Genomic DNA, 112,343 nt, shown 5'->3' on the forward strand with positions numbered 1-112,343 from the left:
CACGGGAGGTGCCCCCATGCCGCGTTGTCGTCGGTCGCCATGGCTCCGCCATTGTCTCCCTCCTCCGCCTTGCGATCGCACGCACCGGACGCCGCAGGCCCTGCCCTTCGGGCAGACGACGCTACTTTCCGGACACGACCTAGGCCTCCCGCAGCAGCGCCGCGATCTCGGCGAAGCCGCGCCGCTCGGCATGCTCCAGGGCCGTGGTGCCCTGGCCGTCGGCCAGCTCCCGGTCCGCGCCGGCCGCGAGCAGCAGCGCCACCACCTTCTGGTGCGCGCGCCCGCCGTCGCCGAGGATCACCGCCTCCAACAGGGCGGTCCAGCCCAGGTCGTTGACGTGGTCGACATCGACCGCCGTCTCCCGGAGCAGCGCCTGGACGTAGGCCACGTGACCGCGCTCCGACGCCGGGATGAGACTGATCCCGCCGAAACGGTTCCGCAGCGTCAGGTCCGGCGCCGGGTCCGCCGCGAGCAGCACCCGCATCATCGCGACGCTCCCGGTCACGCCCGTCACGAGCCACGGACTGTCGTGCCGCGCGTCCCGCGCGTTCACGTCCGCCCCGGCCTCGACCAGTGCCCGCGCCGCGGCCACATGATCCCCGAGCGACGCGAGCAGCAACGGCGACCGCAGCTCCGCGTCCCGTGCCTCGACCCGGGCCCCTTCGGCGAGCGCGGCGCGCACACCCGCGACGTCGCCCTGGCGGGCGGCGGCGAGCAGACGGAGGTCGGCGGGCGTGGTCATGGGGAACTCCTCCGGAGGTGGGCGTGGTGACCGGCGGCGAGCCGGTCGCGACCCGGCCCCGGTCCGGCCGGAGGCCGGGCCGCCGGCCGGCCGGACCCCGCAGGTGCGCAAGGCCGCGGCAGCGTCGTCGTCCATCCTGGAGCCGTGCGCGGCCCCGCCGGGTCCTTCCGGCGGATCGTCGTGCGGGGCCGACCGGGTGAGCCGCGGGTCAGCCGATCGGCTGACCCGAGTGCGCCGCGCCGCGCAGCCCCGTCCAGTCGGGGATCTTCACCGGTCCGCGTCCCAGACCGGCGCCGAGGGCCGTCTCGGCCCGTTCGATGGCCAGCCAGCCCCGCCAGGAGACCGGCTCGTGGCCGAGCGCGCGCAGCGCGGCGACCGGGTGGGGCGCGACGGCGCGGCGGGCGAGGGCGGGAGCGTCCGCGAGCAGCGAGGCGACGGTCTCCTTGGCGCAGGGCCGGTTGCTGCCGATCACGCCCGTGGGCCCGCGCTTGATCCAGCCGGCCACGTACTCGCCCGGCGACGGCACGCCGTCCCGCAGCACCCGGCCCGCCGCGTGCGGGACCGTGCCCCGCGCGGCGTCGAACGGCAGCCCGGGCAGCGGCACGCCCTGGTAACCGACCGCCCGCAGCACCAGACCCGCCGGGATCTCCTCGTACCGCCCGGTGCCCCGTACGCCACCCGCACCGTCGGGCTCCGTGCGCTCGAAGCGGACCGCCGCGACCCGGCCGTCCTCGCCGAGGATCTCCACGGGCCGCAGGAAGAACCGCATCCGGACCGCGCGGGCACCGTCCGCGGCACCGGCGGGCCAGCCGCGCAGGACGTCCAGGTTCCGCCGGGCGGCGGCCGGGAGGCCGGACGGGTCGTCGTAGGCGGGATCGAGGGCGAGCTCGGCCCGGTCGACCAGGGCCCGGGTGTCCGGCAGCGTGCCGAGCTCGCGCAGCTCCTTGGTGGTGAACTTCGCCTGCGCCGGGCCGCGCCGGGCGACCATGTGCACCTCGCGCACCCCGCTCCCGGCCAGCGCCGCCAGCGCACCCTGCGGAATGTCGGTCGGCCGCAGCTCCTCCGGCCGCCGCACCAGAAGCCGGGTGACGTCCACGGCGACGTTCCCGGCCCCCACGACCACGGCGGCGCCCGACCGGCCGAGGTCGAAGCCGTCGGGCCGCGCGTCCGGGTGGGCGCTGTACCAGGACACGAACTCCGTCGCCGAGAAACTGCCCACGAGGTCCTCGCCGGGCACGCCGAGCCGCCGGTCGCGGGCGGCTCCGACGCAGTACACGACCGCGTGGTAGAGCTCCAGGAGCCGGGCCGGGGTCAGCCCGCGCGCGCCGACCTCGACGTCACCGAGGAAGGCGATCCGCTCGTCCTCCAGGACCGTGCGCAGGCTGCCCTGCAGGGACTTGATCTTCTCGTGGTCGGGCGCGACCCCGTACCGCACGAGTCCGTACGGACAGGGCAGCCGGTCCAGGACGTCGACGCGCACCCCGGGCACGGCCGTCTGCCCGACAAGGGCCTGGGCGGTGTAGACCCCACTCGGGCCGGCGCCGACGACGGCGACACGCAGCACGGACGTACCCCTTCCGCCGGGAGACTTCCCAGCATGGCACCCCGGGCCGCCGCGCGGGAGGGGCCGAACAGGTAACCCCGTCCGCCCGCCGCCCGTACGGCCCCGGCCCTCCGGCCCGCCGCGTACGGCCCCGGCCCCGCCCCGCTACAGCCCCCGCATCCGGTTGATCTCCGCCGTCTGCTGCGCGATCACGTCGTTCGCCATCTCCTCCACCAGCACGTTGTTGCCCTGGCTCAGCACGTCCGCCGCCATCTCCACCGCGCCCTGGTGGTGGGTGATCATCAGCTTCAGGAAGAGCCGGTCGAAGGCCTCGCCCTTCGCCGCCCGCAGCTCGGCGAGCTGCGCCTCCGTCGCCATGCCCGGCATCGTGTGGTGGTCGTGCCCGGACTGCGGGCGCGGGCCGCCGTTGTTCTTCAGCCAGCCCTCCATCGCGCCGATCTCCGGGCCCTGCGCCGCCGCGATCCGCTCCGCGACCTTCCGCACCTGCGCGGACCGGACCCGCTCCGGTGCCAGCGCGGTCATGGTGAGCGCCTGCTGATGGTGCTCGATCATCATCTGGACGTAGGCGAAGTCGGCGCCGTTGGGCCGCTCGTCGGGCATCAGGCGTGCGGCCTCCTCCGGCGAGACCCGCTTCGCCGCCTCGCCGGGCCTTCCGGGCGCCACGATGCCCGGTCCGCCCGAACCGGCCGCCTTCGGGGCCGACTTGTCCGTACCGGACGCCGGGTCCGGCCCCGACTCACAGGCGCTCAGGGCGAGTACGGCGAGGGCCGCGAGCGCGAGGGCGACACCTCCACGGACACCGGCGCGAGAACGGCGGTTCGACAACCCGACCTCCTGGGCCACTTCGGCAGCGTCGACGAGCCCAACGACTCCAGCGACTCCAACGACTCCGTCAACTTCGTCGACTTCGGTCACGCGGGCAACGGCAGTGGTTCGCGGTTTCTTCATTACTTCTCTGTTGCCATCTGTTGAGATGTGCACGCTAAGGAAGATACTGCCGAGGTCCACCCGTCGTTCCCCTGCGAACGGATTCCAGAGAGGACGGAGTGACTTCGTTGCGTACCACGAGTACCCCGCGTGCACGGACCAGAGGCCTGGGTGTGGCGACCGCCGCCGCCGGTCTGCTGGTCGGCCTGCTCGCCGCCGGACCCGCGGCCGCCACACCCGACCCGGGCGACGCGCCGGTGTCGACGCCCGTCACCGCCGAGGAGGCGGCCGGCGCCCGCGCCGCCATCGCGAGCGGTGAGATACCCGGCGTGGACGAGATCGTCCACAGCCCCAACATCGAACACCTCGTCAACATCCCCAAGGACGCGCTCAAGGGCACCAACTCCGACCTGGCGTTCCAGGGCCGGTACGCGTTCGCCGGCAACTACGACGGCTTCCGGATCTTCGACATCAGCGATCCGAAGTCCCCGAAGACCGTCACCCAGGTGCTGTGCCCCGGGTCCCAGAACGACGTCTCGGTCTCCGGCAACCTGCTCTTCCTCTCCACCGACTCCTCCCGCAGCGACAACTCCTGTGCGAGCGTGCCGCAGCCGGCCTCCGTGAAGGAGTCCTGGGAGGGCATCAAGGTCTTCGACATCAGCGACGTCGCCAACCCGAAGTACGTCGCCGCCGTCGAGACCAACTGCGGTTCCCACACCCACACCCTGGTGCCCCAGCGCAAGGACGTGTACGTCTACGTCTCCTCGTACTCGCCCAACGCCGCCTTCCCGGACTGCCAGCCGCCGCACGACGGCATCTCCGTCATCAAGGTGCCGCGCAAGGCGCCCGAGCAGGCCAGGGTCGTCGGCTTCCCGGTCCTCTTCCCCGGTGAGGGCCCGGACGGCGGCGGCAACCCGGGCGCCCCGACCAACCCGGGCGTCTCCAAGACCACCGGCTGCCACGACCTCACCGTGCTGCCCGGCGAGGACCTCGCGGCCGGCGCCTGCATGGGCGACGGCATCCTCTTCGACATCAAGGACCCGGAGCACCCCAAGGTCATCGACCGGGTCCAGGACAACGTCAACTTCGCCTTCTGGCACTCCGCGACCTTCAACCAGAAGGCCGACAAGGTCGTCTTCACCGACGAGCTCGGCGGCGGCGGCGCGGCCACCTGCAACGAGGCCGTCGGCCCGAACCGCGGCGCGGACGGCATCTACGACATCGTCGGCAAGGGCGACCGGCGCAAGCTGGTCTTCCGCAGCTACTTCAAGATCCCGCGCCACCAGGCCGACACCGAGAACTGCGTCGCCCACAACGGCTCGCTGATCCCGGTCAAGGGCAAGGACATCATGGTCCAGGCCTGGTACCAGGGCGGCGTCTCCGTGTGGGACTTCACCGACTCCCGCCGGCCGAAGGAGATCGCCTTCTTCGAGCGCGGTCCGATCTCCTCGACCACCCTCGTCGGCGGCGGCTCCTGGTCCGCCTACTACTACAACGGCCACATCTACTCGAACGACCTCGTCAAGGGCTTCGACGTGCTGAAGCTCAGCGACAAGCGCACCGACAAGGCGGAGCGGATCCGGATGGACGAGCTCAACGTCCAGACCCAGCCGGACTACTTCCGCGACTTCGACGACGTCGACTAGACCGCGAAGGTCAGCGCGTCAACGGCGCGCCGTCGGGCGGACCTCCGTCCGGCGGCGCGCCCTGCTCCCAGTCGAGTCCGTACCGCTGGAACAGCTCGGCGCGCAGCCGGGACATCGGCATCGGCGCACCGGGGAGCAGCACCGCGAAGACCGCTCCCATCAGCAGCGCCCGCAGCAGCGGATACTCCGCGTCGACGTCGGCGGCGCCGTAACGGCTGACGGTGTCGCGCAGCAGCGCCGCGAGCCGCTGCTGCTCGGGGCACCGCACGAAGCCCTCGGCCTGGAGGATGCCCGCCATGTGCGTCCGCATGAGCACCGGCCGCTCCTCGGCGAGGCCCAGGATCGCGTCGATGGCCCGGGCGAGCCGCTCGCGGCCGTCCTCGGTGCGCGGCTCGCGCTCCAGCGCCTCCTCCAGCGTGAGGTGCATCAGCCGGTGCACCGCGGACTGCAGCAGCTGGCGCTTGCCGGGGAAGTAGTACGAGATCAGGCCGCGCGCCGAACCGGCCCGCTCGGCGATGTCTCCCAGCGTCGTGGCCTCGTAACCGCGCTCGGAGACCAGCTCCACGGTGGCCGCCAGGATCCGCTCGCGGGAGCGCCGTCGAAGCTCTTCATTGACCTGTGCGCTACGCGGGGACATCCTGGACTCCTGCGTTGACTGGCTCCGAGCCAATATACTCAGCGCGTCCTGTCGTCCTGCCCACGCGGCCGGAGGCGGGACATGCCGTCTGTTCTGGGCGACGCGGGGGATCGTCCAGAACAGGCGGCTTCACTCCGTTTCTCCCATTCTGCCCCCGGTGTCCTTTCTGTCGGGTGTGGTGGTACGGACCGACGCACGCCGGTAGGTGAGGACGGCCACGGCCACGCAGCACCAGCCGAGCAGCCAGCCGCCCAGCACGTCCGAGGTCCAGTGGACGCCGAGGTAGACCCGGGTCCAGCCGACGCCGGCCACCGACACCAGGGCCAGCCCGGCGAGCGCGCCCCAGCCGCGCCATCCCTCCCGCCAGTGGAGTGCGAGGACCCACAGCAGCAGTCCGCAGACGACCGTCGCCGTCATGGCGTGGCCGGACGGGAACGAGGCGTACGGCGCCGAGTCCACCGGATCGGGCCAGTGCGGCCGCTCGCGGCCCACCAGGGCCTTCAGGAGCTGCTGGACGCCCCAGGCGGTCAGCACCGTCGCCGCGACCCACAGGGCGAGCAGCCGCTCGCGCCGCCACCACAGGGCGACGACCGCGACGACGGCGAGGGCGCGCAGGGTCGCCGGGTCCCAGACCCAGTCGGTGAGGATCCGGTTCAGCCGGGTGAACCCCGGTTCGGAGATCGCGCTGCGGTGCAGCGCCTCGGCCACGTCCTGGTCGAACCCGAGCAGCGGCGACCATCCCACGGCCACCAGGACGAGCAGCAGCACGGCCAGGACTCCGGTCACCACGGCGGAGATGCGCATGGCCTTGATCCTGCCCGACGCCCGCCCTCCGCCGTGTCACCGGCCCCCCCCGTGCGCCGCTCCAGGACGCCGCCTGGCCGAGCACCCGCCGGGCCCTCACCCGGCTCCCGCCGGACTCCTGTCACACCCGTGGCCCGGTCCGGAAGGGCGCCGCCTAGCCGAGCACCCGCAGGGCCGGCACGAAGGCCACCAGGACCGGGATCACCGGGACCAGGGCCGCCGCGGCCGTCAGGCGCAGGCGGCGGCCCGCGGTGAGCCGGGGCGTCGCGGCGAGCAGCCGGTTGACCCGCTGCGGCAGGCCGGCGTCCTGGGCCGGGCCCGGACCGAACACGCCCCGGTCCTCGTTGAGTTCCACCAGGGCCAGCGCGATCGTCAGCCGCCCGAAACGGCGCGAGGCCACGTCGTCCGCCGCCAGCTCCACCAGCCGGTGCATCTCCTCGCGGAACGCCGCGAAGACCGGCACGCCCGGGAATCCGCCCGCGAGCGCCGCGGCGCAGTGCAGCAGCCAGTCGTGCCGCGCCCGGGCGTGTCCCTGCTCGTGCGCGAGCACCGCGTCCAGCTGCCGGCCCTTGAGGCGGCGCAGCGCGGCCGTGGTGATGACCAGCCGCGGCGTCCCGCCGGGCAGCCACCAGGCGTCCGCGCGCTCGCCCTCCAGGACGACCAGACGTTCGCTCCCGGTCGGCTCCTCGCCGGGCAACAGCGGCGCCCGCACCAGGAGTTCGCAGCGGCGCCGCTTGCGGCGGGCCCGGGCGCGGCCGATCTCCCGGCCCAGCATCGCCCCGGTCCACAGCCCGCCGGCCGCGAGCAGCACGGCGAGCACCGCCGACCACGGGCTGCTGGTGCCCAGCTCGTACGCCTCGATCACCGCGCGCGGGGCGGGCGCGAAGACCTGGCCGCGCACCGCCTGCCAGGCCGCCGCCGCACTGAACGTCATCGACAGCGCGAAGCTCAGCAGCACCGCCGCCACGACGCACTGCCACACCCACAACGCCACCACGGGTTCCCGTTCCGCCCAGTCGGCCCGCGACAGAAGCCGCGGGGCCACGACGGCGGTCAGGACGCCGAGCGCGAGCAGCGCGAGGGAGACCAACATGACGCCACCCTATGAGCGGGGTACCAGCCCGGGGTATGGCCTCGCGGATCAAGTGACGTACGCCACGGTTTGGTCTCGCCGCGCGGCGCCTCAGAGCGTGAGGAGCATCGCCAGCGTCGCCAGCGCCATCGACAGCCGGCACACCAGCGTCAACTCCGGCCCGGCCAGCGCCGAAACGCCCGCGCGTCCGCTCCCGGCGCCCGCGCCCGGACCCGCACCTGCCGCGCCCACGCCTGCCGCGCCCACGCCTCCCGCGCCCGCACCTGCCGCGCCCACGCCCACCGGAGCCGCCACCGGCACCAGACGCGCGCCCGAACGCAGCACGTACACCCCGTAATACGCGAGCAGCGCGCCCGTCAGCACGGGTATGCCCCCGCCGTCGGCCACCGCGCCGTGACCGGCGCCGTGCGCTCCGTGCGCCGCCGGAGCGGCGGACATGGCCAGGGCCATGTAGACCATGGCGAGCGAACCGACCACATGGTGCACATGGTGACCGCCGTGCCGCAGCGCCGCGACGAGCCCGTGCAGGGCCGCGACGCCGAACACTCCCGCGTACAGCGCCCAGGCCCACTCCGGCGGCGTGAGCACCGCCGCGGGCAGCGCCATCGCCGCCATCCCGAAACCCATCACGGCCTCGCTGCCGGCCGCCCCGCGCTCCTCCCCGGCGCCGGCACGCATCCGCAGCAGGCAGTACGCGCCGCTCGCCGCGCCCAGCACCACCAGCAACCACCCGGACAGAGCCGGTCCGTGCACGCCGCACACCCCCCTCCTCGCGTCACCGGTGAGTGCCTGCCCGGGGGCGCCGACGGCCACGCCCGCGCGCAGGAGCGCACAGGTGTACGAGGGGAGTGCGGGGGAGCGCGCGTTAGGCTCGGGTCGATCGCGTCCACCGATCGTCCGCGCCCGAGGGGAGCCCCGTACATCATGGAGACCGCCGCGACCGAGCAGACCGGCCGGATCACCTACCGCGACGCCGTCCTGGACGACGTCGCGGCGCTCGTTCCGCTCGTCGAGTCGGCCTATCGCGGCGACTCCAGCCGCGCGGGCTGGACCACCGAGGCGGACATCCTCCAGGGACAGCGGACGGACCCGGAGGGCGTCGCGGCGGTCATCACGACGCCGGGCAGCCGGCTCCTGGTGGTGGAGCGGGACGGCGCGATCGTCGCCTGCTGCCAGCTGGAACACCGTGGCGAGGCCGCCTACTTCGGCATGTTCGCGGTCCGTCCCGACCTCCAGGGCGCGGGCCTCGGCCGGCAGATCATCGCCGAGGCCGAGCGCCGGGTGCGCGAGCTGTGGGACGTGCGCGAGATGCACATGACGGTGATCTCGGTGCGCGAGGAGCTGATCGCCTGGTACGAGCGCCGCGGCTACCGCCGTACGGGCCGGATGTCTCCCTTCCCGTACGGCGACGAGCGCTTCGGCCTGCCGCAGCGCGACGACCTGCAGTTCGAGCTCCTGGTCAAGGAACTCGGCTAGCAGGCCCTGCCGGTCCAGCCGACCCGCCCGGCCCTGCCGACCCGCCCGGCCCTGCCGACCCGCCCGGCCCTGCCGACCCGCCCGGCCCAGCCGACCCGCCCGGCCCTGCCGACCCGCCCGGCCCTGCCGACCTTCCCGGGCCGGCAGGCGCTCACGCGGTGAAGCGGCCCGTGCGCCGGATCTCCGGCCGGTCCGTGGTCGCCCCGTCGAGCCCGAGGGCCCGCGCCAGGCGCAGGTCGTCCTGGGTGTTCACCACCCAGCCGACGACCCGCAGCCCGGCCGCGTGCGCCCGCTCCACGGTGGCCAGCGTGAGGTGCCGGATGTTGAGGACGACCGCCCCGGCGCCCACCGCGAGTGCGCGGGCCACCACGTCGGACTGCTCCCGGTCGGCGACCAGCGCGGTGCGCAGACCGGGGACCAGGGCGCGGATCTCCGCCAGGGCCTCGTCGTGGAAGGACAGCACCTCCACCCGCGCGGTCAGGTCGCGCCGGTCGATCACCGCCGCGAGGGCCCGGGCCGCGGCGACGTCCTTGATCTCGGCCTGGATCGGGGCCCTGACCGCGTCCAGGACCTCCTCGAAGACGGGCACCCGCTCCCCGTCGCCCGCGTCGAGCTCCTTCAGTTCCGCGAGGGTCTTCCCGGAGATCGGTCCGGTGCCGTCGGTGGTGCGGTCGACGTCGGCGTCGTGCATGACGACGAGGGCGCCGTCCTTGCTCAGGTGCAGGTCGAGTTCGATGGCGTCCATGCCGGCCTGCTCGGCGCGGACGAACGAGCGCAGGGTGTTCTCGGGCGCGACACCCATGACTCCGCGATGACCGATGGTGAGGAAACTCAAGATCTTCTCGCTTCCGTCGATGTCCGGCACCGGCTCCGCCGGGCCCGGTGCGGCTCGGGGCGCAGCCTAATCGCTGGGGACGAAACGGGAAGCGGCCACGCGGAACCCCGCATTTCTCGGCTCTAAACCCCACTCGACAGGAAAATCAGCGGCGACACCCGGGGTCGCGCAGGAGAATTTCTCCTGATCCTCTTGTGGGAGGCGCCCCGGCCTGGTTACGGTGTGTGGACGCAAGGTTCTCCTGTGGAGGAAGAGGCATGACGGAAATTCTTGTGCAGGACGCGACCGGTGGGGGGATATCCGCCGACGCCCCGGTGACCGACCACCCTGCCTGGCCCGAGCTCAAGAATGCCGTGGAGGAGCTCCGCCCCTGGCAGAGCGCGGACGGCTCCATCGACTTCGAGGCCGAGGGCGCGCCGGACCGCGCCGACGCCGAGCGGACCGTCGAGCGCATGATCGCCGCGGTCGAGCAGCTCTCCCCGCTGCTCCCGCACGACGCGGACTACCACCGCGCGCTCGTCGCCGACCTGCGCAAGTGGGCCGAGGGCGGTTTCGAGGTCCCCGACTTCCTGGACGCGCTGCTCGCCTTCCAGCCGGCGGCCAAGCGCGAGGACGGCCTCCAGCACCTCGTCGTCTTCCCGATGTACACCCAGAACGGCAACCTGGACCGCAACTTCGAGGCGGTCGTGCTGCGCATGGTCTGGCCGGAGTGGCTCGCCGAGCTCGAGGCCACCCGCTACGACAACCCGCTGTTCTGCGGCATCACCTTCGAGGACTTCACGGCCGGCTACGACACCCACTCGGCCGTCCTCTTCCCCGAGACCATCGCCGTCCGCGAGGCCCCCGAGCGCTTCAGCTGGGGCGGCATCTTCTGCGACCGCGAGGCCGCGCGCTTCCGCAAGGTCACCGAGGCCGCCGTCGACCTCCTCGGCATCGACCTGCCCGAGGACATCGCCGCCATGGTCGACGACCAGGAGCGCTGCGAAAAGGCCTTCGTGCTGTGGGACATGGTCCACGACCGCACCCACAGCCACGGCGACCTGCCGTTCGACCCCTTCATGATCAAGCAGCGCCAGCCGTTCTGGATGTACGGCCTGGAGGAGCTGCGCTGCGACCTCACCGCCTTCAAGGAGGCCGTGAAGCTGGAGGCCGAGGGCAACGAGCACGGCCGTGACGTCCAGTACGCGGTGCTCTTCGACCGGATGTTCCGCTTCCCGGTCTCCGGCGACCGCACCCGCAACTACGACGGTCTCGGCGGCCAGCTGCTCTTCGCGTACCTCCACAAGCACGACGTGGTGCGCTGGACCGACAACACGCTGAAGATCGACTGGAAGCGTGCCCCCGAGGTCACCAACCAGCTCTGCGGCGAGATCGAGAAGCTCTACCGCGACGGCATCGACCGTCCCAAGCTCGTCCACTGGTTCAAGGCGTACGAGCTGGTCTCCACCTACCTCGCCCCGCACCCCGGCTCCACCTGGGCCAAGGGCCCCGACGCCCTGGACCTGTCGCTGCCGCCGCGCAAGCTCGTCGACGACGTGCTTCCGGACGAGTTTCCGCTCAGCATGTTCTATGAGGCCCTCGCCAAGAAGCTCAAGGGCGTGATCGCCTCCACCAAGGGCATCACCCCCGCCAACGCCGGGCGGTCCGAGCGGGCCGCCGCGTGACCGATCGGCAGAGCGAGACGGGCGGGGCGGCAGAGGCGACCGAGCGGGAGGCGAAGACCATGAGCGGTAACGGGAACGGGGCCCTGGACGGAGCCGTCATCGCGGTCGCGGGCGCGGCCGGCCCCGCCGGCCGGGCGACCCTGCTGCGCCTGGCCGAGGCGGGCGCGACGGTCGTCGCCTCCGACGCGGACCCGGCGCGGCTCGCCGAGGCGGTCGACGCCGCCCGGTACGCCCACGGCGGCGCCACGGTCACGGGTGACACCGTCGACCTGCTCGACCTGGACGCCACCCGGGACTGGGCCGCCAAGACCGAGAAGGAGTTCGGCCGGATCGACGGCCTGGTCCACCTCGTCGGCGGCTGGCGCGGCGCGCCCTCCTTCGTCGAGAGCGACCTCAAGGACTGGGCCTTCCTGGAGAAGCTCCTGATCCGCACGGTCCAGCACACCTCCCTGGCGTTCCACGACGGGCTGCTGCGCAGCGCCGGCCGCGGCCGGTACGCGCTGATCAGCCAGGTCGGCGCCCACAAGCCGGTGGCCAACAACGCCGCGTACAACGCCGGCAAGGCCGCCGCCGAGGCGTGGACGCTCGCCCTCGCGGACTCCTTCCGCAAGGCGGGGGGCGACGAGGGCCCGCAGGCGGCTGCTGCGATCCTGGTGATCAAGGCACTGGTGCACGACGCCATGCGCGCGGAGCGCCCCAATGCGAAGTTCGCGGGCTTCACCGACGTCAAGGAGCTGGCCGACGCCATCGCCGGACTGTGGGACCGGCCCGCCGAGGAAGTGAATGGACAGCGCCTGTGGCTGACCCCCAAGCCGTGACCGCGGCCCTGGGCTCCCGGACCGACGCCCGTCGTCACCACGACCCGTCGGTACGGGGCTTCGCCAGCGACAACTACGCCGGCGCCCACCCGGAGGTTCTGGCGGCCATCGCCCTCGCCAACGGCGGCCACCAGGTCGCCTACGGCGAGGACCAGTACACCGATCACCTGCAGCGGATCATGCACGGCCACTTCGGCTCCTCCGCCGAGGCCTTCCCGGTCTTCAACGGGACCGGGGCGAACGTGACCGCGCTCCAGGCGCTCACGGACCGCTGGGGCGCGGTGATCTGCGCCGAGACCGCGCACATCAACGTGGACGAGGGCGGCGCGCCCGAGCGGATGGGCGGCCTCAAGCTGCTCACCGTGCCCACGCCGGACGGCAAGCTCACGCCCGAGCTGATCGACCGGCAGGCCTGGGGCTGGGAGGACGAGCACCGGGCGATGCCCCAGGTCGTCTCGATCACCCAGAACACCGAGCTGGGCACCGTCTACACGGTCGAGGAGATCCGCGCCATCGTGGACCACGCCCACTCCAAGGGCATGAAGGTCCACCTCGACGGCGCCCGGATAGCCAACGCGGCCGCCTCGCTCGACGTGCCGATGCGGGCGTTCACCAACGCGGTGGGCGTCGACGTCATCTCGTACGGCGGCACGAAGAACGGGATGCTCTTCGGCGAGGCGGTGGTCGTCCTCAACCCGGACGCGGTCCGCCACATGAAGCACCTGCGCAAGCTGTCCATGCAGCTCGCCTCCAAGATGCGCTTCGTGTCGGTGCAGCTGGAGGCGCTGCTCGCCAAGGACCTGTGGCTGCGCAACGCACGGCACGCCAACGGCATGGCGCAGCGCCTCGCGGCGGGCGTGCGCGGCGTGGACGGGGTGGAGATCCTCTACCCGGTGCAGGCGAACGCGGTCTTCGCGCGGCTTCCGCAGGAGGTCAGCCGACGCCTGCAGGAACGCTTCCGCTTCTACTTCTGGGACGAGGCGGCCGGCGACGTGCGCTGGATGTGCTCCTTCGACACCACGGAGGACGACGTGGACTCCTTCCTCCAGGCACTGAAGGAGGAGATGGCGCGCTAGCGCCGCTCTCACCGAAGCTGCGTGATCATGCGGCCGGACGGAAGTCATCGACTTCCGTCCGGCCGCATTCCTGTGCTTCGGGGTGCTTGGCCTGACTGTCGGGCGGAGTCCAATGAGGTGGACTATCCAGTACTCTAGGGTGAACCGCAGCCGGTCGTCCTGAACGCTCTCCAGGCGGCCGTCGACCGGCCCCACCTGGGGCGGATTCCTCCCACGCAACTCCGAACGGCGGACCATGACCCTGACGCTCACCGTCTCCGACGAGGTGCGCACCCTCGTGCCCGGCTTCACCCACCTCGCCGTCGAAGCCCGCGGACTCGTCAACGGACCCAGCGACGCGAGCAGTTCGGCGCTCCTCGACGACGCCGCACGGCGACTCGCCGAGCGCCTCGACGGCCGGACGCCGGACCAGGACCCGCACGTCGCCGCCTGGCGCGCCGCGTACGCCGCCTTCGGCGCCAAGCCCTCCCGGACCCGCAACTCCGCCGAGGCGCTCGCCCGCCGCGCCCTCGCCGACGGCGGACTGCCCCGGATCAACCGGCTCGTCGACGCCTACAACGCGGTCAGCGTGGCCCACCTGATCCCGGTGGGCGGCGAGGACCTCGGCAAGATCCAGGGCGCGATGCGCCTCGTCCGGGCCGACGGCCGCGAGGAGTTCGTCACCGTCGCCGGCGGCGAGGAGACCGTGGAGCACCCGGAGCCCGGCGAGGTGATCTGGTGCGACGAGGCGGGCGTCACCTGCCGCCGCTGGAACTGGCGCCAGGGCCCGCGCACCCGCATCGACGACGACACCACCGACGCGCTCTTCCTGCTCGAGTCGCTGGCGCCGATGAGCCGGGCCGAGCTGACCGCGGCCGGCGAGGAGCTCGCCGAGGCGCTGCGCACGGTGAGCCCCGGAGCGCTGATCACCGTCCGCGACCCGGAGTGACGCCCTGGTTCATGCCCTGAGCGGACGTGCTACTTCTCGGTCTTCCGCTCGGCCGCGGCGGCCTTGAGCTCCTCCGGCGTCGGCGCCGTGCCCCCGAGGTGCGCCGGCACCCACCAGGTGTCGCTCGCGTCCTTGGGGCGTACGGGATAGGCGCGCTGCGCCGCCTCCAGGAGCTCCTGCACCCGCTCGCGCAGCCGCCGGGTGATCGCGCCCGCGTACTGGTCGGCCGGCGCCGCCATCGGCTCGCCCACCCGGATCGTGATCGGGATGTGGCTGCGCTTGAAGTTACGCGGCCGGCCCTTGGTCCACAGTCGCTGCGTGCCCCACAGCGCCATCGGGATCAGCGGCACGCCGGCCTCCTGCGCGAGCCGGGCCGCTCCCGACTTGAAGCTCTTGAGCGTGAAGGACTCGGAGATCGTCGCCTCGGGGAAGACGCCGACGATCTCGCCCGACCGCAGCGCCTTGAGCGCGTGCTCGTAGGCGTGCTCGCCCTGCGCCCGGTCCACCGGGATGTGCTTCATCGCGCGCATCAGCGGACCCGACACCTTGTGCCGGAACACCGACTCCTTCGCCATGAAGCGCACCAGGCGCTTCTGCGGCAGGGCGGCCAGGCCGTTGAAGATGAAGTCCAGATAGCTGATGTGGTTGCTCACGAGCACCGCACCGCCCTGGCGGGGGATGTGGTGGGACCCCTGAGTGTCGATCTTCAGGTCGAGCGCCTTGAACATCGTGAGAGCGGCGCCGATGACCGGCCGATAGACAAGTTCTGCCATCTGGGACGAACCCCTTCCTGTGTGCCTGGGGAGGGTTCTCCCGGCGAAGTTACGCGGCCGTAGGTTTTCGGCTTTGGGCCGATCGTGCCCCATGTGGGAGCGCGTGACCAGTCCTGACGGCTTCGTAGGGGGAGATTCTCGTCACTCCCGGTGGTCGTGGCGGGAATCGATCGGCCCCGTGCGACGCTGCACCAGGCACGACGGCAAGACGGCAAGACGGCACGAGGCCACGGTGGCCCGGGCGCCACGACGGCACGACCGCACGCCGGCGCGGCGGCACGCGCGCCACGCCGGCGCGGAGGCCACGGACGAAGGAGAGACGCAGGCATGACGGAGGTCCTGGGCGCGGCGGCGCTGGGCGCCGAGCTGGGGGAGCGGGCGACCCTGGTCCAGTTCTCCACCGCCTTCTGCCAGCCCTGCCGGGCCACCCGCAGGACGCTGGCCGAGGTGGCGGCCATGGTCGAGGGCGTCGGCCACGTCGAGATCGACGCCGAGGAGCGCCTCGATCTCGTACGCGAGCTCGGCATCGTCCGTACGCCCACCGTGCTGGTCCTCGACGCGGCCGGCCGGATCGTCCGCAGGGCCGCCGGACAGCCCCGCCGAGCCGATGTCATCGCGGCGCTGGGACGGGCGGTCTGACGCGGTGACACATCTCCCACATCCCGGTACGCACTTGACTGCACGCGCCAACGATCGTCAGGCTGGCGTCGTGCCCTCAGAACTCCTTCTCTACGGCCGGGCCCACGTGGACCTGGCCCGCAACGCGAGCGCGCGCTGTCCGGGTGCCTGACGAACCCGCGACAGACCTCACGCCGCCCTCGCAGAAGGACAATTCCATGACGGTCTCGCCCGAGCTCCGCACGCTCCCGACGATTCCCTCCTCCCACCCGGCACCCTCCCGCGCCGCCACGGCCACCGCCACCACCTCCCGGCCGGCCTCGCCCGACCTGCTCCGCTCCGTCTTCCGGCAGCACGCCGCCGGAGTCGCGGTGATCACCGCCCACGGCGAGCGGCCGGTCGGCTTCACCGCCACCTCGCTCAACTCCGTCGCCGCCGAACCCCCGCTCATCTCCTTCGGCGTGGGCACCGGATCCTCCAGCTGGCCCGTGGTGGCCGAGGCCGAGCACATCGGCGTGCACATACTCGGCGAGCACCAGCAGGAGCTGGCCGCCACCTTCGCCCGCAGCGGCGCCGACCGCTTCGCCGCGCCCACCCGCTGGAGCCGCGGCCCGGAGGGCGTCCCGGTCCTCGACGGCGTGCTCGCCTGGCTGGTGTGCCGGGTGGTCGCCCGGGTGCCCGCCGGCGACCACCGGATCGTCATCGCCGAGGTCGTCGCCGGCGACCCCGACGGCGTCGGCCGTCCGCTCCTGTACCACCAGGGGCGCTTCAACGCGCTGCGCGACTGAGAGTTCCCGTAAGCCCTCTCTCCAGGGCGTTGGCAAGGTCACACGGCTGAGCGCTTGCTCACCGGTAACGAACTGGGTGTACTGACGAGTAATATTTCGGTCGGGGCGTGTGGTGCCCCGATCGGAAACCCGCCCTTCAGGCGCCTATGCTGCGAGCAACAAGGCAGCCCAGTTATGACGATGCAGTAGGAGAGCCGGCGTGAGCTTGAGGATCGTTGTCTGTGTGAAGTACGTGCCGGACGCCACGGGCGACCGGAAGTTCGCCGACGACCTGACGGTCGACCGCGACGACGTCGACGGCCTCCTTTCGGAGCTCGACGAGTACGCGGTCGAGCAGGCCCTGCAGATCGCGGAGGAGGCGGACGACGCCGAGGTCACCGTGCTCACGGTCGGCCCCGAGGACGCCAAGGACGCCCTGCGCAAGGCGCTGTCCATGGGCGCCCACAAGGCCGTCCACGTCGAGGACGACGACCTGCACGGCACCGACGTCATGGGCACCTCGCTGGTGCTCGCCAAGGCCATCGAGAAGACCGGCTACGACGTCGTCATCGCCGGTATGGCCTCCACCGACGGCACCATGGGTGTCCTCCCGGCGATCCTGGCCGAGCGCCTGGGCGTCCCGCAGGTCACCCTGCTCTCCGAGGTCAAGATCGAGGACGGCCTCGTGAAGGGCCGCCGCGACGGCGACTCCGCCTCGGAGCAGCTGGAGGCCTCGCTTCCGGCCGTCGTCTCGGTGACGGACCAGTCGGGCGAGGCCCGCTACCCGTCCTTCAAGGGCATCATGGCCGCCAAGAAGAAGCCGGTGGAGTCCCTGGACCTCTCCGACCTCGACATCGAGGCCGAGGAGGTCGGCCTGGAGGGCGCCTGGACGAAGGTCGACTCGGCCGCCGAGCGTCCGGCGCGCACCGCGGGCACGATCGTCACGGACGAGGGCGAGGGCGGCAAGCAGCTGGCCGAGTTCCTCGCGAGCCAGAAGTTCATCTAGGGCTCGCGCGAGCCACCAGACCCGCCCCCGTTTCTTCCGCAGGAGATTGAAGTCCCATGGCTGAGATTCTCGTCTACGTCGACCACGTCGACGGAGCCGTCCGCAAGCCCACCCTGGAGCTGCTGACGCTCGCCCGCCGCATCGGCGAGCCGGTCGCCGTCGCGCTCGGCAAGGGCGCCGCCGACACCGCCGCCGTCCTCGGCGAGCACGGCGCCGCCCGCGTCCTGACCGCCGACGCCCCGGAGTTCGCCGACTACCTGGTCGTCCCGAAGGTCGACGCCCTCCAGGCCGCGTACGAGGCCGTCTCCCCGGCCGCCGTGCTCGTCCCGTCCTCCGCCGAGGGCAAGGAGATCGCCGCCCGCCTCGCCGTCCGCATCGGCTCCGGCATCATCACCGACGCCGTGGACCTGGAGGCCGGTGACGAGGGCCCGGTCGCGACGCAGTCCGCGTTCGCCGCCTCGTACACCACCAAGTCCCGTGTCTCCAAGGGCACTCCGGTCATCACGGTCAAGCCGAACTCGGCTCCCGTCGAGGCCGCCCCGGCCGCCGGCGCCGTCGAGGCCCTCTCGGTCTCCTTCGGTGCGCTGGCCACCGGCACCAAGGTGACCGCCCGCACCCCGCGCGAGTCGACCGGCCGCCCGGAGCTGACCGAGGCCGCGATCGTGGTCTCCGGCGGCCGCGGCGTGAACGGCGCCGAGAACTTCGCGATCATCGAGGCGCTCGCCGACTCCCTCGGTGCCGCCGTCGGCGCCTCCCGCGCCGCCGTCGACGCCGGCTGGTACCCGCACTCCAACCAGGTCGGCCAGACCGGCAAGTCGGTCTCGCCGCAGCTGTACATCGCCTCCGGCATCTCCGGTGCGATCCAGCACCGCGCGGGTATGCAGACCTCGAAGACCATCGTGGCCATCAACAAGGACGCCGAGGCCCCGATCTTCGACCTGGTCGACTACGGCATCGTCGGCGATCTGTTCGACGTCGTCCCGCAGCTGACCGACGAGATCAAGACCCGCAAGGGCTGATCTGCGGTTTTCCGTGGTCCGGGGGCCGCGCGGTGATCTTCACCGCGCGGCCCCCGCCCGTTTCGGACACCCATTGACGCCAGTGGAGGCGGACTACTAACTTCGCTATACGGATTGTTGATTCCGTGCAGCGGAAAACAGGAGGATGTGGGATGGGTCAGCAGGAGAAGGTGTCGACGAGCCTCGCCGGCGCGGTCAGCGAGGACATCAGCGCCTCCCTCGCCAGCGTCGACGCCGAGCTGGACCGTCGTTACCCGGGAGACCCCGGCACCCGTCAGCCCGTCCACACCGTCTACGTCCCCGGCAACGTCTTCGACGCCGGCACCATCCGCTCCTGGGGCGACCAGGCCCTCGCCGCCCTCGACGAGCACGCCCCCGACGCCGCCACCTTCGCCGCCGTCCTCGGCCTCGCCGACGACCTCGCCGAGGACGTCTACGGCCGCGTCCGCGCCAAGCTGGAGCGCGAGCCCATCGAGGACCTGCGGGTCGACTTCGAGGACGGCTACGCGGGGACCGACGAGGACCACGACGCCGCCCGCGCCGCCCGCATCATCACCGAGGCCTACGCGGACCTCAGCGCCGCCCCGTACATGGGCATCCGGATGAAGTGCATGGAGGCCGCCGTACGCGACCGCGGCATCCGCACCACCGACGTCTTCCTCACCGGCCTCATGGAGAACGGCGGCCTGCCCGACGGCCTCGTCCTCACCCTCCCCAAGGTCACCTACCCCGAGCAGGTCACCGCCTTCGTCCGCCTCCTCGAAGCCTTCGAGAAGGCGCACGGCCTCGACGCCGGCCGCCTCGGCTTCGAGATCCAGATCGAGACCAGCCAGGCCATCCTCGCCGCCGACGGCACCGCCACCGTCGCCCGCATGATCGACGCCGCCGAGGGCCGCGCCACCGGCCTGCACTACGGCACCTTCGACTACAGCGCCTGCCTCGGCGTCTCCGCCGCCTACCAGGCCAGCGACCACCCGGCCGCCGACCACGCCAAGGCGATCATGCAGGTCGCCGCCGCCGGCACCGGCGTACGCGTCTCCGACGGCTCCACCAACGTCCTGCCCGTCGGCCCCACCGCTCACGTCCACGAGGCCTGGAAGCTCCACTACGGCCTCACCCGCCGCGCCCTGGCCCGCGCCTACTACCAGGGCTGGGACATGCACCCCGGCCACATCCCCACCCGCTACGCCGCCGTCTTCGCCTTCTACCGCGAAGGCTTCCAGGCCGCCGCCAAGCGCCTCTCCGCCTACGCCAACCACGCCGGCGGCGACGTCATGGACGAGCCCGCCACCGCCAAGGCCCTCAGCTCCTACCTGCTGCGCGGCATCGACTGCGGCGCCCTCGACACCGCCGAGGTCGACGCCCTCACCGGCCTGACCCGGGCCGACCTCGACCGCTTCGCCGCCCCGCGCCGCGGCGACCTCACGGCGACCGCCCAGTAGGCCGACGCCGCGGCGGAACACCAGCCCGCCACCGCGGCGGAACCACCGCTCCCGCCCCGTACTCTGTACGCGTTCATCACAGCCGACAGAGAACGGGGCATCGGTGTCTTCGGGGGAGAACGAGCGGCTCGCCGGCCGCTACCGGGTGGTGCGCCAACTCGGGCGCGGCGGCATGGGCGTCGTCTGGCACGCGGTCGACGAGGTGCTCGGCCGCGACGTGGCCGTCAAGGAACTGCGGACGTACAACGACGCGTCCGGGCCGGAACTCGACGGCCTGCGCCTGCGCATGCAGCGCGAGGCACGGGCGGCGGCGCGGGTGCGCCACCCCGGAGTCGTCGCCGTCCACGACGTGACCGACCATCAGGGCCGGCCCGTCATCGTCATGGAACTCGTCGACGGGCCCTCGCTCGACGGCGTGCTCGGCGAACGCGGCGCCCTCGATCCCCGCGAGGCCGCGGGAATCGGCGCCGCCGTCCTGGAGGCGCTGGCCGCCGCCCACGACGCCGGCGTGCTGCACCGCGACGTCAAGCCCGGCAACGTCCTGCTCGACCGTTCGGGACGGGTCGTCCTCACCGACTTCGGCATCGCGGCCATGGAGGACCCCGGCGACGGCTCCGCCACCCACCTCACGCGCAGCGGCGAGATCGTCGGCTCGCTCGACTACCTCGCGCCCGAGCGCGCCCAGGGCCGGCAGCCCGGGCCCGCCTCCGACGTGTGGGCGCTCGGCGCCACCTTGTACGCGGCGGTCGAGGGCGCCTCGCCCTTCCGCCGCACCTCCACCTGGTCCACGCTCAACGCCATCGTCGTCGAGCCCCTCCCGGAGCCGGGCCGCGCCGGTCCGCTGGCCCCGGTGCTCCGCCTGCTCATGGACAAGGACCCGGCCCGCCGCCCCGACGCGCGCACGGCGGCACGCCTGCTCACGGCGGTGGCGGAGGGCCGGGACGCGGCGGGTGTGGTGCCGGAGGCCGCGGGCTGGGCGGCTGCTGGTGGGCCGGGGACTGCTGGTGGCCCGGCGGCTGCGGGTGGCCCGGCGGCTGCGGGTGGGCCAGGTGCGCCTGAGGGGCCTGCGGCTGCGGGCGGTCCTGCGGCTGAGGTCGGTCCGGCGGCCGGCGGCTTCGCGGAGGTCCCGCCGGGTCCGGGCGGGCCTCTGGGCGGTCCGCCGGCGTCGCCGGCCTCGTTCGGCGGTCCCGGCGTCCCGCCTGCCCCCGCTCCGGTCGACCCGGCCGCGTCCTCGGCCGCCCCGGCGCACCTGTGGGCGCCGACCGCGCACGACGCGATGCCGCACCGGCCGCAGGGCTTCGGCCCGGCGGTGCCACCCGTGACCGCCCCGCCCGCCGCGCCCGCCCCCGGCGGTCCCGCGCAGATCATCCCGTCCCCGCCGACCACCGCCACCCGGCGTTCGGTCGCTGCCGGACGGACCGGACGGAACCGCTCGGGTGCCCTGGTCGCCGCGGCGGCCGCCGCCGTTCTGCTGGTGGGCGGCGGAGTGACGTACACCCTGGTCGACCGCGAGGGCGGTACGGACCAGGGGCAGGAGGCCGGCGGCCAGTCGCCGGCCGGCCCCGGCGCCGACCCCGGCCGCGTCCTCGACCCGGGCGCCCCGGGAGCCTCCGCGTCCGCCGGAAGCCCGGGCCCGTCCGCGTCCGGATCCGCCGCACCGTCCACCTCCGCCACGCCGTCCACGTCCACCGCACCCCCGAAGGACGGCGCGGGCCCGCGCACGACCGGCTCCCCGTCCGCGTCCCCGTCGAGACCGGCGCAGACGCAGGCGCCCCGCCCGGGCGGCACGGGCGGCGGCGGTACGGGCACGAAGCCCGCGCCCGCGTGCGTCGCGAAGGGCGGCGGGAAGTACGACTGCCAGGTCTGGCGTACCGAGAAGACCTACCGTCACGACGGCGGCGAGATGGGCGTCCTGAACGCCGGGACGAACTACTTCTACTGCCAGGTGGACCTCGGCCGCCGCGAGACCTACGGCCAGTGGACCAACGTCTGGTGGGCCAGGACGGACGACGACAGCGGCAACACCAACGTGTACTTCAGCGTGGTGTACCTCAAGGGCGGCGACAACGACCAGCCGGTGCCCGGCCTGCCCGTCTGCTGAACCGGGCCGTCTGCTGAACCGGCCCGTCTGCCGAGCCCGCGTGTCTGCCGCGCCCGTCCGTCCGCCGAGCCCGCCCGCTGCTCCAGGCGGGCGGCTGATCGAGGCGGGCCGGCCGTCAGAGGGCCGGCGGCGGGATCTCGCCCGAGCCGCGGGCGATCAGCCGGGTCCCGAGCACCACCGTCCGCGGCGCCTCGGCCACTCCGTCGAGGCGCCGGAACAGCCGCTCCGCCGCCGTCCGGCCGAGCGCCGCCGCGTCCTGGGCGATGACGGTGATGCCGAGCAGGTCGGCGAGCTCGATGTCGTCGAACCCGACGAGCGCGACCGGCCGTTCGCGCCCAGCGAGGACGCGTACGGCGGTGACGGTCACCCGGTTGTTTCCGGCGAACACCGCCGTGACCGGCTCCGGCCCGGACAGCATCGCCCCGACCGCCTCGGCCACCCGCTCCGGGTCGGTCGGCCCGAGCGACACCCACGCGTCGGCCACGTCCAGACCCGCGTCCTCCATGGCCGACCGGTACCCGCGCAGCCGCTCGGTCGCCGTGTGGATCCGGGGCCGGTCGCCGATGAAGCCGATCCTGCGGTGCCCGTGCGCGATCAGGTGCGCCACGCCGGCCCGGGCGCCGCCGAAGCTGTCGGAGAGCACCTCGTCCGCGTCGATCCCGCCCGCCGGGCGGTCGACGAAGACGGTGGCGACGCCCGCCCGGATCTCCGGTTCCAGATAACGGTGGTCGGTGCCCGCCGGGATGACGATCAGTCCGTCCACACGCCGGGCGCAGAGCGCGAGCGCCAGCTCCTGCTCCCGGTCCGGGTCCTCGGCGCTGGAGCCGTTGATGAGCAGCGCGCCGTGCGCCCGGGCGACCTCCTCGACGGCGCGGCTGAGCGGGCCGTAGAAGGGATCGGCGAGGTCCTCCAGGACGAGCCCGACCGACGCCGTGCGGCCCTTGCGCAGCACGCGCGCGCTGTCGTTGCGGCGGAAGCCCAGCGACTCGATGGCCTCCTGGACCCGGCGCTCGGTGTCGGGCGTGACGCCCGCCTCGCCGTTGACGACCCGGGAGACGGTCTTGAGGCCGACGCCCGCCCGGGCGGCGACGTCCTTCATGGTGGGCCGATTGCCGTAGCGGTGCTCGGGGCGGCGGGCGATGTCGGCCACGGTGCGCGGTTCCTCCGTCATGTGCGTCTCGATCTCGTTGCTCTGAGCATAGGGCCTGGACAACGTTGTCAGAGCGGGGAAGACTGTAGGTCGCACCCACTGTCGCCACAGAGATCCGGAGCCCATGCGCACTGACCTCGTCATCGCCCTCGACATCGGCGGCACCAAGATCGCCGGAGCGCTGGTCGACGGAGAGGGCCGGATCCGGGTCCGGGCGCAGCGGCCGACGCCCGCGCGGGAGGACGGCGAGACGGTGATGGCGGCGGTGGAGGCCGTGCTCGACGCACTCGCCGGCTCGCCGCTGTGGGAGTCCGCGGGCGCCGTGGGCATCGGCAGCGCGGGCCCGGTCGACGCCTCGGCCGGCACCGTCAGCCCGGTCAACGTGCCCGGCTGGCGCGGCTTCCCGCTGGTCGAGCGGGTGGGGCGGGCGACCGGCGGCCGGCCGGTCGCGCTCGTCGGCGACGGGGTCGCCATGACCGCCGCGGAACACTGGCAGGGCGCCGCGCGCGGACACGACAACGCGCTGTGCCTGGTCGTCTCCACGGGCGTCGGCGGCGGGCTCGTCCTCGACGGCCGTGTCCATCCCGGACCCACCGGCAACGCCGGTCACATCGGCCACATCAGCGTGGACCTGGACGGCGAGCCGTGCGCCTGCGGCGGCCGCGGCTGCGTCGAAAGGATCGCCAGCGGCCCGCACATCGCCCGCCGCGCCCTGGAGAACGGTTGGCGTCCCGGTCCCGACGGGGACACCTCGGCCGCGGCGGTGGCCGCCGCCGCCCGCGCGGGCGATCCGGTGGCCGTGGCCTCCTTCGAGCGCGCCGCCCAGGCCCTCGCCGCCGGCATCGCCGCCACCGCCACCCTCGTCGAGATCGACATCGCCGTCGTGGGCGGGGGAGTGGCGGGCGCGGGCGAGGTCCTCTTCGCCCCGCTCCGCCGCAGCCTCCGCTCGTACGCGACGCTCTCCTTCGTCCAGGGCCTCGAGGTCGTCCCGGCCCGCACCGGCACCGACGCCGGTCTGCTCGGCGCGGCCGCCGCCGCGGCCCCGCGCGACCGGCAGGCGCCGACGGGACCCTGACGGCCGGGTGCGGGGCGGCCTCAGCCCCGTACCCGCCGCGGTGAACGCTCCGGCGACCGCTGCTCCACGATCACCAGGAAGGCGTCGGACTCCAGGTCCATCACCACCCGCGCGGGCAGGCCCTCGTCGCGCCGCGCACTGGCGAACTCCTCCGCGGGCCAGCTGCCGCGCGGTCCTCCCGCGGGAAAACGCTCCAGAACCGTACGGTCCACTTCCGCACCCCCTCGTGCTCGCCGTTTCCAACGACGGTCACTCAGGAAGTGTTACGCGCCCGGGCCGTGCCCCGGTTCCACCCGCCCGCGCCCCTCCCTCCGCCGCTCCCCGCGGGTTTCCGTGGCAGGGTGGTGCGGGCAGTCCACAGGGGGCTACCGAGGAGGGGGAATCGTGATCGTCTGGATCAACGGTGCGTTCGGCGCGGGGAAGACCAGCACCGCGCGCGAGCTGGTCGAGCTGATCCCGAACAGCACGCTCTACGACCCTGAGCTCACCGGCGGCGCCCTGCGCCGGCTGCTTCCGCAGAAACGTCTCGCCGAGGTGACCGACTTCCAGGACCTGCCGATCTGGCGCCGCCTGGTCGTGGACACGGCGGCGGCGCTGCTCGCCGAGGTCGGCGGGGTCCTCGTGGTCCCGATGACCCTGCACCGCCAGGAGTACCGGGACGAGATCTTCGGCGGCCTCGCCGCCCGCCGGATCCAGGTGCGCCATGTCGTACTCACACCCGACGAAACGATCCTGCGCGCCCGGATCGAGCGCCGGGCCGTCTCCGCCTCCGAGGCCGGAACCGGCGGCGGCGTGGCGGGCGAGCCGGCCTCCGCGGCGTACGCCGACTCCTCGGGCGAGACCGGGACCCAGGCGGCCGAACGCGTCCGCCGCTGGTGCCTGGACCACATCGGGCCGTTCCGCGACGCCCTCGGCGGCTGGCTCGCCACCGACGCCTACGCCGTCGACAACACCACGCTCACCGCCGCCGAGACCGCCCGCGCCGTCGCCGACGCCGTCACCGCCGGCCACGCCGCGCCCTGCGGCATCGTCCAGACGCCCGAGCCGACGGGCGAGACCCTGGCCGCCGGCGTCCTCCTCTTCGACGAACACGACCGCTTCCTGCTCGTCGACCCCACCTACAAACCCGGCTGGGAGTTCCCGGGCGGCGTCGTCGAACCCGGCGAACCGCCCGCCCGCGCCGGCATGCGCGAGGTCGCCGAGGAGATCGGCCTCGAACTCGACACCGTGCCCCGGCTCCTCCTCGTCGACTGGGAACGCCCCCAGCCGCCCGGCTACGGCGGCCTGCGCCTCCTCTTCGACGGCGGCCGGCTCCGCGCCGCCGACGCCGACCGCCTCCTGCTCCCCGGCGCCGAACTCCGCGCCTGGCGCTTCGTCACCGAGGAAGAGGCCGCCGACCTCCTCCCACCGGTCCGCTACCGCCGCCTCCGCTGGGCCCTGCGCGCCCGCGAACGCGGCACCGTCCTCAACCTGGAGGCCGGCGCCCCGGTCGGCAGCTGACCCGAACGGCCGGAATCTCGTCGCCGCGGGTAGGTTTCCGAGCACGCGACGGCGGACGGCGTCGTGGCGTATGGACACTGGGGGGACGAAAGCGATGGTCTCTGCACAGATACTGGTCGGCGGCGACGGTGCCGAGACCCTGCTCGAAGGCGGCGGTCTCCGGCTCGTCGACCGGCACACCCGTTCGGAGATCCCGCTCGCGGTGGTCCAGGAAGCCCGCACCGACGGCGGACGCCATGTCGAGATCGTGCTCACCGACACCGCCGTGCACCGCGTGGACGGCGGCAACCCGACGGCGGCCGCCGCATTCGTCACCGCCCTGACCGCCGCTCTCCCCGAGCGGCGCGACCCGGCCGGCAGCGCCCGCGTCACGGTCACCCCACTGGCCCCGCTGCCGGAGGCGGAGGAGGCGGAGCGTCATCCGAAGTACCGGCGGCGGCAGTTGACCACGCTCGCCTTCCTCCTCGCCTATGTCGCCTACACGGTATGGATCGGCGCCGTACGCGGCGCGGAGACGATCATCGCCCCGATCGTCGCGGTGATCCCGCTCGTCCTCGGCGCCTCCCTGCTGTTCGGCGCGGTGCACGTGACGCTGGTCCACTTCGCGCTGAAGCGGCGCGGGATCACCGTGCCCGCCTCGTTCGACTTCAGGACCAAGGACGGGGCGGCCTGGTACAAGTTCACCGACGCCGAGGGCGTCGAGCGCAGCGCCCGGGGCAAGAACCGCGGCCCGGTGGCCCGCGTCGTCTACGACCCGGAGGATCCCCTGGACCACTCCTTCGACCTGTCGGTCAGGCGCACCCTGCTCAAGGCCGTCTTCCTCACCCTCGCCGCGCTGCCGCTGCTTGCCGGCGGCGCCGCTCTCGCCGTGCTTCCGATGCTGGTCGACTGACGGACGGGCGGGACTTTCCGGACGCCCCCTAGGGACGACGGGCCAGCACGTGGGTGTCGAGGTAGCCGCGTTCGGAGGCCGGGTCGTGGAGGAGGCGGGCGAAGGGGACGAGGCCGGCTTCGGTCAGCAGTGCGGCGAAGCGGTCCGCCGGCCAGCTGTAGGCCGGCGTCACCTTGTGGTCGAAGCGGACCGGGTCCGGCCCTTCGGTTCCGAAGAACGAGACCATGAGCAGGCCTCCCGGCGCCAGGACGCGGACCTGCTCGGCGAGCAGCGCGGGCAGTTCCGCGGGAGGTGTGTGGATCATCGAGTAGTGGGCGAGGACACCGCCGAGCGCGCCGTCCCCGACCGGCAGCGCCTCCATCCGCGCCTCGTCGAACCGCAGCCCCGGATGGGCCCGCCGGGCGTGGGCGATCATGGCCGGCGACAGGTCGAGGCCGAAGGCGTCGAGACCCAGCTCGTGCAGCATGGCCGTCAGATGCCCGGGCCCGCACCCGACGTCGGCCGCGCGCCGGTTCCCGGTGCCGCGCACCAGCTCGGCGAAGGTGCCGATCATGTTCCGCGCGAACGGCTGCGACTCCAGCCGGCCGGCGAACAGCGACGCGTACAGCTCCACGACACCGTCGTAGGCCGCCCTGGTCTCCTCCTGGTGCTTTCTCACGGAGAAGAAGCTAACACCCGCCACCATCCCAACCGACCGGCTCCACGGCCGGGTTGGGAACGGCCCGGCACCCGCCCACCCGTCGCCCGCGACCGGAGAGGACGGGACTCACTCCCCGGCCGTTCCCGGCATCAGCGGAGCCGAAGCGGCCGCCTTCAGCAGCCGCTCGGCCGTGTCGTCCGTCACCGGCTCGCCGTGGCCGCAGCACAGCACCGACGGACGCAGCTCCGCGAGCCGCCGCATCGAGGCCAGGGCCTCGGCCCGGTCGATGTGCAGGACGCCGAACATCACGTCCGGCACCGACGCGATCGTGTCACCCGTGAACAGCACGCCGTGGCGCGGCAGATGGACCGCGAGCGAGCCGGGCGTGTGGCCCGGAACGTGGTGGATCACCGCGCCGTCGCCGAAGTCGAGCACCTCGCCGTCCGCGAGCTCGCGGTCCACCCGGGTCGGCGGCGCCTCGGGACAGGTGATCCCGTGCTCCCAGATCGGCCGCTCCCAGTCGAGCAGGTCCGGATCCGGGATGGGCAGTTCGCCCCGGATGAGCGGCGCGTCCAGCGCGTGCGCCAGGATCTCCGCGCCGAAGCGGTCGGCCAGGTCCTGCGCCGCGCCCACGTGGTCGCGGTGGCAGTGGGTGATCACGATCCGGCGGATGCGCGACGGGTCCAAACCCGCCTCGCGCAGCATCGACTCGATCTCCGGTGCCGAGCCCGCCCACCCGGCGTCTATCAGGGTCAGGTCCGTGTCGTCGCCCGCCCCGTCCCGCCACAGATACGCCTGGCCGATCGAGAAGCGGAGCATGTGCAGACGAGGAGTGATCTCTACGAGTTCCATGCGGCGAACGTACGCATCCGCGCACGTCCGCCGCATCCTTCTACGCTCTGGGCGAGTTACGCCCACTGCTGAACCGGGCCGGAGCCCCGGACCCTCAAACCTGCTTCGAGCGCGCGTAGTTGAGCAGGAAGTGCGCCTCGGCCACGGACAGCCGCTCCAGCTCCTGCGGCGACACCGACTCGTTCACCGCGTGGATCTGGGCGTCCGGCTCGCTCAGGCCGATCAGCAGGATCTCCGCCCGCGGGTAGAGCTCGGCCAGCGTGTTGCACAGCGGGATCGAGCCGCCCATGCCGGCCGTCTGCATCTCCTCGCCCGGGTACGCGATCCGCATCGCCTCCGCCATCGAGGTGTACGCGGGGCTGGACGTGTCCGCCTGGAACGCCTGGCCCTGGCCGACCTGCTCCATGCTCACCCGGGCGTTCCACGGCGTGTGCTTCTCGATGTGCGCGAACAGCAGCTTCGTCGCCTCCGCCGCGTCCTGGCCGGGCGGCACGCGCAGGCTGAGCTGGGCCCGGGCCGTCGCCGGGATGGACGGCGTCGCGCCCGCCACCGGGTGGCAGTCGATGCCGATGACGGTCACGGCCGGCCGCGCCCAGATCCGGTCGGCGACCGTCCCGGCGCCCGGCAGGTCCACGCCGTCGAGCACCTTGGCGTCCTTGCGGAAGTCGGCCTCCGGATACTGCAGGCCCTCCCACACCTTGTCCGCCGGCAGCCCGTCGATGACGGTCGAACCGTCCTCCGCGCGCAGCGAGTCGAGGACGCGGATCAGCGCGGCCAGCGCGTCCGGCGCGGCACCGCCGAACTGCCCCGAGTGCAGATTGCCCTCCAGCGTGTCGACGGTCACCCGGATCATCGTCATACCGCGCAGCGTCGCCGTCACGGTCGGCAGCCCGACCCGGAAGTTGCCCGCGTCGCCGATGACGATCGCGTCGGCCGCGAGCAGGTCCGGGTGCGCCTCCGCGTACCGCTCGAGACCGCCCGTGCCCTGCTCCTCGGAACCCTCCACGATCACCTTGACCGTGACCGGCACGCCGCCGTTCGCCTTCAGCGCGCGCAGCGCGAGCAGGTGCATGATGAAGCCGCCCTTGCAGTCGGCGGCGCCGCGCCCGTACCAGCGGCCGTCCTCCCGCTCGGTCAGCTGGAACGGCGGCGTCACCCACGCCGACTCGACCAGCATCGGCTGAACGTCGTAGTGCGCGTACAGCAGGACCGTCGGCGCGTCGGCCGGGCCGGGCAGCACGCCGTACACCGACTGCGAACCGTCCGGGGTGTCGAGCAGCGCCACGTCCTGGAAGCCCTCGGCGCGCAGCGCGCCCGCCACCCAGTTCGCGGCGGCCTCGCACTCGCTGCGCGGCGCCACGGCCTCGTCCGCGACCGACTGGAAGGCCACCAGCTCCGTCAGCTCCGCCTTGGCACGGGGCATCAGGGATGCGACGGTCTTGGCGATCGGATTCGCGGTCATGGGCACGCTCCTGGTGGGTGCGACGTTGTCAGGACGACGCCGTGTATCGGTTGTACGGCGAACGCATGGCCGATCCTACGGCGCGGGGCGACACGGCCGGGCCCCGCTACCGAGCCGTAGGATGCGGTTACAGCAGGTACCACGGGTCGGATCAGGAGCAGAAGCACATCGTGAGCAGCGAGAACGCAGACGCCGGAACGGCAGAGGCTGGAACGGGGGCGGAGGCGGTGGGCCCGGACGGGGACCGGCCGGTGTGGGACGTGGTCGTGGTGGGCGCCGGTCCCGCCGGCGCGTCCGCGGCGTACGCGGCGGCCGTGGCCGGCCGCCGGGTGCTGCTCCTGGAGAAGGCCGAGCTGCCCCGCTACAAGACCTGCGGCGGAGGCATCATCGGCCCGTCGCGCGACGCCCTGCCGCCCGGCTTCGAGCTGCCGCTGCAGGACCGTGTGCACGCCGTCACCTTCTCCCTCGAGGGCCGTTTCGCGCGCACCCGCCGCTCGCGCCGCATGCTCTTCGGCCTCATCAACCGGCCCGAGTTCGACGCCCAGCTCGTCGAGCACGCCCAGAAGGCGGGCGCCGAGCTGCGCACCGGCGCCACCGTCAGCCGTGTCGAGCAGCACGGCCCGGCCGTGCCGGACCGCCGGACCGTGGCCGTCGTCCTCGCCGACGGCGAGACCGTCCTCGCCCGCGCCGTCGTCGGCGCCGACGGCAGCGCGAGCCGCATAGGCGCACACGTCGGCGTCAAGCTCGGCCAGGTCGACCTCGGCCTGGAGGCCGAGATCCCGGTGCCGCCGTCGGTGGCCGAGGACTGGAAGGGCCGGGTCCTGATCGACTGGGGCCCGCTGCCCGGCAGTTACGGCTGGGTCTTCCCCAAGGGGGACACGCTGACCGTCGGCGTCATCTCGGCGCGCGGCGAGGGCGCGGCCACCAAGCGCTATCTGGAGGACTTCGTCGCGCGGCTCGGCCTCGCGGGCTTCGAACCGGAGATCTCCTCCGGCCATCTGACCCGCTGCCGCACCGACGACTCGCCGCTGTCCCGCGGCCGGGTCCTGGTCTGCGGCGACGCGGCCGGTCTGCTGGAGCCGTGGACGCGCGAGGGCATCTCCTTCGCGCTGCGTTCGGGACGGCTCGCGGGAGAGTGGGCGGTCCGGATCGCCGAGGCGGGCGACGCGGTGGACGCGCGCCGGCAGGCGCTCAACTACGCCTTCGCCGTCAAGGCCGGGCTCGGTGTCGAGATGGCCGTGGGCCGGCGGATGCTCGCGGTGTTCGAGCGCCGGCCGGGGCTGCTGCACGCGGTGATCACCGGGGTGCGGCCGGCCTGGCGGGCCTTCACGGACATCACGCGCGGCTCGACGACGCTGGCCGGCCTGGTCCGGGGCAACGGCGTCGCGCGCCGCGCGCTCGACCTGCTCGACCGCCGGATGGACACGTCCGCGGGAGTGGGACCGGCGGGCCGGGGCGTCGCACCGCGCAAGGAGGACGCGGCGGCGGTGGACGGCGCCGGCGCCGAGGGCGGCGGGACGGACGGCGGCGCGGGCGACGGTGCCGCGGCGGCGGCCGAGGGCACGACGGAGCCGAAGGCGCCGGGCGCGAACTGAGCCGTACGCGACCGAGTCGTACGCGGCCGAGACCTGAGCGGCCGCGACGTACGCGGCCGAGTCGTCCGCGGCCGCGACGTACGCGACCGAGTCGTGCGCGAGCGGGCTCGCGGCGGAAGGGCCTCGGGCGCGAGGGGCCGGCGGCCGGGGGAGGGCGGTGCGGAGTTTCTCCGCGCCGCCCTCACGCGTTCGCCGCGGCGGTGATGCGGAAGGCGGGGTGCTTGGGAGCGGCCTTGCGCAGCTCCTCGTCGCTGGAGTCCGGCCCGACGCCCTGGAAGAAGACGCCCACCTCGGCCTTCCAGCGCTTGAGATAGGCGCGGAGCACCTCGGGCTTGTCGTCGTCCGCCACCTCGACGGCGGTGAACGGCTCCACGTGCTTGCCCAGGTGCAGCTCGCCACCGCCGGCCGCGCGCATGTTGTGGGTCCACTGGACGTGGCCGCGCGGGGCCACCAGATACCGGGCGCCGTCCACGGTCAGCACGTTGACCGGGGTGCGGCGCCATTCGCCGCTCTTGCGGCCGCGGACGGCGAGGACGCGGGAGCCCCAGACGCTGATGCCCCGGCGGGTCACCCAGGCGACCGCGCGATTGAGGACGTTGACCGTGAACCAGCCGGGCTTCAGCACGTGGGCGGCGGGCTGGGGCGCGGACGGGGTGGGCTGGGCGGACATCGGGGCCTCCTGGCAAGGGTGGGTGAGCGCCGCTCCGAAGTGTGAGCACTGCTCTCGCTTGAGAACAGTGTGCACGGATCGCCGCTCGCAAGCAAGAGCAATGCTCTCGTTTTAGTGCGCCGCTCCGAAACGTGGCACACTGCTCTCCATGACCGCCGTCCAAGGAGCCCGCGCCCGCGCCCGCATCGAGATCACCGCCGCCATCAAGGACGAGGCCCGCCGCCAGCTCGCCGCCGAAGGCGCCGCCAAGCTCTCGCTGCGCGCCGTCGCCCGCGAACTCGGCATGGTCTCCTCCGCGCTCTACCGCTACTTCCCCAGCCGCGACGACCTCCTGACCGCGCTGATCATCGACGCCTACGACGCCGTCGGCGCCGCCGCCGAGCAGGCCCACGCGACCACCGCGGCCACCGCGCCCGGCGACCACCTCGCCCACTGGACCGCCGTCTGCCGCGCCGTCCGGGCCTGGGCCGTCGACCACCCGCACGAGTACGCCCTCATCTACGGCTCCCCGGTCCCCGGCTACACCGCTCCCCAGGACACCATCGGCCCCGCCTCCCGCGTCGGCCTGCTCCTCGTCTCCATCGCCCGCACCGCCTACCAGGACAAGGGCGTCGCCCCGCCCCCGCTCCCGAAGACGCTGCGCCCCGAGGCGGAACGACTCGCCGCCGACCTCGCCCCCGACCTGCCGCCCACGCTCGCGACCGCCCTCGTCTTCGCCTGGGCCCAGCTCTTCGGCCTGATCTCCTTCGAGGTCTTCGGCCAGTTCAACAACGTCGTCGAGGACCGCGACGCCTTCTTCACGACCGCCGCGGAGCGCCTCGGCCGCGAGGTGGGCCTGCTCCCCAAGCCGTGACGGGTCCCGGTCGTGCTCGGGCGCCCGGAGCACCCGCACCCGGCGCCGTACGCGATCCAGGCGAGCTCCGGCCGTGGCCAGGCCCGTACTCCCCGGGGAGTACGGGTGACCACCCCGCCCGGCTGACGCCCGCGCGCCCGGCACCCGTCTAGCGTGGCCGCATGGACGAACAGCCGCCGAGAACACCGGACGCCGGCCACGGCGGCCCCTGGGGCCGGTGGGCGGCGCGCGGGTCCGGGGCCGCGCTGCCGTGGCGCTCCACGGTGCTCGTCGCCGTGTTCGTCGTCGTCGGCTCCGGTTTCGCCGCCCGCAACCAGCCCGACCGCACCGCCCTCGACGCGCTCGGCCGCGCCCTGCTCCTGCTCGGCGCCGCCCTGTTGCTGCTGCGCCACCGCCATCCCGTCCCGGTGGTGTTCGGCGCCTCGGCGGCGACCCTGGCCTACCTGGCGCTCGGCTACGCCTACGGCCCCGTCTTCGTCATCGTCGCCGTCGCCTGCTTCGCCGCCGTCGTGCACGGCCACCGGCACGCCGCCTGGTGGGCGCTCGGCCTGCTGTGGACCGGACACCTGCTGCTCGGCCACTGGCTCTACCGCCATCTGCCGCCCGCCGGCGACGGACCGGCGCCCTGGGGCCAGGAACTCCCCGTCGCCGCGTTCGTCGCCGCCATCCTCGCCGGCTCCGAACTCGCCCGGATCCGCCGCGAGCAGTGGGCCAGGGACCGGGCCGAGCGGGCCGCCGCCGAGCGGCGCAGGGCCGACGAGGAGCGACTGCGGATCGCCCGCGAACTGCACGACGTCCTCGCCCACTCCCTCTCCGTGATCAACGTCCAGGCCGGCGTCGGCCTCGCCCTCATCGACTCCGACCCCGGCCAGGCCCGCACCGCCCTGACCACCATCAAGGCGGCCAGCAAGGAGGCCCTGGGCGAGGTACGGCAGGTGCTCGACACCCTCCGTACGCCCGGCGACGCGCCCCGCGCGCCCGCGCCCGGCCTCGACCGCCTGCCCGAACTCGTCGAGCAGGCCGCCGCCGCGGGACTCGCCGTCCGGACCGAGACCGAGGGCCGGCGCCGCCAACTCCCGCCCGGCACCGAGCTCGCCGCCTTCCGGATCGTGCAGGAGGCGCTGACCAACGTGGTCCGCCACTCCGGTTCCCGCACCGCCCTCGTCGTCATCCGCTACCGCGCCGACGCGCTCGACCTGCGGATCGACGACGAGGGCCCGGCGACGGGCGGCGACGCGGGCGGCAGCGGCAACGGGCTCGCCGGCATGCGGGAGCGGGCGGCGGCGCTCGGCGGCACCATCGAGGCGGGCACCCGGCCGGACGGCGGTTTCCGGGTGAGCGCCGTCCTTCCCGTACGGCCGGGGGAGCCGTCCACGGCGTCGGGGGAGCCGTCCACGGCGCCGGACGAGCCGCCCGTCCACCCGCCCGCCCGGCCGCAGGCTCGGCCCTCCGCCCGACCCGAGGAGCCCCAGTGAGCGTGAGCCCCGCGCGCCCCGCCATCAGCGTCCTGCTCGCCGACGACCAGTCGTTGGTGCGGGCCGGTTTCCGCGCGCTCCTCGACGCCCAGCCGGACATCGCGGTGGCCGGCGAGGCCGCCGACGGCGAGGAGGCCGTGGCCCGGGTGCGCGAACTGCGCCCCGACGTCGTCCTGATGGACATCCGGATGCCGCGCACGGACGGCCTCGCCGCCACCCGTCAGATCACCGCGGACCCGGAGCTCGCGGCGGTCAGGGTGGTCATGCTGACCACCTTCGAACTCGACGAGTACGTCTTCGAGGCCATCCGCTCCGGCGCCTCCGGGTTCCTGGTCAAGGACACCGAGCCCGAGGAACTGCTCCGCGCCGTGCGCGCGGTGGTGGCGGGCGACGCGCTCCTGTCGCCCGGCGTGACCCGCCGCCTCATCGAGGAGTTCGCGGCCCGCTCCAAGCCGCCCGCGCACGCCGCCGCCGGCCTCGGTGAACTCACCGACCGCGAACGGGAGGTGATGGCCCTCGTCGGCATCGGTCTGTCCAACGAGGAGATCGCCCGCCGGCTCGTCGTCAGTCCGCTCACCGCCAAGACCCATGTGAGCCGCACGATGGTGAAGCTCGGCGCCCGCGACCGGGCCCAACTCGTCGTCCTGGCCTACGAGTCGGGCCTGGTCCGCCCGGGCTGGCTCGGCTGAGCCGCGTGACCGCGCCGTACGCGCTCCACGACTACGACCAGGTGACGGCGGAGTTGTCCCGCCACAGCCGGGCCAGGGCCGCGTCACCCGTCACGGTCACGGCCTCCTGCGGCAGCCGGTTCCACAGCGTCAGATAGAGGCGGTCGGCGGGCCCGCTCAGCTCGCAGTCGGCCGGCCCGTCCGCGTTCGTCTCGGTGCGCGGCGCGTCCGCGGACAGCCGTACGGTCCAGACGTCGCCGGTGTCCGTGGCGCGGACCCGCAGCGTGCGCGGCTCGGGCGTACGGACCCGGCTGCGGTCGCGGGCGTGGAAGGCGCGCAGGAGTTCGTCGACGCCGTCGGCCGCGACGGCCGGGTCGACCGGGCCCGGCACGCCGGTGAGCGCCGACTCGGCGTCGGCCCGGTGCACGGTCGTCTCGTGCGCCTGGCGCCGGGCCCAGAAGGCGAGCGGCGACGGCGCCGGCAGGAAGGACCAGCACGAGAGGTCCGCGGGTGCGGCGCGCAGGGCGGCGACGAGGCCGGCGTGGCCCTCGCGTACGTACGAGAGGAGCGCGTCGCCGTCGAGGTCGGGCTCGCCGGCGGCCGGATGGTACGAGGTGTGGCCGTCGACGACGAAGGCCGTGGCCCACCGGTGGACCATGGTGGTGTGCCGCAGGAGGTCCCGTACCCGCCAGCCCGGGCAGGTCACCACCTCGGCGTCCGGCCCGGCCTCTGCGGCCGCCTTGAGGAGAGCCTTGCCCGCCGCGTCGAGCGCGTCGATGTGCGTGTCGGTGCTGAGGATGTCCATGGGGCGGATTATGGCCCCAACGGCGGGCCGGGCCAGGGCATGTGCCGAGCCGCCGCACCGCGCGGAACGGCGCCCGGGCCCTGCGGCGGCCGCGGCCGCGGACCGCTCGGGCCGGGCCGCCTCGCGCGCGGCCGGCTCAGCTCGCTCCGGCCGCCCGGCGGTCGCGGGTCGCGTATCCCATCGCGGCGGCCCCGGCGGCGAGCACCGCGACCGTGGTGAGCGCCATCGGCAGCGAGAACCAGTCGGCGAGGAAGCCGATGGACGGCGGGCCGAGCAGCATGCCGCCGTAGCCGAGCGTGGAGGCGGCGGCGACACCGCCGGGCCCGGCGAGGGCGCCCGCGCGGGCGACGGCGACGGGGAAGATGTTGGCCAGGCCGAGCCCGGTCACGGCGAAACCGAGCAGCGCGGCCCACACGGTCGGGGCGAGCGCGCCGAGCAGCATGCCGACGGCGGCGGTGAGCCCGCCGGCGACCAGGGTCCGGGTCTGGCCGAGCCGTTCCAGCAGCGCGGTGCCGGAGAGCCGTCCCGCCGTCATGGTCAGGGCGAACAGCGAGTAGCCGGCCGCGGCCACGCCCGGGTGGGCGTCGAGGTCCTGCGCGAGGTGCAGGGCGCCCCAGTCGGCCAGCGCGCCCTCCCCGTACGCCGTGCACAGGGCGATCACGCCGAAGACCAGGACCGCGCGGCGGGCGCGGGGCGCGGGCTCGGCGGCGGCCGGGTTCGCGGGCAGCGACTCGGGCGGGGCGGGGGAGGGGTGGCGGAGCAGTACGGGGCCGGCCGCGGCCGTCAGGAGCAGTCCGGCCACGCTGAGGCCGAGCAGGTGCGCGGTGGGCGAAAGGCTGCCGGCGACGAGCCCGCCGAGTCCGGCGCCGAGCATGCCGCCGAGGCTGAAGGCGGCGTGGAAGCTCGGCATCACGGGCCTGCGCAGCGCGGCGACCAGGTCGACGGCGGCGCTGTTCATGGCGACGTTGATGCCGCCGTACGCCGCGCCGAACAGGAGCAGGACCAGGCCGAGCGTGAGCGGGGAGCGGGTGAGCGCGGGCAGGGCCAGGGAGAGCGAGAGCAGGACGGCGGTGGCGACCGTGACGGGATGGCTGCCGTAGCGGCGGCACAGCCGTCCGGTGAGCGTCATGGTGATGACGGCCCCGGCGGAGACGCCGAGCAGCGCGAGCCCGAGGTCGCCGGCGGAGGCGCCGGTCTGCTGCTTGATGGCCGGGATGCGGACCACCCAGCCGGCGAAGAGGAAGCCGTCGAGGCCGAAGAACAGGGTCAGGGCGAGGCGGAGGCGGGACAGGGGGAGGGAAGCGGTGTCTCCGCGGGAGTCCCCCGATACGGCCGTCCGTACTTTGTTTAGTAGCGGCACAAACTCAGGATAGGGGTGGACGGCGCCGGGATTCAAGCGCGGGGCCCCCACCGGCGCCCGGCGCCTCGCGCCCGGCCGACCCGGCGGCCGGGACCCGCCTCCGCCCGCCCCCCGCCCGCCAATCGCGGGTGCCCGGGATCCTGGGGGCGGCGATCATGGGAGACTCGCAGGCATGAACGGCAAGGCGACGACGACCCGGACACGGCTGGACAGGGGGCGCAGCGCGCTCGGACCCGCGCTCGAACTGGTGCACACGGGCAGGGCGCCGACGCGTGCCGTCCTCACCGCCGAGCTCGGTGTCACCCGCGCCACCGCCGGCGCCGTCGCCGCCGAGCTGGAGGCGCTCGGCCTCATCCGCGTCGACTCCAACCCCGGCGCCGCCGCCGGCTCCCAGGGCCGGCCCTCGCACCGCCTCGCCGTCGACGAGAAGGGCCCCGTCGCGCTCGCCGCGCAGGTTCACTCCGACGGTTTCCGCGCCGCCCTCGTAGGCCTCGGCGGCACCATCGTCGCCACGGCTCCCGGCTGCGTCACCGTCTCCGCCGATCCCGCCCAGGTGCTCGGCGCCGTCGTCGAGGCCGGAGCCGGACTGCTGCGCGCCAGCGGGCGCCGCTGCGTCGGCGCCGGACTCGCCGCGCCCTCGGCGGTCGCCGAGCCCGAGGGCACCGCCCTCAACCCGCTCCACCTCGCCTGGCCCGCCGGCGCGCCGGTCCGCGAGATCTTCGCCGAGCAGGTCCGCGCCGCCGGCATCGAGGGCCCCGCCTTCACCGGCAACGACGTCAACCTCGCCGCGCTCGCCGAGCACCGTCACGGCGCCGGCCGCGGCGCCAAGGACCTGCTCTGCGTCGCCACCGGCCACCGCGGCGTCGGCGGCGCGCTCGTCCTCGACGGCCGTCTGCACACCGGCAGTTCGGGCCTCGCCCTGGAAGTCGGTCACCTCACCGTCAATCCCGAGGGCCGTCCCTGCCACTGCGGCTCCCGCGGCTGCCTCGACGTCGAGACCGACCCGCTCGCCTTCCTCACCGTCGCCGGGCGCGCGCCCGGCCCCGAGGTCTCGCTCCTCCAGCAGGCCCGCGACCTGCTGCGCGACCACCCCGACGACCCGGGCGTACGGGCCGCCACCGAGGAGCTGATCGACCGGCTCGGCCTCGGGCTGGCCGGCCTCGTCAACATCCTCAACCCGGACCGGATCATCCTCGGCGGCCTGCACCGCGAACTGCTCGACGCCGACCCGGTCCGGCTGCGTGCCGTGGTCGCCGACCGCAGCCTGTGGGGCCGCAGCGGCGGCGTACCGATCCTTCCGTGCACCCTCGACCACAACAGCCTGGTCGGCGCCGCCGAACTCGCCTGGCAGCCGGTGCTCGACGATCCGCTAAAAGCGCTGGGCGGTACGGTGAGCGCCGACTAAGGTCCGGCCTCATGAGCCAACCCAAGATCCACACCGCCGGTGACGGTCCGCCGAGCCTCGCCGCCGGCCTCACCTTCCACGGCCCGTTCTCCGAGGCCAGGGCCGCCCGCGTGGTCGACCGTCTCGCCGCCGAGTCGCCCGGCACGGTCCTCGACATCGGCTGCGGCTGGGGCGAGTTGCTGCTGCGCGTCCTCGACGCGGTGCCCGGCGCGAAGGGCCTCGGCATCGACATCAACGGCGACGACCTCGCCCTCGGCCGCCGCATCGCCGCCGAACGCGGCCTCGCGGAACGGGTCGAGTACGTCGAGGAGTCCGGGTACGGCACCACCCGCGGCCCGGCCGACACCGTGCTGTGCCTCGGCTCCGGCCAGGCACTCTGCGATCCCGAAGGGCCGTACGACGTGGCCGTCGTGCTGCGCGAACTGCGCCGTCTGGTACGCCCCGGCGGCCGCGTCCTGCTCGGTGAGGGCTTCTGGCAGCGGATACCCACCGCGGACGAACTCGCCCGGATGTGGCCGGGCGCCGCCGCCGACGACCATCCGCTCCTGGAGGGCCTCGTCGACCTCGCGATCGAGGCCGGCTTCCGGCCCGCCTGGATCGAGACGGCGAGCCCGGAGGAGTGGGAGGAGTTCGAGTCCGGCTACCGCCACGCCACCGAGGTCTGGCTGGCCGCCCACCCGGACCACCCGCTCGCCGAGGAGACCCGTGCCCGCGTCGACCGGCAGCGTTCCGCCTGGCTCGGCTACCGCGCGCACCTGGGCATCGCCTATCTGACGCTCGTTCCGGTCGGCTGAAATTCCCTGGTCGCCGGGTCGCGACCCGGCGAGACACCCCCTAGGGTGGCGCGGTGACGACTCGGATGATCATCCTCAACGGCGGTTCCAGCTCCGGCAAGACCGGCATCGTGCGCTGCCTCCAGGCCGTGCTTCCCGACCCGTGGCTGGCGTTCGGCGTCGACGACTTCGTCGACGCCCTGCCCGCCAGGATGCAGGGCTCCGAGGGCGGGATCGAGTTCGCCGAGGACGGCGGAGTGAGCGTCGGGGCGGACTTCCGGGAGCTCGAGGCGGCCTGGGCGGAAGGCATCGCCACCATGGCGCGGGCCGGTGCCCGGATCGTCGTCGACGACGTCTTCCTCGGCGGCGTCGCCTCACAGGAACGCTGGCGGAAGGTCCTCGACGGCGTCGACGTCCTCTGGGTCGGCGTGCGGTGCGACAGCGACGTCGCCGCGGGCCGCGAGATCGCCCGCGGCGACCGTACGCCGGGCATGGCCGCCCAGCAGGCGGACCTCGTGCACCTGGGCGTGGCCTACGACCTGGAGGTCGACACCTCCCGTACGGAATCCCTGGACTGCGCCCGCGTCATCGCCGCCCACGTCCGCTGATCCGTCCGCTGATCCGTCCGCTGATCGTCCGCTGATCCGCCCGGCCCGCTGAGCGGCCCGGTCCGGGATTCACCACAGGCGGCCCGCGCCGAGCCTCCTGCGGCCCGGCTCCGACAGGTGCAGCACCTGGAAGCGGTCGCCGGCGTCGTCCGGTACGTCGCCGGTGGCCCACAGCGTGAAGGAGAGCAGTTCCCAGTGGCGCGGGTCGACGGCGAGGGCGCTCGCCACGGCGCCGTCGGCCGCCGCCTCCCGGGCGTGCCGGGCCAGGGCGTCGGTGACCGCGTCGGCCGGCGCCACGCCCTCCGGCAGCGGCTCGCGGCGGCGCGTCGCCGCGCGGGGCGCCGCGGCGGCCGCCGGCCCCTCCGCGTAGGCGACACCGGGCCAGTGCTGCACGACGGGCCGGCCGAAGTCGTTCACGATGCCCTGGAAGCCGGGGCCCCACAGAAACGCGTTCATTCCCTCCGGCGCGGCCCAGAGGTAGAAGGGCGCGTACTGGTTGACCGGTGAGCCGTCCTCCCGCTCGCGCATCAGATACGCCTTGAGGCCCAGCCCCGGGAAGTCGTCGAGGAGATGGCCGCGGGTGGCCACCCGCTTGCGGATGATCTCCATGTCGTAGTCCGCGGGCAGCGTGATCTCGTACTGCAGGGCGTGCATCTGACGTGCTCCTCGGTTCGGTTCGGTGCGGGTCGGTGCGGTTCGGTTGTTCCGGCGGTCCGGGTCGGTCCGGGTCGGTCCGGGTCGGTCCGGGCGGTCCGGGCGGTCCGGGTCGGGTCCGGTCAGGGACGGCGGGGCGACAGCAGCGCGAGCAGGCCCCGTACGGCGGTGTCGAAGGCGGCGGTGGAGCCGGCGGCGCGGGCGAGGACGTAACCGCCCTGGACGGTCGCGACGACGGTCGAGGCCACCTCATCGGGGCGCAGGTGCGCGGCGAACTCCCCGCCGTCCAGGCCCTCCTGGACGATCCCGGCGAGCCGGCCCCGCAACCAGTCGAGCGTCTCGTCGACCGGTGCGCGCAGCTCGTCGCTCGCGATCACGTCGGGGTCCATCGTCAGCCGCCCCACCGGGCAGCCGCGCAGCACGTCGCGCTCGCGGAGCAGATAGGCCTCGATCCGCGCGTACGCCGAGCCCTCGCCGCCGAGGACGCGCTCGGCGGCCGCCCGCATCTCGGTGGCGGTGCGCCGGATCGCGGCGAGGGCGAGATCGGGCTTGCCGGCGAAGTGGTGGTACATGCTGCCCTGCCCGGCTCCGGCCGCCTGCTGGATCGCCTTCGGGCTGGTCCCGACGTAGCCGCGCTCCCACAGCAGTTCGCGGGTGGCCTCGATCAGTCGCTCGGACGCGCTCTCGCTCATGAGATCACTGTACATACCAGTAGGTACAGAGTCGAGGAGCAGCTTTCCGGCCCGCGCTCTACTCCCGCCGTCGTACACGCGAAGCCGCTGGCGGTACGACGACTCCGAGGCCCTTCGCGAGCGAGTCTCGAAGCATCCCGTAGACGCGCCACCAGAACACACGAGGAGCTGACCGAGATGAACACCCTGGCCCACGCGGGTCCCGGCCCGTGGATCCTTTTCTTCCCGCTCGTCTGGGCGGCCGTGATCATCACGGTCGTCACCGTCCTGCGCCGCTCCGGATGGCGCCGCCGCGGCCCCGGCCCGTTCGGCGGTCCCGGCGGCTTCGGCGGGCCCGACGCCTCCCGCGTCGACGAGCGTTCGCCGATCGCGCTCCTCGGCCACCGCTTCGCGGCGGGCGAGATCGACGAGGACGAGTACTGGCGCCGGCTGACGGTCCTGGAGGAGCAGTTCGGCCGCGTCACCGGTGACAAGGGGCGGCGGGCATGACCACCACGACGAGCGGCGCCGTCCTGCGGCCCGCCGCGGCCCGGGTCGTCGACGCCGTGAAGGTCTACGGCGTCGGCGACACCGAGGTCAGGGCCCTGGACGGGGTGAGCGTCGACTTCCCGGCCGGCCGCTTCACCGCGATCATGGGTCCGTCGGGCTCCGGCAAGTCCACCCTCATGCACTGCGCGGCCGGCCTCGACACCCTCACCTCCGGCTCCGCCCTCATCGGCGACACCGACCTGTCCGCCCTCGACGACCGGCGCCTCACCCTGCTGCGGCGCGAGCGGATCGGTTTCGTCTTCCAGGCCTTCAACCTGCTGCCGACGCTCACCGTCGCCGAGAACATCACCCTGCCGCTCGACCTCGCGGGCACCGCTCCCGACCCGGCCCGGCTCGGCACGCTCATCGACGCGGTCGGGCTGCGCGACCGGCTCCACCACCGGCCGAGCCAGCTCTCCGGCGGACAGCAGCAGCGCGTCGCCGTTGCGCGGGCCTTCGCCGGAACGCCGGACGTCGTCTTCGCCGACGAGCCCACCGGCAACCTCGACTCCCGCTCGGGCGAGGAGGTGCTGCGGCTGCTCGGCGACACCGTACGGGCCACCGGCCGCACCGTCGTCATGGTCACCCACGACCCGGTGGCCGCCGCCCACGCCGACGAGGTCGTCTTCCTCGCGGACGGGCGGCTGGTCGACCGCATCCCGTCCCCGACAGCCGATCTGGTCCTCGACCGGATGAAATCCCTCGACAGCAGGGGAGCGGTGGCATGAGCACGCTGCGCCTCGCCCTCGCCTCCCTGCGCGCCCACCGGCGGCGCTTCCTCGGCACCTTCGCCGCCGTCCTGCTCGGCGTCGGCTTCCTCACCGGCACGCTCGTCATGGGCGACACCCTGCGCGCCGGCTTCGACACCCTGTTCGGCAACGCCAACAGCGGCACGGACGCCGTCGTCCGCAATACGAGCGTGGTGACCGCCGCCGGCGAGGCCCAGGGCACCCGCAGCCCGGTCGACGCCTCCCTCGCGGACCGGATCGCGCGGGTGCCCGGCGTCGCGGCGGCCGTCCCGCGCATCGAGGGCGCCGGACAGCTCGTCGGCGCCGACGGCAGGCCGATCGGCGGCAAGGGCCCGCCCACCCTCGCCGGCAACTGGATCGAGGATCCCGCGCTCAATCCGTACGCCCTGGCAGAGGGCCACGCCCCGCGGAAGCCCGGCGAGGCCGTCGTCAACCGGGCCGCCGCCGAGGCCGGTCACCTCACCCTCGGCTCCACCACCGTCCTGCGCGCCCCCGATCCCGTACGCGTCACCGTCGTCGGGCTCGCCACCTTCGGCGGCGCGGACGGCATGGGCCAGGTCACCTACACCGGTCTCACCCGAGCCGACGCCGAGAAGTACCTCACCGCCAAGCCCGGCCAGGCCACCGACATCCTCGTCCGGGCCGGCCCCGGCACCTCGCCCGCCGCCCTGGTCGACGCGCTCGGTCCCGTACTCCCCGAAGGCGTCGAGGCGATCACCGGACAGCAGGCCACCGACGAGAGCAACGAGATGATCTCCGGCCGCTTCCTCGGCCTGTTCACCACTCTCCTGCTGGTGTTCAGCGGAGTCGCCCTGCTCGTCTCGGTCTTCTCCATCCACAACACCTTCGCCATCGTCGTCGCCCAACGGACCCGCGAGAACGCGCTGCTGCGCGCCCTCGGCGCCGCCCGCCGGCAGGTCGTCACCATGACCCTGGCCGAGGCACTCGCCGTCGCGCTGCTCGCCTCCGCCGCGGGACTCCTCGGCGGCATCGGCATCGCGGCCGGACTGCAGGCGCTCTTCCCGGCGGTCGGCTTCCCGTTCCCCGAGGGCGACCTGGTCGTCAGCGGTCTCTCGCTGGCCCTGCCGTTCGCCGTCGGACTCGCCGTCTGTGTCGGCTCGGCGCTGCTGCCCGCCGTGCGCGCCGGGCGGACCGCGCCGCTCGCCGCCCTGCGCGAGACGGCCGTGGACGACTCCGCCGCCTCCCGTTCCCGCACCGCCCTCGGTGCCGGACTGCTCCTCGTGGCCGTGGGCCTGGTGCTCGTCGGTGTGCTCGCCGTGCCGTCGCTGTGGCTCGCCGCCACGGGCGCGGTCCTGACCCTCGCGGCGTTCGTCGTCCTGGGGCCGGTGGCCTCCTCGTACGCGATACGGGTCCTCGGCGGCCCGCTGCGCGGCACGAACCGCGGTCTCGCGCGCCGCAACGCGCTCCGCAGCCCGCGGCGCACGGCCGCCACCGCGACCGCGCTCATGATCGGCGTCGCCGTCGTGTCGCTGTTCACCGTCTTCGGCGCCTCGCTCAAGGCGACCATGGACGACACGGTCTCGCGCTCCTTCGCGGGCGACGTGGCCGTCAGCGCGCCGTCGTTCGGCGCGGGCGGCAGCGGGCTCAGCCCGCGCCTCGCGCCCGCCGTGGCGGCGCTGCCCGAGGTGGACACCGCCGTCGGCCTCGGCAAGGGCCTCGCCGACGTCGACGGCCGGGGCCGCGCCCTGACCGTCACCGACCCGGCCGCGCTCGCCCGCGTCCTCGACCTCGGGGCCGTACGGGGCTCGCTCGGCGCCCTCGGCGCGGACGGCATCGCGGTCGCGGACGACGAGGCCGGACGTCACGGCCTCGCACCCGGCCGCACCGTCGCACTCTCCTTCACCGACGGCACCCGGCACACCTTCACCGTCCGCGCCGTCTACGAACGCGCCGACCTCGCCGGTGACTATCTGCTCACCCGTCAGGCCTGGGCCCCGCACCGCACCCAGGACGCCGACCGGCTCGTCGCCGTCACCTTCAAGGACGGCGTCTCCGCGGACGCGGGCAAGGCGGCGGTGGAGCGGGTCGCGGCGCGCTACGGCAGTCCGGACGTGCAGACCCGCGGCGAGTACGCCGCGTCCTCGGCGACCGGCATCGACATGATGCTGACCCTCGTCTACGCGTTGCTCGCCCTCGCGGTCCTGATCGCCCTGCTCGGCATCGCCAACACCCTCACCCTCGCCGTCCACGAACGCACCCGCGAGCTCGGACTGCTGCGCGCGGTCGGCCAGACCAGGACCCAGCTGCGGGCGATGATCCGCTGGGAGTCCGTCCTGGTCGCCGCCTTCGGCACCACCGGCGGCTTGCTGCTCGGCACCTTCCTCGGCTGGGTCCTGCTGCGCGCCTCCGCCGGCGCCTCGGCCGGCGACTCCACCTTCGCCCTGCCGCCCGCCTCACTCGCCGTCGTGGCCCTGGTCGGCCTCACCGCCGGCGCCCTGGCGGCCTGGCGCCCGGCCCGACGCGCGGCCCGCATGGACGTGCTGCGGGCGATCGCGACGGAGTGACCGCCCCGCCGGCCCGCCCGGACGGCGTCCTGACGCCGCGCCGGGTGGGACGCCGCCACCGACCGTACGGCTCACGGGCCGACCCGCGCCACGCGGCGCCCCGCCCGTCACGGCGAACCGTGCCCGGTTCGCGCCCTGGTGCGGCCCTGCCGGAGCGCCGACCCTCGGCTCATGGGTGAACACGACACGGCAGGCCCGCTCGTGCCCGAACGCTCCGCTCGCCGCCCGTCGGTTCAGGCTCCCTGGGAGGCCTGTGACCGTGATCAAGCACGCGACGAGGGCGCCGACGCTCCGGCTCCGCCCGCCCCGCCGGTCTGCCCGCGGTGCGGGCGGCGCTGTGAGCGGCGTCCCACCTACTACGGTGCGTACGTCCTGCTCGAGCCCGACATCCGGCGGCCCGCGCACGAGGTTCCCGTGGGCCATCGCTGGTACGAGGACTCGGACGGCCGCGTCTGGAACGGCAACAGGGCCGAACCCGCTCCGGGCGCGCATTGCCTCGTACCGCACCGGGTCGCCTGCCCCGCGCTCGTCCTCCTCGCGCACCGCGCGGAGGCCGGGCCCGACTGATGAGTCGGCGCACGCTGACCCCTGCCGCCCCCCCCCCGGGGAGCAGGCCGAAACGTAGCCCCGCGGTGCGTCCGGGGCCCCGCCGCTCAGCGGGTCAGGACCGACCGGGCCGCCGTCGGGGCGGCCACCGGGTCCTCCGGGGCGCCGAACGGGACCGGTTCGAGGGTGAGGGCGTCGAAGGGGCCGTCGGTGACGGCGCCGGGGACGGCGTCCGCGTGGAGCGGGAGGGCGACGGGGGAGGCGGGCGCCTGGAGGGTGAACCAGACGGCCTTGCCGGCATCGCCGTGCGGGCGCACGCCCCAGCTCTCGCTCATCGCCTCGATGATCGCGAGGCCGCGGCCGGAGGTGGCGAACTCGTCGTCACCGGTGCCCGGTTCGCAGATGCCCGGTATCCGCGGGTCGTTGTCGCGGACGGACACGGTGAGGCGGTCGAGCAGCAGCTCGACCTCGACGGTGCACTTCTTGTCCGGCTGTGCGTGCCGGTGGACGTTCGTCAGGAGCTCGGTGACACCGAGCGCCGCATGGTCGATCAACGCGTCGAGATGCCAGTGGCGTAGATGCGCCGAAACGATTCTGCGGACCTGTCCGATCCGCGACGGCAGGGCCTGGAGCTCCACCGCGCAGTACCTGCTGGGTTCACTGATCACGGCTGCGACTCCCCGAAGTAGGTCCGGAAGAGGACGGAGATTCGGATCTGTCATGCGATGTAGCGGGGGCGGCGACTGCTTTCGCAGCGTGACCGCCGGTCAACCCTCGGTGAGGTGGTTCCAGCGTGAACCACCCGTGAGCACCCCGCAACTCGCGGCGATCCGCCGCAGGTCAGACGCGGATCAGGCGCAGGCCAGGCGCAGGTCAGACGCAGGTCGGGCGCGGGTCGGGCGCTGCCGAACGGTCGGCCGGACCGTGCAACAGCACGACGGTCGGAGGTCCGACGGTCAGGCCGCCCGTCCCGTCGCCTTCTTCAGTGCCTCGAGCAGCCGGCCCGAACCCGACAGCCGGTAGCGCGTGCCGTTCACCGTCGCCACCGCCTCGTCGTCCTTCGCGAACCACGGCCGGCCCGCCCGTACCGTACCCAGCGGCGCGCTGTCGATCTCGCTGCCGTAGCTGGTCAGCAGGGACAGCCGGCCGTCCTCGATGCGGACCTCGCCGGCATGGGTCAGCGACCGGGGCCAGCGGTCGATGCGTACGCCCGTGGCCGTGAACTCGGGCTCGGAAGCCGTTTCAGACATGATCATCCGCCCCCTTCGCGCAGGCTGCCTCGTCCCAGTGTGCCGGGCCGCGCCGCCCGGCACCAGCGCGCCCGGTCAGCCGCCCGTCCGGCCGCTGTACGGAGCCCCTCTGCAAGGCACTCCTATGGACTCCCAAAGGGAACGTTTGCCCAGGTGGGAGCGGTATTGTCGGTCAGTGGACAGCCACCTGGGCGATCCCCGCGGGCCCCATGAGAAGAGGCAGGCACGATGACCAGCACCACCAGCCCCCTGGCCACGGTCGACGTCGACCGCAGCGACCCGGACTACCGGTCCTGGCTGAAGGAGGCCGTCCGCAAGGTCCACGCCGACGCGAACCGTTCGGCCGACACCCACCTGCTGCGCTTCCCGCTGCCCGAGAGCTGGGGCATCGACCTCTACCTCAAGGACGAGTCGACCCACCCCACCGGCAGCCTCAAGCACCGCCTCGCCCGCTCGCTCTTCCTCTACGGGCTGTGCAACGGCTGGATCCGCCCCGGCGCGCCCGTGATCGAGGCCTCCAGCGGCTCGACCGCGGTCTCGGAGGCGTACTTCGCCAAGCTCATCGGCGTCCCGTTCATCGCCGTCATGCCCCGCACCACCAGCCCCGAGAAGTGCCGGCTGATCGAGTTCCACGGCGGCCGGTGCCACTTCGTGGACGACTCGCGCACGATGTACGAGGAGGCCGCGGCGCTCGCGGAGCGCACCGGCGGCCACTACATGGACCAGTTCACCTACGCCGAGCGGGCCACCGACTGGCGCGGCAACAACAACATCGCCGAGTCGATGTACCAGCAGCTGAGACTGGAGCGCTATCCGGAGCCCGCCTGGATCGTCGCCACGGCCGGCACCGGCGGCACCTCGGCGACCATCGCCCGTTACGTGCACTACATGCAGTACGACACCCACGTCTGCGTCGCCGACCCGGAGAACTCCTGTTTCTTCGACGGCTGGACGCACCACGACCCGGACGCCACCGCCGACTGCGGCTCCCGCATCGAGGGCATCGGCCGGCCCCGGATGGAGCCGAGCTTCGTGCCCGGCGCCGTCGACCGCATGATGAAGGTGCCCGACGCGGCCAGCGTCGCCGCGGTCCGCGCCCTGGAGGCCGCGATCGGCCGCAAGGCGGGCGGCTCCACCGGCACGGGCCTGTGGAGCGCGCTGAAGATCGTCGCCGAGATGGTCGCCGAGCGGCGCACCGGCAGCGTCGTCACCCTCATCTGCGACGGCGGCGAGCGCTACCTCGACAAGTACTACTCGGACGAGTGGCTGGCCTCCCAGGGACTCGACATCGCCCCGTACACCGCCGCTATCGACCGGTTCCTGGCGACGGGTGCCTGGCCGGAGTGAGCCGCCGCTCCAGCCGGCCGACCGCGTCACGGAAGGACAGGCCGATGCCCGGCCTGGCCAGCCGCAGGCCGACCGCGAAGGGCCGGTTCCCGTCGGCCGCCATGGTCCACCGGACCCGGGTGCCGACCGCGGCGGGGGACAGCACCCACTCCTCCAGCATCGCCGTGACGCCCGGTGCGTTGGTCGCGTCGATCCGGTAGGCGTAGCGCGCCTCCGGGTCGGCCGCCATGATCGTCTCCTCGAAGGAGACTCCGCCGCGCAGCCGGACCGTCCGCCCCGCGCCCTCACGGGTCGGCGTGGCGGACGTGACGGCCGAGAACCAGGCGGGCCAGCTGGCCACCTCCACCGCCAGCGAGCGGTAGACCGCGACGGGTGGCGCCGCGAGCTCGGCCGTGAACGCCAGCCGGACGGGCGCGGACGTGATGAAGTCGAGCTCCACCGGCCTCAGTCGGCGTGCTGCCATGGACCGTACCTCCCGTGGGGCGGGCTTCAGGGAGCGCACACCTTAGCTGACGGGCGGTCAGTTGGACAGCAGTCCGTCGAGCGCCCTGGCGAACAACAGCCGTCCCGCCGCCGCCAGTACGGGATCGAAGAGCGCCGGCACGCCGCGCAGCCGCAGCTCCTCCGTCCACACCACCCGGCTGCCGCCCGCCCCGTCGCCGTTCACCCCGTCGCCGCCCGCCCCGTCGCCGTTCACCCCGTCGCCGTCCACCTCGAACGACGCCCAGCCGAGCACCACCCGTCCCCGCTTCACCAGCCGGCACACGCCCGTGCGGCCCGGAGCGGGCGGCTCGAAGCGCACGACCTCCATCGGATCGTCGAAGCCCAGCCGGCCGAGCCCGGTCCGCGCCGTGAACCGGGTGCCCACCGCGTTCGGCCCCGGCGTCAGCACCGTCGTCCGGGTGAACGGGACCTGCGCGCCGTGCGCCGGCCAGTCCGTGAGCCGCCGCCACACCTCGGCGGGCGGCAGCGCCACGGCCCGCTCGATCCGGAACCGGCTCACGCGGGCCTCCCCGCTCCCTCGACACCCGGCGTGCCTTCGGCTCCCGGCCCACGTCCGATTCCCGGCGTGCCGTCGAGGTCGCCGGGTTCCTCGCCCGCCACCACCAGCCCCGGCAGGTGCTCCGCCATCTCCTCGCGCACCTCCGGCGACACGCCGCCGTCCGTCACCAGCGTGTCCACCTCCTCCAGCGTCGCGAACGAACTCAGCCCCACCGTGCCCCACTTGGTGTGGTCCGCGACCACCACCACCCGGCGCGCCGAACGCACCAGCCGCCGGTTGGTCTCCGCCTCCGCCAGGTTCGGCGTCGACAGACCCGCCTCCACCGAGATGCCGTGCACACCCAGGAACAGCGCGTCGAAGTGCAGCGAGCGGATCGCCTGGTCGGCCACCGGCCCCACCAGGGCGTCCGACGGCGTCCGCACCCCTCCCGTCAGGACCACCGTCGCCGCGCCCGGCCGGGCCTCGCCGCCCGAGCCGGTGTGCTGCGCCTCGTAGAACACGTCCGCGACCCGCACCGAGTTCGTCACCACCGTCAGCTCCGGCACGTCCAGCAGGTGCCGGGCCAGCGCGTACGTGGTCGTGCCGCCCGACAGCGCGACCGCCGTGCCCGGTCGCACCATCGCCGCGGCGGCCCGGGCGATCTCCTCCTTCGCGCCCAGCTCGAGCGCCGACTTCGCCTCGAAACCGGGCTCGTGCGTGCTCGCCTCGACCACCGGCACCGCACCGCCGTGCACCTTCGCCACCACACCCTGCCGGGCCAGCGCGTCCAGGTCCCGGCGGACCGTCATGTCGGAGACGTTGAGACGGCGGGTCAGCTCGTTGACCCGCACGCCGCCGCGCCGGCGGACCTCGTCGAGAATCAGGGCGCGCCGCTGCTCCGCGAGGAGGTTCTGATTGTCGCTCACCGCCGGGGCCGGTCCTTTCCGAAGACGACTGGAAGGGGTAAAGGGGTAGAGGGGGACGTCGGATTCGGTGAGGACCGTGCCGTCGGGCTCGGCCGTCCGCGATCCTGGTGCCCGCCGTCGCATCCTTCCACCCTGATCCTCCCACTCAGAGAGGGAGTCCCCGAAGTGTCCCCTGCCACACCCGGCCCGCGGAGCGGAGGCGCGGCGCTCGAACTCCTCGTCCACGGCGTGGGCGGTGCCACCGCGGCCGACATGCTCGACGACCCGCGCACGGTGCGGATCACCGGCGACGGGACCGCGGCGGTGCACCGCCGCAGGGACGACGTCGACGCCGAGGAGCACCCCGAGCGGTACGCCGAGCGCCCCGTCCCCGAGGCGTACTGCTGGTCCAACCTCACCTCCGGCAACGGCACCCGCGCCCTGTGGCTGCTGCTCCTGCCGTTCATGGTCGCCAATCTCGCCCACTGGATGCGCCCGCCGACCGAGGGCCGGGCCGGTCTCGTACGGCTCTACGGCGTCCTCGTCCGGCTCGTCGCCCTCACCCTCACCGTGCTGCTCACCGCCGCGGCCTGCGAGGTCGCCCTCGACCTGACGGCCTGGCAGTGCGCCGGCTCCGGCGCCTGCGCCGGGCAGCGGTCCTGGCTGGGCTTCCTGTCCGCCGAGCGCGGCGGCTGGTGGGCCCAGCCGGGCCGCCGGCTCGCGCTCGCCGCGCTCGTCCCCACGGCGCTGGTCGGCCTCCTCTGGTACCTGTCCAACCGCACCTGGAGCGCCTACGAGGCACAGCGCCCGCCCACCGGCTACGACACGGACACCCGGACGGCGGACGCCGGGACGGCCGACACCGGGACGGCGGACGCGCAGGCCACGGACACCGAGAGCACGGACACCGAGGCCACGGACACCGGGACCACGGACACCGAGGCCGCCGACGCGGCGAGCCCGACCGCGGCGACCCCGGCCGAACTGCGCCCCGCCCTCGGCCGGCCCGGCTTCTGGTACGGCCGCCGGCTCGTCGCCCGGCTGCGCGCCGCGCACACCGCGGCCGGTTTCCTCACCGTCGCCGCCGCCCTCGCCGGAGCGGTGGCCCGGCACGACCACCGGGCCGCCCACGGCTCCGCGTACGAGATCCTCGGCCGGGCCCTCCAGGCCGGCATCCTGCTCCTCGCGGCCCTCGTGCTGTGGGTCGTCTGCCGCCGCGGCCGCAGCGAGCACCGCCTCGACCTGCGCATCGAACGCGCCCTGGTCTCCTGGCTGCCCGCCACCGCCCTGCTGCTGCTCGCGCTCACCGCCGTCCACACCGCCTGGTCGCGCCCCGCCTGGGTCTCCGCCGGCACCCTGCCCGGTGACGCCTTCTTCGGCAGCCTCACCCTCGCCCAGGGCGGCCTCGTCGTCGCCCTCGGCGCGGTCGCCCTGCTCCTGCACCGTCCACGGCGCGACCCGCGCACCGCCCTGTACGGGCTCGGCGGCCCCGCCGTCGCCATGCTGGCCTGTGCCCTCGGCGGCGTGATGTCCGGCGGCGTCGCCCAGCGGGTCGCCGACTGGCTCGACGGCCCCGGCACACCCGGCGCCGGCGACGGGCTGATCACCGGCCCTCCCGTGCTGCTCAGCTGGCAGGCCTCCGTCATCCCGGTCCTGCTCCTGCTGCTCCTCGTGCCCGCCGCGCTGCTCGGCGCGCGTACCGTCCTCGCCGCCCGCCGGCTCCGCCCCGTCGTGAACGCCGCATACGAGGCCGACGACCCCGACCGGCTGCGCACCGACCAGATCGCGGCGGTACGGTCCAGGGCCGCGCTCACCGACTCCGCGCCCGTCCTCGTCGGCGTCGTCTCCGGCGCCACCCTGCTGCTCGGCGCCGCCTCCGTCGCCGGGGCCTGGGCCAGCGGAAACGTGCCCGGCCGGGCCTTCGACGGCGCCCATCCCGCGATCGCCTCGGCCGCCACCGCCTGCCAGGCCCTCGGCTCGTGGATGATCGGCTTCGGCTTCCTGCTCTTCGTCACCTGGGGCCGCCGCGCCTACAAGGACCGCTCCGCCCGCCGCACCATCGGCATCCTGTGGGACGTCGGCACCTTCTGGCCGCGCGCCGCCCACCCGTTCGCCCCGCCCTGCTACGCCGAACGGGCGGTGCCCGACCTCACCTGGCGGATGAGCTCCTGGACCCGGCAGACCGGCGGCCGACTTGTCATCTCCGGTCACTCCCAGGGCAGCGTCCTGGCCGCCGCCGCGGTCTGGCAGCTGCCGCCCGCCACCCGCCGCCGGGTCGCGCTCCTCACCTACGGCTCGCCGCTCGAACGCCTCTACGGGCGCTGGTTCCCGGCCTACTTCGGCCCCGAGTCGCTGCGCGGCCTGCACCGCACGGTGCACTGCTGGAGCAACCTCTTCCGGGCCACCGATCCCATCGGCGGACCCGTCCGCGTCCCGGCCGAGGGCGGTCGGCCGGCCGTCGACCGGCCCGAGCTGCTCGACCCCGTCGCGTACGGACGCACCCGCGTCCACCCGCTGCCCGAACCGATCCTGGGCCACTCCGACTACCAGGCCGACCCGGCCTTCGACCTCGCGCGCGCCGCGCTGCTCGACCGGCTGCCGCCCGCGCTGCCGCGCCAGCGCGTCACCGACCCGCAGATCCAGGGGAGTTCGGAGGCCCAGGAGCTGTCCGAGGCGCAGGGGAGCACCCACGTACAGCAGAGCCCGGAGGCTCAGGGCAGCCCCTGAATTCAGGGCAGCCCGAAATTCACGGCAGTTCGGGCAGGTCCTCCGGATAGAGCAGGGTCAGGTCGTCCGTGCTCGGCTCGGCGAGCGCGGCGACCCGGCCCGCGTGCCGCTCCACCATCGACTCGAACGTCTGCCGCGCCGTCCGGCCGTTGCCGAAGGTCGGGCCCTTCGGCAAGGCCGTGAAGTACTTCACCAGCGCCTCGCCCGCGCCCGAGGCCAGCCGGTACTCGTGCTCCTCGGCCTGCTGCTCCACGATCCGCAGCAGTTCCTCGGGCACGTAGTCGGAGAAGGTGATGGTGCGTGAGAAGCGCGAGGCCACGCCCGGGTTGACGGTCAGGAAGCGCTCCATCTCCGCGGTGTATCCGGCGACGATCACGACGACCGCGTCCCGGTGGTCCTCCATCAGCTTCACCAGGGTGTCGATCGCCTCCCGGCCGAAGTCCCGCCCCGAGTCCTCCGGGGACAGCGCATAGGCCTCGTCCACGAACAGGACACCGCCGCGCGCCCGGTCGAAGGCCTCCTGGGTGCGGATGGCGGTCGAGCCGATGTGCTCGCCCACCAGGTCGACCCGCGACACCTCCACCAGATGACCTCGCTCCAGCACACCGAGCGAGGCCAGGATCTCGCCGTACAGCCGGGCCACCGTGGTCTTGCCCGTGCCCGGGCTGCCGGTGAAGACGAGATGGCGGCGGGCCGAGACGACCTTGAGACCGGCCTCCTGGCGCCGCCGGCCCACCTCGATCATGTTGGTGAGCGTCCGTACCTCGTGCTTGACGCTCTCCAGGCCCACCAGCGCGTCCAGTTCGGCGAGCACCTCCCGTGAGGAGCGCACCGCCGGCGCGGGCTCGGGGGCCGGGACTGCCGCCGGGGCCACGGACGGCGCCGCGACGGAGGCGCGCGGCGCCGGCACCGCGCCGAGCAGCAGCCCGCCCGGCTGGACGGCCGTGCCCGGCCCGCCGGCCTCCCGCACTGCCGAGGCGCGCAGCTGGCTCTCGTCGCCGGTGCAGTCCTCGACGACCGGACCTTCGTCGGGGAACTCGTAACCACCGCGCGCGCACCGCTCCGTACGGCACGAGCGCAGCGTCGTCCGGCAGCCGTCCATCACATGGAAGCCGTAGCCGCCGCTGCCCGTCACCCGGCAGCCGAGGAACGAACCGCGGCCCTCCGCCGACACGTAGAATCCCGCCTCCGCGGGCGAACTGACCGTGCACCGCTCGATCGTCGGATCGGCGCCCTTGGTGACGATGACACCGGTCTGCACGGTGTCGATGGTGCAGCCGGCGAGGGTGCCGCCGCTGCCGTGGTCGCGGAACCAGGCGCCCGTGGACGCCTCCCGGATCCGGCAGTCGTCCAGCTGCGCCGTCGCGCCGTCGCTCACCGACACGGCCGTGTTGCGCACCTGCGACAGATCGCTGTCGACGACGTCGGCGCGCGAACCCCGGTCGAGGACGAACAGGGCGTCGGGCACGTCGTGCACCCGGCAGGAGTCCAGCACCGCGGTCGCCCCGTCGCTCACCCAGACGGCCGGATAGTCGCCGGTGCTGTCGTGGATCTCGCACTGGTTGGCGTCCACCCGGGTGCCCGGGTCCCACACGGACAGGCCGTTGCGCCCGAACCGCCGCACCGTCGAGCGGGTGAGCGTGAGGACCGAGCGGGAACGCAGGTCGACCGCGTTCTCGGGGATGTCGTGGATGTCGCAGTCGGACAGCGTGAGCACCGCGTCCGTGTCCAGCGTGATGCCGTCGGCGGAGGTCCGGTGCACCGTCGAGTCGCTCAGGTGCGCGCTCGCGCGCGCCGCGATCTGCAGGCCGGTGCCCTTGATCTCGTACACCTCGCAGCCGAGGCCCTCCAGGCCGCTGCCCTCGCCGTTGACGGTGATCCCGGCGCCGGAGGCGTGGTGCACCCGGCAGCGCTCCAGACGGGGATGGGCGCCGCCGCGCACCGAGATCCCCGACTGGCCGGCCGAGACGATCTCGCACTCCTCGAACACTCCGCCCGCGCCGTCGAGTACGGCGATCCCGACGCCGGCCGGGTTGTCGACCGTGCAGCGGCGCACCGTCGGCCGGGCCGCGCCGCGCACCTCCACGCCGGCCGCCGAGCGGGTCACGATCCGCAGGTCGAGCAGCTCGGGTGTGCCGTCCTCCACCAGCAGCGCCGGGGCCGCCGAGTCCTGGCCCTCGATGTGCAGGTCCTGGAGCGTGGCCGAGGCCCGTACGGTCAGCGGCACGCCGTCGGCGGGCGCGATCCGCACCGAGCCGACGGCCCCGTCGCCACCGCGCAGGGTGACGGCCCGCTGGACGACGAGGTTCTCCCGGTAGGTGCCGGGGGCCACGGTGAGGACGTCCCCGTCGCCCGCGGCCTCCAGGGCGGCGGCGAGGGAGGCGTACTCGCCCGTGCGGCGCCGCCACCGCGACGTGCCGGTGTGCGTCACCTGGACCGTGCCCTGTGCCATGGGTGTGCTCTGCCCCCGCCTCGTACGCCGACGCCGCTGGATCCGAGATCCGATGCCCCACCGTAGCGCGCGCGGCGGCGCCCGGTTCACGGGTCGGCCGGGCTGCCACCCGCTCCGTGCTCAGCTGCCCTTGCCCGTACGGCCCCAGTCCGGACCGGCCTGCGCCCAGGCCCGGTCGAGCCGGGCGTAGCGCCGCCGCATCAGCCGGTGCACGACGGTCCGCCGGGCGGTCTCCACCATGAAGGCGAGCAGCAGCGCCACGGTGAGCCCGGCGATCAGGGCGTGCGCCCGGGCGGTGTCGGGGTGCATCGGCGGGCTCACGGCCCGCCCGGACCGGTCGGTCCACAGCGGGAAGACGTCACCGGGGCGCGCCTGGTCACGGGTGGTGGTCACCGTCCCGCTCCGCCGGGAGCCGTCGGGCGCGGTCCAGTCGGCCACGACGGCGGGTCTGAGCCGCTGCTCGCCGGCCAGCTCCGCGGCCCGCTCACCGCCGGCCCCGTCGGCGGCCCGCACCACCCGGGCGACGGTCGGGGCCCGCTCCTGCTGCTGGATCCGCACCGCCTGCTGCAGCGAGGTGTTCGCGGAGACGCCCGCGGCCCAGCCGGCCAGCGGCACGACGACACACAGCAGCACGGCGGCGGTGAGGGCCACCCACGCCTCGATCAGATCCGTGGTCCGGCGCAGGGGATTGTGCCGCCAGCGCCAGAGCCCGATGGCTGCGCGCACGCTCCGCACCCCCTCGTCTCGTCGACGGCCCGGAACGGGCCTTTCGGCGTTGCCGCTCTTCCAACGAGTGTGCCCCGGGGGAGGGTTCCTCGCCTGTCGGGAGCAATTCCGGACAACTTCGCACCCTCCCGGAGCGAAGCCCGAGGCGGGTGCCGGCAGGAGTCGCGCGGCGAGGAGGCAGGCGCCGAGGACGTCAGTCGAGGATCTTGACCGGGTCGCCGACCCGGATGACGCCCGGGTGCTCGGGCACCAGGTTCTGGCCGAAGATCAGCCGGCTGTCCTGCTTGCGGTGCCGGGCCAGGGTACGCAGCGGCTCCTTGCCGCGCTCGCCGGACAGCTGGTCGGTGGTGGTGACCACGCAGCGGCCGCAGGTCCTGGCGACCCGGAAGGCGACGTCGCCGATGGACAGCCGCCGCCAGTCGTCCTCGGCCCACGGCGCGGTGCCCTCGACGACCACGTTCGGCCGGAAGCGGTTCATGGGCAGCGGGCCCTCGTCCGCGTGATCGCCCTGGGCGATGAGGGAGTTGAGGGCGTCCAGGGAGGAGGTGGTGGTGAGGAGCAGCGGATAGCCGTCGGCGAAGCTGACCGTCTCGCCGGGCAGCGCGTAGTCCGGGTCGACGGGGCGGCGACGGGCCGGGTCGTCCATGTGGACGAACCGCACCTGGCTGTCCAGGTACGCGGTGAACCAGGCGTCCGCGGCGGTGCCCGCGGGCACCGACTGCACCACGGCGCCGAAGACGTCCACCGGGATCGTGCCGTCCGGGGCGGAAAGCCGCGGTACCTCCACCGTCAGCGGCTCGCGGCCGGGCGCGGTCAGCGTGACGCCGCCGTCCGGCAGCGGCGCGGCCGACGCCAACGCCAGCCGTGCGTGCTGGCGTTGGGTCACGACCTTGCCCGCGGTGTCCACGACGGCCCAGCGGCGGTCACCGGCCAGTCCCCATGGCTGGACCTCCGCCTCGGCGGGTGCGAACCCGCGCAGTGCCTTGACCGGATGGACATGGACGGAGTGCAAGACAGGAATCGGCATGTCCTCATCCTGCCAGTCGCTCCGCCGGTGCCGAAGGTCAGTACCCCCGGCCCTGATAGGGGCGGTTGTACGGGTCGTCGTACGGCGCGGGCGTGGGCGCCGGGGCGGGTCGCGGGGCCGCCGGGCGCATCGCCTCGTACCCGGTGGCCATGGGGCGCGGCGGCTGCGGCGCCTGCGGGGCCGGGTAGCCGCGCGGGGCGGCGGGCTGCTGCGGGATGTACGGCGTGGGTGCCTGCTGCAGCGGCACGGGAGCCATCTGCGCGGCCGGGGCCATGTGGGCGGCCGGGGCCATGTGCGCGAGGGGAGCCGGCTGGGGCGCGGGCTGCGGGTAGCCGTAGCCGCCGGTGGCGCCGTAGGCGGGGGCGGGCTGGGGAGAGGGCGCCGCCGGGAGGGCGGGCAGGGCCGCGGGCAGCGCCGGCAGGTAGCTGCTGCTTCCGGAGAAGCCGCTGCCGGAGTCGTACGCGGAGGGCACTCGGATCGGGGCGATCTGAGGCGTGCCCCGCTCTGCGACGAGGGAGTCGTAGATGGGGGTGTCGGGGAACGACGGCGCGGTGTAGTAACCGCCTCCGTAGGTGGAGCGCGGGGAGGTCATGGCCATAAGTTAAGCCCACGATGTGCTCTATGGGGAGCCCGATAAGAGGGTTGTTTGACGGGTTCGTTGAGACCGCTGACCGGCAATGTGAGCGAACCTGACAAAAACGGTCGCGCCGCAGGTCAGCGATCTTGAAAACACCGAGATCGGGAGGGGTTACCCGCGAGTCCGGTCGAGTGCCCGGCATGCCCGGTCTCAACGCCGTGTAAAGGAATCTTGACGCCGCTGTCACCACGACGGGGGAGATGTTCATTCACCGCCGGGCCGGAATTGCCCCGCCGTCCGGAGAAATTCGCCCGCCGGTCACGAACTGACGGCGGCTCAACGCTCCGCCGGGCCCGGCGCTTCGGACGCGGGCCGCGGCCGCGCGTACGTCCGGCCCTTCCACGCCGCTCCCCGGCCCCGGTGGTGCTGCACCGCCGAGTCCACCGTCATCAGCAGATAGAGCAGAGCGGTGAAGGGCAGCAGCGGAGCGAGCCAGGACGGCTGGCGGTAGTAACGGAGCATCGGCAGATACGTGCCCGCCATCACCGCCCAGGCGAGCCCGCCGGCCCAGGCCGCCGCCCGGTCCCCGGTGGCGAGACCGGCCGTCAGCGTCGCGGGCGGTGCCAGATAGACCAGCGCCAGGCCCGCGACCGTGCCCGCCAGGACCAGCGGGTTGTGCCGCAGCTGCGCGTACGCGCTCCGCGACACCATCCGCCACAGATCACCCAGGCCCGGATACGGACGGATGCTGTCGACCCGGTCGGCCAGCCCCAGCCAGACCCGGCCGCCGGCCCGCCGCACCGCCCGGGCCAGCGAGACGTCGTCGATCACCGCCTGCCGGATCACCTCCGGCACCCCGGCGCGCTCCGCCGTCTCCGTCCGCAGCAGCACGCATCCGCCGGCCGCCGCCGTCGCCAGCGGGCGCGGCCGGTTGATCCAGCGGAAGGGATACAGCTGGCAGAAGAAGTAGACGAACGCCGGCACGATCAGCCGCTCCCAGCCGGTCGCCACCCGCAGCCGCGCCATCTGCGACACCAGATCGAGCCGGTGGCCCGTCGCCGCGGCGACCAGCAGCCGCAGGCTGTCCGGCTCATGGGCGATGTCCGCGTCCGTCAGGAGCAGGAATTCGGGTCCCCGCGCGCGTGCCAGCGCCATTCCGTGCCGCAGCGCCCACAGCTTGCCCGTCCAGCCGGGCGCGGGCTCGCCCGGCGACACCACCGTCAGCGCCAGCCCGCCGTGCCGGAGCGCCAGCTCCTCGGCGAGGCGTCCGGTGCCGTCAGCGCTCCCGTCGTCCACCAGGATCACCTCCGCCGGACCCGGATAGTCCTGGGCCAGCAGCGACGGCAGGCTCAGCGGCAGCACCTCGGCCTCGTCCCGCGCCGGAACCACCACCACGACCGCCGGCCACCGCTCGGGGGCGTCCACGGGCGCCGGCAGCCGCTGGTCCGTGCGCCAGAAGAACCCCTGACCCAGGAGCAGCCATCCCCATACGGCCAGAGAACCGATCGCGATCCAGGCAAGAGGGCTCATTCGCCGCAGTCTGCCCCAGATCGGCGGGGAAGCAAGGGCCGTCGGCTAGGGTGACCGGGTGAAGATCGCCCTCATGGACTCCGGAATCGGCCTGCTGCCCGCCGCGACCGCCGTCCGCCGCATGCGGCCGGACGCGGACCTGGTGCTCTCCAGCGACCCCGACGGCATGCCCTGGGGCCCGCGCACTCCCGAGGACCTCACCGAGCGTGCCCTCGCCGTCGCCCGGGCCGCCGCCGCGCACCAGCCCGACGCCCTGATCGTCGGCTGCAACACGGCCACCGTCCACGCCCTGCCGGCGCTGCGCGCCGAGCTGGAGCCCCGCATCCCGGTCATCGGCACCGTGCCCGCGATCAAGCCCGCGGCCGTCGGCGGCGGCAAGGTCGCCATCTGGGCCACGCCCGCCACCACCGGCAGCCCGTACCAGCGTGGACTCATCCGCGACTTCGCCGACGGCGCCGAGGTCACCGAGGTGCCGTGCCCGGGTCTCGCCGACGCCGTCGAGCACGACGACGCCGAGGCCGTACGGCACGCCGTGGACGCCGCCGCCGCGCTCACGCCGCCGGACGTCCGGGCCGTCGTCCTCGGCTGCACCCACTACGAGCTCGTCGCCGGACTCATCCGGTCGGCGCTGCGGCGCACCGACCACCCGCCGGTCGTTTTGCACGGCTCCGCCGGGGCAGTCGCGGCTCAGGCGCTGCGGCGCATCGGCGCCGAACCCGCCCCGGACGCGGCCCCCACCGGCTCCCTGACCGTGCTGCTCAGCGGCCGCCCGGGCCCGCTCCCGCAGGCCGCGCTCGGCTACGCCGAGGGCCGCGACCTCGCCGCGACGGCCCCGGCGCACTGAGCGTCACCGGACGACTCCGCCGAGGCGCCGACATCGCGGAACGTGCGTAGGCTGTCACCATGAGGGACCACTCCCCGAACCAGGGTCCCGAGGGACCCGTCCCACCGGTCTGGACCGGTCGGGCCACCAACCGGCTGCAATGGCTGCCGGCCGTCGGCGGGGTCGCCTGCATGGCCCTCGGCGTCGCGCTCGCCGTCAAGTCGCCGTGGACCTCCGGCATCGCCCCGCTCCTCATGGCCGTGATCGGCTGCCTGGCCGCCGGCCTCCTCGTGCTGTTCGGCACGCTCGCCTTCGTCCATGTCGCGGTCCGGGTCGACGACCGCGGCATGGAGGTGCGCTGCGGCCACATCGGCGTCCCGCGCCGCCGCATCCCGCTCGCCCATGTCGTCGACGCCCACTTCGCGCCGTCCGTCACGCCCCGCCAGTGGGGCGGCTGGGGCTACCGCTGGAGGCCCGAGAAGGGCACGGCGGTCGTGGTGCGGCGCGGCGAGGGCCTGGTGCTGTGGCTAGGAGACGGACGGACCTTCACGGTGACGGTGGACGACGCCGAATCCGCCGTCCAGGCCATCCGCACCCTGCTGCGACGAGCCACCCCGCCGGCCGCGACGAGCGCCTGACCGGGCCCGGTCCCGCCCCGTGACCCGCGCGGGCCGGCGGCCCCGGACCCGCACGGGCCGGGACGCCGTCCGCCCGGAAGAGGGCCGTAGACTCCGGCAGGTGAGCACCACCATCGCCCCCGCCGACGTGCCCGAGTCCGCCCCCGCCCCCGCGCGGGCCCCTGGGCTGCGGTGGCTGCTGCGGCCCGCCGCCGCCGCGCTGTCCGGGCTGCTGCTCTTCCTGAGCTTCCCGCCCCGGCCCCTGTGGTGGCTCGCGCTGCCCGCCTTCGCCCTGCTCGGCTGGACGCTGAGCGGCCGGCGCCTGCGGGCCGGGTTCGGACTCGGCTATCTGGCCGGACTCGGGTTCCTGCTGCCGCTGCTGGTGTGGACCGGCGAAGAGGTCGGTCCGGTGCCGTGGCTGGCGCTGGCCGCCGTCGAGGCGCTGTTCGTCGCGGCCGTCGGCCTCGGCGTCGCCGCCGTCTCCCGGCTTCCCGCGTGGCCGGTCTTCGTCGCCGCGGTGTGGGTCCTCGGCGAGGCGGCACGCGCGCGCGTGCCCTTCGGCGGTTTCCCGTGGGGCAAGATCGCCTTCGGCCAGGCGGACGGCGTCTTCCTGCCGCTGGCCGCCGTCGGCGGCACGCCGGTGGTCGGCTTCGCCGTCGCCCTGTGCGGCTTCGGCCTCTTCGAGCTGGTGCGCCAGGTCCGCCGCCGCGGTCGCGCCCGCGGCCCGCTGCTCGCCGCCGGCCTCAGTGTCCTCGTTCCCGTCGCCGGCGCGCTGTCCGCGCTGCCGCTCGTCTCGGACGCGGCGCAGGACGGCACGGCCACGGTCGCCGCCGTGCAGGGCAACGTCCCGCGCCTCGGCCTGGACTTCAACTCCCAGCGCCGCGCGGTCCTCGACAACCACGCCAACCGCACCAAGGAGCTGGCCGCCGACGTGAAGGCCGGCCGCGCGCCGCAGCCCGACTTCGTGCTCTGGCCGGAGAACTCCTCCGACATCGACCCGTACGCCAATCCGGACGCCTACGAGGTCATCGACGAGGCCGTACGGGAGGTGAACGCGCCCACCGTCATCGGCGCCGTCATCGCCCCCGAGACCGGCAAGCTGCGCAACACCCTCATCCAGTGGGACCCGCGGCGCGGCCCGGTCGCCGAGTACGACAAGCGGCACGTGCAGCCGTTCGGCGAGTACATCCCGATGCGGTCCTTCGTGCGGATCTTCAACAGCGACGTCGACCGGGTCCGCCGCGACTTCGGCCCCGGACACGAGGTCGGCGTCTTCGACCTCGCCGGGACCAAGGTGGGCCTGGCCACCTGCTACGAGGCGGCCTTCGACTGGGCGGTGCGGGACACCGTCACGCACGGCGCCCAGCTGATCACCGTGCCCAGCAACAACGCCACCTTCGGCCGCAGCGAGATGACCTACCAGCAGCTCGCCATGTCCCGGGTGCGGGCCGTGGAGCACAGCCGCAGCGTGGTCGTGCCGGTCACCAGCGGCGTCAGCGCGGTCATCCGGCCGGACGGCGAGATCGTGGCGGAGACCCGGCTGTTCACCCCGGACGTCCTGGTCGAGAAGGTGCCGCTGCGCTCCTCGCTGACGCCGGCCACCCGGATGGGCACCCTGCCCGAGGCGCTGCTCGTCGCCGTCGCGGTGGCCGGCCTCGGCTGGGCCGCCGCCCGCTCCGTACGGGCCCGCAGGGCGCGCACGGCCTGAGCCCCGCAGGGCGGCCTGGCCGGGGGCGGCCGGGCCGGGGCCGGGCGACCGGAATGATCATTTAGGGTCGAGGCATGGGCACCCCTGACTTCATCCGCGACCTTCGCGCCTCCGCCGGCCACCAGCTGCTGTTCCTGCCTGGCGTCTCCGCCGTCGTCTTCGACGACCAGGGCCGCGTGCTGCTCGGCCGCCGCGTGGACAACGGGATGTGGTCCATCGTCGGCGGCATCGTCGAGCCCGGCGAGCAGCCGGCCGCCTGCGCGGTGCGCGAGGTGTACGAGGAGACGGGCGTGCGCTGCGAGGTGGAGCGGGTCGTGCTCGTGCAGACGCTGCGCAAGCCGGTCGTCTATCCCAACGGCGACCGGTGCCAGTTCATGGACGTGTCCTTCCGCTGCCGGGCCGTCGGCGGCGAGGCCCGGGTCAACGACGACGAGTCGACCGACGTCGGCTGGTTCGCGCTCGACGAGCTGCCCGAGATGAAGCGCTTCTCGCACTTCCGGATCCAGCAGGCCCTCACCGACGAACCCACATGGTTCGACACCACGCCCCTGGGCTGAACTGTGTGCCCGGCGCACATCGGTCGGGGATGGGGCGCTTCATAAGGTGCGGAGCATGAGCGCCCCCACCACATCAGGACCCGCCCCGGCCCAGGCCCCCGCGCCCTGGCCCGGGTCCGTCGCCCTCGACCTCACCGGCCGCACCGCGCTCGTCACCGGCGCGGCCGGCGGCATCGGCCGCGCCTGCGCGCTGCGGCTCGCCGCCGCCGGGGCGGCCGTCACAGCCGTCGACCGGGCCGCCGAGGGACTCGACGCGCTGACGGAGGCCGCCCGCGGACTGCCCGGCCAGGTCGAGGCGCGGCTGCTGGACCTCACCGACCTCGACGCGGCCGAGAGCGCCGCCGCGGGCGCCGACATCCTCGTGAACAACGCCGGACTCCAGCTCGTCCGCCCCATCGAGGAGTTCCCGCCGGACGTCTTCCACACCGTCCTCACCGTGATGCTGGAGGCCCCGTTCCGGCTGATCCGAGGAGCGCTGCCGGAGATGTACGCACGGGGCTGGGGCCGGATCGTCAACATCTCCTCCGTCCACGGGCTGCGCGCCTCCGCCTTCAAGTCCGCCTACGTCGCCGCCAAGCACGGCCTGGAGGGCCTGTCCAAGACCGCCGCCCTCGAAGGCGCCCCGCACGGCGTCACCTCCAACTGCGTCAACCCCGGCTACGTCCGCACACCGCTCGTCGAACGGCAGATCGCCGACCAGGCCGCCGCCCACGGCATCCCCGCCGAGCGGGTCCTGTCCGACGTCCTCCTGAAGGACGCCGCGCTCAAGCGGCTGATCGAGCCGGAGGAGGTCGCCGAGGCCGTCCTCTACCTCTGCACGCCCCACGCGTCCTTCGTCACCGGCGCCTCGCTCACCCTCGACGGAGGCTGGACGGCGCACTGAGCGCCGCGACCGTTGTCCACAGGCGGTTGTCCACAGGGGTGGTGCGACCCCCCGAACGACAGGTATCCCTGTGACCATGACCCACGAACAGGCCGCCTACCTGGAGCTCCTCGCCCGCGGCGCCGCGACCGAGGCGTACGACCGCCCCGTGCTGCTCGCCCGCGCGAGCGGCGCGGGGCCCGAGGAGCTGGCCGAGCTGGAGCAGGCCAAGCAGCTCGCGCTCCGGGTCCGCGCCGAGCTCGAGGGCCGGCGACGGCGGGAGGCCGAGCTCTCCGCGCTCTTCGAGACCGCCCACGACCTCGCGGGCCTGCGCGACCTCGACGACGTGCTGCGCGCCATCGTGCAGCGCGCCCGGTCCCTGCTCGGCACCGAGGTCGCCTACCTCAGCCTCAACGACCCGGCCCGCGGCGACACCTACATGCGGGTCACCGAGGGCTCCGTGTCGGCCCGCTTCCAGCAGCTGCGCCTCGGCATGGGAGAGGGACTCGGCGGGCTCGTCGCCCAGACCGCCCGGCCCTACGTCACCGACGACTACTTCCAGGACGGCCGCTTCCAGCACACCCGCACCATCGACACCGCCGTCGGCGACGAGGGCCTGGTCGCGATCCTCGGCGTGCCGCTCACCCTCGGCAGCCAGGTCATCGGCGTCCTCTTCGCCGCCGACCGCCGGGCCCGGGTCTTCGAACGCGAGCAGGTCGCCCTGCTCGGCTCGTTCGCCGCCCACGCCGCCGTCGCCATCGACACCGCCAACCTGCTCGCCGAGACCCGCTCCGCCCTCGCCGAGCTGGAGCGGGCCAACGACATCATCCGCGAGCACAGCGGCGTCATCGAGCGGGCCTCCGAGGTCCACGACCGGCTCACCGAACTCGTCCTGCGCGGCGGCGGCGTCCACGACGTGGCCGCCGCCGTGTCCGAAGTCCTCGGCGGCGCCGTCGAGTTCGTCGAGGAGCCGCCCGGACCCGCCGGGACCTCCGGCGGCGGCCACGCCACCCGCGACGGCGACGACTGGGTCGCCGCCGTCTCGGCCGGCGGCGAGACCTTCGGCGCGCTCGTCCTGCGCGAGCGGCCCGACCTCGACCCCGTCGACCTGCGCACCCTGGAGCGGGCCGCGCTCGTCACCTCCCTGCTGCTGCTCGCCCGCCGCTCCGCCGGCGAGGCCGAGCAGCGGGTGCGCGGCGAACTCCTCGACGACCTGCTCGACGCGCCCGACCGGGACCGGCGCCTGCTGCGCGAGCGCGCCGCCCGCCTGAGCGCCGACAGCGACGGACCCCATGTGGTGCTCGCCGCCCGCGTCGACCGGGCGGGCGCACGGGCCGCGACCGACGCGGGCGACCGCGAGAGCGCGGACCGGCAGCGGCTGCGCTCCGCCGCCTCCCACCTGGCCGCCACCCGGCACGGCCTGGCCTCCACCCGCGACGGCGGCACCGTCCTGCTGCTGCCGCTCGGACCCGGCGAGAGCGCCGCCGAACTGGCCCGGCAGACCGCGAAGCACCTCGGCGGCGCCCTGCGCGAACCGGTCACCGTCGGCGCCTCCGCACCCGTCACCGCGCCCCTCGCCCGGCCCGAAGGCGTCGCACCCGCCTACGAGGAGGCACGCCGCTGCCTGGAAGCGCTCCGCCTGCTGCACCGGCAGGGCGAGGGCGCGGCCGCCGAGGACCTCGGCTTCCTCGGCCTCCTCCTCGCCGACAGCCGGGACATCGAGGGCTTCGTCGAGCGCACCATCGGCCAGGTCATCGCCTACGACCGGCGCCGGGGCACCGACCTGGTGCGCACCATGGACGCCTACTTCGCGAGCGGAATGAGCCCGGCCCGCACCAAGGACGACCTCCACGTCCACGTGAACACCGTGGCCCAGCGCGTCGAGCGGATCGGCCGGCTGCTCGGCCCCGACTGGCAGTCCCCGGCCCGCGCCCTGGAGATCCAGCTGGCCCTCCGCCTGCACGCCCTCGCGGACGCCGTCATACGCTGACTCGCGCCCCGCCCCGTACCGCACGCCCGGTCAAGCCCCAGGAGGTCGCACCATGACCGGTCTTCCGACGGACCTGCCGCTCTCCGGCATCACCGTCGTCAGCCTCGAACAGGCCGTGGCGGCCCCCTTCGCCACGCGCCAGCTCGCCGACCTCGGAGCCAGGGTGATCAAGGTCGAGCGGCCGGGAGAGGGCGACTTCGCGCGCCGCTACGACACCACCGTGCACGGCGAGTCGAGCTACTTCGTCTGGCTCAACCGCTCCAAGGAGTCCGTCACCCTCGACCTGAAGACGGACGCAGGCCGCGAGGTCCTGGAGCGGCTGCTCGCCGGCGCCGACGTCTTCGTGCAGAACCTGGCCCCGGGCGCCGCCGCCCGCCTCGGCCTCGCGCCCGAGGCCCTGGCCGAGCGCTTCCCGCGGCTGATCGCGGCCGGCCTGTCCGGGTACGGCACGAGCGGACCCTGGGCCGACCGCAAGGCGTACGACCTCCTGGTGCAGTGCCAGACCGGTCTGGTCTCGCTCACCGGCAACGAGCACGGCACCGCCCGCGCGGGAGTGTCCGTGGCGGACATCGCCGCCGGCATGTACCTCTACAGCGGCATCCTCACCGCCCTGTTCACCCGCGCCACCACCGGCGTCGCCCGGGCCGTGGAGGTCTCGCTCTTCGAGGCGCTCGCCGAGTGGATGCACCAGCCCGCCTACTACACCCGCTACGGCGGCACCCAGCCGCCGCGCATCGGCACCCGGCACGCCACCATCGCCCCGTACGGCGCGTTCACCGCCGCCGACGGCAAGGACGTGCTGTTCTCCATCCAGAACGAGCGTGAATGGGTCGCCCTGTGCGAGCGGTTCCTCGAGCTTCCCGAGCTGGCCGACGACCCCCGCTTCGCCACCGGCTCCGCCCGGGTCGCCCACCGCGAGGCCCTCGACGCGCTGGTCGCCGAGCGCTTCGCCCGCCTCGACAGCGGCACGGCGACGAAGATCCTCGACGAGGCGGGCATCGCCAACGCGGGCGTCAACGACATGACGGAGTTCCTGGCGCACCCCGTGCTCGACGCCCGCGACCGCTGGCGCGACGTCCCGATACCCGGCGGCGCGCGGATCCCCGCCCTCCTCCCGCCCGTCGACCTGACCGGCACCACCCCACGCATGGACGCCGTCCCGGCCGTCGGCGAACATACCGACGGCGTCCTCGCGGAACTCGGCTACACCCCCGCCGACATCGAGGCGATGCGCGCCGACGACGCCGTGTGACCTTCCGTCCCACCCGGGGGCCAGAACCGCACAGCGGAACGCAGGAATGGGCGGCATGCTGAGCATCGCGCAGGCGGAGATCCGCCGACACGACTGGCAATCCAGGGGGCCATCCCGGAGCCGTACGGGCTGGGTCACTCGCGTGCTGCGGTGACGGTGTGCGCGAGCTGGAAGCGGGAGTGCAGGCCGAGTTTGCGGTAGACGCGGGTGAGGGTCGCCTCGACCGTCTTGACGCTGACGGTGAGGGTGGTGGCGATGTCGCGGTTGCTCGCGCCGGCGGCGGCGAGTTCGGCGCAGCGCTGTTCGGCGGAGGTGAGGCGGGGGTGGGCGTTGTTGTTCGTGGGGGTGGCGTCCAGTCGGCTGAGGGTGTGCGCGGCGGTCTCGGCCCAGGGATGTGCTTGGTGGGCGGTGAAGAGGTCGGCGGCGCTCTGCGCGGCGGTGCGGGCGCTGGCGCGTCGGCGTCCGCGTCGTTCGGTGTGGCTGAGCGCCAGCAGGGTCCGGCCCCGTTCGAGGGGAAGGTGGCGCAGGCGCTCGGCCGCGCCGGTGAGGCGCCGGGCCGCGGTGTCGTAGTCGCCGCGGGCGGCGTCCAGAAGCGCCCGGGCGCGTTCCAGCGAAGGGAGGACCGCGTCCCTGCCGAGGTCGACCGCGGTGCGGCGGGTGTCGTCCAGCAGACTCTGCGCCTGGTCGAGGCGGCCGAGGGCGACGAGGGTCTCGGCGAGTTCGGGATGCCAGCGCAGGACGGACGGGTCGCGGACCTGCTGGAGCTCCTCCAGTGCGCGGACCTCCTCCAGGGCCTCCAGGGCTTCCTTGACGCGGCCGGTGGCCAGGAGGAGGTGGCCGAGGGCGAAGAGGTTGCGGGAGAGGAAGACCTTGTTGTCCTCCTGCCGGGCGGTGTCGACTCCGCGGCGTGCGTGGACGAGGGCGAGGTCGGTCCGACGGGCGGCGCCCTCGACGAGGGCGGAGGTGTAGCACGCCGGAGCGGGTGACAGGGAGGTCTTGTCGGTCAACGCCTGGGCGCGGTGGGCGTGGTCGAGCGCCCTGGCGCACCGTCCGGCGCGGAGTTCGGCCTCGGCGAGGCTGCGCCGGATGTCCACGGTCGCCTCGGCGTCTCCCGCCCGCTCGGCTTCGACGAGCAGAGGAAGCAGCGCGGTACGCGCCTCCTCGGGGCGGTCGTCGAAGAGGGCGTGCCGCGCGGCGAGGTGCTGGGGTGTGCCGTTGACCGGGATGGAGGCGGCGCGTGGCAGGGACAGGGCGCGGCTGAGCGTGGTCTCGGTCTCGGGGTGACCGAGGACGCGTTGGAAGCGGGCCTGCATCGTGAGGGCCATGACGGCGGTGGTGGTGTCGCCGGCGGTCTCGGCGAGGACGGTGGCCCGGCCGGCCAGGGCGCACGCCCGGTGGGGATCGCCCTCGTTGACGTTGGCCCAGATGGACTGGCGGATGAGGAGCCGGGCCGTGAGGTCGGGGCGCCCGGCCGCCGCGTGGAGTGCGTCGGCGAACAGTTCATCCGCGCCGTGCAGGTGCTGGCCGCTCGCGTCGATCAGGGCGACGAGGGCGTCGACGCGCTGGTCCGGGGTGGTGTCGTGGCCCAGGACAAGGCGGGCGGCGGCCCGGCCGCGGAGGAGATCGCCGTAGTGGGCGGCGTCGTGTACGGCGGTCAGGGCCCGTTCGGTGAGCAGGTCACCGTCGTCGTGCGGGGTGCGCTGGGCGGCGAGGAGGGAGAGCTCCGCCGCGAGCGCGTGGTCGCCGCGCTGCCGAGCGCGTACGGCGGCGCGGGCGGCGCGGCGGGCCGACCGCGGGTCGGTGACATCGGCCGCCAGCACGGTGTGCCGGTCGCGGCGGACGCTGTCGTGGCCGGCCTCGGCCAGGCGGGCGTGCAGGAGCCTGCGCGCGTGGCCCGGCAGCCGGGCCACGAGTTCGCTGCCGATCGCGGAGGCGGTGAACCGTACGCTCCCGTCCGCCCGTCCGATCTCGAGCAGCCCCGCCGCCTCGGCCTGGGCGAGGAGGGCCTCGGCCGCCGGCCCGGCGAGGCGGCCGAGCAGTTCGAGGTCGGGCCGGTCGTCGAGTGCGGCGGCCGTCAGCAGTTCCTGTACCTGGGCCGGTACCTGGTCCAGCCATTCGCCCACCAGCCGGCGGGCCGTCGGCGGCAGGGCCCACTCGCTTCCGCCCTCCCGGTCCGGGAGCGGGCGCGAGGCGTCGGCCAGCGCCAGGGCCAGGGCCGGATTCCCGCCGCTGCACGCGTGGATCCGCGCGACCTCGAGAGGGGGCAGTCGGTAGGGCGACAGCAGAGCCGTGACCTGGCCGGCCGTCAAAGCCGGAACACGCAACGGGTACGCGTCCTCCCCGCACCAGTGGCCTCCGGCCTCCGGGCGCCAGGTGCGCTCGGCCGCGATGACGGGAAGGTCCGGCGTCAGGCGCAGCGCCCAGCCGAGGACGGTCGCGCTGGCCGTGTCCAGCCACTGGGCGTTGTCCACCACCAGCGTCATGGGCGGTGCCTCCCGCAGCAGCGCGGCGGTCTGCCGGCGTAGCCGCAGGGCCGGACCGGCATCGTCCGGGGAGCTCGGCCGGCCGGCGGCCTCGTCGAGTGCCGCCGTCAGCTCCCGTGCGACAGGCAGTGCTTGGAGGGCCAACGCGAGTTCGAGCAGCCCGGCGTAGGAAACCCGGGCGTCCGGCGGCTGCGGGGCCAGCCGCAGGACGGGCAGGCCCAGCCGTCGCCCCAAGACACCGGCCGCGGTGGTCTTGCCGCTTCCGGGCGGCCCGAACAAGACGATCCGGCGGGTGCCGTGGACGTCCTCCGGGACCACCGGCAGCACGGGGCCGGCCTCGTGGGACGCGGTCCCCATCGCAGAGTCTGGCATCGGGCCATGGTGCGCCCGCCGGGCCTCCCCGGTCCAGGTCAAGGGATCGCCCCGATGTCGGCTGCCTCCCGCGTCCCTAGCCTCATGGCCACAGCCGGGCCAACCGCCGCCGAACGCCCCCCCGCACGTGAGATGACGTTCTGCGGCGTTTCCCCGACAAGGCCCGGCGGAAGGATTGCGATGAACCGCAAGAACGCCCTCGCAGCCGGTGTCGCGGCAGCCCTCGCCCTGGGCTCCGTGACCGTGGTGGCCACCCAGTCCACCGCGGCTCCCCGGCCCACCGCGGCCGCCGGCACCTCCGTCGCCCAACCCGGCGCGGGATTCCGGGCGATGACGGCCGACGCGCGCGGCGAGGCGATACGCACGGCCGGCCGGAGCGCGGCCGCGACCGCCCGCGAGCTCGGCTTGGGCCCCGACGAGCGCCTGGTGGCCAAGGACGTGCTGATCGACACCGACGGCACCCGGCACGTGCGCTACGACCGCACCTACAGGGGCCTGCCGGTGATCGGCGGAGACCTGGTGGTGCACCTCGCCGAAGACGGCGCGATCACCGGCTCGGACCTGGCGCACCAGGGCGCGATCCGGATCGCCGGCACCACCCCGAAGCTGACGGCGGCCGACGCCTCGGCCAAGGCCGTGAAGCACGCCAAGCACGTGAAGCACGCGAAGGCCGGACGCAAGGACAGCGCCCTGGTGGTGTACGCGGTCGGCAAGATCCCCGTCCTCGCCTACCGCTCGACCGTCACCGGTGAGGGCGAGACCGGCCCGGCCTCGCGCGAGGCGGTGATCGTCGACGCGATTAGCGGCGCGGCGCTGGACCAGTACGAGCTGCACCAGAGCATCACGGGCACCGGCAACGGCGTCACCGTCGGCCAGGTCTCCCTCGAGACCACCCAGACCGGCAGCGGCTACACCCTCACCGACGCCGCGCACGGCGGGACGATCGTCTACGACTCCTACAACAGCCCGCAGTCGAACCCGAGGCAGAACGCCCGGGCCTTCTCCAGGACCACCAACTCCTGGGGCAACGGCACCAGCTCCAGCCGCGAGAGCGCCGCCGTGGACGCCGCCTACGGCCTGGCCAGAACCTGGGACTACTACAAGAACTCCTTCAACCGCTCCGGCATCCGCAACGACGGCCGCGGCGCCCCCGCGTACGTGCACGTCGACACCGGGCTGCTCAACGCCTTCTACGACGACAACTGCTTCTGCATGTACTTCGGCGACGGCTCCTCGCAGAACAGCAACACGCCGGTCACGGCGCTGGACGTGGCGGGCCACGAGATGAGCCACGGCGTCACCGCCGCCACCGCCAACCTCACCTACTCCGGCGAGTCCGGCGGCCTCAACGAGGCCACCAGCGACATCTTCGGCACCATGGTCGAGTTCTCCGCCGGCAACGCCGGCGACCCGGGCGACTACTACATCGGTGAGAAGCTCAACATGTCGGGCGGCTACATGCGCCGGATGGACAGCCCGGCCGCCGACGGCAGATCGCTGTCCTGCTGGAACTCCGGCGCCGGCTCGGCGGACGTGCATCTCTCCTCCGGCATCGGCAACCACTTCTTCTACCTGGCGGCCGAGGGCACCGGGGCGAAGACCATCGGCGGACGCTCGCACACCGGCACCACCTGCAACAACGACACCTTCGCGGGCATCGGCAAGGACAAGGCCGCCGCGGTCTGGTACCGGGCGCTGTCCACCTACATGACCTCCACCACCAGCTACGCCGGCGCCCGCACCGCCACCCTCCAGGCCGCCGCCGACCTGTACGGCACCAACTCCCAGGAGCGGTACCTCGTCTCCAAGGCGTGGGCAGCCGTCAGCGTCGGCACCGCCCTGCCCGACCCCGGCACCGGCACCCCCACGCCCTCGCCGTCCACCCCGACCCCCTCCCCGACCACGCCTCCCAGCGGGAACGCGCTGACCAACGGCGGCTTCGAACAGGGCACCAGCGGCTGGACCCAGAGCGACAGCATCATCACCAACTCGTCCCTGCAGGCCGCGCGCGACGGGTCCTGGTACGCCTGGATGATGGGCTACGGCGCCGACGCCGTCGAGTCCCTCTCCCAGTCGAACGTGGCGGTGCCCTCCACCGGCACCCCGCAGCTCACCCTCTGGCTGAAGGTCTCCACCCAGGAGTCCGGTTCCACCGCCTACGACACCCTGAAGGTCAACGTCGACGGCACCACACTGGCCACCTACTCCAACGCCGACGCGAGCTCCGGATACGTCCAGAAGACCGTCGACCTGTCCGCCTACAAGGGCCGGACGGTGAAGCTGGAGTTCGCCGGCACCGAAGACACCTACCTGTCGACCGTCTTCCTGGTCGACCAGATCGCCATCGGCTGACCGGTCCCGGTCACCGCCGGTGCTCCTGCGGCCGGAGCCCCTCCTCGGGTTCTCCGGCCGCGGGAGTCACCGCATGCGCGGGGGCGGCCCGGTTCTCACTCCGTGGGTTCGCGGGGTGTTCAACCGCCGTCCATCATTCTGTCGTGCGCATGACGGGCGTGATCGTGAAGGTCTTCCCAGCAGGGCAAAACCCCTCATACAAGGAAGAAACATGACGCTACGTCTGGCCGTTCGCGCTTCCACGCTCGCTCTCTGCACGACACTGGCGACCTCGCTCGCCCTCCCGGCGCAGGCCTCCGGGATCGGCACCGTCCGGCCGAAGGCCGAGACCGCGCCGCTGTTCGACGACGAGGCCGGCGGCAACGCCAACGCGGACGACCCGGCGATCTGGCGCAACCCCGCCGACCCGGGCCGCAGCCTGGTCATCGCCACCGCCAAGCAGGGCGGCCTGCGGGCCTACGACCTGGACGCGCGCCAGGTGCAGTCGATCCCCGCCCCGGCCGGCCCGAGCGCCGACGACAAGCCCGGCCGCTTCAACAACGTCGACCTGGTGCGGGGGCTGCGCCTGGGCGGCGGGCGTGCGGACGTCGCGGTGGTCAGCGACCGCGGCAACGACCGGCTGCGGATCTACCGCATCGACCGCGACAAGCCCGGCGGCCCGCTCACCGACGTCACCGACCCGGGAGCGCGACCCGTGTTCTCCGCCGACCAGGCCGAGATCAACGAGCAGCAGACCGCGTACGGCCTGGCCACCTGGACCGACCGCGCCACCGGCCGCTCCTACGCCCTGGTCAGCCGGCGCAACCGCACCCGGATCGCCCTGATGGAACTGCTCCCCACCGCGGCCGGCACCGTCGGCTACCGCCAGGTCCGCACCCTGGACCTGCCCTCCTCCTTCCGCCTGCCCGACGGCACCTCCTGGACGCCCTGCGCCGAGCCGGGCGAACTGCCGCAGGTCGAGGGCATGGTCGTCGACCCCGCGGACGGCACCCTGTACGCCGGTCAGGAGGACGTCGGCATCTGGCGCATCGACGCCGGACTGAGCGGCACGCCGACCCTGATCGACAAGGTCCGCGAGTACGGCGTCCCCGGCACGTACGACGAGCAGACCGAGGAGTGCACGCCCGGAGCCGACCCCGGCTTCGGCGGCACGCACCTGACGGCCGACGTCGAGGGCCTGACCCTGGTCGACGAGCCGGACGGAGACGGCTATCTGCTCGCCTCCAGCCAGGGCGACGACACCTTCGTCGCCTACGACCGCGAGCGCGACGAGGACAACGAGTACGAGAACTCCTTCCGCATCGCCGCGGCCTCTCCCACCCTCGACGGCTCCGAGGTCTGCGACGGCGCCGCCGCGCTCAACGCCCCGCTCGGCAGGCGCTACCCCCGCGGCCTCCTCGTCGTCCAGGACGGCCAGGAGACCCCCGGCGACGGCGACCGCGAGGCCACCGGCTTCAAGTTCGTCGACCTCGGCGAGGTCGTCGACACCATCGACTGATCAGCGCACGCCGCGGGCGCCCGGTGACCGCACCGTGCGCCCGTCCCGCCTCGAAGAGACCTTCCGTAGCCTCCGCCACTTCCGCCGGCCGCGCCCTCCCGTCGTCACGCCGACCGGTAGAGGTCCGTCAGCAGCTCGATCACGGCCTGGGCGGACGGATGCGGGTCGTCGCGCCACCAGGCGAGGCGGACGGCGACCGGCTCGGCGTCGCGGACCGGGCGGTAGACCACGCCCGGTCTGCGGTACTGGCTGGCCGTGGCCTCCGCGCTCATCCCGATGCGACGGCCGGTGGAGATCGCGGTGAGCCAGTCGTCCACGTCGTACGTCTCCTCGGTGGCCGGCCGGGAGTCGGGCGGCCACAGCTCCGGTGTCGTGGTGCCGGTGCGCCGGTCGATCAGCAGCGTGTGGCCGCTGAGGTCGGCGAGCCGCACCGAACGGCGCCGGGCCAAGGGCTCGTCGGCGGCCATCGCGCACAACCGCCGCTCCAGGCCCACGATCGCCGAGTCGAACCGCCGGTCGTCCAGCGGTCTGCGCAGCACGGCCAGATCGCAGGACCCTTCGGCGAGACCGGCGCTCGGCGAGTTCACCCGCACCATCTGGAGCTCCGTGCCGGGATGGGCGGCCGCCCAGCGGCGCTGGAACGCCGGCGTGTGCCGGCCGAGCGCCGACCAGGCGTAGCCGATGCGCAGCACGCGCTCGCCCGCCGTCGCCTCCCGGACCAGTTCGTCCGCCTCGGCCAGCACCCGCCGGGCGTGCGCCACCACCCGTGTCCCGGCCGCCGTCGGAGTCACCGAACGGGAGGTGCGCCGCAACAGCCGTACGCCAAGGGCCCGTTCCAGGGCGGCCAAGGTCCGGGAGACGGCGGCCTGGGAGACGCCGAGCGCCAGTGCGGCGTCGGTGAAGGTGCCCTCGTCCACGATCGCGACGAGACAGCGGAGCTGACGCAGTTCGACATCCATACGCACAGCGTATAGATGACTTCCGGCCATGCATTTTGCGCAAACATGTCCCGGCGAGGAGCATCAGGCCCATGCCCGCAGCCCCTGCCGCCACCACCGCGGACCCCTCCGCCCCGACCGCCCACCGCACGTCACTCGCCGGAGTGGCCGCCATGTTCGGCAGCGGCCTGTCCAACCAGATCGGAGCCGCGACCGGCTCCCTCGCCTTTCCCGTCCTCGGCCCGGTCGGGGTCGTCGCCGTGCGGCAGTACGTCGCCGCGGCCGTCCTGTTCGCCGTCGGCCGGCCCCGGCTGCGCGAGTTCACCCGCCATCAGTGGCGCCCGGTGATCCTGCTCGCCGTCGTGTTCGGCACGATGAACCTCTCCCTCTACACCGCCATCGACCGCGTCGGCCTCGGCCTCGCCGTCACCCTGGAGTTCCTCGGCCCGCTCGCCCTCGCGCTCGCCGCCACCCGCCGCCGCGTCGACGCCTGCTGCGCCGTGCTCGCCGCCGCCGGAGTCGTCACCCTGATGCGGCCCCAGCCCACCACCGACTACCTCGGCATGGGCTTCGGACTCCTCGGCGCGGTGTGCTGGGCGTCCTACATCCTGCTCAACCGCACCGTCGGCAGCCGCATACCCGGCGCGCAGGGCAGCGCCGCCGCGGCCGGCCTGTCCGCCCTGACCTTCCTGCCGGTCGGACTCCTCGTCGTGCTGCACCACCCGCCGACCCTCGCCTCCCTGGCCTACGCCGTCACCGCCGGTGTCCTGGCCTCGGCCGTCCCGTACCTCGTGGACCTCTTCACCCTGCGCCACGTGCCTCCCGCGGCCTTCGGCCTCTTCATGAGCGTCAACCCGGTGCTCGCGGCCGTCGTCGGCTGGATCGGCCTCGGCCAGCGCCTCGGCCGGGCCGACGCGGCCGCGATCGGAGCCGTCGTCACCGCCAACGCGCTCAGCCTCCTCACCGCACGCCGTTGAGGAGGCGGGCGGCCGACCGGCTCACGCCTCAGGCGGCTTCCGGGCCGGCCCGGACGGACCGGCCGACGGACCGGCCGACGGGCCGCCCGCCGGCCCTTCCACCGGCCCCCGGCGCGCCGCCCGCAGCGCCGTGAACACCGACCACGCCACCGACACCAGCGGCACCGCCACCACCGCACCGACGATGCCCGCCGCGATCGAACCCGCCACCACCGTGATCGCCACCACCAGCGGATGCAGCCGCACCGCCCAGCTCATCACCAGCGGATGCAGCAGATGCCCCTCGATCTGGCCGATCACCACGATCAGGGCGATCACGATGCCCGCCACCAGCGGACCCTTCGCCGCCAGCGCCACCACCGCGGCGACGGCCAGCGCCACCGGCGAGCCGATCAGCGGCACGAACGCGGCCAGGAACTCCAGCAGCGCCAGCGGCACCGCGAGCGGCACACCCAGCGCCCACAGCGCGATGCCCACCAGGATCGCGTTCGTCGCCGCCACGAGCACGATCCCGTGCGTGTATCCCGTGAAGGTGCGCCAGGCGGCCTGCCCACCGATCGTCACCCGGCCGCGCACGGACGCCGGCAGCTGCTCCCGGAACCAGGCCCACTGCCGGTCACCCGAGTGGATGAAGAACACCGACGAGAACAGGGCGAGCGCCAGCGTGGTCAGCACCGCCACGACGTGGTGCGCCCCGCTCACGGCGTCGCTGATCAGCGTCGACCGGTGACTGGAGAGGAACTGCCCGATCCGCTCCTGCAGGTCCGACAGCGCGTGCGGATCCAGCCGGAACGGCGGCCGCTCCAGCCAGCGCTCGATCCGGTCGACGCCGTCCCGGAACTCCCGCACCAGCGTCGTCCGCTGCCCCGCCACCGCCTCGCCGACCAGCGCCAGCACGCCCAGGACCAGCACGATGCCGCCGATCAGCGTGACGGCGACCGCCGGCCCGCGCGGCAGCACGCGCGCGACCAGGTTCGCGACCGGCCGCAGCAGCGCGGTGATCACCAGCCCCAGGAAGACGGCGACACCGATCTCGTGGAAGCGCCCCAGCACGGCGAACAGGGCGTAGACGGCGCCGCCCACGACCAGCAGCCGCCACGCGTAGGCGGCGGCCGAACGGAGGAAGGGAGCGACCGCGGGTCGCGAGCCTGGCTGCTGCATGGCCATCGACGTACCACCGCGGCACCGCCCGGCCACGCCCGCGGCCCCACATTCGCCCGGCCACGCCCGCCATTGACCCGACCGGGTCCTCCGTACGGCCCAGGAGCCGCCCCGCCCGTGTCCGCCCGTGCGCCGCGCCGCCGCCGCGGTGAGGATCGGGTCATGGGCGTCGTCCTGCCGGTCCTCTTCTCGCTGTGCGCCGCGTTCAGCAACGCGCTCGCCACGGTGCTGCAGCGGCGCGCCGCGCTCACCGTCCCGCAGTCGGACTCCTTCCGGCCCGGACTCGTGCTCGACCTGCTGCGCCGCCCGCTGTGGCTCGCGGGCATCCTCGCCGTGATCGTCGCGGGCGTCGGACAGGCGGCGGCCCTGGCGACCGGGCCGCTGGCGCTCGTCCAGCCGCTGTTCGTGCTCGAACTGCCCCTCGCGCTGCTGATCGCCTCGCTGCTCGCGCGCGAACGGCTGCCCGTGAGGCTGTGGGCCGCGGTCGCGGCCGTCGTGGCCGGACTCGGGGCGGCACTCGTCGCGGCCTCGCCCGCCGGCAACCGGACCCACGTGGAGATCGACCGCTGGGTGCCCGTCCTGGTCGCCTGCGCCGGCGCGGTGGTGGTGCTCGCCGCCGTCGGCCTGAGAAGACCGCCCGGACGGGCCAGGGCGGCCTGCCTCGGCGCCGCGACCGCCGTCTGCTACGCGCTCACCGCGGCCCTCATGAAGACGTCGATGCACATCCTCGACGAGGGCGGCCTCGTCGCGTTCCTGACGACCTGGCAGACGTACGCCTTCGCCGCGGCGGGCGTCGCGGCCCTGCTGCTCCTCGAACACGCCATGCAGGGCGGCCCGCTCGTCGCCTCCCAGCCCGCCCTGACCCTCGGCGACGCGACCGTCAGCCTGGCCCTGGGCGTCCTGCTGTACGAGGAGCACGTACGGTCCGGCTGGTGGCTGCTGCCCCAGCTGGCCGGCATCGCGCTCATCGTCACCGGCGTCTTCGCGCTGGCCCGCAGCGGCGTCAGCTCGTCCTGACCCGGGCCGCGCGCGCCCCGGAGGCGTCCGCGGCGGACTCCTCCGCCTCCGTCTCCCGCGTGCCGCGGGCCGCGTGGGCGCGGACGTCCGCGTCCGGGTCGCTCAGGGCGGTGGCCAGGGCGGCGCGGGCCTCGGGACGGGCACGGTGGGTGAGCAGGGAGAGGACCGCGGCCTTGCGGACGTCCGCGTTCGGGTCGGCGAGGGCCTTGGCGAGGGCCGGGACGGCCGGCCCGGCGGGCGCGGCGGCGAGTGCGGCCGCGGCCCCGGCCCGTACCTGCCAGGCGGCGTCGCCGAGCGCACGGGCCGCCGCACCGTCGTACGGCGACGGGCAGCCGGTCGCCGCCAGCGCCGCGAACGCGGCGCCCCGCACCAGCGGGTCGGCGTCGTCGAGCAGCGCCACCAGCGGTTCCGGCTCCGGCGCGTGTACGGCGGCCAGGCCGCGGGCGACCGCGACCCGTACCTCCCGGGCCGGGTCGGCGGCCGCCACGGTCAGCTCCGGCACCGCGTCCACCGACACCAGGGCCCGCACCGCGTGGATCCGGACGTCGACGTCCGCGTCCGCGAGCGCGGCGGCGTAGAGGGCCGCGTCGCCGAGCCGCAGCACCCGCAGCACCTCCAGGGCCGCCGCCCGCACCTGCGGATCGGGCACGGCCAGCGCCTCCCGCAGCCCGGCCCCGAGCGCCGTCTCGGCCGGCAGCACCTCCACCAGCTCGCGCAGCGCCGCCGCGGCGGCCCGCCGCACCCGCCCGGTGTCGTCCCGCAGCCGCTCCGCGAGCGCCGGTCCGGCCCCGGCCGGCACCGTCTCGGCGAGCGCGGCGACGGCGGCCGCCCGTACGGCCGGGTCGGCGTCCGTCAGATAGGGCCGGAGCGCGTCCAGTTCGGGCGACTCCTCGGCGAGCGCGAGCACCCGCAGCAGCGTCGGGCTCGACCCGGCACCCGCACCCGCACCCGCACCCGCGCCCCCGGCGCCGTCCGCGGACCGCTCCCGCGCGGCTCCCGCCCGCGCCGCCGGCACCGCGTCCCGCGGCCCCGCCGTGGCCGTCGGCACCAGCGCGACCTCGCCCAGCGGCCGCTCCGGACCGGCCACCGGAGTGAACTCCGGCACCGGGACGACGTACGGCTCGACCGGCCGCGCCGTGAACTCCATCGCCCCGGTCGGCGACTTGCGCAGGTCCAGGTGGTGCAGCCAGCCGGAGTCGTCGCGCCCCGGGTGGTCGAGGCGCTCGTGGTAGAGGCCCCAGCGGGACTCGGTACGGGCCAGCGAGGCGCGGGCGGCCATCTCCGCGCAGTCGCGGATGAAGGACACCTCCGCGCAGCGCATCAGCTCGTGGGCCGTGCGCGCGCCCATGCCGGCGATCTCGTCCGCCATCCGCGCGAAGGACTCGACCGCCAGGGACAGGCGCGCGCCCGTCTTCGGCGGTGCCACGTAGTCGTTCACGAAGCGCCGCAGCTTGTACTCCACCTGCGGCTGCGGCGGGCCGTCCGGATGCCGCAGCGGCCGGTAGACCAGCTCGTGGGCCGCGGCCAGCTGCGCGGCGGGCAGCTCGCCCTCGTACGCCCGGTAGCGGGCCGCGTCCTCGCCCGCGAGGTCGCCGAAGACGAAGGCGCCGATCATGTAGTTGTGCGGGACGCACGCCAGGTCTCCGGCCGCGTACAGCCGCGGCACCGTGGTCCGGGCGTGCGCGTCGACCCGTACGCCCGAGGCGGAGTGTCCGCCGCACAGGCCGATCTCCGAGATGTGCATCTCGATGTCGTGGGTGCGGTAGTCGTGGCCGCGTCCTTCGTGGAAGGTGCCGCGGGTGGGCCGTTCCGTGGTGTGCAGGATCGACTCGACGGCGCCGATCGTCTCCTCGGGCAGATGGCTGAGCTTGAGGTAGACCGGGCCGCGGTCCGAGGCGACCTCGGCCGCGAACTCGGCCATCATCTGCCCCGACCAGTAGTCCGACTCCACGAACCGCTCGCCGTGCCGGTTGACCTGGTAGCCGCCGAAGGGGTTGGCGACGTAGGCGCACGCCGGGCCGTTGTAGTCCTTGATCAGCGGGTTGATCTGGAAGCACTCGATGCCGGTGAGCGCGGCGCCCGCGTGATAGGCCATGGCGTAGCCGTCGCCCGCGTTGGTCGGGTTCTCGTACGTGCCGTACAGATAGCCGGACGCCGGCAGGCCCAGCCGGCCGCAGGCCCCGGTCGCGAGGATCACCGCCCCCGCCCTTACGACCACGAACGCGCCCGTACGGGTGTGGAACCCGGCCGCGCCGATCGCCCGCCCGTCCTCCGGGTGGGTGAGCACCCGGACCGGCATCACCCGGTTCTCGATACGGATCCGCTCCCGCATCTCGCGCCGCCGCAGCTGCCGGTAGAGGACCTTCTTGACGTCCTTGCCCTCCGGCATCGGCAGCACGTACGAGCCGGAGCGGTGCACCTGGCGGACCGCGTACTCGCCGTGTTCGTCCTTCTCGAACTTCACGCCGTACGACTCCAGGCGCCTGACCATGTCGAAGCCGCGGGTCGCGGTCTGGCGGACGGTCGACTGGTCGACGATCCCGTCGTTGGCGCGGGTGATCTCGGCGACGTAGTCGTCGGGTTCGGCGCGGCCCGGGATGATCGCGTTGTTGACGCCGTCCATGCCCATGGCGAGCGCGCCGGAGTGCCGCACGTGCGCCTTCTCCAGGAGCAGCACGTTCGCGCCGCGGCCGGCGGCGGTCAGCGCGGCCATCGTGCCGGCGGTGCCGCCGCCGATGACGAGGACGTCGCAGGACAGCTCGGTCGCGTCGGCGAGGTCCGGGACGGTCAGAACGGTGTGGGCGGCGGCGTCGGCGTCGGTGCGCGGGGCGGTGTCCGAGGCGGTGTTCACGGGAGGCCTTTCGCGGGAAACCCGGGCGGGAGGATCAGAGGGAGGCGAGGACGGCGCGGCGCAGCTCGACGGTGGCGGGCGCCTGCCGGGCGTCCCGGCGCCGCGGGTGCGGCACGTCGAGCACCCGGCCGGACGGCAGCAGCACCACCCGGTCGCCGAGGTGGAGCGCCTCGTCCACGTCGTGGGTGACGAAGACGACGGTCGCCCCGGTGCCGTGCAGGATCTCCACCAGGAGGTCCTGCATGCCGGCCCGGGTGTGCGCGTCGAGCGCGCCGAACGGCTCGTCCATCAGGACCGCGCGGGGCCGGCCGGCCAACGCGCGGGCCAGCTGCACCCGTTGGCGCTGACCGCCGGACAGCTGGTGCGGCAGCTTGTGCGCGTGTGCGGCCAACCCGACCCGGTCCAGCCAGTCGGCGGCGGTGCGCCGCCGCTCGGCCCGCGGCGTCCCGCGGATCGCCAGCGGCAGTTCGACGTTGGCCCGGACCGTCCGCCAGGGCAGCAGGGCGTCCTCCTGGAACACCAGCGCCCGGTCGGCGGCCGGCCGGTCGACCGGCGTGCCGTCCTGGGTGACGTCGCCGCCGAGCGGCGGCAGCAGTCCGGCGAGCGTGCGCAGCAGGGTCGACTTGCCGCAGCCGGACGGGCCGAGGACGGCGAGCAGCTCGCCCGGCGCGATCTGCAGGTCGACGGAGTCGAGCACCGGCGCGCCGCCGGGATGGCCGATCCGTACCTCGTGCAGGGCGAGTGCGGCACCCGCGGCGGCGCTCATCGGACGGTCTCCTTCGCGGTCGTGGGTGCGGACCGAGGTGCGGCCTGGGACGCCGACTCCGGTACGGGTGGGGGTACGGGCGCGGGTGCCGCTGCGGGCGCGCCCGCGCCGACGACCGGCGACGGAGCCGTGACCGGGGCCGTGACCGGGGCCGTACGGGCCGCGGCGGGCCGCGGCACCGGCCGGGGCGCGCGGGAGGCGGGCCGGGCGGCCGGCCGCGGCAGCCAGGAGGTGACGCGGCGGCCGAGGAGCTCGACGGCGGTGGAGGTGAGCCAGCCCAGGACACCGATGGTGGCCATGCCGACGAAGACACCCGGATAGTCGACGACCGTGTAGTCCTGCCAGGTCCGGTAGCCCACCCCGTACTCGCCGGAGATCATCTCCGCCGAGATCACACAGATCCACGCGACGCCGATGCCCACCGACAGACCGCCGAAGACACCCGGCAGTGCACCGGGCAGGACGACCGAGAACAGCACCCTCGCCCGGCCGCCGCCCATGGTGAGCACGGCCTCCTCCCACACCGGGGCGACCGCCCGCACCGCGTGCCGGGTGGACACCAGGACCGGGAAGAAGGCGGCGGTCGCGGTGATGAAGACGATGCCCTGCTCGTTGGTCGGCAGCAGCAGGATCGCGACCGGGACCAGCGCGATCGCCGGGATCGGGCGGGTCACCTCCAGGAGCGGGCCCAGCAGGTCGGCGGCCCAGCGGGAGCGGGCGACGGCCGTGCCGAGCGCGATGCCGAGGACGGCGGCGAGCAGGAAGCCGACGGTGATCCGGCGCAGGCTGTGGCCGAGGTCCTCCCAGTACGGGCCGGTGCCGACCCGGTCGGCGAACGCGCCGGCCACGTCGCCGACCGTCGGGAACTGCTCGAAGCGCAGCCAGAGATTGACGTCCAGGGAGGTCAGCGTCTGCCAGAGGCCGAGGGCGACCAGGAGCGAGAGCGCCCGGACCAGGCGGCGGCGGACGTTCATGACGCCGGCACCCGGGAGGCCGGGGCGCGCGAGGCGAGGTCCTGGGCGGTCGCGTAGTCGACGACGCGGGCGCCGGCGTGGGCGGCGACATAGGCCGCGGCACCGGCCGGAGTGACGAAGGCCCGCAGAGCGGATCCGTCGGCGACCCAGACCGCCTTGTCGGCGAACCACGGCGTGCCGGTCACCGCGTCGGGCACGTACGCCGCCCGCACGCCCGTCGCCCGGGCGGACTTCACGGCCTTCAGCAGCTCCTCGGGACTCGCGAAGGAACGGATGGTGCGGCTGCCCTTGGTCCACAGCTCGGGCACGCCGGCCGAGGCCTTCGGGTACGCGCCCGCCCCCGCGGCCCCCGCCCCTCCGCCACCGGTCCCGGCTCCGCCACCGGTCCCGGTCTCGGCGGCGCGGGCCAGCGGCGCCGGGTCGACGAAGGCGTCCACGTCGACGTCGCCGACCAGCCGGGCCGCCTTCAGGACGGGCACGTCCTCCTTCAGGGCGGCGATCAGCTCGGGGCGCAGCGCCGGGTCGAAGGTGGCGATGCCATGGGCGCCGTTGTAGAGGTAGACCACCTCGGCGGGCAGCCCGGTCTGCTTCGCGACCGACTCGGCGGCGTCGACCGGCCGGCCGCGCAGGTAGTCGGTGGCGCGCTTCTGGGCGGCGAGGAAGGCGTCGAGGACGCCGGGCCGCTGGTCGGCGAACTTCTTCCGTACGGTCACGCCGTGGAAGGTCGGCAGGTTCAGCTCCGCGCCGTCGTACACCGCCGTGGCGCGGCCCTGGTACGCCAGCAGACCGGGCCAGGCGACGAACTGCGACAGCGCGTCGGCGCTTCCCGCGCCGAGCGCCGAAGCACCCACGCTGGGCTGCTGGTTGAGCTTGCGGATGTCCTTCTCCGGGTCGAGACCCGCCCGTTGCAGGGCCCGCACCAGCGTGCCGTCGGCGGCCGAGCCGACGCTCGTCGACACCTTCCGGCCCCGCAGGTCGGCGAGCGAGCGCACGGACGAACCGGGCGCGGTCACAATGGTGTTGAGCCCACCGCGCAGGTTGTAGCCGGTCACCGAGACGAGCCGGGTCGGCTGCCCGAGCTGCTTGCCGCGCGCCGCGTTGAGCAGCAGCGGGAAGTCGCCCATCGAACCGATGTCGATCTTGCCGGCCGTCATCTGCGCGGTGATCGGCGCGCCCGTCGCGTAGTCCTGCCACACGACCTTGTACGTGACGCCGTCCTTGCGGCCGCGGGCGGCGAGCTCCTCCTCGAAGTAGCCGAGGGAGCGCAGCAGGGTGCCGGCGGTGACGGTGTTGATGGTCTTCGACTGGTAGCCGACGGTCACCGTGACCGTCCGCCCTTCGCCGCCGGACGGGCCGTCGGCGTCGGCCGAACCGCCGCAGGCGGTGGCCAGCGGCAGCAGCAGGGCGAGGGAGAGCGTGAGGAGCGGGGCGGTTCTTCTGGAGCGCATCGGAGTTCGGCCTTTCACCGGAGCAGGTAGGGCATGTTGACGGTCACCGCGCCGGTGGGACAGCGGGCCGCGCACGGGCCGCAGTACCAGCACTCGTCGACGTGCATGTACGCCTTGCCGTCGCTCTCGCGGATCGCGAGCGAGTCCAGCGGACACATGTCGACGCAGAGCGTGCAGCCGTCGATGCACTTCGACTCGTCGATGGTCACGGGCACGTCGGCCCGCTGGGGCACCAGAGGCATGGCGGTCTCCAGGAAGGAACGGAACAGCGAGGGAGGTCAGAGCGAGCGGCGCAGCAGGCCGCTCATCGTGATGCGGTCGCCGCGGAAACGGATGAACTCCAGGTCCACCGGCCGCCCGTCGGGCAGACAGGTCAGCCGCTCCAGCATCAGCACTGCGGCCCCGCGCGGCGCCTGGAGCACCGCGGCGGAGTGGGCATCGGCGTTCACCGCCTCCAGCGTGATCTCGGCGTGGCCCAGCGGCCCGCCGGTCAGCGACTCCAGGAGCCGGAAGACGTCCGTGTTCTCCAGGTCGCAGTCGAGGAGCGGACCGCCGATGTCCAGCGGCAGATAGGACAGGTCCAGCGACAGCGGCAGGCCGTTCAGCCGGCGCAGCCGCTCGATGCACAGCACGTCCGCGTGCTCGGGCAGCCCGAGCCGGTGCGCCACCGGGCCCGGCGCGGTGACCGGCCCGACCGTGCGCACCTCGTTGGTGACGCGGCCGTGCTCGCGCAACGTCTCCGCCAGCCCTTGCAGCCGGTCGAGGCCGTGCGGGAACTTCTCGGCCACCACGACCGTCCCGACCCCCGGCTGCCGCTCGACGAGCCGCTCGCCGCGCAGCAGGTCCATCGCCTGACGCACGGTGTTCCGGCTCGCCCGGTAGTCGGCGGCGATCACGTCCTCCAGCGGCAGCACGCCCGCCGGGAACGCGCCCGTCAGGATCTGGTGCCGCAGCAGGTCGGCGAGCTGCCGCGCCCGGTCCGCGCGCAGCCGCCGGCGTCGCGCGGCGGCGACGGCAGCGGCGGCGGCCGGGAGGGAGGCGGAAGTGGCTTCGGCTGGCATGTCCGGGAACGTACCGGCGGCCCGCCCGCCATGGTGTTGCCGCAGTATTGCGCCACCTGACGGTTCCTCCGTACCGCTGTGACCTGCGGCTTTTCCGGCCGATGGCGAAGATCCGCCACCGGTGCGCCCATCAGGCGGACACCGGGCGGCCCAGCATGTGGCATGCCGGGCGCGGGGCATGCTGGCGGACCGTGGGGGAGCAGTGGATCGCGCTGCGATGCCGTCCCGCGGGGCGGCGGAGGCCCGGCAGGATCCTGGTCCTCAGAACGCCAGGTCCGACGGGTCGGTGTTGGCGCCGCAGAGGACCACGCAGACGCGTTCGCCCGGGGCCGGACGATAGCCGCCGGACGGCGAGGTCAGCGCCGCCAGGGCGGTGGCGGCGGCGTGTTCCACCGCGAGCCGGTGGTCGTGCCAGAGCGCCCGGCGGGCCCGGACGATCTCGGCGTCCGGGACGAGCACCGACCGCACGTCGCCCTGGCGGGCGGCGTCCAGGGCCGCGGCGGAGGCACGGCGGGCGCCGAGGGAGTCCGCGGCGACCGAGTCGACGGGCACGTCGACCGGACGGCCGGCCTCGAGCGCGGCGTGGAGCGCCCGGCAGTTCTCCGGCTCCACCGCCACCGTGCGGACGCCGTGGTGCCGCGCCGCCGTCGCCACTCCGGCGAACAGGCCACCGCCGCCGACCGAGACCACGACCGTGTCCAGGCCGGGGACACGCTGACGGATCTCCTCCATGAGGGTGCCGGCGCCGGCCGCGATCAGCGGATGGTCGTACGCGTGCGAGGCGAGCGCCCCGCTCTCGGCCGCGAACGCCTCGCAGGCGGCCAGCGCCTCGGCGTACTCGGCACCGACGAGCCGGACGTCGGCGCCGTAGCCGCGGAGCCGGTCGACCTTCACCTTCGGCGCCGAGACGGGCAGGAAGACGGTGGCCCGGACGCCCTGCTCCCGTGCCGCCCACGCGCAGGCGAGCCCGGCGTTGCCGCCGGAGGCGATGGTCACGCCGGCGGCCGGCAGGGTGCCGGCCTCGTGGTGCGCCCGCAGGAAGTTCCGCGCGCCGCGCGCCTTGAAGGAGCCGGTGTGCTGGAGGAACTCCAGGGCGAAGAACACCTCGGGGCCGCCTCCGCCCTCGCCGTCGGGTCCTCCGGGTGCGATCGCGACCGGCCGGACGTGGCCGGCGACCCGCTCGGCCGCGGTCTTCACGTCGCTGTAGCTCAGGAGCGTCTGCATGCGCCGATCATCGCACCGGCCCTCCGGACGCGACCAGCCCGCCGCGTCCGCGGCGCCTCGGACCCTCCGGGAGATGCCGGGAACGATTCGGTCAAGAAGGCGGGTGCGGAGGGCGGTTGGACTATCTTGCTTCGCGTGGATCAGCTGACCGCGCAGGACCCCGCCCGCATCGGGCCGTACCGACTGATCGCCCGGCTGGGCGCCGGCGGAATGGGCCTGGTCTATCTGGGGCGTTCCGAGGGCGGACGCACCGTGGCCGTGAAGGTCGTGCAGGCCGAGTACGCCGGCAACGCGGAGTTCCGCAGGCGCTTCGCGCGCGAGGTGGCGGCCGCCCGCCGGGTCGGCGGCGACTGGACGGCGGCGGTGCTCGACGCCGACCCGGAGGCCGAGGTGCCGTGGGTGGCGACCCGGTACATCCCGGGGCCCGACCTCCACACGGTCGTCGCCGAGGACTTCGGTCCGCTGCCCGAGCACTCCGTCCACGCCCTGGCCAACCGCCTGGCCCTTGCCTTGCGGGCCGTACACGAGGCGGGTCTGATCCATCGTGACCTCAAGCCGTCCAACGTGCTGGTCACCGTCGACGGCCCGCGTGTCATCGACTTCGGCATCGCGCGGGCGATGGACAGCCTGACCGGTGACAGCCTCCACACCCGCACCGGCATGCTGATCGGTTCGCCCGGTTTCATGTCGCCCGAGCAGGTCCGCGGCCTCGAACTCACCCCGGCCTCGGACGTGTTCTGCCTGGGTGCCGTGCTCGTCTACGCGGCGACCGGGCGGATGCTCTTCGGTGCCACGGACACCGGTCTGAACGCCCACCTCTTCCGTATCGCCGAGGAGGAGGCGGACCTCACCGGCGTACCCGAGTCCCTGCTCGACCTCGTCCGCGGCTGTCTGGAGAAGGACCCGGCCCGCCGGCCCACGCCCCGGGAGGTGGCCGAGCGCACGGCGACCGACCTGCCCGGTGAATGGCTGCCCGGCTCGGTCCTCGCCCAGCTCGGCCGCCACGCGGCCCAGTTGCTGGACTTCGCGCCTCCGCCGGTGCCGTCGCCCGCCTCGCCCGCCTCGCCTCCTTCGCAGGAGGCCGCGCCTGTGGCCGTACCCGCGCAGCCCGACCCGCGTGACGCCCTCGCCCGCCACGGGCACGCCGCCGGGCCCGAAGCCGCCGCCGGGACCAAGGCCGGGGACGCGCCGCCCCGGCCCGCCCACACGCCCGCCGGCTTCGGCCCGCCCGTGCCCCCGGGACAGCCGCCCGTCCCCGCCGCCTGGACGCCGACCACGCCCGCCCACCTCCACGACGCCGCCCACCCGCCCGCCCGGCGCTGGTGGGGCCTGACGGTCGCCGCGCTGGTGTCGCTCCTCGTGCCGATCGACGCGGCCGTCTTCGGCAGGGCGGCGACGGCCGTCCACATCGACCTCGGCCTGGGCCTCGACACGCTGAACCTGGTGTTCCAGGTGTACGCCGTCGCCCTCGGCGGCCTGATGCCGCTCGGCGGCCACCTCACCGACCTGATCGGCCGCAGGCGGACCCTGGTCGCCGGCCTGCTCCTCTTCCTGCTGGCCTCCGTCCTCGTCGGCACGGCGCCGGGCGGCGGACTGCTGGTCGTGGCCCGCGCCCTCCTGGGCGCCGCGGGAGCACTGCTCACCCCGGCCGCCCTCGCCCTGGTGGCGAGCGGCTTCCCCGACGCTCCGCAACGCCGCAGGGCCTTCGGCGTGTACGCGGCGGTCACCGGAGCCGCCGGCGGGCTCGGGGCCCTCGTAGGCGGCACGCTCGTGGAGATGCTGACCTGGCGCCTGGCCCTCTACGCGGGCATCCCGTTCGCCGTCCTCGCCCTGATCCTGACACTGGCGCGGGTGCGCGAGCCCGCCGGAGGCGCCGGCACCCGCTTCGACCCGGCCGGCGTGCTGCTCGGCTGCGCCGCGGTCGCCTCGCTCCTCTACGGCCTCACCCGGATCAGCAGCACGGAAGGCGGGACCGACCCGCTGACCGTGGTGCCGTGCGTCGCCGGCGTGCTGCTGCTCCCGGTCTTCCTGTGGCGGCAGGGCAAGAGGTCCGGCGCGCTGCTCGCGCCACACGTCCTCAAGGACCCGCGGCGCGCCGGATCCGCCGTCGCGCTCGCCCTGCTGGGCGCCGGGACGTTCACGGCGCACGCGACACTCACCTACTCCCTCCCGGCCGTCTTCGGATACCCGCCGATGACCGCCGGCCTGATGCTGCTGCCCGCGGTGGTCACCACCGTCATCGGTGCCACGGCGGTCGCCGCCCCGCTCGCCGGACGCGTCGAGCCCAGGATCCTGATCGCGACGGGCGCGACGCTCCTGGCCGGCGCCTTCGCCCTCCTGACCCGCCTCGACGCCCACGCCGGCTACGCCGCCGACCTGCTGCCCGCGCTGCTCCTCATCGGCCTGGGCGCCGGGCTGGCCTTCATGCCGCTCTACTCCGCCGCCACGGAAGGTGTGGAACCGCGGCTCACCGGCGGAACGGCCGGAGTCGTCGCGCTCGCCGTCCAGCTGGGCGCGGGGATCGGCGCGGCCGTCGTCGGCGGCATCCTCGGCGCCCGTCTGTACGGAGGCGGTGGCAGGGGCGGGGCGGGCGGCGTCCGTGGCGTGGTCCTCGCCGCCCACCTCTCGGGCCTGTGGTGGGCGACGGGCGGCGCGCTGCTCGCGGCCCTCGTCGCCGTCCTCGCCGTCCGCACACGGCGGGTCACGCCCGCAGGGTGACCCACGGGCGGGTGAGGTGCTCGGCGGGCGTGCCGTCGAGCACACGGGCGGTGCGGGCGGCCGGGTCGAGGACCACGGTCGCCAGACTCGCCCAACGCCGCCCGGTGGCCGCGGCCATGTCGGGCAGGCAGGTCACGGGCGGCTCGCCCGGCCCGGTGACGAGCTGCCGCAGCAGGGCGTCGGCGTCGTCCACGGCCGCGCCGCCGGTGGTCAGCCGCTCGCGCAGGAAGGCGAAGCGCTCCGCCGAGTCGGGCTGGTAGAGCCAGGTCTTCTCGCCGGCGGCCGGAACGGCGGTGAGGAAGTGGTTGGTGCGCAGGTGGGTGCCGTCGGCCACCGGCGGGGCGCGGAAGACGCCCACCGGACTGAGGTCGAGCAGGACCGCGCTGCCGGCGTCGAGGAGCAGGAAGGATCCCGAGGAGGAAAGGGGCGCGGAGCGCACGATCTCCTCCGCGTGGGCGACGTCGTCCGCCTCTTCCAGGACGTGCGCCGCGAGCACGTGCACGGGGACGCCGCCGACGCGGTCGCCGCGGTGGCCCAGGATGTTGAAGTGCAGGGCGAGACCGGCGCTGTTGACACCGATCTTGGCGAGGATGCCGTGCTCGGTGAGGCCGACGTAGCGGTGGGCGGCGCCGGCGGACTCCACGGTGTGCCAGTACGGGGCGAGTTCGACGTGCCAGTCCCAGGTCTGGGCCCCGAGGTGGGTGCTTCCCGCGCTCCCGGACCGGTGGGCGGCCGCGGACCCGGCCCGCGCGTCCGCCGTGGGCACCCGGCGCACGATCGTCGAGCATTCTCCCGGCGGTACGGCGGCGGAGCGGGCGAGGATCTCGGTGCGGGCGTTCAGCGCGGCGATCCGCCACACCTCGACGCCCGCCCCGTCGGCGATGCCCTCGATCTGCTCGCGCAGCGCCGGGCGGAAGGCGTCGACGGCGTCCAGGGCCCGCCGGGCGTCGTCCCGTACGGTGTCCGGCCCGATCCCGCCCAGGGCGAAGAGCCGGTCGTACGTCTCCAGGGCGCCGTGCAGCGCCGGGAGGAGCTGCCGGCCCCGCTCCCGGCCGCGGCGGCGCGGATCGGAGCCGGCGACGGTCACGTGCGGCCGGTGGGCGGGGCGGGGAAAGGGTGCGGGAGTCACGGGGGCTCGCTCCTGGAGTGCGTACGGGGAAGGGGCGGGGCGGGGGCGGTCAGTCGAGGGCGGTCGGGGCCGGTCCGGCCGCCGGCACCTCGGCCGCCGTCCCTTCGGCCGCCGACACCCCGGCCGTCGTGGCGGCGGTCGTCGTCGCGGCGTCGGGCGCGGGTCGGGCGGGGAGGGTGCCGAACGCCCGGGACAGGGCCGCGTACAGGACCGCGGAGCCGGCCACGCCGACCGGTACGGCGAGGTTCAGGCCGTCGAGGCGCGCGGAGACCGGGCCCGCCCAGAAGGTGGAGCTCGCGCACAGGCAGGCCGCCGCGGCGCCGAGGACGGTGGCGAGCACACCGGCCGGGTTGACGCCGCCGCGGTACCAGAACGGTCCGGTCCGGCCCTGGTCGTGCAGCGCCGCGCCGTCGTAGCGGTTGCGGCGCAGGACGACGTCGGTCGCGTACACGGCCATGCACGGGCCGGTGACGATCACGACCAGCTCCATCATGGCGTTGACGGCCGTGAGGAAGTCGAAGACCAGGATCGCGAACAGCGTCATGGCCGTGCCGATGAGCCCGACGACCAGGACGGCGGCGACCCGGGGCAGCCGGACGCCGATCGACTGGAGGGAGAGGCCGGCGCTGTAGGCGGTCATGCCGTTGTTGGCCACGGTGTTCAGGACGACGCCGACGACGAAGAGCGGCGCGAACCAGCCGGGCATGACGCTCTCCAGGGCGCCCTGCGGGTCGCTCATGTCGAGGGTCGTGGCGGCGAGCGCGCCGACCGCGGTGAAGACCACGCTGGGCAGGAAGCCGCCGGCCGCGGTCCACAGCGTGACGGACCTGCCGCTGGTGTGGCGGGGCAGGTAGCGGGCGAGGTCGGGGCTGTTCGCGTACGACAGCGGCGCGGAGGCGACGACGGTGAGGCCGGTCGCGAGCGCGGCCGCGTGGCCGAGGCCGGTGAGCGGCTCGGCGGGCGCGTACGACCAGTCGGCGCGCACGGTCACGATCGCCGCGACGACGACGAACACGACGGTGAGCAGCAGGGTGAGTGCGGAGTAGAGGCGCACGATGGTGGCGTGGCCGTAGATCGCGACGAGGACGGTGGCGCCGGCGATCAGACAGATCACGACGGCGTCGAGCACGGGGGAGCCGGGCAGGCCGAGCCGGCCGGCGAGGCCGATGCCGGCGACGGAGGCGGCGGACCAGTTGAGCGCGAGGTAGAGCGCGGAGATCAGCCAGCCGGTGAGGGCGACGACGACCTTGTTGCCGACGACGCCGTAGATCGCCCGGGAGACCACCGAGCCGGTGGTGCCGGAGGCCGGGCCGGTGACCGCGACGAAGCCGGTGAGCAGCCAGAACAGGTTGCCGGCGACGATCACGGCGAGGGACTCGGTGAGGGGCAGGCCGATCAGGACGAGGGTGGCGCCGACCACGAAGCTCAGATAGCTGACGTTCGGCGCCGCCCAGAGCGCGAAGAGCTCGCGGGGCGAGCCGTGCCGCTCGTCGTCGGGCACGCAGTCGATGCTGCGGGTCTCGACCCGGCCGGCGCGGTCGACGCCGGCACCGGTGGCAGCGGCGCGGCCCGCGCGGGCGTCCGCCCTGTCGGGGGAGGGATGGGGTGGGGCCATGGCAGGGGTCCTTGTCCGAGGAGGTGCGCGGCACCGCGCCGGCTCGCCGAGCGTTATTGGTGCGGCAACCAATAGCTTGTTGGTGCGTCATCCAATAGGCTGTTCGGTGTGACGTCAACCCCCCGCGGCACCCGCGTGCGCAAGGATCCCGCCGAGCGGCGCGCGGAGATCCTGGACACCGCCGCCCGCCTCGCCCTCGCCCGGGGCCTGGAACGGGTGACCATGCAGCTCGTGGCCGCCGAACTGGGCGTGCGCCCCGGGCTCATCAGCCACTACTTCGCCACCGTCGACGGCCTGCTCTGCGAGGCCTTCGCCCGGGCCGTCACCCGGGAACGCGACGCCCTGCTGCCCGCCGCCGACCAGGCACTGCCGCCGGTCCGCCGCATGGCCCGCTTCCTGGCACGCATCGGCGACCCGGACTTCGCCAACCTCGGCCGGCTCTGGCTGAACGCCCGCCACCTCGCCCGCTACCGGCCGAACCTGCGGCGCGTCGTCGCCGCACAGGAGGCCGTGATGCGCGAGGCTCTCACGGCGCTCGTCGAGGAGGGCGTGCGCACCGGCGACTTCGACACCGACGACCCGCTCGGCGCGTGCGTGGTCATCCTCGTGACGATCGACGGCCTCGACTCGTACTCCAACGCGGACCCGGACGAGCCCCTGTGTCACCCGGTCCTCGACACCCTCGTCGTGCGCGTCGCCGAACGTGAACTCGGCCTGGAGAGCGGCGCCTTGAGCGCCTTCTAGCCGCTGGCCGACGGCCCTCCGGCCCGCCGGCCTGCGGGGCCGGGTGAGGTCAGATCGCCGTGTCCCAGGCCGTGGTCAGGCCCTCCAGCCAGGCGGGCGGGAGTTCGGCGGAGTCCCATTCCTCGCGCAGGAGGGCGGGCGTGGTCGTGAGGCGTTCGAGGACGGCGATGCTGGTGGGGGAGTGGAGGAGGGAGTAGCGCCCGTGGATGGCGATCGCGCTGCCCGGTCCGAACTCCGCGTACATCCGTTCCACCCGCGCCCGGTGGACCGTGGCGAAGGTGGTGAGCGTGCTCGCGTAAGCGGCGCGCTGCCGGGCGCTCATCGTGCCGAGGACGGCCGTGAGGACCTGCTCGGACACCTCCGGGTCGAGGTCGGAGACGTCGGTGAAGGAGAGGTAGAGCGGCAGGACGACGACCTTGGCCCGCTCCAGCTCCATCCTGCCGACCCGCGGGCGCGGTTGGGCCGCGTCCGTGGCCGGGGCGGCGGGACCGACGACCTGACGCAGGGTCCGTTCGGCGAGGGCACCGAGCTCTTCGGCGACCGTGCCCGCCCCGTCGAGCCATCCCGAGGTGTACGGCTCGCCCTTCTCGCCGGGCGCCGTGCGCGCGAGGCCGTCGACCTCCTCGCGCGCCAGGGCGAGCGCGCCCGCCTCGACCAGGCCGATCAGCTGCTCCGCGTCGCCGGCGTAGACGCCCGCCCGCTCCAGGAGCTGGACCAGGGTCCGCTTCGCATTGAGGACGTCGGCCGCCTCCAGCTGCTGCCGGCCTTCCTCGGTGGCGTTCATGGGTCCTCCTTGTCGCAAGTGCCGCGCCGCCGCGAGCCTACGTCCCCGCGGCGCTCCGCCGCGTCCCGACCACCCGGGTTCCCCCTGGACAGGCTCGCGACCCGGCCTTTAACCTCGCTGCACCTATTCAATTAGTTGAGTATCGCGAGAGAGGCCCGGGCATGCACCCGTTCCGCAAGGCCGTCGAGGACCGTGACATCGCCGCCGTCGAGGCGCTGCTCGCCGAGGACGTCGTCTTCACCAGTCCCGTCGTCTTCAAGCCGTACACCGGCAAGGCCGTCACCGCGGCCATCCTGCGGGGAGTCCTGCGCGTCTTCGAGGACTTCACCTACGTCCGCGAGATCGCGGACGCCGACGGCCGCGACCACGCCCTGGTCTTCACGGCCACGGTCGCGGGCCGGCAGATCCAGGGCTGCGACTTCCTCCACTTCGACGAGGAGGGCAGGATCGACGACTTCACCGTCATGGTCCGTCCGCTGTCGGCCGCCCAGGCCCTCGCCGAGGCCATGGGTGCCCAGTTCGACCGGATCCTGCGGGAGGCCGGCGAAGGCTGAGAGCTTCCCGTCGTCGCGGCCCTACTGTCAGGAACCTTTACTAACGAAGTCGGCCGTGGGCACAATGGCACGCACCTCGCCATCGGACCCAACTCCCCACCCGGAGGCGGCACATGACACGCCGGCGCACGATTCCCGCCCTGCTCGCGGCCCTGGCCGCCCTGGCCCTGACCCTGCTCGGTCCGCTTCCCGCGCCGTCCGCCGCCCCGGCGGCGGCGTCGTGGACGCTCCGCTGGTCGCCCGACCCGGCCACCGACGGTCTCGGCGGCTTCGAGACCGTCGAGGACGACCGCGCGAACTCCCATCCCGGCGGCGCGCCGCACATCAAGGTGGCCGGCGACGCCTATCGCTTTGACATGCACATGGTGGATCGCGACAGCTCCACCGACCGCCAGCGCCAGGAGGTCACCGGCAACCGCACCTCGTCGACCAGCTATCTGGAGTGGCGCCCCGGCGAGACCTGGCGCGTCACCTACTCCATGTACATCCCGTCGTCGCTGATGGCCACGAAGACCTTCACCCACATCATGCAGACCAAGCAGCCCGGCTCCGGCACCTCCCCGATCACCGTCACCTCGCTGCGCCGCGTCAACGGCGTCCAGACCATCGAGCACAAGATCTTCGACGGTGACGTCCTGGTCGGCCGGACCGACCTCGAACCGCTGCAGAACAAGTGGATCGACATCGAGTACGAGATCAGGATCGGCGACGGCACGGCAGGCTCCGTGCGCTGGGTCGTCAAGAGCGGCGGCACCACCGTCGTGGACGCCACCAAGACCGGCGTCGACACCTTCCTCGCCGACCGCGTACGGCCCAAGTGGGGCATCTACCGCTCCCTCGGCGACACCTCCGGCTCCCTGCGCGACACCTACCTGCTGCTGCGCAACCTCCGCGCCTACCAGCTCACCGGCGACGGCCAGACGCCCGGGCCCGGCACCCTGCTCTCGCAGGGCCGGCCGGTCACCGCCTCCTCCACCGAGGCCGCGGGCCTCGAGCCGGCCAAGGCCGTCGACGGATCCGCCACCACCCGCTGGGCCTCCGCCGAGGGCGCCGACCCGCAATGGCTCCGCGTCGACCTCGGAACGTCCGCCGCCCTGAGCCGCGTCCGGATCGACTGGGAGGCCGCGCACGCCACCGCGTACCGCGTCCAGGGCTCGCAGGACGGCACCACCTGGACCGACCTGCACACCACCACGACCGGCGACGGCGGCACCGACGACCTCGCCGTCAGCGGCACCGCCCGCTACGTCCGCCTCCTCGGCACCAAGCGGGCCACCCCGTACGGCTACTCGCTCTGGGAGTTCAAGGTCTACGGCACCCCGCTCACCTGACGGACTGGCCGGTCGGCGGCGGGGGCCGCCGCCGACCGGCCGCCCCGGCCACCGGTCCGGCGTCGAGGACCCGCGCGCCGTGCGTACGGTGGTCGCATGATCATCGACCTCGACGCCTATCTCGCCCGCATCGGCTGGTCCGGTGAGCCGCGGCCCACCTCGGAGGTGCTGCGCTCCGTCCACCGCGCGCACCTCCTGGGCATCCCCTTCGAGAACCTCGACCCGGTCCTCGGCCGCGCGCCCTCGCTCGCACTGCCCGACCTGGAGGCCAAGCTCGTGCGCGGCGAGCGCGGCGGCTACTGCTACGAGCACAACACGCTGCTCGCGGCGGCGCTCACCGCCATCGGCTTCCGGGTCACGCTGCTCGCCGCCCGCGTGCTCGTCGGCGCGAAGCCGGGCGAGATCCGGCCGCGCACCCACATGCTGATGCTGACCGAGGTGCCCGGCGAGCCCGTGCCGTACGTCAGCGACGTCGGCTTCGGCAGCATCGGATCACTGATCGAGCCGATCCCGCTGACCGCCGGCACCGAACTGCACGACGCTCCGCGCCGCCACCGGCTCGTCCACGCGCCGCACGACGGGCCGCTGGACCTGTGGAAGCTCCAGGCGTACCTCGCCGGCCAGGACGACTGGGAGGACCAGTACTCCTTCACGGTCGAGCCGTTCGAGGCGCCGGACTACGAGGTCGTCAACTGGCACATCGCCACCAACCCGCGCTCCCCGTTCGCCCGCGCCGTCTACGCCGAGCGCACCACCGACGACGCGCACCTGTCCCTCACCGGCCGCCGGCTCACCACGACCGCCGCCGATGGCACGCGCGAGGAACGCGAACTGGCGGACGCCGACGAGGTGGTGCGGGCCCTGGCCGAGGAGTTCGGCATCCGGCTGCCGGAGGGCATCCGGCTGCCGGAGTGACGCCCGCCCGCCGCACGGCCTCCCCGAAGTGGCGCGGCCGCGCCCCCGGCACCAGACTCGGGTGCATCACACGCCGCCCGGGACACGCCCGTCCGGGCGCTGATCACAAGGGCGTCCGACGGCATGCGACGAGACAGACGTGGAGGACTGCGGAGCGGCGTGCTCGCCGCGCTCGTGGTGGTGTTCACGGTCGCGCAGGGACTGCCGTGCGGCGCACCGCGCGGCGACGCGAAGGCCGGGAGCGCCGCCACCGCGCGCGGCGTGTTCACCGGCTCGCTGGCGGACGGCATCGCCAGGATGGCGCAGTTCGAGCAATGGGCCGGGCAGGGGCCGCTGACCGTGGGCCGCACCTTCCTGCCCGGCGACGACTGGGAGAGCATCGAGGGCCCGCCCGAGTTCCTCGCGCCGTGGGGAGCCTGGCGCGCGGCCCGCCCCGGGCGGACGGTCGTGATGAACGTGCCGATGCTCGACCGCAGCGAGGCGCACCTGCCCGACGCCGAGGTCGCCGCCCTCCTGCGGGACGGCGCCGACGGCCGCTACGACGGGCACTTCAGGATCCTGGCGCAGCGCCTCGTGGCCCTGGGCCTCGCCGACACCGAGCTCGTCCTCGGCTGGGAGATGAACGGCATCACGTACACCCACCGCTGCCATCCCGACCCGGCGCGGTGGCGCGCCTACTGGCGGCGCGTCGTGGACACCATGCGGGCCGTGAAGGGCCAGCGCTTCCGCTTCGACTTCGCGCCCAACCGCGGCCGGGACGCCGTGCCCTGGACGAGCTGCTACCCGGGAGACGCGTACGTCGACGTGATCGGCATGGACGCCTACGACCACCCGGCCGGGACGACCTTCCGCCAGCAGGCCGACGAGCCGTACGGGCTGCGCGACCACGTGGCCTTCGCCGAGCGGCACCACAAGCCCTTCGCGTACCCGGAGTGGGGCCTCTACCGCAACGGGGACAACCCGGCGTACATGCGCGGCATGCTCGACTGGTTCCGCGAGCGCCGGCCGCTCCACCAGGCGCTGACGGACTACTGTCCGCACGGCGTGTGGAGCTGCCCGGGCAACGAGGCCGCCGCCCGCGTCTACCGCGCGGGCCGAGCGGCCGCCCGGGCCCGCCGCCGGACCGCCCGCACGGCGCTGACCACCGGAAACGTGGTGAACGGCGGCTCGAACACCTGGTAGATTGATCTCCGTCGCCGCGAGCGGGAACGCCCGCGGAGCACGACGCACACCTCGTCCAGGTGGCGGAATGGCAGACGCGCTAGCTTGAGGTGCTAGTGCCCTTTATCGGGCGTGGGGGTTCAAGTCCCCCCTTGGACACGGACGACCGGTCGAGTCACCCGACTCGGCCGGTCCTTTTGTCATCCCCGGGCGCCGAAGGCCGCGGCGGACGGACCCGTCACCCCTCCAGCAGGGCGAGGACGGCCCGCTCGACCGGGCCCTGGACGGCCGGACGGCCGAAGACGCCGTCCTCGCCGAGGCGTTCGAGCACGGGCGCGATGGTCACGCCGGCGGCGTAGCGCTCCAGGACGCGGGGCGCGATGTACGAGCCGCGGCAGACGGCGGGCGTGTTCCCGAGGTAGGCGCTGACCTCGCGCACGGCCCTGCCGACCGCCCGGCGGCGGGCGGTCGCGGAGGTCCCGGCCCGCTCGGAGACCGCCAGGGCCACCGCGGCGAGCACCGTCGCGTGCCAGGTGCGGAAGTCCTTGGCGCTGAGGTCCACGCCCGACCGGTCGCGCAGATACGCGTTGAGTTCGTCCGCGCGCAGGTCGTGCCAGGCGCCGTCCTGCCAGTACGCGAAGAGCCGTTCACCGCCCGCCCGCCGGCGCAGCAGGGCCCGCACCACCCGGTGGACCGCCTCGTCGGCCACCGCGGCCGTGATCCGATGGCCGGACTTGCCGGGATAGTCGAGGTGGACCAGGCCACGCGCGCAGCGGACGTGCTCGCGCCGCAGCGTCGTCAGCCCGTACGAGTCGTTCGCGCGCCGGTAGCGGTCGTCGCCGACCCGGAAGAAGCCGTAGTCGAGCAGCCGGGCGGCACACGCCAGCACCCTCTGCCGGCACAGGCCGCGCCGGGCCAGGTCACGCCGGACGGCGCGCCGCAGCCGGGGCAGCGCCGCGGCCGCCTCGCGCACATGCACGTGCTTGGCGCGTTCGCGCTGGGCCCGGAACTCCGCGTGGTACAGATACTGCCGCCGCCCGGCCGCGTCGGTGCCCGTCGCCTGGATGTGGCCGTCGGGCCAGGGACAGATCCACACGTCGCGCCACGCGGGCGGGACCACCAGGGCCCGCGCCCGGGCCCGGTCGGCCTCCGGCAGGGGCCGGCCGGTGGCGTCGAGATAGCGGAAACCACGGCCGTGACGGACCCGACGCCAGCCGGGTCCGGCCGGATCGCTGGTACGCAGCCGCACTCCTTTCCGGTGCCCCGATCGGCTCGTCGCACGCACGGGCATGCGCTCAGCGGGTCGCGAGCACGATCCCGTACACCGCGAAGAACAGCGCCACGAGGACGACGAGCAGGAGCACGACGAACAGCGGTCCGCCCGCCCAGCCGCGCTTCGGAGGACGGTACGGCCCCGCGCCGGTGCTCGTGCTCGCCTCCGCGGGCGGCGTCTCGCCCGGCGGCACACCGCCGCCAGGCTCCAGCCCGGACGTCGTACGGGGCTCCGGGTCGGGATTGCCCGCCCCGGGACTCGCGGGATTCCTCGGTCCGGTCATCACTGTCACCTCCTGGTCGGCCGAGCGGCCGTGTGCCCGGCGGCTACCCCCGGAGCGCGCCGGGCATCCGGGCCACGGGCGGCCGGTCTGCGGAAGGCCTCCGGCGGACGCCGGAGGCCGGGGCGGACGGACACGTACGGGAGCGGCTCAGCTGCCGGTCTCGCGCTGGTCGGGAGGAGTTCCCCCGCCCTCGCCGCCACCGCGGCCGCCCTTGTCGGTGCCGTGCGGGCGGCCGGCGCCACGCCGCGCCTCCGGCGACTGGGCGGCCTTGTTCGCCGCGCTGTCCTGCGGAGTGCCGGCACCGCGCCCTGGGTAGTCGCCGGTCGGCACCGCGAAGGCGCGGAGCGGGCCGGATCGGCCGGAGGAGGTCAGGGAGATGCGCAGGCACGCCGACGGTTCAGGAACCCGCCGTACCGGAGGGCGTCGGCACCGGCTGACGGACGAGGAGTTCACGGCCTTGATGCGGGAGGCCCGCGCCGAGGCGCGCCGGCGTTTCCTCGGACGCCCGCCCTCGGACGAGCCCGACTTCGCCCTGCGCACCCAGCACGCCGAGTTCGGCCAGGCCGCCCACTGACGGCCGGACCGCCGTTTCGCCGCTCCGCTAGCGGGCAGCCGCGCAACAGACGGACGTCACAGCCAAGGGGGCCGGCCCATGTCCACCGGAACAATACTGGCCATCGTCATACCGCTCGCGGTGGTGATCGCGCTGATCGCGCTGGCGATCGTCCTGGACCGCAGACGCCGGCGGCGCCGGCTGCGCGAGCGCTTCGGACCCGAGTACGAGCGCGCGGTCGACGAGGCGGGTGGCCGCCGGGCCGCCGAGCACGAACTCGACGCCCGCGAGAAGCGGCACGCGTCGCTCGACATCCGCCCGCTGGCACCCGAGCTGAGGGACCGTTACGCCCGGGAATGGCGCGGCGTGCAGGAGCAGTTCGTCGACCGGCCCGAGGAGGCGGTCCACGACGCCGACCGGCTCGTGACCACCCTCATGCGGGAGCGCGGCTATCCCACGGACGACTTCGACCAGCGGATACGCGACCTGTCCGTGGAACACGGCAGGACCCTCGGCCACTACCGGGACGCGCATGAGGTCGACCGGCTCGCCTCCGCGCACCGGGCCACCACGGAGCAGCTGCGGGGCGCGATGGTCCACTACCGCGTCCTCTTCGACGAGCTGCTCGCCAACGGCAACGGCAACGGCAACCAGGCCGGCCCGGCCGGTCACGACAAGTGAGGCGCGGCAGCATGCACCCCAAGGACACACCGTCACGGGCCGAGGACACCGGCCTGTCGACCGACGACATCGCCCGCACGCACGAGACCCGCACGCACGAGACCGCGGAAGGGCAATCCGCACCGCCGCCCACCTACCCGGGCGAGAGCATTGCCGTCGGCGAGGACACCGGCCGGTCCGTCGGCGAGGACACCAGCCGGTCGGGCGGCGAGGACACCGCGGGCGCCGACAGAAGAGGCGCGGCCGACGAGTCGCCCCAGCTGATGGACTCCGCCGCCGAGGAGGACTTCCGGACCCGCTGGCGGGACATCCAGAGCCTGTTCGTCGACGACCCGCGTGAGGCGGTGCACTCCGCCGACTCCCTCGTCGCCGACGTGATGCAGAAACTCGCCGCCACCTTCGCCGAGCACCGCAGAACGCTCGAAGGACAGTGGAAGGAGGGAGCGGACGTCGACACCGAGAGCCTGCGCACGGCGCTGCGCCAGTACCGCTCCTTCTTCAACCGGCTCCTGACCACCGGCCAGGACCAGGCCGGCACCGGTTGACCGGCCGGGAACGGACCGCCACCGCCGTCCCGTACCGCCGCCGCCTCCACCCACGATCGGGTGAGGGCGGCGGCGCATTCGGCCCCCGAGAGGGGCATCCGGCACTCGCCCGCGGGCAAGGTGGCGTCGTGGCGACGCATCCTCCCTCCTTCCGCTCCCGCGGCCGGGGCGCCCGGCGGCGACTGCCGCGTGCCCTGGGGTCCGTGGCGGTGGCCCTGACCGCCGTCGCCCTGACCGGCTGCGGTGCCTCCGCCGCCCGCGAGGACGGCGCCACCGACGCGGGCCGCCGCTTCACGACGGCCGTCGCCGCGGGCGACTACCGCGCCGGATGCGAACTGCTCGCGCCCGAGACCCGTGACGAGGTCGAGGAGGACGCGAAGGGCCCGTGCGGGCCCGCCCTGCAGCAGCTGGGACTGCCGCGGGCCGGTGCCGCGCGAGGCGTCGACGTCTACGGCCGGCAGGCGCTGCTGCGCATGACGGGCGACACGCTGTTCCTGTCCCTGTTCGACGACGGGTGGAAGGTCGTCGCGGCCGGCTGCGAGCCGCAGGCGGAGGACGAACCGTACCGCTGCTCACTGAAGGGATCCTGACGGTGAAGATCGTGTTCGTCGGCTGCGTCCTGACCCTCCTGGGCGGTCTCGCCTACTTCACCGCGATCGGGGCGATGCACCGGTGACGGCGGAGCGCTCGACCCGCCCGGACGGCATGGGCTTCTGGCGGGCCAACAGCCTCTCCCTCGCCTTCGCGGCGGCCTTCTTCGTCGTCCTGGCCTGCCAGGCCGTCTCCGGACGGGCGGAGTTCAACGAGCAGCTCGCCGTCGAGGGCCTCCAGCAGATCGGCTTCGGCGACTACCTGATGTCCTCGGACTTCGCGGTCGACGTCACCGAGAACTGGCAGTCGGAGTTCCTGCAGTTCTTCCTGTACGTGTTCGGCACCATCCACCTCGTCCAGCGCGGCTCACCGGAGTCCAAGCCCCTCGCCCGGGCAGGCTCCGAGAGCGACCGCGACCAGCGGATGGGCGACCACGCCCGCGCCGACTCGCCCCGCTGGGCCGGTACGAAGGACTGGCGCCAGGCCGCCTACTCCCGCTCGCTCGGCCTGGTCATGGCCGCCATCTTCTTCCTGTCCTGGTTCGCCCAGTCCGTCTCCGGCGTCGCCGCGTACAACGGCGAACGGCTCCGCCAGCTCCAGCCGCCCATCGGATGGGGCTCCTACCTCGGCTCCTCGGACTTCTGGAACCGCTCGCTGCAGAACTGGCAGTCGGAGCTCCTGGCGGTCTTCGCCATGGTCATCCTCTCCGTCTACCTGCGCCAGCGCGGCTCGCCCGAGTCCAAGCCGGTCGGCGCCTCGCACACGGCCACCGGGGTCGAGGGCTGAGCCCCGACCCCGGATCCGGCCGGCAGCGCGACGAACGCGCCGCGCCTCACGGACTGAAGAGGATCTTCACGGCGCCGTCGCGTTTCGTCTGGAACATCTCGTACGCCTCCGGAGCCTCGGCCAGCGGCAGCCGGTGCGTCGCGAAACCGTCCACGCCCAGCGGATCGTCGTCCGTGAGCAGCGGCAGCAGGTCGTCCACCCACCGCAGCACGTTCGCCTGCCCCATCCGCAGCCGCAGTTGCTTGTCGAACATCACCAGGAGCGGCATCGGGTCCGCCGCGCCGCCGTAGACGCCGGAGAGCGACACGGTCCCGCCCCGCCGCACCAGCTCGACCGCCAGATGGAGCGCGGTGAGGCGGTCCACGCCGAAGCGCCGCATCAGCTTTTGGGCGACCGCGTCGGGCAGCCGGGCCACCATCGAGTGCAGCCCGCGGACCAGCGGCGCGCCGTGCGCCTCCATGCCGACCGCGTCCACGACCGCGTCCGGGCCGCGCCCGTCGGTCAGGTCCCGCACCCGTTCGACCAGGCCGTCGCCCTCCTCGGCCGGGTCCAGGACGTGCACTCCGCGAGCCGCGGCCCGGGCGCGCCGCTCGGGCACCGGGTCGATGCCGATGACCAGCTCCGTGCCGCGCAGCAGGGCGATGCGGGCGGCCATGTCCCCGATCGGGCCGAGCCCGAGCACCGCCAGCGAACCGCCCGGCGGCACCTCCGCGTACTCGACCGCCTGCCAGGCCGTCGGCAGCACGTCCGACAGATAGACGAACCGGTCGTCCGGCGGTCCCTCGGGCACCGGGATCGGCAGGGTGTCGCCGAACGGCACGCGCAGGTACTCCGCCTGCCCGCCCGGCACCTGCCCGTACAGCTTGGTGTAGCCGAACAGCGCCGCGCCCGTGCCGTACGCATGCACCTGCGTCGTCTCGCACTGCGAGTGCAGGCCCTGCGCGCACATCGCGCAGCTGCCGCAGCAGATGTTGAACGGCACGACCACCCGGTCGCCCGGCGCGATCCGCCGCACCTCCGGCCCCACCTCCTCCACCACGCCCATCGGCTCGTGCCCGAGCACGTCGCCCGGGTCGAGGAACGGTCCGAGGACCTCGTACAGATGCAGATCCGATCCGCACAGCCCGCTGCTGGTGATCCGCACGATCACGTCGGTGGGCTCTTGGATCACCGGGTCAGGCACGGTCTCCACGGAGACCTTGCGCCGACCCTGCCAGGTGACGGCTTTCACAGCTCCTCCTCACGGCCAGGAGACCTCGCGCCGCGGTACGACGACGAGCTCGGCGGCGGCGCTGCCCGCCGGTACGGAAAGGGCGTAGGCGACGGCGTCCGCGACCACCTCGGGACTCTGCAGCAGCGCGGTGTCCGTGTCGGGGAAGCGGTCCATGATGAACGGGGTCTCCATGCCGCCCGCGATCACTCCGGTGACGCCGATGCCGGGGCAGTCCCGCTGCGCCTCCTTGAAGAGCGTGTGCGTGAAGGCGCGCAGTCCCGACTTCGCCGCCGAGTACGGGCCCGCCTCGGTCCAGGTGCCGACGGCCGCGGTCGACAGGATGTTGACGACGTGCCCGCCGCCCCGGTCCACCATCCGGCGGTACGCCTCACGGCAGAGGTACATCGGCCCGAGCAGGTCCGTGGTGATCACCCGGGTGATCTCCTCGGCGGTGAGCTCCGACACGGGCTTCGTGACGTCCACGGCGGCGCAGTTCACCAGGACGTCCACGCCGCCGCCCGCCGCGCCGCCCAGCGCGTCCAGGTCGGCGAAGAGTTCGGCGACCGCCTCGGCGTCGCACACGTCCAGGGCGACCGGCCGCGCCCGCAGCCCCTCGGCCAGCAGGCTCTCGCACAGCTCCTTCGCCTGCTCCTGCCGCACGTCGGCCACCAGCACCGAGGCACCGGCCCGGGCCAGCCGGCGCGCGATCGCGGCGCCGAGCCCGCGCGCACCGCCGGTGACAAGGGCCTGCCGGCCGTCGAGCGAGATCTCCACTCCACTGTTCATCGCTGACTCTCCTCCGTCGTCTTCCAAGGTCGTGCGAGCAGGCCCCACGGTCGTGTGAGCAAGCCCACGTGAAGTCCAAGTCCGCCGCGCGCCAAGCGCGTTGAGCAGACGGGCGGGTGGGCCGGGCGGGCCTGTGACGGCGGCCACCGTGCTTCTCGAGAACCGTCTGCCACGATGGCCGACGGCCGTTCGGCCCGCACCCGCACCTCCGGCGGACACGGCGGACCGCGGCCGCCCACCTCCCCCTCCCGACCCTCGCGCGCACCGGCGCGGCCCCCGGTATTCCTGTGCCCTCCTTGCGTACGTTCCCGTCCTCGTTCCGTCCCTCGTCCCGGCCGTCCGCGTCCGCGCCGGGCGACCGCTCGCCCTGGCGATCGCTGCGTCACCGCGGCATGCGCTGGTGGGCCGTCGCCCACTTCGTCTCCAACACCGGCACCTGGATGCAGCTGACCGTCCAGAACCTGCTGGTGCTGCACATCACCGGGTCGCCCGCCGCGGCCGGCCTGTCGATCTCCGCGCAGGCGGCCCCCGGCCTCCTCGTGGGCCTGCTGGGCGGCGCCGCCGTCGACCGGCTGCCGCGCAAGGCGACCGCCGCGCTCTCCCAGGTGGCGCTCGGCCTGGTCGCCCTGACCACCGCACTCCTGGTGGCCACCGACGGACTGAACCTGCCCGTCCTCATCGCGCTCGCCGTCGTCACCGGCCTCGTCGCCACCATCGACGGCCCGGCCTGCGCGCTGCTCGGCAACGACCTGGTGCCGCCCGGCGACGTGCCCTCCGCCATCGGAGTGGGCTCGCTCGCCCACAGCGGCGGCCGGCTCACGGGCGCCGCGCTCGCGGGAGTCACCGTCGCCACCCTGGGCACGGCCGCGGCCTACGTCGCCAACGGCCTGTCGTTCTTCTTCGTGGCGGCCGTCATCCCGTTCCTCAAGCTCGTCAGGCCCCAGGAGCACGAGCCCCGCCCGAAGGCCGGGGCCGCACCGGACCAGGCCGCACCGGACGGAGCCGCGCCGGGCCTGTCCGAGGAGACGGACACGAGCGTGCGGGCCGGGCTCGTCTTCTTCGCGCGCCGCCCGCGACTCGTCGCCCTCGCCGGTCTGAACGCCGTCAGCGCCCTCTTCGGCCGGAACTACTCGCTCACCCTCGCCGTGCTCGTCACCGGGCCGCTCGCCGGCTCCACCGGCTCCTTCGGTGCCGTCTCCACCACGCTCGCCGTCGGCGGCATCGTCGGCGCCGTGCTCGGCGCCCGGCTGCGCGCTCCCCGGGTGCGCCTGGTCGCCCTGCTCACCGCGGGCGGCGCCGTGCTCCAGATCGTCGCCGGCGCCTCCCCGTCGCTGGCCTTCCTGATCGTCCTCGCCCTGCCCATGGCGGTCGCCGAATCCGTCGCGGACAACGCCCAGAACACGCTGCTGCAGACCGACCCGCCGCCGCGGATGCGCGGCCGCGTCCTCGGCGCGTGGAACAGCATCCGCACGCTGTGGGGCCTGGCCGCGCCGCCCACCCTCGGCCTGCTCATGGAGCTGCTCGGCGCGCGCGGCGCGCTGGTCACCGGCGGCATGGTCGTCGCCGCCGCGGTGACCTGCGGCTGGCTCCTGCACGGCCGCCGGTCCGCCCCGGCCGTCCGGCCCCTGCCGGAGCCGGTCGTCCCGGTCGCCCTCACCCGCCCGGCCGTGGAAAGCGCCGCCTGACCGCTTCACGGGCCCGCCACCTTCGCGGGCAGCCGGCCGGGCCGGCCGGGCTCCGCGACAGCCGTGAACACGGCCGAGACCACCTCGTCGACCGTGATCCGCAGCAGACGCGGGTCGGGGCGACCGGCGTGGGGATCACCCGGGCGGCTCGTGGCGGCGCGCCGGGCGCCGGAGGGCCCGCGGTCCCGGTCGGCGCCGGGATGCCACAGCGCGATGTGACGCCCGCCGGGCGGCGGGCCCCACAGCTCCGGCGAGACCGGGCCGAACAGCACCACGGACGGCGTGCCCAGGGCGGTCGCCAGATGGGCCAGGCCGGTGTCTCCCACCACCACGCAGCGCGCGGCGCCGATCAGCGCGCACAGCTCGCCGAACGGGACCCCACCGCCGTCGCCGCCCAGCACCGCCGACGGTGGCAGGCCCGCCGACTCCGCCACCGCCCGGGCCGACCGCTCCTCACCCGGGCCCGCCGTGACCACCACCTCGTGGCCCGCGGCGCCGACCTCACGCGCCACGGCGGCGAAGCGTTCCACCGGCCACCGCCGGGCGGCGGCCTGGGCCCCGGGATGCAGCACCACCGCGCCCGGCCACGGCGGGCGGCCCGGCCCGGCGGGCGGTGCGATGCGGACGTCGTCCGGGTCGGCCGTGAGCCCGTACCAGCGCAGCAGCCGGCACCAACGCGTCCGCTCGTGCTCGTACGGCGTCCACGCAGGGCCCGCCACCTCGGGCACGGACGGATGCCGGAAGCCCCACAGCTCCTCCGGTTCGACGCCCAGCAGCAGGTGGTGGCTCGCCGGGCCCCGGCCGTGCAGGTTGACCGCGAGCCGCGGGCGGCGGGCGGCGCGCGGCAGCGCGTCGGGAACGGCCCGGTCCCGCCCCGCGGCGGGCAGCAGCCGGTCCACGCATCCCGTCAGCGCCGCCGGCGGCCCGAGCTCGCGCGGCGCGGCCAGCACCAGCTCGTGGTCCGGGAAGCCGCGCCGCAGCGCCCGCAGCGCCGGAACGCCCGCGAGCAGGTCACCGAGGCCCAGCGCCCGCAGCACCAGCAGCGCGGGACGCCCCGCGGCGCCGGTCATCGGGCGGCTCCGCGGATCGCGGCGGCGGCCCGGGCCGCGCGGTCGGCGAGCGAGGTGGTGGAGCGGCCGTCGAGGTAGGGAAGGACGACGGTCTGGCCGCCCCAGCGGCGCAGGACCTCCGTCTCCGGCAGGCCGTCCGCCGAGTAGTCGCCGCCCTTCACCCACACGTCCGGCCGCAGCCGGGCGAGGAGGCGTTCGGGAGTGTCCTCGTCGAAGGAGACGACCGCGTCGACGCTGCCCAGGGCCGCGAGGACCCGCATCCGGTCCGCGAGCGGGGTCAGTGGCCGGCCCGGACCCTTCAGGCGGGCCAGCGAGGCGTCGGAGTTGACGCACACGATCAGGCAGTCACCGATCCGGCCGGCCCGCTCCAGGAGGCCCACATGGCCGGCGTGCAGCAGATCGAAGCAGCCGCCGGTCGCGACCACCGTGCCGCCACGGGACCGCACGGCGCGGGCCAGCGCGAAGGCGTCGGGCGCGCGGTCCCGCGACCCGGCGGGCCGCCGGCCGGCCGAGGCGTCCGGCACCGCCGCGGCGCCGCCCGCCGCCACGAACGCGGCCGCCTGCGCCACGCCCCGCTCCACCGCCTCCGCCGGCAGCGCGCCGTCGGCGAGCGCCACGGTCACGGCCGCGGCGAAGCAGTCCCCGGCCCCGCACGGGTCGCCCCCGCCGGCCTGCACCGCCGGCACCAGCAGCGGAGCCGCCGACCCGGCCCGCGTCAGCAGCGCACCGTCCGCCCCGAGCGTGACGGCCACGTACGTGGCCCGCCAGCCCCGGGCGAGCGCCGCGCCCCGCTCCGCGTGCACGCGCAGCGAGGAGGCGGCGGGGGAGGAGGCGATGTCGCCGGCCGGGACGGGTGCGTCCGGTGCGACGCCGTGCGCCGGATTCCTCGGCTCGCCGGCGGCCGGGCCGGCGGCGGGGGTGGAGGCCGGTGCGGGGCCGTACGACGGTGTCGGCGCAAGTTCGTACGGGAACGGGGTGCCCGGGGCGCCGGGGTCGACACCGTAGGTCGGTGTCCCTGGCTCGCTGGTCAGCGAGTCGGCGGCGGCGGTGGTGTCGGTCGGTGCGGGGCCGTACGGGAGCGGGGCGTCCGGCATCGGTTCGCGGGGCAGGTCGTCCGGGGCGCCGGGTTCGGCGCCGTAGGCCGGGGTCCCTGGCTCGCCGGCCGCCGGGTCCGCGGCGGTGGTGTCGGCCGGTGAGAGGCCGTACGAGAGCAGGTCACCTGGGATCGACTCGCGGGGCAGGTCTCCCGGACTGCCCGTCCGGGCGCCGTGCGCCGGGTTCCTCGGGTCGCCGGACACCGCCTCCGAGGCGGAAGCGGAGGGCGGCTCGGGAGCGAAGGCCGCGGCCTCCTTCGCGTTGGGCGTGGCCAGGCAGGTGCCCGGGACCGGCGGCCCGCCGCGCGGGTGCGGGTCCCAGACCAGCGGCACCCGGGCGGCGGCCTCGGTCAGCGCCTCGCGCAGCACGTCGGCGGTGCCCCGGCCGTAGTCGGAGACCAGGACGGCGCGGGCGGCCCGCAGGGCGGCGAGGGCATCGGCACCGGGCCGGCCCGGGCGGCCGCCGCCCCGGTCCAGGCGGACCAGCGGCCGGCCGCCCGCCAGGACGCGGGTCTTGACCGGGAGGGTGCCGTCCAGCGGCAGGGCGACGATCCGGACCCGGTCGCCGAGCGCCCGCCGCGCCGCGTCGCCGGCGGCGTCCGTGCCGAGCGCGGTCACCAGGACCACCTCCGCACCGGCCTCCGCCGCGAGGAGCGCGGCGAGCCCGGCCCCGCCCGGCCGCCGCCGTACCCGCGTCACGTCGACGACGGGCACCGGCGCGTCCGGCGCCAGGCGGCCGGCCTCGCCCTCGACGTCCTCGTCGAGCAGGAGGTCGCCCACGACGACCAGCGGGCCGCGGTTCACGGCGTCCCTCCGAGAAGGGCGGACGGCACGCCGTCGTAGGCGGACCGGCCGGAGGCCGTGCCGCCCGTCTCCGTGCCGGCGAGCGCCGCGTCGAAGAACTCGCACAGCAGGTGCACGACCACCAGGTGCGCCTCCTGCACGGTCGCGGTGGTCGGGCCGGTCACGCACACGGCGTCGTCGGCCGCCTCGGCCAGCGGATTGGGCGCCGGTCCGGTCAGCGCCCACACGTCCACGTCACGGGACCGGGCCGTCATGGCGGCGGACAGCAGGTTCGCGCTGCGGCCCGACGTCGACAGCAGCATCAGCACGTCGCCGGCCCGGCCGTGGGCGGCCACCTGCCGGGCGAAGACCTGCTCGTAGCCGTAGTCGTTGCCGATGGCCGTCACGCTCGACGTCTCGGCGTGCAGCGCCAGGGCGGAGAAGGCGGGGCGCTCCTCGCGGTAGCGGCCCACGAGTTCGGCGGTCAGGTGCTGGGCCTCGGCGGCGCTGCCGCCGTTTCCGGCGACCAACAGGCGGCCGCCCTCGGTGAGCACGCCCGCGAGATGGCGGCCCCAGCGGGCCAGCCGCGCCAGTTCCGCGCCGTCGAGGTCGTCGACCGCGCGGCACAGGGACCGGCAGTGCCGCCGTGCCTCCTCGTAGGTACGGGATTCGTTCATGACGGGTGGGCTCCTTCGTCTGTCTCTGCGTCGTGCGACCGGTTCGCCGGCCGGCCCCGGCGGGGCGGGCCGGTCCGCGGGTCAGCGCGCTCCGGCCGCCAGCGGCGCGTGGGCGGCGAGGACGGCGCGGTAGGAGTCCTCCGTGGCCCCGGCCACCCGTGCCCACGAGAACCGTGCGAGCACCCGGCGCCGCCCTGCCCTGCCGTACCGCGCGCGCAAGGCCGGGTCGGCGAGGAGCAGCCGGGCCGCGGCGGCGAGCAGCCGAGGGTCGCCGGGCGGCACGTGCAGCCCGGTCACTCCGTGGTCGACCGAGTCCAGCTGGCCGCCGACGGCGCTCGCCACGACGGGCCGGCCGCAGGCCATGGCCTCCAGCGGCACGATCCCGAACGGCTCGTAGTCCGCCGGGCACAGGACGACGTCGGCGCTCCGTATCAGCGCCGGCACCACGGGCCGCGGCACCGCGCCGGTGAAGAAGACCCGGTCGGCGACGCCCAGTTCCTCGGCGAAGGTCCGCAGCCGCCGCACCTCCGGGTCCGCCGCGAGGTCACCGGGCGGCGGACCGCCCGCGACGACGAGTTCGGCGTCGGGCAGTCGTACGAGCGCGGCGACGGAGACCGCGGCTCCCTTGCGCGCGACCAGCCGGCCCAGGTGCAGCAGCCGGTGCCGGAACGGCCCGCGGTGGGCGACGGGCCCGTCCGGGCGGAAGAAGGCGGGGTCGACTCCGCAGGGCACGATGTCGGCCTTGGCCCGCGGGATGCCCATGGCGGCCAGTTCCTCGACCTCGTCCCGGCAGGTGGCGACGACGCGGTCGCAGCCGAGGCCCACCTGGGTCTCGCAGCTGACGCGGCTCGGCGGGCTGGTGTCCGCCGCGCCCAGGTGGCGCCGCTTGACCGAGCCGAGCGCGTGATACGTGTGCAGGAACGGCGTGCCGGTGCGCTCCGTGGCCCACAGGCCGGCCAGTCCCGACATCCAGAAGTGCGCGTGCACCACGTCGGGCCGGTCCTCGCGCCACCGGTCGGCGAGGTAGCGCGCGAACGGCCGCATGTGCGGCAGGAGATGGTCCTTCGGCAGATGTTCGGCCGGCCCGGCGGGCACGTGGTGGACGAGGACACCGGGCCGCAGCGGCACCGTCACCGGCAGGGCGGCGTCGTCGCGCCGGGTGTAGACGACGACCCGGTGGCCGCGGTCGGCGAGCGCCCCGGCGAGCTGGGCGACGTGGACGTTCTGGCCTCCGGCGTCGACGCCGCCGAGGGTGGCGAGCGGGCTCGCGTGCTCGGAGACGAGCGCGACGGTGAGCGGGCTGGTCATGAGCATGCCTCCGCGGTGAGGCGCTCCCAGTCGGCGAGGAAGCGCTTGAGACCGTAGTGGTCGAGGGCCGCCTGACGGGCCCGGTTGCCGTCCGCGGCGGCCGCGGCGGGTTCGGCGAGATAGTGCCGGGCGGCGCGGGCCAGCACCTCCGGACGGGTGGAGAGGATTCCGGCGCCGGCCGGGACGGCCTCGGCGGCCTCGGTGGTGGCGAGCACCACCACGGGCATGCCGAGCATCATCGCCTCGATCAGGGAGAGGCCGAGCGACGTCCAGCGGATCGGGTGCAGATAGAAGCGGCGCTGCGCCATGGCCGCGTGCAGCCGGGCCTGAGGGAGGTCCGCCGTACGGCAGCGGTCCTCGGGCAGTCCCAGGTGCGCGGCGAGGCCCTCCGTGCGCATGCCGAAGACGTCCAGGGGCGTCGCGGCGGCGAGGCCGGGCAGCAGGTCCGTACCGACGAACCGGCCACGCCGCACCGGTTCGTTGATCACCACGGCGGCGCGTGGGAGGCCGCCGGTGTAGCGGTGGCCCGGGTCGACGACGCCGTGTTCGACGACGGCCGTCCGGGTGCTGCCGTTGTCCCACAGGAGCCGGTTGAAATGCGTGACGTGCACGAGCGTCAGGTCGGCGCGGTCGGCCGTCGGATGCCGGGTCAACGGCACGTCGGCGCGGGGCGTGTTGTGCTCCACGTACACGGCCGGCACGTCCCGGCCCGGCCGGCGGCCGCCCAGCCACTCGGTGGCGAGCGCCTCCTCGTGCGGACGTTGCAGCACGACGAGGTCGACCGGCGCGTCACGGAGCCGCTCCGGCGGCACCTCCTGGACCGAGACCGGCCAGGTGAACGTCTGCGCCCTGCCCCGCCCGTCCGGTCCGCGGTCGGGCGTGACCGGGACCAGATAGGTGTGCGGGCCCTGGACGAAGGCCGTCGTCCAGGATCCGTGGACGTGCCACAGCAGGATGTTCATGCGGTCGTCCCTCCGATCGCTCCCGTCGCCACCGCGGCGGCGGGGCGGAACTCCGGGGCCGGTGCGGCGGGCGGCAGCAGCGAGGCCACCGCCTCCACCACCGCGGCGTCGTGGATCCCGTCGAGACACGGGTGTCCCGGTACGGGGCAGACCCGGGCGCGGCTTCCCGCGCAGGGCGCGTTCTGGTCGCCGAGCAGCACGTGCGGGACGCCGTACGGGCGCCAGCGCTCCGCCGGGACCACCGGCGCGAACAGGCACACCACCGGCGTCCGTACGGCCGCCGCCAGATGCGCGGGCCCTGTGTTGCCCGTCACGACGGCGCCGGCCCCGGCGAGGACGCCCGCCAGGTCACCGAGTCCAGACGTCTCGCCGCCGAGGTCCAGGCCGTAGCGGCCGGCCACGAGCGCGGTCAGCCATCGCTCCGACGCCGAACCGGTGACCACGACCCGGTGGCCCGCCGCGTGCAATGCGGCCACCGCCCGGGCCGCGCGGGGCGGGCTCCAGGCCCGGGCCGGCACCGCCGCTCCCGGGTGCACCACGACATAGGGGGCGGTGCCGGTCAGCCGGGCCGTGTCCGGCAGCGGCCCGGCCCGCAGCCCGCCGTCGTCCCCGGCCGGCAGCCCGAAACCGGCCGCCCGGGCCAGGTCGAGACCCGCCTCGACCTCGTGCCGGCCGGGCGCGCGCCGGTGCCGCAGGTCGAGCAGCGCGCCGGGGTAGTCCTCGCAGTCCGCGCCGATCCAGTCCACTCCGGCCAGCCGCAGCAGCAGCGCGACCGGCAGCGGGCTCTGGTGGTACGAGACCAGGACGAGTGCCCGGTCGAAGCGGCCGGCCGTCACCGCCCTGACCAGCCGCAGGCAGTCCCGCGGCGAGACCGGCGGCGGTTCGAGCCCGACCCACGGCGCCTCGTGCACGAGGACGTCGTCCACGCCCGGCAGCAACCGCGCGGCCGGGGCGCCCTGGGGCCCGCACAGCACCGCCGTCCAGGACGAGCCCGCCGCCACCGCCCGCACCACGGGCCCGGCCAGGAGCACGTCCCCGGCACTGTCGAGCCGCACGACGAGCGTGCGCGGCCGGGCACTCACGGGCCACCGCCTCGGCCACCGGCCCTGCCACCGGGTCGGACACCGCCCGCGTCCCGGCCCGCGCCGGCCGGCAGGCTCTTGCCCGGGTCCGCGCCGCGGTTGGCTCCCGCGCCGGCCGGCAGGCGCTCGCCCGCGTCCCACGCGCCCCGCTCG

104 protein-coding genes, 1 tRNA gene and 1 pseudogene (1 of these 106 running past the window's edge) are annotated in these 112,343 nt (G+C 74.4%); 53 read left to right on the plus strand and 53 right to left on the minus strand.

The genetic code is table 11. From position 1 onward, the window contains the following. Positions 1–139: 139 nt before the first annotated feature. The 3 genes from ACIGO8_RS10135 to ACIGO8_RS10145 all read right to left on the minus strand — a co-directional run bounded on the left by ACIGO8_RS10135 (position 140) and on the right by ACIGO8_RS10145 (position 3,149). Entirely contained in the window at positions 140–742 is a 603-nt protein-coding gene (locus ACIGO8_RS10135) for an ankyrin repeat domain-containing protein (RefSeq protein ID WP_399726849.1), read from the minus strand. Between the two features lie 208 nt (positions 743–950). Next, entirely contained in the window at positions 951–2,306 is a 1,356-nt protein-coding gene (locus tag ACIGO8_RS10140) for an FAD-dependent oxidoreductase (protein ID WP_399726852.1), read from the minus strand. 144 nt (positions 2,307–2,450) lie between these two features. Next, positions 2,451–3,149 carry a DUF305 domain-containing protein gene (locus ACIGO8_RS10145; RefSeq protein ID WP_399726854.1) on the minus strand — a complete coding sequence of 233 codons (699 nt, stop codon included), beginning with the start codon at positions 3,147–3,149 and terminating at the stop codon, positions 2,451–2,453. 203 nt (positions 3,150–3,352) lie between these two features. On the opposite strand from ACIGO8_RS10145, the gene ACIGO8_RS10150 reads away from it, so the two are divergent. After that, positions 3,353–4,879 carry an LVIVD repeat-containing protein gene (locus ACIGO8_RS10150; protein WP_399726857.1) on the plus strand — a complete coding sequence of 509 codons (1,527 nt, stop codon included), beginning with the start codon at positions 3,353–3,355 and terminating at the stop codon, positions 4,877–4,879. Between the two features lie 10 nt (positions 4,880–4,889). Here the strand turns inward: ACIGO8_RS10150 and ACIGO8_RS10155 are convergent, their stop codons facing one another. The 4 genes from ACIGO8_RS10155 to ACIGO8_RS10170 form a co-directional block, all read right to left on the minus strand. Further along, on the minus strand, positions 4,890–5,516 hold the full coding sequence (locus tag ACIGO8_RS10155) for a TetR/AcrR family transcriptional regulator (RefSeq protein ID WP_399726860.1): 627 nt from the start codon (positions 5,514–5,516) through the stop codon (positions 4,890–4,892). 129 nt (positions 5,517–5,645) lie between these two features. Beyond that, positions 5,646–6,320: a phosphatase PAP2 family protein gene (locus tag ACIGO8_RS10160; RefSeq protein WP_399726863.1), complete on the minus strand. Its 675-nt coding sequence runs from the start codon at positions 6,318–6,320 to the stop codon at positions 5,646–5,648. A gap of 154 nt (positions 6,321–6,474) precedes the next feature. Beyond that, entirely contained in the window at positions 6,475–7,413 is a 939-nt protein-coding gene (locus ACIGO8_RS10165; protein WP_399726866.1) for a M56 family metallopeptidase, read from the minus strand. 90 nt (positions 7,414–7,503) lie between these two features. Continuing rightward, a complete protein-coding gene (locus ACIGO8_RS10170; protein ID WP_399726869.1) occupies positions 7,504–8,166 on the minus strand; it encodes a DUF5134 domain-containing protein in 663 nt (220 codons plus the stop codon). Positions 8,167–8,337: 171 nt separating this feature from the next. Between ACIGO8_RS10170 and ACIGO8_RS10175 the strand changes: the two genes are divergently transcribed. After that, positions 8,338–8,889 (plus strand): GNAT family N-acetyltransferase, encoded by a 552-nt coding sequence (locus tag ACIGO8_RS10175; RefSeq protein WP_399726872.1) that lies wholly within the window; start codon positions 8,338–8,340, stop codon positions 8,887–8,889. Positions 8,890–9,040: 151 nt separating this feature from the next. Here ACIGO8_RS10175 and ACIGO8_RS10180 read toward each other — a convergent pair whose 3' ends face one another. Continuing rightward, positions 9,041–9,724, minus strand: coding sequence for a glycerophosphodiester phosphodiesterase (locus ACIGO8_RS10180; protein ID WP_399726875.1), 684 nt, complete (start codon positions 9,722–9,724; stop codon positions 9,041–9,043). Positions 9,725–9,981: 257 nt separating this feature from the next. On the opposite strand from ACIGO8_RS10180, the gene ACIGO8_RS10185 reads away from it, so the two are divergent. The 4 genes from ACIGO8_RS10185 (at position 9,982) to ACIGO8_RS10200 (ending at position 14,210) form a co-directional block, all read left to right on the plus strand. Next, the gene (locus ACIGO8_RS10185) at positions 9,982–11,388 is read left to right on the plus strand and encodes a DUF6421 family protein (RefSeq protein ID WP_399726878.1); all 1,407 of its coding nucleotides are present in this window, start codon (positions 9,982–9,984) and stop codon (positions 11,386–11,388) included. Between the two features lie 59 nt (positions 11,389–11,447). Beyond that, positions 11,448–12,206 carry an SDR family NAD(P)-dependent oxidoreductase gene (locus ACIGO8_RS10190; protein ID WP_399726881.1) on the plus strand — a complete coding sequence of 253 codons (759 nt, stop codon included), beginning with the start codon at positions 11,448–11,450 and terminating at the stop codon, positions 12,204–12,206. After that, positions 12,203–13,282: a threonine aldolase family protein gene (locus ACIGO8_RS10195; protein ID WP_399728481.1), complete on the plus strand. Its 1,080-nt coding sequence runs from the start codon at positions 12,203–12,205 to the stop codon at positions 13,280–13,282. Before ACIGO8_RS10190 ends, ACIGO8_RS10195 begins: the two co-directional genes overlap by 4 nt. Positions 13,283–13,517: 235 nt before the next feature. Next, on the plus strand, positions 13,518–14,210 hold the full coding sequence (locus tag ACIGO8_RS10200) for a B3/4 domain-containing protein (protein ID WP_399726885.1): 693 nt from the start codon (positions 13,518–13,520) through the stop codon (positions 14,208–14,210). 29 nt (positions 14,211–14,239) lie between these two features. Here ACIGO8_RS10200 and ACIGO8_RS10205 read toward each other — a convergent pair whose 3' ends face one another. After that, on the minus strand, positions 14,240–14,983 hold the full coding sequence (locus tag ACIGO8_RS10205; protein WP_399726888.1) for a lysophospholipid acyltransferase family protein: 744 nt from the start codon (positions 14,981–14,983) through the stop codon (positions 14,240–14,242). Between the two features lie 327 nt (positions 14,984–15,310). Here ACIGO8_RS10205 and ACIGO8_RS10210 point away from each other — a divergent pair, with 327 nt between their 5' ends. From ACIGO8_RS10210 to ACIGO8_RS10235, 6 genes are all read left to right on the plus strand, one after another. Then, on the plus strand, positions 15,311–15,622 hold the full coding sequence (locus ACIGO8_RS10210) for a TlpA family protein disulfide reductase (RefSeq protein WP_399726891.1): 312 nt from the start codon (positions 15,311–15,313) through the stop codon (positions 15,620–15,622). 197 nt (positions 15,623–15,819) lie between these two features. Continuing rightward, positions 15,820–16,389, plus strand: coding sequence for a flavin reductase family protein (locus ACIGO8_RS10215; RefSeq protein ID WP_399726894.1), 570 nt, complete (start codon positions 15,820–15,822; stop codon positions 16,387–16,389). 199 nt (positions 16,390–16,588) lie between these two features. Continuing rightward, the gene (locus ACIGO8_RS10220) at positions 16,589–17,374 is read left to right on the plus strand and encodes an electron transfer flavoprotein subunit beta/FixA family protein (RefSeq protein ID WP_399726897.1); all 786 of its coding nucleotides are present in this window, start codon (positions 16,589–16,591) and stop codon (positions 17,372–17,374) included. Between the two features lie 56 nt (positions 17,375–17,430). Next, positions 17,431–18,393 (plus strand): electron transfer flavoprotein subunit alpha/FixB family protein, encoded by a 963-nt coding sequence (locus ACIGO8_RS10225; RefSeq protein ID WP_399726900.1) that lies wholly within the window; start codon positions 17,431–17,433, stop codon positions 18,391–18,393. Positions 18,394–18,545: 152 nt separating this feature from the next. Then, complete coding sequence (locus ACIGO8_RS10230; protein ID WP_399726904.1) at positions 18,546–19,835, plus strand: DUF6986 family protein; 1,290 nt, start codon at positions 18,546–18,548, stop codon at positions 19,833–19,835. A 103-nt stretch (positions 19,836–19,938) separates the two neighbouring features. Continuing rightward, entirely contained in the window at positions 19,939–21,936 is a 1,998-nt protein-coding gene (locus tag ACIGO8_RS10235) for a serine/threonine-protein kinase (protein ID WP_399726907.1), read from the plus strand. Between the two features lie 115 nt (positions 21,937–22,051). Here the strand turns inward: ACIGO8_RS10235 and ACIGO8_RS10240 are convergent, their stop codons facing one another. After that, on the minus strand, positions 22,052–23,086 hold the full coding sequence (locus ACIGO8_RS10240; RefSeq protein WP_399728484.1) for a LacI family DNA-binding transcriptional regulator: 1,035 nt from the start codon (positions 23,084–23,086) through the stop codon (positions 22,052–22,054). Positions 23,087–23,210: 124 nt separating this feature from the next. Here ACIGO8_RS10240 and ACIGO8_RS10245 point away from each other — a divergent pair, with 124 nt between their 5' ends. Next, positions 23,211–24,161, plus strand: a complete 951-nt coding sequence (locus ACIGO8_RS10245) for an ROK family protein (RefSeq protein ID WP_399726910.1) — start codon at positions 23,211–23,213, stop codon at positions 24,159–24,161. Positions 24,162–24,181: 20 nt separating this feature from the next. Here ACIGO8_RS10245 and ACIGO8_RS10250 read toward each other — a convergent pair whose 3' ends face one another. Then, the gene (locus tag ACIGO8_RS10250) at positions 24,182–24,373 is read right to left on the minus strand and encodes a hypothetical protein (RefSeq protein ID WP_399726913.1); all 192 of its coding nucleotides are present in this window, start codon (positions 24,371–24,373) and stop codon (positions 24,182–24,184) included. Positions 24,374–24,545: 172 nt separating this feature from the next. On the opposite strand from ACIGO8_RS10250, the gene ACIGO8_RS10255 reads away from it, so the two are divergent. After that, positions 24,546–25,661 (plus strand): NUDIX domain-containing protein, encoded by a 1,116-nt coding sequence (locus ACIGO8_RS10255; RefSeq protein ID WP_399726916.1) that lies wholly within the window; start codon positions 24,546–24,548, stop codon positions 25,659–25,661. Positions 25,662–25,755: 94 nt separating this feature from the next. Beyond that, a complete protein-coding gene (locus tag ACIGO8_RS10260) occupies positions 25,756–26,553 on the plus strand; it encodes a hypothetical protein (RefSeq protein WP_399726919.1) in 798 nt (265 codons plus the stop codon). A gap of 28 nt (positions 26,554–26,581) precedes the next feature. On the opposite strand, the gene ACIGO8_RS10265 is transcribed toward ACIGO8_RS10260, so the two are convergent. The 3 genes from ACIGO8_RS10265 to ACIGO8_RS10275 all read right to left on the minus strand — a co-directional run bounded on the left by ACIGO8_RS10265 (position 26,582) and on the right by ACIGO8_RS10275 (position 29,507). Beyond that, positions 26,582–27,211 carry a methyltransferase domain-containing protein gene (locus tag ACIGO8_RS10265; RefSeq protein WP_399726922.1) on the minus strand — a complete coding sequence of 210 codons (630 nt, stop codon included), beginning with the start codon at positions 27,209–27,211 and terminating at the stop codon, positions 26,582–26,584. A gap of 108 nt (positions 27,212–27,319) precedes the next feature. After that, positions 27,320–28,045, minus strand: coding sequence for an MBL fold metallo-hydrolase (locus ACIGO8_RS10270; RefSeq protein ID WP_399726925.1), 726 nt, complete (start codon positions 28,043–28,045; stop codon positions 27,320–27,322). Between the two features lie 94 nt (positions 28,046–28,139). Continuing rightward, positions 28,140–29,507, minus strand: a complete 1,368-nt coding sequence (locus ACIGO8_RS10275) for a dipeptidase (RefSeq protein WP_399726928.1) — start codon at positions 29,505–29,507, stop codon at positions 28,140–28,142. A gap of 170 nt (positions 29,508–29,677) precedes the next feature. Here ACIGO8_RS10275 and ACIGO8_RS10280 point away from each other — a divergent pair, with 170 nt between their 5' ends. Beyond that, positions 29,678–31,102, plus strand: a complete 1,425-nt coding sequence (locus ACIGO8_RS10280; protein WP_399726931.1) for a geranylgeranyl reductase family protein — start codon at positions 29,678–29,680, stop codon at positions 31,100–31,102. Positions 31,103–31,283: 181 nt separating this feature from the next. Here the strand turns inward: ACIGO8_RS10280 and ACIGO8_RS10285 are convergent, their stop codons facing one another. Then, on the minus strand, positions 31,284–31,772 hold the full coding sequence (locus ACIGO8_RS10285) for a nitroreductase family deazaflavin-dependent oxidoreductase (RefSeq protein WP_399726933.1): 489 nt from the start codon (positions 31,770–31,772) through the stop codon (positions 31,284–31,286). A 148-nt stretch (positions 31,773–31,920) separates the two neighbouring features. Here ACIGO8_RS10285 and ACIGO8_RS10290 point away from each other — a divergent pair, with 148 nt between their 5' ends. The 3 genes from ACIGO8_RS10290 (at position 31,921) to ACIGO8_RS10300 (ending at position 34,789) form a co-directional block, all read left to right on the plus strand. After that, positions 31,921–32,625, plus strand: a complete 705-nt coding sequence (locus ACIGO8_RS10290) for a TetR/AcrR family transcriptional regulator (RefSeq protein ID WP_399726936.1) — start codon at positions 31,921–31,923, stop codon at positions 32,623–32,625. A gap of 161 nt (positions 32,626–32,786) precedes the next feature. Continuing rightward, on the plus strand, positions 32,787–34,100 hold the full coding sequence (locus ACIGO8_RS10295) for a sensor histidine kinase (RefSeq protein WP_399726938.1): 1,314 nt from the start codon (positions 32,787–32,789) through the stop codon (positions 34,098–34,100). 23 nt (positions 34,101–34,123) lie between these two features. Further along, positions 34,124–34,789, plus strand: coding sequence for a response regulator (locus ACIGO8_RS10300; RefSeq protein WP_399728486.1), 666 nt, complete (start codon positions 34,124–34,126; stop codon positions 34,787–34,789). 31 nt (positions 34,790–34,820) lie between these two features. Here ACIGO8_RS10300 and ACIGO8_RS10305 read toward each other — a convergent pair whose 3' ends face one another. After that, positions 34,821–35,573 carry a maleylpyruvate isomerase family mycothiol-dependent enzyme gene (locus ACIGO8_RS10305; RefSeq protein WP_399726941.1) on the minus strand — a complete coding sequence of 251 codons (753 nt, stop codon included), beginning with the start codon at positions 35,571–35,573 and terminating at the stop codon, positions 34,821–34,823. 136 nt (positions 35,574–35,709) lie between these two features. Then, positions 35,710–36,933 carry an MFS transporter gene (locus ACIGO8_RS10310; RefSeq protein ID WP_399726943.1) on the minus strand — a complete coding sequence of 408 codons (1,224 nt, stop codon included), beginning with the start codon at positions 36,931–36,933 and terminating at the stop codon, positions 35,710–35,712. Between the two features lie 172 nt (positions 36,934–37,105). Between ACIGO8_RS10310 and ACIGO8_RS10315 the strand changes: the two genes are divergently transcribed. The 3 genes from ACIGO8_RS10315 to cpt all read left to right on the plus strand — a co-directional run bounded on the left by ACIGO8_RS10315 (position 37,106) and on the right by cpt (position 39,719). Continuing rightward, the gene (locus ACIGO8_RS10315; protein ID WP_399726946.1) at positions 37,106–38,338 is read left to right on the plus strand and encodes an ROK family protein; all 1,233 of its coding nucleotides are present in this window, start codon (positions 37,106–37,108) and stop codon (positions 38,336–38,338) included. 11 nt (positions 38,339–38,349) lie between these two features. Then, positions 38,350–39,132 carry an SAM-dependent methyltransferase gene (locus tag ACIGO8_RS10320; RefSeq protein ID WP_399726949.1) on the plus strand — a complete coding sequence of 261 codons (783 nt, stop codon included), beginning with the start codon at positions 38,350–38,352 and terminating at the stop codon, positions 39,130–39,132. A gap of 65 nt (positions 39,133–39,197) precedes the next feature. After that, positions 39,198–39,719, plus strand: coding sequence for a chloramphenicol phosphotransferase CPT (gene cpt, locus ACIGO8_RS10325; protein ID WP_399728489.1), 522 nt, complete (start codon positions 39,198–39,200; stop codon positions 39,717–39,719). Positions 39,720–39,788: 69 nt separating this feature from the next. On the opposite strand, the gene ACIGO8_RS10330 is transcribed toward cpt, so the two are convergent. Both ACIGO8_RS10330 and ACIGO8_RS10335 read right to left on the minus strand, forming a co-directional pair. Continuing rightward, positions 39,789–40,373: a DUF4865 family protein gene (locus ACIGO8_RS10330; RefSeq protein ID WP_399726952.1), complete on the minus strand. Its 585-nt coding sequence runs from the start codon at positions 40,371–40,373 to the stop codon at positions 39,789–39,791. Positions 40,374–40,495: 122 nt separating this feature from the next. Then, entirely contained in the window at positions 40,496–41,080 is a 585-nt protein-coding gene (locus ACIGO8_RS10335; protein WP_399726955.1) for a TetR/AcrR family transcriptional regulator, read from the minus strand. Positions 41,081–41,242: 162 nt separating this feature from the next. On the opposite strand from ACIGO8_RS10335, the gene ACIGO8_RS10340 reads away from it, so the two are divergent. The 4 genes from ACIGO8_RS10340 (at position 41,243) to ACIGO8_RS10355 (ending at position 45,434) form a co-directional block, all read left to right on the plus strand. Continuing rightward, positions 41,243–41,554, plus strand: coding sequence for an SHOCT domain-containing protein (locus tag ACIGO8_RS10340; RefSeq protein WP_399726957.1), 312 nt, complete (start codon positions 41,243–41,245; stop codon positions 41,552–41,554). Further along, positions 41,551–42,321 (plus strand): ABC transporter ATP-binding protein, encoded by a 771-nt coding sequence (locus tag ACIGO8_RS10345; protein WP_399726960.1) that lies wholly within the window; start codon positions 41,551–41,553, stop codon positions 42,319–42,321. Before ACIGO8_RS10340 ends, ACIGO8_RS10345 begins: the two co-directional genes overlap by 4 nt. Then, positions 42,318–44,867 carry an FtsX-like permease family protein gene (locus tag ACIGO8_RS10350; RefSeq protein WP_399726963.1) on the plus strand — a complete coding sequence of 850 codons (2,550 nt, stop codon included), beginning with the start codon at positions 42,318–42,320 and terminating at the stop codon, positions 44,865–44,867. The genes ACIGO8_RS10345 and ACIGO8_RS10350 overlap by 4 nt, the downstream gene beginning before the upstream one ends. Before the next feature lie 171 nt (positions 44,868–45,038). Continuing rightward, positions 45,039–45,434, plus strand: a complete 396-nt coding sequence (locus tag ACIGO8_RS10355) for a DUF6083 domain-containing protein (RefSeq protein WP_399726966.1) — start codon at positions 45,039–45,041, stop codon at positions 45,432–45,434. A gap of 86 nt (positions 45,435–45,520) precedes the next feature. On the opposite strand, the gene ACIGO8_RS10360 is transcribed toward ACIGO8_RS10355, so the two are convergent. Continuing rightward, on the minus strand, positions 45,521–46,081 hold the full coding sequence (locus ACIGO8_RS10360; RefSeq protein WP_399726969.1) for an ATP-binding protein: 561 nt from the start codon (positions 46,079–46,081) through the stop codon (positions 45,521–45,523). A gap of 288 nt (positions 46,082–46,369) precedes the next feature. After that, the gene (locus ACIGO8_RS10365; protein WP_399726972.1) at positions 46,370–46,663 is read right to left on the minus strand and encodes a hypothetical protein; all 294 of its coding nucleotides are present in this window, start codon (positions 46,661–46,663) and stop codon (positions 46,370–46,372) included. Between the two features lie 228 nt (positions 46,664–46,891). Between ACIGO8_RS10365 and ACIGO8_RS10370 the strand changes: the two genes are divergently transcribed. Then, positions 46,892–48,010 carry a PLP-dependent cysteine synthase family protein gene (locus tag ACIGO8_RS10370; protein WP_399726975.1) on the plus strand — a complete coding sequence of 373 codons (1,119 nt, stop codon included), beginning with the start codon at positions 46,892–46,894 and terminating at the stop codon, positions 48,008–48,010. On the opposite strand, the gene ACIGO8_RS10375 is transcribed toward ACIGO8_RS10370, so the two are convergent. From ACIGO8_RS10375 to ACIGO8_RS10385, 3 genes are read right to left on the minus strand one after another with little or no spacing between them, the layout of a single operon-like run. Continuing rightward, a complete protein-coding gene (locus tag ACIGO8_RS10375; protein ID WP_399726978.1) occupies positions 47,970–48,473 on the minus strand; it encodes an SRPBCC family protein in 504 nt (167 codons plus the stop codon). The genes ACIGO8_RS10370 and ACIGO8_RS10375 overlap by 41 nt on opposite strands. A gap of 57 nt (positions 48,474–48,530) precedes the next feature. Then, complete coding sequence (locus ACIGO8_RS10380) at positions 48,531–49,013, minus strand: SRPBCC family protein (protein WP_399726980.1); 483 nt, start codon at positions 49,011–49,013, stop codon at positions 48,531–48,533. Continuing rightward, positions 49,010–49,918: a DeoR/GlpR family DNA-binding transcription regulator gene (locus ACIGO8_RS10385; RefSeq protein ID WP_399726983.1), complete on the minus strand. Its 909-nt coding sequence runs from the start codon at positions 49,916–49,918 to the stop codon at positions 49,010–49,012. The genes ACIGO8_RS10380 and ACIGO8_RS10385 overlap by 4 nt, the downstream gene beginning before the upstream one ends. Positions 49,919–50,083: 165 nt before the next feature. On the opposite strand from ACIGO8_RS10385, the gene ACIGO8_RS10390 reads away from it, so the two are divergent. After that, positions 50,084–52,624, plus strand: coding sequence for a hypothetical protein (locus ACIGO8_RS10390; protein WP_399726985.1), 2,541 nt, complete (start codon positions 50,084–50,086; stop codon positions 52,622–52,624). Positions 52,625–52,643: 19 nt separating this feature from the next. Here ACIGO8_RS10390 and ACIGO8_RS10395 read toward each other — a convergent pair whose 3' ends face one another. The 5 genes from ACIGO8_RS10395 to ACIGO8_RS10415 all read right to left on the minus strand — a co-directional run bounded on the left by ACIGO8_RS10395 (position 52,644) and on the right by ACIGO8_RS10415 (position 58,936). After that, a complete protein-coding gene (locus ACIGO8_RS10395; RefSeq protein WP_399726988.1) occupies positions 52,644–55,076 on the minus strand; it encodes a right-handed parallel beta-helix repeat-containing protein in 2,433 nt (810 codons plus the stop codon). Positions 55,077–55,196: 120 nt separating this feature from the next. Then, positions 55,197–55,802 carry a hypothetical protein gene (locus ACIGO8_RS10400; protein ID WP_399726991.1) on the minus strand — a complete coding sequence of 202 codons (606 nt, stop codon included), beginning with the start codon at positions 55,800–55,802 and terminating at the stop codon, positions 55,197–55,199. A gap of 193 nt (positions 55,803–55,995) precedes the next feature. Next, positions 55,996–56,829: an MOSC domain-containing protein gene (locus ACIGO8_RS10405; protein ID WP_399726994.1), complete on the minus strand. Its 834-nt coding sequence runs from the start codon at positions 56,827–56,829 to the stop codon at positions 55,996–55,998. A gap of 37 nt (positions 56,830–56,866) precedes the next feature. Then, complete coding sequence (locus ACIGO8_RS10410) at positions 56,867–57,421, minus strand: DUF6643 family protein (RefSeq protein WP_399726997.1); 555 nt, start codon at positions 57,419–57,421, stop codon at positions 56,867–56,869. Positions 57,422–57,742: 321 nt separating this feature from the next. Beyond that, positions 57,743–58,936, minus strand: a complete 1,194-nt coding sequence (locus ACIGO8_RS10415) for a glycosyltransferase (protein ID WP_399727000.1) — start codon at positions 58,934–58,936, stop codon at positions 57,743–57,745. A 58-nt stretch (positions 58,937–58,994) separates the two neighbouring features. Here ACIGO8_RS10415 and ACIGO8_RS10420 point away from each other — a divergent pair, with 58 nt between their 5' ends. From ACIGO8_RS10420 to ACIGO8_RS10450, 7 genes are all read left to right on the plus strand, one after another. Further along, positions 58,995–59,780, plus strand: a complete 786-nt coding sequence (locus tag ACIGO8_RS10420) for a glutamate racemase (RefSeq protein WP_399727002.1) — start codon at positions 58,995–58,997, stop codon at positions 59,778–59,780. A 59-nt stretch (positions 59,781–59,839) separates the two neighbouring features. Continuing rightward, a complete protein-coding gene (locus ACIGO8_RS10425; protein ID WP_399727005.1) occupies positions 59,840–60,397 on the plus strand; it encodes a hypothetical protein in 558 nt (185 codons plus the stop codon). Positions 60,398–60,497: 100 nt separating this feature from the next. After that, positions 60,498–62,084, plus strand: a complete 1,587-nt coding sequence (lnt, locus tag ACIGO8_RS10430) for an apolipoprotein N-acyltransferase (RefSeq protein WP_399727008.1) — start codon at positions 60,498–60,500, stop codon at positions 62,082–62,084. A gap of 74 nt (positions 62,085–62,158) precedes the next feature. Then, the gene (locus ACIGO8_RS10435) at positions 62,159–62,641 is read left to right on the plus strand and encodes an NUDIX hydrolase (protein ID WP_399727011.1); all 483 of its coding nucleotides are present in this window, start codon (positions 62,159–62,161) and stop codon (positions 62,639–62,641) included. A gap of 55 nt (positions 62,642–62,696) precedes the next feature. Next, on the plus strand, positions 62,697–63,524 hold the full coding sequence (locus tag ACIGO8_RS10440; protein WP_399727014.1) for a 3-hydroxybutyrate dehydrogenase: 828 nt from the start codon (positions 62,697–62,699) through the stop codon (positions 63,522–63,524). 76 nt (positions 63,525–63,600) lie between these two features. Then, complete coding sequence (locus ACIGO8_RS10445) at positions 63,601–65,493, plus strand: helix-turn-helix domain-containing protein (RefSeq protein ID WP_399727017.1); 1,893 nt, start codon at positions 63,601–63,603, stop codon at positions 65,491–65,493. Positions 65,494–65,545: 52 nt separating this feature from the next. Then, positions 65,546–66,745, plus strand: coding sequence for a CaiB/BaiF CoA transferase family protein (locus ACIGO8_RS10450; protein WP_399727020.1), 1,200 nt, complete (start codon positions 65,546–65,548; stop codon positions 66,743–66,745). Between the two features lie 134 nt (positions 66,746–66,879). Here the strand turns inward: ACIGO8_RS10450 and ACIGO8_RS10455 are convergent, their stop codons facing one another. Continuing rightward, positions 66,880–69,600, minus strand: a complete 2,721-nt coding sequence (locus ACIGO8_RS10455) for a LuxR C-terminal-related transcriptional regulator (RefSeq protein WP_399727023.1) — start codon at positions 69,598–69,600, stop codon at positions 66,880–66,882. Between the two features lie 180 nt (positions 69,601–69,780). Here ACIGO8_RS10455 and ACIGO8_RS10460 point away from each other — a divergent pair, with 180 nt between their 5' ends. Beyond that, positions 69,781–71,952 (plus strand): M4 family metallopeptidase, encoded by a 2,172-nt coding sequence (locus tag ACIGO8_RS10460; protein ID WP_399727026.1) that lies wholly within the window; start codon positions 69,781–69,783, stop codon positions 71,950–71,952. Between the two features lie 211 nt (positions 71,953–72,163). Further along, complete coding sequence (locus ACIGO8_RS10465; RefSeq protein WP_399727028.1) at positions 72,164–73,450, plus strand: phytase; 1,287 nt, start codon at positions 72,164–72,166, stop codon at positions 73,448–73,450. A gap of 104 nt (positions 73,451–73,554) precedes the next feature. On the opposite strand, the gene ACIGO8_RS10470 is transcribed toward ACIGO8_RS10465, so the two are convergent. Then, complete coding sequence (locus tag ACIGO8_RS10470; protein ID WP_399727031.1) at positions 73,555–74,409, minus strand: LysR family transcriptional regulator; 855 nt, start codon at positions 74,407–74,409, stop codon at positions 73,555–73,557. A gap of 71 nt (positions 74,410–74,480) precedes the next feature. Here ACIGO8_RS10470 and ACIGO8_RS10475 point away from each other — a divergent pair, with 71 nt between their 5' ends. Then, complete coding sequence (locus ACIGO8_RS10475; RefSeq protein ID WP_399727033.1) at positions 74,481–75,365, plus strand: EamA family transporter; 885 nt, start codon at positions 74,481–74,483, stop codon at positions 75,363–75,365. A 21-nt stretch (positions 75,366–75,386) separates the two neighbouring features. Here ACIGO8_RS10475 and ACIGO8_RS10480 read toward each other — a convergent pair whose 3' ends face one another. Further along, positions 75,387–76,526, minus strand: coding sequence for an AI-2E family transporter (locus tag ACIGO8_RS10480; protein ID WP_399727035.1), 1,140 nt, complete (start codon positions 76,524–76,526; stop codon positions 75,387–75,389). 162 nt (positions 76,527–76,688) lie between these two features. On the opposite strand from ACIGO8_RS10480, the gene ACIGO8_RS10485 reads away from it, so the two are divergent. Beyond that, the gene (locus tag ACIGO8_RS10485) at positions 76,689–77,543 is read left to right on the plus strand and encodes a DMT family transporter (RefSeq protein ID WP_399727038.1); all 855 of its coding nucleotides are present in this window, start codon (positions 76,689–76,691) and stop codon (positions 77,541–77,543) included. Here ACIGO8_RS10485 and ACIGO8_RS10490 read toward each other — a convergent pair. The 7 genes from ACIGO8_RS10490 to ACIGO8_RS10520 all read right to left on the minus strand — a co-directional run bounded on the left by ACIGO8_RS10490 (position 77,530) and on the right by ACIGO8_RS10520 (position 85,867). After that, complete coding sequence (locus ACIGO8_RS10490; protein WP_399728492.1) at positions 77,530–80,334, minus strand: fumarate reductase/succinate dehydrogenase flavoprotein subunit; 2,805 nt, start codon at positions 80,332–80,334, stop codon at positions 77,530–77,532. The two genes, ACIGO8_RS10485 and ACIGO8_RS10490, sit on opposite strands and share 14 nt — an antisense overlap. A 94-nt stretch (positions 80,335–80,428) precedes the next feature. Continuing rightward, positions 80,429–81,160: an ABC transporter ATP-binding protein gene (locus tag ACIGO8_RS10495; protein ID WP_399727040.1), complete on the minus strand. Its 732-nt coding sequence runs from the start codon at positions 81,158–81,160 to the stop codon at positions 80,429–80,431. Further along, entirely contained in the window at positions 81,157–82,134 is a 978-nt protein-coding gene (locus tag ACIGO8_RS10500) for an ABC transporter permease (protein WP_399727042.1), read from the minus strand. Before ACIGO8_RS10500 ends, ACIGO8_RS10495 begins: the two co-directional genes overlap by 4 nt. Beyond that, positions 82,131–83,582, minus strand: coding sequence for an ABC transporter substrate-binding protein (locus ACIGO8_RS10505; protein WP_399727045.1), 1,452 nt, complete (start codon positions 83,580–83,582; stop codon positions 82,131–82,133). Before ACIGO8_RS10505 ends, ACIGO8_RS10500 begins: the two co-directional genes overlap by 4 nt. A gap of 14 nt (positions 83,583–83,596) precedes the next feature. Continuing rightward, entirely contained in the window at positions 83,597–83,824 is a 228-nt protein-coding gene (locus tag ACIGO8_RS10510) for an indolepyruvate ferredoxin oxidoreductase subunit alpha (RefSeq protein ID WP_399727049.1), read from the minus strand. A 36-nt stretch (positions 83,825–83,860) separates the two neighbouring features. Beyond that, positions 83,861–84,643, minus strand: a complete 783-nt coding sequence (locus tag ACIGO8_RS10515) for a GntR family transcriptional regulator (protein WP_399727052.1) — start codon at positions 84,641–84,643, stop codon at positions 83,861–83,863. A gap of 261 nt (positions 84,644–84,904) precedes the next feature. Further along, positions 84,905–85,867 carry a serine/threonine dehydratase gene (locus tag ACIGO8_RS10520; protein ID WP_399727054.1) on the minus strand — a complete coding sequence of 321 codons (963 nt, stop codon included), beginning with the start codon at positions 85,865–85,867 and terminating at the stop codon, positions 84,905–84,907. Positions 85,868–86,002: 135 nt separating this feature from the next. Here ACIGO8_RS10520 and ACIGO8_RS10525 point away from each other — a divergent pair, with 135 nt between their 5' ends. Beyond that, a complete protein-coding gene (locus tag ACIGO8_RS10525; protein ID WP_399727057.1) occupies positions 86,003–88,585 on the plus strand; it encodes a bifunctional serine/threonine protein kinase/MFS transporter in 2,583 nt (860 codons plus the stop codon). Here the strand turns inward: ACIGO8_RS10525 and ACIGO8_RS10530 are convergent. Together ACIGO8_RS10530 and ACIGO8_RS10535 are read right to left on the minus strand one after the other, a co-directional pair. Next, complete coding sequence (locus ACIGO8_RS10530) at positions 88,569–89,714, minus strand: C45 family autoproteolytic acyltransferase/hydolase (RefSeq protein WP_399727059.1); 1,146 nt, start codon at positions 89,712–89,714, stop codon at positions 88,569–88,571. The genes ACIGO8_RS10525 and ACIGO8_RS10530 overlap by 17 nt on opposite strands. A gap of 49 nt (positions 89,715–89,763) precedes the next feature. Next, positions 89,764–91,329, minus strand: coding sequence for a purine-cytosine permease family protein (locus tag ACIGO8_RS10535; RefSeq protein WP_399727062.1), 1,566 nt, complete (start codon positions 91,327–91,329; stop codon positions 89,764–89,766). Positions 91,330–91,437: 108 nt separating this feature from the next. On the opposite strand from ACIGO8_RS10535, the gene ACIGO8_RS10540 reads away from it, so the two are divergent. Next, positions 91,438–92,073: a TetR/AcrR family transcriptional regulator gene (locus ACIGO8_RS10540; protein WP_399727064.1), complete on the plus strand. Its 636-nt coding sequence runs from the start codon at positions 91,438–91,440 to the stop codon at positions 92,071–92,073. Positions 92,074–92,122: 49 nt separating this feature from the next. Here ACIGO8_RS10540 and ACIGO8_RS10545 read toward each other — a convergent pair whose 3' ends face one another. After that, a complete protein-coding gene (locus ACIGO8_RS10545; RefSeq protein WP_399727067.1) occupies positions 92,123–92,857 on the minus strand; it encodes a hypothetical protein in 735 nt (244 codons plus the stop codon). A 161-nt stretch (positions 92,858–93,018) separates the two neighbouring features. Between ACIGO8_RS10545 and ACIGO8_RS10550 the strand changes: the two genes are divergently transcribed. From ACIGO8_RS10550 to ACIGO8_RS10575, 6 genes and pseudogenes are all read left to right on the plus strand, one after another. Beyond that, the gene (locus tag ACIGO8_RS10550; RefSeq protein ID WP_399727070.1) at positions 93,019–93,411 is read left to right on the plus strand and encodes a nuclear transport factor 2 family protein; all 393 of its coding nucleotides are present in this window, start codon (positions 93,019–93,021) and stop codon (positions 93,409–93,411) included. A 113-nt stretch (positions 93,412–93,524) separates the two neighbouring features. Then, a pseudogene (locus ACIGO8_RS10555) lies at positions 93,525–94,316 on the plus strand (Tat pathway signal sequence domain protein); the annotation flags it as partial. A 33-nt stretch (positions 94,317–94,349) separates the two neighbouring features. Then, positions 94,350–94,742, plus strand: a complete 393-nt coding sequence (locus tag ACIGO8_RS10560; protein ID WP_399728495.1) for a discoidin domain-containing protein — start codon at positions 94,350–94,352, stop codon at positions 94,740–94,742. 96 nt (positions 94,743–94,838) lie between these two features. Next, positions 94,839–95,657, plus strand: a complete 819-nt coding sequence (locus tag ACIGO8_RS10565) for an arylamine N-acetyltransferase (protein ID WP_399727073.1) — start codon at positions 94,839–94,841, stop codon at positions 95,655–95,657. 123 nt (positions 95,658–95,780) lie between these two features. Further along, positions 95,781–96,839, plus strand: coding sequence for a glycoside hydrolase family 26 protein (locus ACIGO8_RS10570; RefSeq protein ID WP_399727076.1), 1,059 nt, complete (start codon positions 95,781–95,783; stop codon positions 96,837–96,839). 53 nt (positions 96,840–96,892) lie between these two features. After that, positions 96,893–96,977, plus strand: a tRNA-Leu gene (locus ACIGO8_RS10575). Positions 96,978–97,056: 79 nt separating this feature from the next. Here the strand turns inward: ACIGO8_RS10575 and ACIGO8_RS10580 are convergent. Then, the gene (locus tag ACIGO8_RS10580) at positions 97,057–98,067 is read right to left on the minus strand and encodes a DNA topoisomerase IB (protein WP_399727079.1); all 1,011 of its coding nucleotides are present in this window, start codon (positions 98,065–98,067) and stop codon (positions 97,057–97,059) included. A 46-nt stretch (positions 98,068–98,113) separates the two neighbouring features. Beyond that, positions 98,114–98,374 (minus strand): DUF6480 family protein, encoded by a 261-nt coding sequence (locus ACIGO8_RS10585; protein WP_399727083.1) that lies wholly within the window; start codon positions 98,372–98,374, stop codon positions 98,114–98,116. A gap of 376 nt (positions 98,375–98,750) precedes the next feature. Between ACIGO8_RS10585 and ACIGO8_RS10590 the strand changes: the two genes are divergently transcribed. From ACIGO8_RS10590 to ACIGO8_RS10610, 5 genes are all read left to right on the plus strand, one after another. Beyond that, entirely contained in the window at positions 98,751–98,948 is a 198-nt protein-coding gene (locus tag ACIGO8_RS10590; RefSeq protein ID WP_399727085.1) for a hypothetical protein, read from the plus strand. Between the two features lie 78 nt (positions 98,949–99,026). Continuing rightward, the gene (locus tag ACIGO8_RS10595; RefSeq protein ID WP_399727087.1) at positions 99,027–99,608 is read left to right on the plus strand and encodes a hypothetical protein; all 582 of its coding nucleotides are present in this window, start codon (positions 99,027–99,029) and stop codon (positions 99,606–99,608) included. An 11-nt stretch (positions 99,609–99,619) separates the two neighbouring features. Further along, a complete protein-coding gene (locus ACIGO8_RS10600; protein ID WP_399727090.1) occupies positions 99,620–100,153 on the plus strand; it encodes a hypothetical protein in 534 nt (177 codons plus the stop codon). Between the two features lie 128 nt (positions 100,154–100,281). Continuing rightward, entirely contained in the window at positions 100,282–100,743 is a 462-nt protein-coding gene (locus ACIGO8_RS10605) for a hypothetical protein (RefSeq protein ID WP_399727092.1), read from the plus strand. 115 nt (positions 100,744–100,858) lie between these two features. Next, positions 100,859–101,530: a DUF6766 family protein gene (locus ACIGO8_RS10610; RefSeq protein ID WP_399728497.1), complete on the plus strand. Its 672-nt coding sequence runs from the start codon at positions 100,859–100,861 to the stop codon at positions 101,528–101,530. A gap of 46 nt (positions 101,531–101,576) precedes the next feature. Here ACIGO8_RS10610 and ACIGO8_RS10615 read toward each other — a convergent pair whose 3' ends face one another. Both ACIGO8_RS10615 and ACIGO8_RS10620 read right to left on the minus strand, forming a co-directional pair. Next, positions 101,577–102,761, minus strand: a complete 1,185-nt coding sequence (locus ACIGO8_RS10615; protein ID WP_399727094.1) for an alcohol dehydrogenase catalytic domain-containing protein — start codon at positions 102,759–102,761, stop codon at positions 101,577–101,579. A 9-nt stretch (positions 102,762–102,770) separates the two neighbouring features. Then, a complete protein-coding gene (locus tag ACIGO8_RS10620; protein WP_399727096.1) occupies positions 102,771–103,529 on the minus strand; it encodes an SDR family oxidoreductase in 759 nt (252 codons plus the stop codon). 281 nt (positions 103,530–103,810) lie between these two features. On the opposite strand from ACIGO8_RS10620, the gene ACIGO8_RS10625 reads away from it, so the two are divergent. Next, positions 103,811–105,214 carry an MFS transporter gene (locus tag ACIGO8_RS10625; protein ID WP_399728500.1) on the plus strand — a complete coding sequence of 468 codons (1,404 nt, stop codon included), beginning with the start codon at positions 103,811–103,813 and terminating at the stop codon, positions 105,212–105,214. 5 nt (positions 105,215–105,219) lie between these two features. Here the strand turns inward: ACIGO8_RS10625 and ACIGO8_RS10630 are convergent, their stop codons facing one another. From ACIGO8_RS10630 to ACIGO8_RS10660, 7 genes are all read right to left on the minus strand, one after another. After that, positions 105,220–106,284: a glycosyltransferase family 9 protein gene (locus ACIGO8_RS10630; RefSeq protein WP_399727098.1), complete on the minus strand. Its 1,065-nt coding sequence runs from the start codon at positions 106,282–106,284 to the stop codon at positions 105,220–105,222. Beyond that, positions 106,281–108,182: a D-glycero-beta-D-manno-heptose 1-phosphate adenylyltransferase gene (rfaE2, locus tag ACIGO8_RS10635; protein WP_399727101.1), complete on the minus strand. Its 1,902-nt coding sequence runs from the start codon at positions 108,180–108,182 to the stop codon at positions 106,281–106,283. The genes ACIGO8_RS10630 and rfaE2 overlap by 4 nt, the downstream gene beginning before the upstream one ends. Continuing rightward, a complete protein-coding gene (locus ACIGO8_RS10640) occupies positions 108,179–108,838 on the minus strand; it encodes an SIS domain-containing protein (RefSeq protein WP_399727103.1) in 660 nt (219 codons plus the stop codon). Before ACIGO8_RS10640 ends, rfaE2 begins: the two co-directional genes overlap by 4 nt. 81 nt (positions 108,839–108,919) lie before the next feature. Beyond that, entirely contained in the window at positions 108,920–110,146 is a 1,227-nt protein-coding gene (locus ACIGO8_RS10645; RefSeq protein WP_399727106.1) for a glycosyltransferase, read from the minus strand. After that, on the minus strand, positions 110,143–111,108 hold the full coding sequence (locus tag ACIGO8_RS10650) for a glycosyltransferase (protein WP_399727109.1): 966 nt from the start codon (positions 111,106–111,108) through the stop codon (positions 110,143–110,145). Before ACIGO8_RS10650 ends, ACIGO8_RS10645 begins: the two co-directional genes overlap by 4 nt. After that, the gene (locus tag ACIGO8_RS10655; protein WP_399727112.1) at positions 111,105–112,190 is read right to left on the minus strand and encodes a glycosyltransferase family 9 protein; all 1,086 of its coding nucleotides are present in this window, start codon (positions 112,188–112,190) and stop codon (positions 111,105–111,107) included. Before ACIGO8_RS10655 ends, ACIGO8_RS10650 begins: the two co-directional genes overlap by 4 nt. After that, a protein-coding gene (locus ACIGO8_RS10660; protein WP_399727114.1) for a D-glycero-alpha-D-manno-heptose-1,7-bisphosphate 7-phosphatase crosses the window boundary here: on the minus strand, positions 112,187–112,343 show its end. The gene runs 704 nt beyond the window's last position; 157 of the gene's 861 nt are visible here — the last part of the coding sequence; its start codon lies beyond the right edge, outside the window; its stop codon occupies positions 112,187–112,189. The genes ACIGO8_RS10655 and ACIGO8_RS10660 overlap by 4 nt, the downstream gene beginning before the upstream one ends.

It is taken from the genome of Streptomyces sp. NPDC053493 (genome assembly GCF_044544825.1).
Classification (GTDB): Bacteria; Actinomycetota; Actinomycetes; order Streptomycetales; family Streptomycetaceae; genus Streptomyces.

Excerpts from the sequence above, each read along its gene's own strand:
- ACIGO8_RS10135 (WP_399726849.1), bottom strand. The coding sequence starts at position 742 with ATGACCACGCCCGCCGACCTCCGTCTGCTCGCCGCCGCCCGCCAGGGC.
- ACIGO8_RS10155 (WP_399726860.1), bottom strand. The coding sequence starts at position 5,516 with ATGTCCCCGCGTAGCGCACAGGTCAATGAAGAGCTTCGACGGCGCTCC.
- ACIGO8_RS10160 (WP_399726863.1), bottom strand. The coding sequence starts at position 6,320 with ATGCGCATCTCCGCCGTGGTGACCGGAGTCCTGGCCGTGCTGCTGCTC.
- ACIGO8_RS10165 (WP_399726866.1), bottom strand. The coding sequence starts at position 7,413 with ATGTTGGTCTCCCTCGCGCTGCTCGCGCTCGGCGTCCTGACCGCCGTC.
- ACIGO8_RS10175 (WP_399726872.1), top strand. The coding sequence starts at position 8,338 with ATGGAGACCGCCGCGACCGAGCAGACCGGCCGGATCACCTACCGCGAC.
- ACIGO8_RS10185 (WP_399726878.1), top strand. The coding sequence starts at position 9,982 with ATGACGGAAATTCTTGTGCAGGACGCGACCGGTGGGGGGATATCCGCC.
- ACIGO8_RS10190 (WP_399726881.1), top strand. The coding sequence starts at position 11,448 with ATGAGCGGTAACGGGAACGGGGCCCTGGACGGAGCCGTCATCGCGGTC.
- ACIGO8_RS10200 (WP_399726885.1), top strand. The coding sequence starts at position 13,518 with ATGACCCTGACGCTCACCGTCTCCGACGAGGTGCGCACCCTCGTGCCC.
- ACIGO8_RS10205 (WP_399726888.1), bottom strand. The coding sequence starts at position 14,983 with ATGGCAGAACTTGTCTATCGGCCGGTCATCGGCGCCGCTCTCACGATG.
- ACIGO8_RS10210 (WP_399726891.1), top strand. The coding sequence starts at position 15,311 with ATGACGGAGGTCCTGGGCGCGGCGGCGCTGGGCGCCGAGCTGGGGGAG.
- ACIGO8_RS10215 (WP_399726894.1), top strand. The coding sequence starts at position 15,820 with ATGACGGTCTCGCCCGAGCTCCGCACGCTCCCGACGATTCCCTCCTCC.
- ACIGO8_RS10225 (WP_399726900.1), top strand. The coding sequence starts at position 17,431 with ATGGCTGAGATTCTCGTCTACGTCGACCACGTCGACGGAGCCGTCCGC.
- ACIGO8_RS10230 (WP_399726904.1), top strand. The coding sequence starts at position 18,546 with ATGGGTCAGCAGGAGAAGGTGTCGACGAGCCTCGCCGGCGCGGTCAGC.
- ACIGO8_RS10245 (WP_399726910.1), top strand. The coding sequence starts at position 23,211 with ATGCGCACTGACCTCGTCATCGCCCTCGACATCGGCGGCACCAAGATC.
- ACIGO8_RS10260 (WP_399726919.1), top strand. The coding sequence starts at position 25,756 with ATGGTCTCTGCACAGATACTGGTCGGCGGCGACGGTGCCGAGACCCTG.
- ACIGO8_RS10270 (WP_399726925.1), bottom strand. The coding sequence starts at position 28,045 with ATGGAACTCGTAGAGATCACTCCTCGTCTGCACATGCTCCGCTTCTCG.
- ACIGO8_RS10275 (WP_399726928.1), bottom strand. The coding sequence starts at position 29,507 with ATGACCGCGAATCCGATCGCCAAGACCGTCGCATCCCTGATGCCCCGT.
- ACIGO8_RS10285 (WP_399726933.1), bottom strand. The coding sequence starts at position 31,772 with ATGTCCGCCCAGCCCACCCCGTCCGCGCCCCAGCCCGCCGCCCACGTG.
- ACIGO8_RS10290 (WP_399726936.1), top strand. The coding sequence starts at position 31,921 with ATGACCGCCGTCCAAGGAGCCCGCGCCCGCGCCCGCATCGAGATCACC.
- ACIGO8_RS10295 (WP_399726938.1), top strand. The coding sequence starts at position 32,787 with ATGGACGAACAGCCGCCGAGAACACCGGACGCCGGCCACGGCGGCCCC.
- ACIGO8_RS10305 (WP_399726941.1), bottom strand. The coding sequence starts at position 35,573 with ATGGACATCCTCAGCACCGACACGCACATCGACGCGCTCGACGCGGCG.
- ACIGO8_RS10315 (WP_399726946.1), top strand. The coding sequence starts at position 37,106 with ATGAACGGCAAGGCGACGACGACCCGGACACGGCTGGACAGGGGGCGC.
- ACIGO8_RS10320 (WP_399726949.1), top strand. The coding sequence starts at position 38,350 with ATGAGCCAACCCAAGATCCACACCGCCGGTGACGGTCCGCCGAGCCTC.
- cpt (WP_399728489.1), top strand. The coding sequence starts at position 39,198 with ATGATCATCCTCAACGGCGGTTCCAGCTCCGGCAAGACCGGCATCGTG.
- ACIGO8_RS10330 (WP_399726952.1), bottom strand. The coding sequence starts at position 40,373 with ATGCACGCCCTGCAGTACGAGATCACGCTGCCCGCGGACTACGACATG.
- ACIGO8_RS10335 (WP_399726955.1), bottom strand. The coding sequence starts at position 41,080 with ATGTACAGTGATCTCATGAGCGAGAGCGCGTCCGAGCGACTGATCGAG.
- ACIGO8_RS10340 (WP_399726957.1), top strand. The coding sequence starts at position 41,243 with ATGAACACCCTGGCCCACGCGGGTCCCGGCCCGTGGATCCTTTTCTTC.
- ACIGO8_RS10345 (WP_399726960.1), top strand. The coding sequence starts at position 41,551 with ATGACCACCACGACGAGCGGCGCCGTCCTGCGGCCCGCCGCGGCCCGG.
- ACIGO8_RS10350 (WP_399726963.1), top strand. The coding sequence starts at position 42,318 with ATGAGCACGCTGCGCCTCGCCCTCGCCTCCCTGCGCGCCCACCGGCGG.
- ACIGO8_RS10355 (WP_399726966.1), top strand. The coding sequence starts at position 45,039 with ATGGGTGAACACGACACGGCAGGCCCGCTCGTGCCCGAACGCTCCGCT.
- ACIGO8_RS10365 (WP_399726972.1), bottom strand. The coding sequence starts at position 46,663 with ATGTCTGAAACGGCTTCCGAGCCCGAGTTCACGGCCACGGGCGTACGC.
- ACIGO8_RS10370 (WP_399726975.1), top strand. The coding sequence starts at position 46,892 with ATGACCAGCACCACCAGCCCCCTGGCCACGGTCGACGTCGACCGCAGC.
- ACIGO8_RS10375 (WP_399726978.1), bottom strand. The coding sequence starts at position 48,473 with ATGGCAGCACGCCGACTGAGGCCGGTGGAGCTCGACTTCATCACGTCC.
- ACIGO8_RS10395 (WP_399726988.1), bottom strand. The coding sequence starts at position 55,076 with ATGGCACAGGGCACGGTCCAGGTGACGCACACCGGCACGTCGCGGTGG.
- ACIGO8_RS10405 (WP_399726994.1), bottom strand. The coding sequence starts at position 56,829 with ATGCCGATTCCTGTCTTGCACTCCGTCCATGTCCATCCGGTCAAGGCA.
- ACIGO8_RS10410 (WP_399726997.1), bottom strand. The coding sequence starts at position 57,421 with ATGACCTCCCCGCGCTCCACCTACGGAGGCGGTTACTACACCGCGCCG.
- ACIGO8_RS10415 (WP_399727000.1), bottom strand. The coding sequence starts at position 58,936 with ATGAGCCCTCTTGCCTGGATCGCGATCGGTTCTCTGGCCGTATGGGGA.
- ACIGO8_RS10425 (WP_399727005.1), top strand. The coding sequence starts at position 59,840 with ATGAGGGACCACTCCCCGAACCAGGGTCCCGAGGGACCCGTCCCACCG.
- ACIGO8_RS10435 (WP_399727011.1), top strand. The coding sequence starts at position 62,159 with ATGGGCACCCCTGACTTCATCCGCGACCTTCGCGCCTCCGCCGGCCAC.
- ACIGO8_RS10440 (WP_399727014.1), top strand. The coding sequence starts at position 62,697 with ATGAGCGCCCCCACCACATCAGGACCCGCCCCGGCCCAGGCCCCCGCG.
- ACIGO8_RS10445 (WP_399727017.1), top strand. The coding sequence starts at position 63,601 with ATGACCCACGAACAGGCCGCCTACCTGGAGCTCCTCGCCCGCGGCGCC.
- ACIGO8_RS10450 (WP_399727020.1), top strand. The coding sequence starts at position 65,546 with ATGACCGGTCTTCCGACGGACCTGCCGCTCTCCGGCATCACCGTCGTC.
- ACIGO8_RS10455 (WP_399727023.1), bottom strand. The coding sequence starts at position 69,600 with ATGCCAGACTCTGCGATGGGGACCGCGTCCCACGAGGCCGGCCCCGTG.
- ACIGO8_RS10460 (WP_399727026.1), top strand. The coding sequence starts at position 69,781 with ATGAACCGCAAGAACGCCCTCGCAGCCGGTGTCGCGGCAGCCCTCGCC.
- ACIGO8_RS10465 (WP_399727028.1), top strand. The coding sequence starts at position 72,164 with ATGACGCTACGTCTGGCCGTTCGCGCTTCCACGCTCGCTCTCTGCACG.
- ACIGO8_RS10470 (WP_399727031.1), bottom strand. The coding sequence starts at position 74,409 with ATGGATGTCGAACTGCGTCAGCTCCGCTGTCTCGTCGCGATCGTGGAC.
- ACIGO8_RS10475 (WP_399727033.1), top strand. The coding sequence starts at position 74,481 with ATGCCCGCAGCCCCTGCCGCCACCACCGCGGACCCCTCCGCCCCGACC.
- ACIGO8_RS10480 (WP_399727035.1), bottom strand. The coding sequence starts at position 76,526 with ATGCAGCAGCCAGGCTCGCGACCCGCGGTCGCTCCCTTCCTCCGTTCG.
- ACIGO8_RS10485 (WP_399727038.1), top strand. The coding sequence starts at position 76,689 with ATGGGCGTCGTCCTGCCGGTCCTCTTCTCGCTGTGCGCCGCGTTCAGC.
- ACIGO8_RS10495 (WP_399727040.1), bottom strand. The coding sequence starts at position 81,160 with ATGAGCGCCGCCGCGGGTGCCGCACTCGCCCTGCACGAGGTACGGATC.
- ACIGO8_RS10500 (WP_399727042.1), bottom strand. The coding sequence starts at position 82,134 with ATGAACGTCCGCCGCCGCCTGGTCCGGGCGCTCTCGCTCCTGGTCGCC.
- ACIGO8_RS10505 (WP_399727045.1), bottom strand. The coding sequence starts at position 83,582 with ATGCGCTCCAGAAGAACCGCCCCGCTCCTCACGCTCTCCCTCGCCCTG.
- ACIGO8_RS10510 (WP_399727049.1), bottom strand. The coding sequence starts at position 83,824 with ATGCCTCTGGTGCCCCAGCGGGCCGACGTGCCCGTGACCATCGACGAG.
- ACIGO8_RS10515 (WP_399727052.1), bottom strand. The coding sequence starts at position 84,643 with ATGCCAGCCGAAGCCACTTCCGCCTCCCTCCCGGCCGCCGCCGCTGCC.
- ACIGO8_RS10520 (WP_399727054.1), bottom strand. The coding sequence starts at position 85,867 with ATGCAGACGCTCCTGAGCTACAGCGACGTGAAGACCGCGGCCGAGCGG.
- ACIGO8_RS10535 (WP_399727062.1), bottom strand. The coding sequence starts at position 91,329 with ATGGCCCCACCCCATCCCTCCCCCGACAGGGCGGACGCCCGCGCGGGC.
- ACIGO8_RS10545 (WP_399727067.1), bottom strand. The coding sequence starts at position 92,857 with ATGAACGCCACCGAGGAAGGCCGGCAGCAGCTGGAGGCGGCCGACGTC.
- ACIGO8_RS10550 (WP_399727070.1), top strand. The coding sequence starts at position 93,019 with ATGCACCCGTTCCGCAAGGCCGTCGAGGACCGTGACATCGCCGCCGTC.
- ACIGO8_RS10565 (WP_399727073.1), top strand. The coding sequence starts at position 94,839 with ATGATCATCGACCTCGACGCCTATCTCGCCCGCATCGGCTGGTCCGGT.
- ACIGO8_RS10570 (WP_399727076.1), top strand. The coding sequence starts at position 95,781 with ATGCGACGAGACAGACGTGGAGGACTGCGGAGCGGCGTGCTCGCCGCG.
- ACIGO8_RS10585 (WP_399727083.1), bottom strand. The coding sequence starts at position 98,374 with ATGACCGGACCGAGGAATCCCGCGAGTCCCGGGGCGGGCAATCCCGAC.
- ACIGO8_RS10590 (WP_399727085.1), top strand. The coding sequence starts at position 98,751 with ATGCGCAGGCACGCCGACGGTTCAGGAACCCGCCGTACCGGAGGGCGT.
- ACIGO8_RS10595 (WP_399727087.1), top strand. The coding sequence starts at position 99,027 with ATGTCCACCGGAACAATACTGGCCATCGTCATACCGCTCGCGGTGGTG.
- ACIGO8_RS10600 (WP_399727090.1), top strand. The coding sequence starts at position 99,620 with ATGCACCCCAAGGACACACCGTCACGGGCCGAGGACACCGGCCTGTCG.
- ACIGO8_RS10610 (WP_399728497.1), top strand. The coding sequence starts at position 100,859 with ATGGGCTTCTGGCGGGCCAACAGCCTCTCCCTCGCCTTCGCGGCGGCC.
- ACIGO8_RS10620 (WP_399727096.1), bottom strand. The coding sequence starts at position 103,529 with ATGAACAGTGGAGTGGAGATCTCGCTCGACGGCCGGCAGGCCCTTGTC.
- ACIGO8_RS10630 (WP_399727098.1), bottom strand. The coding sequence starts at position 106,284 with ATGACCGGCGCCGCGGGGCGTCCCGCGCTGCTGGTGCTGCGGGCGCTG.
- ACIGO8_RS10640 (WP_399727103.1), bottom strand. The coding sequence starts at position 108,838 with ATGAACGAATCCCGTACCTACGAGGAGGCACGGCGGCACTGCCGGTCC.
- ACIGO8_RS10645 (WP_399727106.1), bottom strand. The coding sequence starts at position 110,146 with ATGACCAGCCCGCTCACCGTCGCGCTCGTCTCCGAGCACGCGAGCCCG.
- ACIGO8_RS10650 (WP_399727109.1), bottom strand. The coding sequence starts at position 111,108 with ATGAACATCCTGCTGTGGCACGTCCACGGATCCTGGACGACGGCCTTC.